Origin of the sequence: Streptococcus cristatus (assembly GCF_963529205.1) — a bacterium.
Classification (GTDB): domain Bacteria; phylum Bacillota; class Bacilli; order Lactobacillales; family Streptococcaceae; genus Streptococcus; species Streptococcus cristatus_O.
Window position 1 is genome coordinate 1 of record NZ_CAURYF010000002.1, and the last position, 87,694, is coordinate 87,694.

Annotated in this window: 106 protein-coding genes, 1 tRNA gene and 2 pseudogenes; 14 read left to right on the plus strand and 95 right to left on the minus strand. The window is 42.4% G+C overall.

The window, feature by feature from the left end; translation table 11 throughout:
• The 8 genes from cas9 to RWS39_RS00645 all read right to left on the minus strand — a co-directional run.
• The coding region (cas9, locus tag RWS39_RS00610) for a type II CRISPR RNA-guided endonuclease Cas9 (protein WP_314479311.1) at window positions 1-2,180 on the minus strand (2,180 nt) is incomplete at its 3' end.
• Between the two features lie 649 nt (window positions 2,181-2,829).
• A tRNA-Arg gene (locus RWS39_RS00615) sits at window positions 2,830-2,901 on the minus strand.
• A gap of 42 nt (window positions 2,902-2,943) precedes the next feature.
• On the minus strand, window positions 2,944-3,291 hold the full coding sequence (gene rplS / locus RWS39_RS00620) for a 50S ribosomal protein L19 (protein ID WP_314479313.1): 348 nt from the start codon (window positions 3,289-3,291) through the stop codon (window positions 2,944-2,946).
• Window positions 3,292-3,409: 118 nt separating this feature from the next.
• Complete coding sequence (gene crcB / locus RWS39_RS00625) at window positions 3,410-3,736, minus strand: fluoride efflux transporter CrcB (RefSeq protein ID WP_314479315.1); 327 nt, start codon at window positions 3,734-3,736, stop codon at window positions 3,410-3,412.
• The gene (crcB, locus tag RWS39_RS00630; protein WP_314479318.1) at window positions 3,733-4,107 is read right to left on the minus strand and encodes a fluoride efflux transporter CrcB; all 375 of its coding nucleotides are present in this window, start codon (window positions 4,105-4,107) and stop codon (window positions 3,733-3,735) included. Before crcB (RWS39_RS00630) ends, crcB (RWS39_RS00625) begins: the two co-directional genes overlap by 4 nt.
• Entirely contained in the window at window positions 4,104-4,370 is a 267-nt protein-coding gene (locus RWS39_RS00635) for a chorismate mutase (RefSeq protein WP_314479321.1), read from the minus strand. Before RWS39_RS00635 ends, crcB (RWS39_RS00630) begins: the two co-directional genes overlap by 4 nt.
• Window positions 4,371-4,711: 341 nt before the next feature.
• Window positions 4,712-6,094, minus strand: a complete 1,383-nt coding sequence (sufB, locus tag RWS39_RS00640; RefSeq protein ID WP_314479324.1) for a Fe-S cluster assembly protein SufB — start codon at window positions 6,092-6,094, stop codon at window positions 4,712-4,714.
• Between the two features lie 123 nt (window positions 6,095-6,217).
• The gene (locus tag RWS39_RS00645) at window positions 6,218-6,658 is read right to left on the minus strand and encodes a flavodoxin (protein WP_314479327.1); all 441 of its coding nucleotides are present in this window, start codon (window positions 6,656-6,658) and stop codon (window positions 6,218-6,220) included.
• 105 nt (window positions 6,659-6,763) lie between these two features.
• On the opposite strand from RWS39_RS00645, the gene RWS39_RS00650 reads away from it, so the two are divergent.
• Together RWS39_RS00650 and RWS39_RS00655 are read left to right on the plus strand one after the other, a co-directional pair.
• Window positions 6,764-7,699, plus strand: coding sequence for a DHH family phosphoesterase (locus RWS39_RS00650; protein WP_314479330.1), 936 nt, complete (start codon window positions 6,764-6,766; stop codon window positions 7,697-7,699).
• 105 nt (window positions 7,700-7,804) lie between these two features.
• On the plus strand, window positions 7,805-8,047 hold the full coding sequence (locus RWS39_RS00655; RefSeq protein ID WP_048763695.1) for a type B 50S ribosomal protein L31: 243 nt from the start codon (window positions 7,805-7,807) through the stop codon (window positions 8,045-8,047).
• A 157-nt stretch (window positions 8,048-8,204) separates the two neighbouring features.
• Here the strand turns inward: RWS39_RS00655 and RWS39_RS00660 are convergent, their stop codons facing one another.
• From RWS39_RS00660 to cdaA, 6 genes are all read right to left on the minus strand, one after another.
• Entirely contained in the window at window positions 8,205-8,360 is a 156-nt protein-coding gene (locus tag RWS39_RS00660; RefSeq protein ID WP_125387654.1) for a hypothetical protein, read from the minus strand.
• A gap of 11 nt (window positions 8,361-8,371) precedes the next feature.
• Window positions 8,372-9,682 (minus strand): GTPase ObgE, encoded by a 1,311-nt coding sequence (obgE, locus tag RWS39_RS00665; protein WP_314479333.1) that lies wholly within the window; start codon window positions 9,680-9,682, stop codon window positions 8,372-8,374.
• 52 nt (window positions 9,683-9,734) lie between these two features.
• Entirely contained in the window at window positions 9,735-9,863 is a 129-nt protein-coding gene (locus tag RWS39_RS00670) for a DUF4044 domain-containing protein (RefSeq protein WP_082757320.1), read from the minus strand.
• A gap of 185 nt (window positions 9,864-10,048) precedes the next feature.
• Complete coding sequence (gene glmM, locus RWS39_RS00675; protein ID WP_015605382.1) at window positions 10,049-11,401, minus strand: phosphoglucosamine mutase; 1,353 nt, start codon at window positions 11,399-11,401, stop codon at window positions 10,049-10,051.
• 41 nt (window positions 11,402-11,442) lie between these two features.
• Complete coding sequence (locus RWS39_RS00680) at window positions 11,443-12,180, minus strand: CdaR family protein (RefSeq protein ID WP_314479338.1); 738 nt, start codon at window positions 12,178-12,180, stop codon at window positions 11,443-11,445.
• Window positions 12,167-13,024 (minus strand): diadenylate cyclase CdaA, encoded by an 858-nt coding sequence (cdaA, locus tag RWS39_RS00685; RefSeq protein WP_314479340.1) that lies wholly within the window; start codon window positions 13,022-13,024, stop codon window positions 12,167-12,169. The genes RWS39_RS00680 and cdaA overlap by 14 nt, the downstream gene beginning before the upstream one ends.
• A 107-nt stretch (window positions 13,025-13,131) precedes the next feature.
• Between cdaA and murT the strand changes: the two genes are divergently transcribed.
• The 3 genes from murT to RWS39_RS00700 are packed head-to-tail and all read left to right on the plus strand — an operon-like array spanning window position 13,132 to window position 15,532.
• On the plus strand, window positions 13,132-14,475 hold the full coding sequence (murT, locus tag RWS39_RS00690) for a lipid II isoglutaminyl synthase subunit MurT (RefSeq protein WP_314479342.1): 1,344 nt from the start codon (window positions 13,132-13,134) through the stop codon (window positions 14,473-14,475).
• Complete coding sequence (gene gatD / locus RWS39_RS00695) at window positions 14,475-15,260, plus strand: lipid II isoglutaminyl synthase subunit GatD (protein WP_314479344.1); 786 nt, start codon at window positions 14,475-14,477, stop codon at window positions 15,258-15,260. The genes murT and gatD overlap by 1 nt, the downstream gene beginning before the upstream one ends.
• A 14-nt stretch (window positions 15,261-15,274) precedes the next feature.
• Window positions 15,275-15,532 (plus strand): LapA family protein, encoded by a 258-nt coding sequence (locus RWS39_RS00700; RefSeq protein ID WP_314479347.1) that lies wholly within the window; start codon window positions 15,275-15,277, stop codon window positions 15,530-15,532.
• Window positions 15,533-15,558: 26 nt separating this feature from the next.
• On the opposite strand, the gene lepB is transcribed toward RWS39_RS00700, so the two are convergent.
• The 16 genes from lepB to RWS39_RS00780 all read right to left on the minus strand — a co-directional run bounded on the left by lepB (window position 15,559) and on the right by RWS39_RS00780 (window position 37,673).
• Window positions 15,559-16,116 carry a signal peptidase I gene (lepB, locus tag RWS39_RS00705; RefSeq protein WP_314479349.1) on the minus strand — a complete coding sequence of 186 codons (558 nt, stop codon included), beginning with the start codon at window positions 16,114-16,116 and terminating at the stop codon, window positions 15,559-15,561.
• 152 nt (window positions 16,117-16,268) lie between these two features.
• Window positions 16,269-18,218, minus strand: coding sequence for a threonine--tRNA ligase (gene thrS / locus RWS39_RS00710; RefSeq protein WP_314479351.1), 1,950 nt, complete (start codon window positions 18,216-18,218; stop codon window positions 16,269-16,271).
• Window positions 18,215-18,856, minus strand: a complete 642-nt coding sequence (locus RWS39_RS00715) for an AAA family ATPase (protein ID WP_314479354.1) — start codon at window positions 18,854-18,856, stop codon at window positions 18,215-18,217. The genes thrS and RWS39_RS00715 overlap by 4 nt, the downstream gene beginning before the upstream one ends.
• 266 nt (window positions 18,857-19,122) lie before the next feature.
• Window positions 19,123-19,488, minus strand: coding sequence for a hypothetical protein (locus RWS39_RS00720; RefSeq protein ID WP_314479357.1), 366 nt, complete (start codon window positions 19,486-19,488; stop codon window positions 19,123-19,125).
• A gap of 36 nt (window positions 19,489-19,524) precedes the next feature.
• Window positions 19,525-20,838, minus strand: coding sequence for a glycosyltransferase family 4 protein (locus tag RWS39_RS00725; RefSeq protein WP_314479359.1), 1,314 nt, complete (start codon window positions 20,836-20,838; stop codon window positions 19,525-19,527).
• Window position 20,839: 1 nt separating this feature from the next.
• A complete protein-coding gene (locus RWS39_RS00730) occupies window positions 20,840-21,838 on the minus strand; it encodes an LTA glycolipid anchor biosynthesis glycosyltransferase, IagA/BgsA family (RefSeq protein WP_314479362.1) in 999 nt (332 codons plus the stop codon).
• A gap of 141 nt (window positions 21,839-21,979) precedes the next feature.
• Window positions 21,980-25,651, minus strand: coding sequence for a helicase-exonuclease AddAB subunit AddA (gene addA / locus RWS39_RS00735; RefSeq protein ID WP_314479364.1), 3,672 nt, complete (start codon window positions 25,649-25,651; stop codon window positions 21,980-21,982).
• Window positions 25,648-28,935: an ATP-dependent nuclease subunit B gene (gene rexB / locus RWS39_RS00740; protein ID WP_314479366.1), complete on the minus strand. Its 3,288-nt coding sequence runs from the start codon at window positions 28,933-28,935 to the stop codon at window positions 25,648-25,650. The genes addA and rexB overlap by 4 nt, the downstream gene beginning before the upstream one ends.
• A gap of 139 nt (window positions 28,936-29,074) precedes the next feature.
• Window positions 29,075-30,271, minus strand: coding sequence for an elongation factor Tu (gene tuf, locus RWS39_RS00745; protein ID WP_314479374.1), 1,197 nt, complete (start codon window positions 30,269-30,271; stop codon window positions 29,075-29,077).
• Window positions 30,272-30,393: 122 nt separating this feature from the next.
• Entirely contained in the window at window positions 30,394-31,392 is a 999-nt protein-coding gene (locus RWS39_RS00750) for an anti sigma factor C-terminal domain-containing protein (RefSeq protein ID WP_314479376.1), read from the minus strand.
• Window positions 31,379-31,849, minus strand: coding sequence for an RNA polymerase sigma factor (locus RWS39_RS00755; RefSeq protein WP_314479567.1), 471 nt, complete (start codon window positions 31,847-31,849; stop codon window positions 31,379-31,381). The genes RWS39_RS00750 and RWS39_RS00755 overlap by 14 nt, the downstream gene beginning before the upstream one ends.
• Before the next feature lie 283 nt (window positions 31,850-32,132).
• Window positions 32,133-33,140, minus strand: coding sequence for a DUF805 domain-containing protein (locus RWS39_RS00760; RefSeq protein ID WP_314479378.1), 1,008 nt, complete (start codon window positions 33,138-33,140; stop codon window positions 32,133-32,135).
• Between the two features lie 107 nt (window positions 33,141-33,247).
• Entirely contained in the window at window positions 33,248-35,488 is a 2,241-nt protein-coding gene (locus RWS39_RS00765) for a DNA internalization-related competence protein ComEC/Rec2 (protein WP_314479381.1), read from the minus strand.
• Complete coding sequence (locus tag RWS39_RS00770; RefSeq protein ID WP_314479383.1) at window positions 35,469-36,164, minus strand: helix-hairpin-helix domain-containing protein; 696 nt, start codon at window positions 36,162-36,164, stop codon at window positions 35,469-35,471. The genes RWS39_RS00765 and RWS39_RS00770 overlap by 20 nt, the downstream gene beginning before the upstream one ends.
• A gap of 147 nt (window positions 36,165-36,311) precedes the next feature.
• Window positions 36,312-36,860 carry an HXXEE domain-containing protein gene (locus RWS39_RS00775; RefSeq protein WP_314479570.1) on the minus strand — a complete coding sequence of 183 codons (549 nt, stop codon included), beginning with the start codon at window positions 36,858-36,860 and terminating at the stop codon, window positions 36,312-36,314.
• 72 nt (window positions 36,861-36,932) lie between these two features.
• Window positions 36,933-37,673 (minus strand): lysophospholipid acyltransferase family protein, encoded by a 741-nt coding sequence (locus RWS39_RS00780; RefSeq protein WP_314479386.1) that lies wholly within the window; start codon window positions 37,671-37,673, stop codon window positions 36,933-36,935.
• Window positions 37,674-37,830: 157 nt separating this feature from the next.
• On the opposite strand from RWS39_RS00780, the gene RWS39_RS00785 reads away from it, so the two are divergent.
• The 3 genes from RWS39_RS00785 (at window position 37,831) to RWS39_RS00795 (ending at window position 41,262) form a co-directional block, all read left to right on the plus strand.
• Window positions 37,831-40,170 carry a cation-translocating P-type ATPase gene (locus tag RWS39_RS00785; RefSeq protein ID WP_314479389.1) on the plus strand — a complete coding sequence of 780 codons (2,340 nt, stop codon included), beginning with the start codon at window positions 37,831-37,833 and terminating at the stop codon, window positions 40,168-40,170.
• Between the two features lie 92 nt (window positions 40,171-40,262).
• Entirely contained in the window at window positions 40,263-41,009 is a 747-nt protein-coding gene (locus RWS39_RS00790; RefSeq protein WP_314479392.1) for a tRNA1(Val) (adenine(37)-N6)-methyltransferase, read from the plus strand.
• Window positions 40,999-41,262, plus strand: coding sequence for a GIY-YIG nuclease family protein (locus tag RWS39_RS00795; protein ID WP_125405784.1), 264 nt, complete (start codon window positions 40,999-41,001; stop codon window positions 41,260-41,262). The genes RWS39_RS00790 and RWS39_RS00795 overlap by 11 nt, the downstream gene beginning before the upstream one ends.
• A gap of 39 nt (window positions 41,263-41,301) precedes the next feature.
• Here the strand turns inward: RWS39_RS00795 and lacD are convergent, their stop codons facing one another.
• The 10 genes from lacD to RWS39_RS00845 form a co-directional block, all read right to left on the minus strand.
• Window positions 41,302-42,282: a tagatose-bisphosphate aldolase gene (gene lacD / locus RWS39_RS00800; protein ID WP_314479396.1), complete on the minus strand. Its 981-nt coding sequence runs from the start codon at window positions 42,280-42,282 to the stop codon at window positions 41,302-41,304.
• 1 nt (window position 42,283) lies between these two features.
• Window positions 42,284-43,213: a tagatose-6-phosphate kinase gene (locus tag RWS39_RS00805; RefSeq protein ID WP_314479398.1), complete on the minus strand. Its 930-nt coding sequence runs from the start codon at window positions 43,211-43,213 to the stop codon at window positions 42,284-42,286.
• Between the two features lie 10 nt (window positions 43,214-43,223).
• Window positions 43,224-43,739, minus strand: a complete 516-nt coding sequence (lacB, locus tag RWS39_RS00810) for a galactose-6-phosphate isomerase subunit LacB (RefSeq protein WP_001216921.1) — start codon at window positions 43,737-43,739, stop codon at window positions 43,224-43,226.
• A 30-nt stretch (window positions 43,740-43,769) separates the two neighbouring features.
• Window positions 43,770-44,195, minus strand: coding sequence for a galactose-6-phosphate isomerase subunit LacA (gene lacA / locus RWS39_RS00815; protein ID WP_125373275.1), 426 nt, complete (start codon window positions 44,193-44,195; stop codon window positions 43,770-43,772).
• Window positions 44,196-44,340: 145 nt separating this feature from the next.
• Entirely contained in the window at window positions 44,341-45,237 is an 897-nt protein-coding gene (locus tag RWS39_RS00820; RefSeq protein ID WP_314479403.1) for an aldose 1-epimerase family protein, read from the minus strand.
• A gap of 164 nt (window positions 45,238-45,401) precedes the next feature.
• Window positions 45,402-46,877, minus strand: coding sequence for a PTS galactitol transporter subunit IIC (locus RWS39_RS00825; protein ID WP_125387629.1), 1,476 nt, complete (start codon window positions 46,875-46,877; stop codon window positions 45,402-45,404).
• A 52-nt stretch (window positions 46,878-46,929) separates the two neighbouring features.
• Complete coding sequence (locus RWS39_RS00830; RefSeq protein WP_314479407.1) at window positions 46,930-47,235, minus strand: PTS sugar transporter subunit IIB; 306 nt, start codon at window positions 47,233-47,235, stop codon at window positions 46,930-46,932.
• A 20-nt stretch (window positions 47,236-47,255) separates the two neighbouring features.
• On the minus strand, window positions 47,256-47,732 hold the full coding sequence (locus RWS39_RS00835) for a PTS sugar transporter subunit IIA (RefSeq protein ID WP_314479410.1): 477 nt from the start codon (window positions 47,730-47,732) through the stop codon (window positions 47,256-47,258).
• Window positions 47,733-48,058: 326 nt separating this feature from the next.
• Window positions 48,059-48,805 carry a DeoR/GlpR family DNA-binding transcription regulator gene (locus tag RWS39_RS00840; protein ID WP_048791648.1) on the minus strand — a complete coding sequence of 249 codons (747 nt, stop codon included), beginning with the start codon at window positions 48,803-48,805 and terminating at the stop codon, window positions 48,059-48,061.
• 287 nt (window positions 48,806-49,092) lie between these two features.
• Window positions 49,093-50,667: a DEAD/DEAH box helicase gene (locus RWS39_RS00845; RefSeq protein ID WP_314479415.1), complete on the minus strand. Its 1,575-nt coding sequence runs from the start codon at window positions 50,665-50,667 to the stop codon at window positions 49,093-49,095.
• A 356-nt stretch (window positions 50,668-51,023) separates the two neighbouring features.
• Here RWS39_RS00845 and RWS39_RS00850 point away from each other — a divergent pair, with 356 nt between their 5' ends.
• On the plus strand, window positions 51,024-51,404 hold the full coding sequence (locus RWS39_RS00850; RefSeq protein WP_314479417.1) for a hypothetical protein: 381 nt from the start codon (window positions 51,024-51,026) through the stop codon (window positions 51,402-51,404).
• A 357-nt stretch (window positions 51,405-51,761) separates the two neighbouring features.
• Here RWS39_RS00850 and RWS39_RS00855 read toward each other — a convergent pair whose 3' ends face one another.
• The 53 genes and pseudogenes from RWS39_RS00855 to RWS39_RS01115 form a co-directional block, all read right to left on the minus strand.
• On the minus strand, window positions 51,762-51,986 hold the full coding sequence (locus RWS39_RS00855; protein ID WP_314479420.1) for a hypothetical protein: 225 nt from the start codon (window positions 51,984-51,986) through the stop codon (window positions 51,762-51,764).
• A 397-nt stretch (window positions 51,987-52,383) separates the two neighbouring features.
• Window positions 52,384-52,773 (minus strand): anti-CRISPR protein AcrIIA3, encoded by a 390-nt coding sequence (gene acrIIA3 / locus RWS39_RS00860; protein WP_314479424.1) that lies wholly within the window; start codon window positions 52,771-52,773, stop codon window positions 52,384-52,386.
• A gap of 149 nt (window positions 52,774-52,922) precedes the next feature.
• A complete protein-coding gene (locus RWS39_RS00865) occupies window positions 52,923-53,114 on the minus strand; it encodes an XRE family transcriptional regulator (RefSeq protein ID WP_314479427.1) in 192 nt (63 codons plus the stop codon).
• Between the two features lie 77 nt (window positions 53,115-53,191).
• Window positions 53,192-53,428, minus strand: coding sequence for a hypothetical protein (locus RWS39_RS00870; protein ID WP_314479430.1), 237 nt, complete (start codon window positions 53,426-53,428; stop codon window positions 53,192-53,194).
• Between the two features lie 320 nt (window positions 53,429-53,748).
• Window positions 53,749-54,474: pseudogene (locus tag RWS39_RS00875) on the minus strand (SH3 domain-containing protein); the annotation flags it as partial.
• Window positions 54,475-54,492: 18 nt separating this feature from the next.
• A complete protein-coding gene (locus RWS39_RS00880; protein ID WP_314479433.1) occupies window positions 54,493-54,825 on the minus strand; it encodes a phage holin in 333 nt (110 codons plus the stop codon).
• 8 nt (window positions 54,826-54,833) lie between these two features.
• A complete protein-coding gene (locus RWS39_RS00885) occupies window positions 54,834-55,229 on the minus strand; it encodes a phage holin family protein (protein ID WP_314479436.1) in 396 nt (131 codons plus the stop codon).
• A 3-nt stretch (window positions 55,230-55,232) separates the two neighbouring features.
• Entirely contained in the window at window positions 55,233-55,490 is a 258-nt protein-coding gene (locus tag RWS39_RS00890) for a hypothetical protein (protein ID WP_314479439.1), read from the minus strand.
• 2 nt (window positions 55,491-55,492) lie between these two features.
• Window positions 55,493-55,663 carry a hypothetical protein gene (locus RWS39_RS00895; RefSeq protein ID WP_314479442.1) on the minus strand — a complete coding sequence of 57 codons (171 nt, stop codon included), beginning with the start codon at window positions 55,661-55,663 and terminating at the stop codon, window positions 55,493-55,495.
• Between the two features lie 11 nt (window positions 55,664-55,674).
• The gene (locus RWS39_RS00900) at window positions 55,675-60,837 is read right to left on the minus strand and encodes a phage tail spike protein (RefSeq protein ID WP_314479444.1); all 5,163 of its coding nucleotides are present in this window, start codon (window positions 60,835-60,837) and stop codon (window positions 55,675-55,677) included.
• Window positions 60,834-61,622: a distal tail protein Dit gene (locus RWS39_RS00905; protein ID WP_314479446.1), complete on the minus strand. Its 789-nt coding sequence runs from the start codon at window positions 61,620-61,622 to the stop codon at window positions 60,834-60,836. The genes RWS39_RS00900 and RWS39_RS00905 overlap by 4 nt, the downstream gene beginning before the upstream one ends.
• 13 nt (window positions 61,623-61,635) lie before the next feature.
• A complete protein-coding gene (locus tag RWS39_RS00910) occupies window positions 61,636-64,680 on the minus strand; it encodes a phage tail protein (RefSeq protein WP_314479448.1) in 3,045 nt (1,014 codons plus the stop codon).
• Window positions 64,680-64,985 (minus strand): hypothetical protein, encoded by a 306-nt coding sequence (locus tag RWS39_RS00915; protein WP_314479450.1) that lies wholly within the window; start codon window positions 64,983-64,985, stop codon window positions 64,680-64,682. The genes RWS39_RS00910 and RWS39_RS00915 overlap by 1 nt, the downstream gene beginning before the upstream one ends.
• A 65-nt stretch (window positions 64,986-65,050) precedes the next feature.
• Window positions 65,051-65,392 (minus strand): tail assembly chaperone, encoded by a 342-nt coding sequence (locus RWS39_RS00920; protein ID WP_314479451.1) that lies wholly within the window; start codon window positions 65,390-65,392, stop codon window positions 65,051-65,053.
• Between the two features lie 55 nt (window positions 65,393-65,447).
• Window positions 65,448-65,993 carry a phage major tail protein, TP901-1 family gene (locus tag RWS39_RS00925; RefSeq protein ID WP_314479453.1) on the minus strand — a complete coding sequence of 182 codons (546 nt, stop codon included), beginning with the start codon at window positions 65,991-65,993 and terminating at the stop codon, window positions 65,448-65,450.
• Entirely contained in the window at window positions 65,994-66,377 is a 384-nt protein-coding gene (locus RWS39_RS00930; protein WP_314479454.1) for a hypothetical protein, read from the minus strand. It lies immediately after the preceding gene.
• The gene (locus RWS39_RS00935; RefSeq protein ID WP_314479456.1) at window positions 66,374-66,718 is read right to left on the minus strand and encodes an HK97-gp10 family putative phage morphogenesis protein; all 345 of its coding nucleotides are present in this window, start codon (window positions 66,716-66,718) and stop codon (window positions 66,374-66,376) included. Before RWS39_RS00935 ends, RWS39_RS00930 begins: the two co-directional genes overlap by 4 nt.
• 1 nt (window position 66,719) lies before the next feature.
• Complete coding sequence (locus RWS39_RS00940; RefSeq protein ID WP_314479458.1) at window positions 66,720-67,025, minus strand: hypothetical protein; 306 nt, start codon at window positions 67,023-67,025, stop codon at window positions 66,720-66,722.
• Window positions 67,022-67,369 carry a phage head-tail connector protein gene (locus RWS39_RS00945; RefSeq protein ID WP_314479460.1) on the minus strand — a complete coding sequence of 116 codons (348 nt, stop codon included), beginning with the start codon at window positions 67,367-67,369 and terminating at the stop codon, window positions 67,022-67,024. Before RWS39_RS00945 ends, RWS39_RS00940 begins: the two co-directional genes overlap by 4 nt.
• 2 nt (window positions 67,370-67,371) lie before the next feature.
• On the minus strand, window positions 67,372-67,686 hold the full coding sequence (locus RWS39_RS00950) for a hypothetical protein (RefSeq protein ID WP_314479462.1): 315 nt from the start codon (window positions 67,684-67,686) through the stop codon (window positions 67,372-67,374).
• Between the two features lie 15 nt (window positions 67,687-67,701).
• The gene (locus RWS39_RS00955; protein ID WP_314479463.1) at window positions 67,702-68,595 is read right to left on the minus strand and encodes a phage major capsid protein; all 894 of its coding nucleotides are present in this window, start codon (window positions 68,593-68,595) and stop codon (window positions 67,702-67,704) included.
• A 15-nt stretch (window positions 68,596-68,610) separates the two neighbouring features.
• Window positions 68,611-69,213: a capsid assembly scaffolding protein Gp46 family protein gene (locus tag RWS39_RS00960; protein ID WP_314479465.1), complete on the minus strand. Its 603-nt coding sequence runs from the start codon at window positions 69,211-69,213 to the stop codon at window positions 68,611-68,613.
• Between the two features lie 110 nt (window positions 69,214-69,323).
• Window positions 69,324-69,491 (minus strand): hypothetical protein, encoded by a 168-nt coding sequence (locus RWS39_RS00965; protein ID WP_314479467.1) that lies wholly within the window; start codon window positions 69,489-69,491, stop codon window positions 69,324-69,326.
• 80 nt (window positions 69,492-69,571) lie between these two features.
• On the minus strand, window positions 69,572-69,853 hold the full coding sequence (locus tag RWS39_RS00970) for a DUF6275 family protein (RefSeq protein ID WP_314479469.1): 282 nt from the start codon (window positions 69,851-69,853) through the stop codon (window positions 69,572-69,574).
• Window positions 69,854-69,855: 2 nt separating this feature from the next.
• Window positions 69,856-70,101, minus strand: a pseudogene (locus tag RWS39_RS00975) (hypothetical protein).
• 26 nt (window positions 70,102-70,127) lie between these two features.
• Window positions 70,128-70,421 carry a hypothetical protein gene (locus tag RWS39_RS00980; protein WP_314479471.1) on the minus strand — a complete coding sequence of 98 codons (294 nt, stop codon included), beginning with the start codon at window positions 70,419-70,421 and terminating at the stop codon, window positions 70,128-70,130.
• Window positions 70,422-70,427: 6 nt separating this feature from the next.
• Window positions 70,428-70,691: a hypothetical protein gene (locus RWS39_RS00985; protein WP_314479474.1), complete on the minus strand. Its 264-nt coding sequence runs from the start codon at window positions 70,689-70,691 to the stop codon at window positions 70,428-70,430.
• A gap of 39 nt (window positions 70,692-70,730) precedes the next feature.
• Window positions 70,731-71,687: a minor capsid protein gene (locus tag RWS39_RS00990; RefSeq protein ID WP_314479477.1), complete on the minus strand. Its 957-nt coding sequence runs from the start codon at window positions 71,685-71,687 to the stop codon at window positions 70,731-70,733.
• Window positions 71,665-73,140, minus strand: a complete 1,476-nt coding sequence (locus RWS39_RS00995; protein WP_314479480.1) for a phage portal protein — start codon at window positions 73,138-73,140, stop codon at window positions 71,665-71,667. Before RWS39_RS00995 ends, RWS39_RS00990 begins: the two co-directional genes overlap by 23 nt.
• A gap of 3 nt (window positions 73,141-73,143) precedes the next feature.
• Entirely contained in the window at window positions 73,144-74,433 is a 1,290-nt protein-coding gene (locus RWS39_RS01000; RefSeq protein WP_314479483.1) for a PBSX family phage terminase large subunit, read from the minus strand.
• On the minus strand, window positions 74,417-74,947 hold the full coding sequence (locus RWS39_RS01005; protein WP_314479485.1) for a terminase small subunit: 531 nt from the start codon (window positions 74,945-74,947) through the stop codon (window positions 74,417-74,419). The genes RWS39_RS01000 and RWS39_RS01005 overlap by 17 nt, the downstream gene beginning before the upstream one ends.
• 75 nt (window positions 74,948-75,022) lie before the next feature.
• Window positions 75,023-75,484 carry a DUF1492 domain-containing protein gene (locus RWS39_RS01010; protein WP_314479488.1) on the minus strand — a complete coding sequence of 154 codons (462 nt, stop codon included), beginning with the start codon at window positions 75,482-75,484 and terminating at the stop codon, window positions 75,023-75,025.
• 76 nt (window positions 75,485-75,560) lie between these two features.
• Entirely contained in the window at window positions 75,561-75,875 is a 315-nt protein-coding gene (locus RWS39_RS01015) for a hypothetical protein (RefSeq protein WP_314479490.1), read from the minus strand.
• A complete protein-coding gene (locus RWS39_RS01020; RefSeq protein ID WP_314479493.1) occupies window positions 75,862-76,263 on the minus strand; it encodes a YopX family protein in 402 nt (133 codons plus the stop codon). Before RWS39_RS01020 ends, RWS39_RS01015 begins: the two co-directional genes overlap by 14 nt.
• A complete protein-coding gene (locus RWS39_RS01025; protein WP_314479496.1) occupies window positions 76,260-76,487 on the minus strand; it encodes a hypothetical protein in 228 nt (75 codons plus the stop codon). The genes RWS39_RS01020 and RWS39_RS01025 overlap by 4 nt, the downstream gene beginning before the upstream one ends.
• Window positions 76,487-77,032 (minus strand): DUF1642 domain-containing protein, encoded by a 546-nt coding sequence (locus RWS39_RS01030; RefSeq protein ID WP_314479498.1) that lies wholly within the window; start codon window positions 77,030-77,032, stop codon window positions 76,487-76,489. Before RWS39_RS01030 ends, RWS39_RS01025 begins: the two co-directional genes overlap by 1 nt.
• Window positions 77,029-77,337 carry a DUF1372 family protein gene (locus RWS39_RS01035; protein WP_314479501.1) on the minus strand — a complete coding sequence of 103 codons (309 nt, stop codon included), beginning with the start codon at window positions 77,335-77,337 and terminating at the stop codon, window positions 77,029-77,031. Before RWS39_RS01035 ends, RWS39_RS01030 begins: the two co-directional genes overlap by 4 nt.
• Before the next feature lie 12 nt (window positions 77,338-77,349).
• Window positions 77,350-77,865 (minus strand): hypothetical protein, encoded by a 516-nt coding sequence (locus tag RWS39_RS01040; RefSeq protein ID WP_314479504.1) that lies wholly within the window; start codon window positions 77,863-77,865, stop codon window positions 77,350-77,352.
• Window positions 77,862-78,194, minus strand: a complete 333-nt coding sequence (locus RWS39_RS01045) for a hypothetical protein (protein WP_314479507.1) — start codon at window positions 78,192-78,194, stop codon at window positions 77,862-77,864. Before RWS39_RS01045 ends, RWS39_RS01040 begins: the two co-directional genes overlap by 4 nt.
• A 231-nt stretch (window positions 78,195-78,425) precedes the next feature.
• Window positions 78,426-78,746, minus strand: coding sequence for a hypothetical protein (locus RWS39_RS01050; RefSeq protein WP_314479510.1), 321 nt, complete (start codon window positions 78,744-78,746; stop codon window positions 78,426-78,428).
• A gap of 9 nt (window positions 78,747-78,755) precedes the next feature.
• Entirely contained in the window at window positions 78,756-79,025 is a 270-nt protein-coding gene (locus tag RWS39_RS01055) for a hypothetical protein (protein WP_314479517.1), read from the minus strand.
• A gap of 16 nt (window positions 79,026-79,041) precedes the next feature.
• Window positions 79,042-79,872 (minus strand): PD-(D/E)XK nuclease-like domain-containing protein, encoded by an 831-nt coding sequence (locus RWS39_RS01060; RefSeq protein ID WP_314479521.1) that lies wholly within the window; start codon window positions 79,870-79,872, stop codon window positions 79,042-79,044.
• A 122-nt stretch (window positions 79,873-79,994) separates the two neighbouring features.
• Window positions 79,995-80,879 (minus strand): recombinase RecT, encoded by an 885-nt coding sequence (locus RWS39_RS01065; RefSeq protein ID WP_314479524.1) that lies wholly within the window; start codon window positions 80,877-80,879, stop codon window positions 79,995-79,997.
• Window positions 80,876-81,055, minus strand: a complete 180-nt coding sequence (locus tag RWS39_RS01070) for a hypothetical protein (protein ID WP_314479527.1) — start codon at window positions 81,053-81,055, stop codon at window positions 80,876-80,878. The genes RWS39_RS01065 and RWS39_RS01070 overlap by 4 nt, the downstream gene beginning before the upstream one ends.
• 108 nt (window positions 81,056-81,163) lie before the next feature.
• Window positions 81,164-81,316, minus strand: a complete 153-nt coding sequence (locus RWS39_RS01075) for a hypothetical protein (RefSeq protein WP_314479529.1) — start codon at window positions 81,314-81,316, stop codon at window positions 81,164-81,166.
• Window positions 81,297-81,551: a hypothetical protein gene (locus RWS39_RS01080; RefSeq protein ID WP_314479531.1), complete on the minus strand. Its 255-nt coding sequence runs from the start codon at window positions 81,549-81,551 to the stop codon at window positions 81,297-81,299. Before RWS39_RS01080 ends, RWS39_RS01075 begins: the two co-directional genes overlap by 20 nt.
• Window positions 81,538-81,927 (minus strand): DnaD domain-containing protein, encoded by a 390-nt coding sequence (locus tag RWS39_RS01085; RefSeq protein ID WP_314479534.1) that lies wholly within the window; start codon window positions 81,925-81,927, stop codon window positions 81,538-81,540. Before RWS39_RS01085 ends, RWS39_RS01080 begins: the two co-directional genes overlap by 14 nt.
• A 183-nt stretch (window positions 81,928-82,110) precedes the next feature.
• The gene (locus RWS39_RS01090) at window positions 82,111-82,380 is read right to left on the minus strand and encodes a transcriptional regulator (protein WP_314479537.1); all 270 of its coding nucleotides are present in this window, start codon (window positions 82,378-82,380) and stop codon (window positions 82,111-82,113) included.
• Window positions 82,381-82,473: 93 nt separating this feature from the next.
• Window positions 82,474-82,710 (minus strand): hypothetical protein, encoded by a 237-nt coding sequence (locus tag RWS39_RS01095; protein ID WP_314479539.1) that lies wholly within the window; start codon window positions 82,708-82,710, stop codon window positions 82,474-82,476.
• Window positions 82,711-82,714: 4 nt separating this feature from the next.
• Complete coding sequence (locus tag RWS39_RS01100; protein ID WP_314479542.1) at window positions 82,715-82,978, minus strand: hypothetical protein; 264 nt, start codon at window positions 82,976-82,978, stop codon at window positions 82,715-82,717.
• Window positions 82,975-83,202 (minus strand): hypothetical protein, encoded by a 228-nt coding sequence (locus tag RWS39_RS01105; protein WP_314479545.1) that lies wholly within the window; start codon window positions 83,200-83,202, stop codon window positions 82,975-82,977. Before RWS39_RS01105 ends, RWS39_RS01100 begins: the two co-directional genes overlap by 4 nt.
• 10 nt (window positions 83,203-83,212) lie before the next feature.
• Window positions 83,213-83,527, minus strand: coding sequence for an excisionase (locus RWS39_RS01110; protein ID WP_314479547.1), 315 nt, complete (start codon window positions 83,525-83,527; stop codon window positions 83,213-83,215).
• A gap of 78 nt (window positions 83,528-83,605) precedes the next feature.
• Window positions 83,606-83,797, minus strand: coding sequence for a DNA-binding protein (locus RWS39_RS01115; protein ID WP_314479550.1), 192 nt, complete (start codon window positions 83,795-83,797; stop codon window positions 83,606-83,608).
• Window positions 83,798-83,861: 64 nt separating this feature from the next.
• Here RWS39_RS01115 and RWS39_RS01120 point away from each other — a divergent pair, with 64 nt between their 5' ends.
• Window positions 83,862-84,158, plus strand: a complete 297-nt coding sequence (locus RWS39_RS01120; protein WP_314479553.1) for a hypothetical protein — start codon at window positions 83,862-83,864, stop codon at window positions 84,156-84,158.
• Window positions 84,159-84,177: 19 nt separating this feature from the next.
• On the opposite strand, the gene RWS39_RS01125 is transcribed toward RWS39_RS01120, so the two are convergent.
• Window positions 84,178-84,300: a hypothetical protein gene (locus RWS39_RS01125; protein ID WP_260469919.1), complete on the minus strand. Its 123-nt coding sequence runs from the start codon at window positions 84,298-84,300 to the stop codon at window positions 84,178-84,180.
• Between the two features lie 298 nt (window positions 84,301-84,598).
• On the opposite strand from RWS39_RS01125, the gene RWS39_RS01130 reads away from it, so the two are divergent.
• The 4 genes from RWS39_RS01130 (at window position 84,599) to RWS39_RS01145 (ending at window position 87,505) form a co-directional block, all read left to right on the plus strand.
• Window positions 84,599-84,952, plus strand: a complete 354-nt coding sequence (locus tag RWS39_RS01130; protein WP_314479556.1) for a helix-turn-helix domain-containing protein — start codon at window positions 84,599-84,601, stop codon at window positions 84,950-84,952.
• Between the two features lie 3 nt (window positions 84,953-84,955).
• Window positions 84,956-85,336 (plus strand): ImmA/IrrE family metallo-endopeptidase, encoded by a 381-nt coding sequence (locus RWS39_RS01135; protein WP_223368041.1) that lies wholly within the window; start codon window positions 84,956-84,958, stop codon window positions 85,334-85,336.
• A gap of 13 nt (window positions 85,337-85,349) precedes the next feature.
• On the plus strand, window positions 85,350-86,231 hold the full coding sequence (locus RWS39_RS01140) for a TM2 domain-containing protein (RefSeq protein ID WP_314479561.1): 882 nt from the start codon (window positions 85,350-85,352) through the stop codon (window positions 86,229-86,231).
• 122 nt (window positions 86,232-86,353) lie between these two features.
• Window positions 86,354-87,505: a tyrosine-type recombinase/integrase gene (locus RWS39_RS01145; RefSeq protein ID WP_314479564.1), complete on the plus strand. Its 1,152-nt coding sequence runs from the start codon at window positions 86,354-86,356 to the stop codon at window positions 87,503-87,505.
• An 88-nt stretch (window positions 87,506-87,593) separates the two neighbouring features.
• Here RWS39_RS01145 and RWS39_RS09530 read toward each other — a convergent pair.
• On the minus strand, window positions 87,594-87,694 hold a 101-nt coding region (locus RWS39_RS09530; protein ID WP_390896024.1), incomplete at its 5' end, for a pyruvate kinase alpha/beta domain-containing protein.

Here is an 87,694-nt window from a genome sequence, read left to right on the forward strand (position 1 = left end):
AGTTCTTGAACAACTTGCTTCAAATCATCTGTTTTGCCAACGACTTGTGCTTTTTTAATTGCTTCACTGAAAGAAAGCCCATCATCATTGATTAATTGCATAAAGTTACGATTGCTGTAGCCGTCATCAATCAGATAATCAAAAATCGTCTTGCCGGTTTTTTTATCGCGGATGCCGTTAATCAGCTTAGCAGAGAGTTTTCCCCAACCAGTATAATGTCGACGAGTTAGTGCTTTGATTACTTTTTCATCAAAGAGAGAATCATACTGAGCAAGACGTTGCTTAATCATCTCACGGTCTTCAAAGATAGTTAGAGTATGGACAATATTTTCAAGAATTGCTTCATTTTTAGCATCGTCCATAAACTTCTTATCCTTGATAATTTTGAGTAAATCATGGTAAGTAGAAAGACTAGCGTTAAATTGTTTTTCAATTCCTTTTAGTTCAATTCCATCGTAGCCATCAACATTGTATAGATACTGAATGAGATCTTTTTCGGTTACTTTTCTTTTTTCTTTGAAACATCTATCAACAATTTGCTTCTTCTGCCCACTATCAAGGAATTGATAGTCTCTCAATCCTTCTGCAATAAATTTTACTTTTGTTAATTCATTATAGACAGCAAATGTTTCATACAACAGACTGTGTTTAGGCAAAACTTTTTCCTCTGGGAGATACAAGTCATAGTTAGTCATCTTATTGATGAAGGATTCCGCAGAGCTTGCTTTATCAACAATTTCTTCGAAATTCCAGGGGCGAATTGCTTGGTCAGAATTTCGAGTTAGCCAAGCAAAATCACGATTGCCACGAGCCAATGGACCAACGTAGTAAGGAATACGGAAGGTTAATATTTTTTCAATCTTTTCTTTATTTTCCTTCAGAAATGGATAATGTTCTCCTTGTCGACGGATAATAGCATTCATTTCTTGAAGATGAATTTGATGAGGAATAGAACCATTATCGAAGGTGCGTTGTTTTCTCAAAAAATCTTCACGTTCAATTTTCTCAAGGAAATAGTCTGCTCCTTCGAATTTAGAGAGAAGATTTTTGATATACTTGTAAAATGCTTCTTGCGTGGCCTTGCCATCGATATACCCAGCATACCCATCTTTAGATTGGTCAGAAAACACTTCAGCATATTTTTCTGGAAGATTGTTTTTGATGAATTGTTTTAAAGTGGCTAAGTCTTTTTGGTGATTTTCATAGCGCTCAATCATAGACGCCGATAGTGGAGCCTTGGTTGATGGATCTATGACGGTTAAGATTCCTGATAGAAGAATGGCGTCATAGAGTTTTTTAGCAACTAAGAAAAGGTCTGCAAAATCATCTCCAATTTGTCCGAGCAAGTTTTCCAAATCTTCATCATAGGTATCTTTGGAGAATTGTAGTGGGGCTTTTTCTTCTAAGTTAAAATGTTTTTTAAAATCAGCTTGATTCCCTACAATCAACTTGAGAAATTCTGAAAAGAGACCAGTGGATTTTTCATCAGGAAATAGTTTTAGAACGCGTTCTCTCTTTGCAGATTTACTAATTTTATCAGTAAAAATTGCTTCGACTTGTGCACCTTGCTCACTAAGTGAACTTCCTTCAAATGTGTTGTCGTAAATGCTTATCAATTCATTAAAGATTTTTTGGATATCATTGTTTTTAATATCGAAAGATTCTTCATATAAAAAATGTCCGCGGTATTTAATCATATGAGCTAATGCCAGATAGATTAAGCGCAAGTCCGCTTTTTCTTTTGAGTCCGCCAGATGTTTTCTCAAATGATAGATAGTTGGAAATTGCTTATGGTATTCTTTCTCTTCTTGTAGGGTAGCAAAAATAGGATATTTACTTCCTCTTTTATCCTCAGGAATTAAAAAGGAGTCGTCCAATCGATGAAAGAAACTACTATCCACCTTGCTCATTTCCTCAGCAAAGATTTCTTGAAGATAGCGAAGACGATTCTTCCTGCGAGTATAGCGACGGCGTGCTGTTCGTTTGAGACGTCTATCCTCGGCAGTAGTCCCTTCATCAAATAACAAAGCTCCAATTAGATTTTTCTTGATAAAGTGTTTATCAGTATTACCCCGAACTTTCATCTTTTTCGATGGAACTTTATAGTCATCTGTAATGACGGCCCATCCGACGCTGTTTGTTCCGATATCAAGTCCGATAGAGTAATTTTTGTTGTCCATATATACAAACCTCCTTTGTATTGAGTTATAATTTTAAAAAATTAAGAAATGAGAGCTTTGATTAAGTCAATACAACCTTTCATAAACTTTATTAACTCAGTTAGAATTGCTAAATGATCTCTAGTAAATTTGAATTTTTCTAAAATTTTCTCCTTAAAATACAATCTTTTTTCAATTATAACATTCCTAATAAAAATTTCAATAAATTAAATGCTATATTTGTAGAAATCTGTTATAATTAGTAATGAGTTGTATTTTAGTTTTAGAGCTGTGTTGTTTCGAATGGTTCCAAAACTGTATGTCGTTGAGGACCTTGAAGGCGCAATTTTTAGAGCTGTGTTGTTTACAGCTTTAAAATATCCTTTTGTCGGATCTGTAAAATAATTTACATTTTACTTGATAATCTTTGATAAGTATAGTACAATGAAACTGTTGGAACTATTCGAAACAACACAGCAAGTTAAAATAAGGCAGTGGTTTTTAAGCCCAGTCCGTATTCAACTTGAAAAAGTACGCACCGATTCGGTGCTTTTTATTTACTATAATAACTATATTTTACTCTTATTTCTATAAAAAGGCAACGAAATTCAAAGCGTTTTCAACAATTCACTAAAAAACTACGTTCAAATGAACGTAGTTTTAATATTTATGTCCCCTGCCGGAATCGAACCAGCAACTACTCCTTAGGAGGGAGTTGTTATATCCATTGAACTAAGGGAGCTAGAGAAAAACCCTGCTGAATGAGCAGAGTTTTTTAGTCGAATTAACGACGGATTTCTTTGATACGAGCTGCTTTACCTTGAAGAGCACGCAAGTAGTACAATTTCGCACGACGTACTTTACCGTAACGAACAACTTCGATCTTTTCAACACGTGGAGTGTGGATTGGGAAGATACGCTCAACACCTACACCGTTAGAGATTTTACGAACTGTGTAGTTTTCTGAGATGCCAGCACCCTTACGAGCGATAACGACACCTTCAAAGATCTGGATACGTTCGCGAGTTCCTTCGACAACTTTCGCATGCACGCGGACAGTGTCACCAGGACGGAATGCAGGGATGTCTGAGCGAAGTTGACCTTCAGTCAAGCTTTGAATTAATGGATTCATTTTTTCTCCTATCTTGCTAATCTTGTAGCTCTAGACGACAGCGGATTAGCCGTTTTTTTAGTGCATCCATTTATGCACAAAGTATATTATATCAAAATTCTAGTAAAAGTAAAGATTTTTAGATAAAAATTCCTAAAAGAATCGCTAAAAATCCTAAAAAGTAAGTCAGCATCAGATAGAAGCTAAACTTCTTCTTATCTGAGAACAGCTCTGCTAATTCCGCATTAAAGGTGGAAAGAGTTGTTAAACCGCCACAAAAACCTGTTGCCAAAATGCTATACAGCTGTTTATCTTGGATATGATTATAAAAATATCCAATCAAAAGAGCTCCCAGTACATTAGCCATCAAGGTCCCTACTGGCAGAGAAGCTCTGCTATTGACCTTAGAAAAAAGGTAACGAACAAGAGCTCCTAGACCGCAAGCAATGAGTAAAAACCAAATCATGCGGTCACCTTCCTTCCAACCCATAAAGCAATGCAAAGGCTGCCGCCGATACTCAAGGCAAGGTATACGATCAATTCTGGATAACGGCCTAAATCCAACAATTTGAGCGAATCTAATAGAAGACCTGAAAAAGTCGTCAATCCGCCACAAAATCCCGTCGACAAAGCCAATAACAAACGCTTGGAAACTTGCTTGCGACTGAGATAGTCTTTAACCAAATAGACTAACAAGAGAGTTCCCAAATAGTTGACCAAAAGTGTAGCTAGCGGAAAATGTCCCGTAAATGTGAAAAAGAATGAACATTGATAACGAAGTAAACCGCCTAGCATAGCTCCCAAGAAGATTGCTAAAGAATTTTTTACTTCACTCATCTTAATTGCTTCTCCTGAAAAGCGCGTGAATGCTTTAGGATATCCGCAAAGGTCGCAAGAATCGGCTCTTGATATTCCTTATTTTCGATCTTACTCGCAACTTTAGCAAAAATCCTTTCTTCTCGTTTAGGATCTGCGACGGCCTTCCCAGTTGATTTTTTAACAGCCACAACTTGGCCGACCAGATTCATGCGTTTCTCTAGTAAGGCAACGAGCACATCATCCACTTGGTCAATTTCCTGTCTAATTTCTTCTAGCTTCATCTACTTCCTCCTTGTATGCTATCTATCATAACAAAAATTAGGAAAATGTTCTAGCATTACTCCAAATTAACAGCAAGGTCAAATAATTGAAAATTCCTATTATCTCACTTGATTTTGCCTCCTATCTGAAATCTAAAACAGTCTCTCAGATTTGCTAAGAAGTAAAGCGACTAGCCTCGCTACTTATCCGCAGATTTCAAGATACTCTGGACCTTAATTAAAGAAAACTCACAAAAACGAGTTTTTATCTACAGCCTAAAATAGTCTCCCGGACCTTAGATTAAGGGGAACTCGCAAAGGCGAGTCCCTATCTACAGATTAAAAAGGTTCCCCGAACTTTTTTAACCAACCGATCCTTCCATGCTCATGTTGATGAGTTGGTTGAGTTCAACGGCGTATTCCATTGGAAGTTCTTTGGTAATGGGTTCCATAAATCCGTTGATAATCATAGCTGTAGCTTCTTCTTCACTGATGCCTCGGCTCATCAGGTAGTAGAGCTGATCCTCGGACACTTTGGAAACCTTGGCTTCATGCTCTAGCGCGACATTTGAATTATGGATTTCATTAAAAGGAATAGTATCAGAACTGGACTCGCCATCCATCAGAATGGTATCGCATTCGATATGGGATTTGGAGCCAGCGCTATTCTTGCCAAAGCGAACCTGACCACGATAATCTGTCTTACCGCCATCCTTGGCCACTGATTTAGAAATTAAAGTACTGGAAGTCTTGGGTGCATTATGAAATACCTTACACCCCGCATCTAAGTGCTGACCATAGTTGGCAAAGGACATAGAGAGGACAGAAGTCCGTGCATTTCGACCATTGAGAAGACTGCAAGGATATTTCATATTGACCTTACTGCCTAAGTTCCCATCAATCCACTCTAAGGTACCGCCCTCCTCAACAATCCCCCGCTCCGTTACAAGATTATAGACATTGTCCGACCAATTTTGAATGGTCGTATAGCGGAAAAAGGCATCCTTTTTGACAATGATTTCGACATTTGCTGCATGAAGGCTATTAGTCGTATAAGTTGGTGCTGTGCAGCCCTCGATGTACTGGATAGAGCCACCCTCCTCGATAATCATCAAGGAGCGCTCAAACTGGCCAGCATTTTCACCATTGATTCGAAAATAGGTCTGAACAGGAACTTGGCACTGGACATTCTTGGGCACATAGATAAAGGTTCCGCCAGACCAAACCGCACTATTAAGCGCAGAAAATTTATGCTCAGCATTTGAAATCACAGTACCAAAATACCGCTTAACCAAGTCTGGATATTCCTGAACAGCCGTATCCGTATCAGTAAAGATAATCCCCAACTTGGCAAACTCTTCCTTCATATTGTGATAAACCACTTCCGATTCATACTGGGCCACAGCTCCAGACAGAAACTGCTTCTCGGCTTCTGGAATTCCCAAGCGGTCAAAGGTCTTCTTAATCTCTTCTGGGACTTCATCCCAACTACGAGCCCGATCTCCGCTTAGTTTCTGATAGTAGATAATATCATCAAATCGAATACCTGATAAATCAGGGCCAAAGTCGGGCATAGGTAACTTATGAAATAGTTCCAAAGAGCGGAGGCGATAATCCAACATCCACTGGGGCTCATTTTTTATTTCGGAGATTTCTCGAACAACTTCTTCAGTCAGACCCTTACCAGTTGAAAAGAGTGGCTTGACATCATCATGAAAGCCAAAGGCATAATCGCGTTCTTTCATAGGAACTCCTCCTTTATCTGATGGATAGCGCTTACCTATATTATACTCCTAATCATGAGAATTGTCAGAAAATAATACTTTAAGAAAAGAAAAACGGCCACAGCCGCTTTCCATATTGTCATTTTAAACTTTACTTACCAACTCTTCCGCAAATGCTTCCAAGCGCTCGATATCATCTTCTTCTGCAGAAAGATCTACTTTGACACATTCTGAACCTTTCACTGCTCCTGTAGCCGCAAAAACAGCATCAAAATCATCAACAGCCTTGCAGAATTCATCATAAAAAGTATCGCCTGAACCGACCACTCCATAGACCTTGCCAGACAAATCCAAACCAGATAAGTCTTCGTAGAAGTCCATCATTTCATCAGGTAGCTCACCGTCACCGTAAGTATAGGTCGCTACAATCGCAATATCGGCCTCCAAGAAGTCCTCTGCGTCAACTGTCGTACATTCATCCACATCGACATCAACACCCAAATCTCTCAATTTATCAGCAACAATATCGGCAATTTCCTCGGTGTTTCCAGTCATGCTGGCAAATACAATTTTCGCTAAGGTCATAGTTCCCTCCAAATTATAATCTTCATTCATTATAACACATCTTTTTTATTTTAAAAATAAAAATTCTTGTGCTACAATAACTAGAGAAAGTTTAAGAGGTTCACAATGAGTATCTATAGTAAAATTCTGAAAAAAATGAAAGAATACGACAAAATTATCATCCACCGCCACATGCGCCCTGACCCAGATGCGATTGGCAGTCAAGTCGGTTTACAAAAGCTTCTCCAACTCAACTTTCCTGAAAAATCCATCAAAGTAACAGGTTACGACGAACCAACCCTTACTTGGCTAGCCAAGATGGATGAGGTGGCCGATTCTGACTATGAGCAAGCTCTGATAATCGTGTGCGATACAGCCAACACTCCTCGTATTGATGATAAGCGCTACAGCATGGGCGACTTTTTGATTAAAATCGACCATCATCCCAACGACGATATCTACGGAGACCTGCTGCTGGTTGATACAGATGCTAGCAGTACCAGCGAGCTTATCGCTCTTTTGGCCTTCGAAAATCGCTTAGAAGTAAATGACTCTATCGCCAAACTCCTCTATGCTGGTATTGTCGGAGATACAGGTCGTTTCCTCTATCCAGCGACTACTGCACGGACATTTGAGGTTGCTGGAAAACTTCGCCAATATGCTTTTAATTTTTCAGAGCTTTCTCGAAAAATGGACTCCATCACCTATCAAGTTGCCAAACTACAAGGTTATGTTTATGATAATTTAGAAATTGATGAGAATGGTGCTGCGCGCGTTATCTTATCTCAGCAGTTATTGAAAGACAATCGATTGACTGATGCTGATACTTCAGCAATTGTAGGTGCACCCGGACGGATCGAAGATGTCCAGATGTGGGCCATCTTTGTCGAGCAGCCTGACGGCCATTATCGTGTGCGGATGCGCAGTAAATTTACTCCAATCAATGAAATTGCCAAGCAACATGATGGAGGTGGCCATCCGCTTGCCAGCGGTGCCAATGCTTATTCCAAAGATGAGGTCGACTTGATTTATCAAAAATTAAAAGAAAGAGCAAAAAAGTAAGAAAATCATCCAAAAGACTTGTCAAATCATTTAGAATTTGATAAACTATCAAAGTAACTAATCTATGGCTCGCAAAGAGTCCATGGCAGAAAGGATTTTTTTAAAATGAGAAAAGACATTCACCCAGAATACCGTCAAGTTGTATTTATGGACACTACTACTGGCTACAAGTTCCTTAGCGGTTCAACTAAACGTTCAAACGAAACTGTTGAATTCGAAGGCGAAACTTACCCATTGATCCGTGTCGAAATTTCATCAGACTCACACCCATTCTACACTGGACGTCAAAAGTTCACTCAAGCAGATGGACGTGTGGATCGTTTCAACAAAAAATACGGTCTCAAATAAGAACCGTATTGACATTAAAACAAATGTTAATACGAAGCCATTTCCGAGAAATCGGATTTGGCTTTTTTTGTTTTTCCAATAGAAAATCCTTTGAAATGTAGAATGAGGCAGCATGACTACTGTCACTCATTCCTTCATCTCAAAGGATTGGTTTCAACTATTGATCTTCTTTCAATTTTTCTCGCTCAAGGCGAAGTTTGCGATTTGGATTCAGACGATTAAAGAGTTCTTCCAGCTTTTTTGCATTCCAAACATCTGCTGCTGAGACAAAGTTGCCATTTTCATCTCGGAAAGATATTGGTTTATCACCCATTACATATCTCCTTAGTCAACAAATTCAAACTCAAACTTACCGATGCGCACCAAATCTCCGTCCTTGGCACCACGCGCACGAAGTGCTTCGTCAACACCCATACCGCGCAGCTGACGAGAGAATTTCATGATGGACTCATCGCGGTCAAAGTTGGTCATTGTAAAGAGTTTCTCTAGCTTATCACCTGAAAGTACCCATGTAGCATCATCATCACGGGAGATTTCGAAGGCTGGCGCTTCTTCGTCAAAGCCATAATATGCCTCATCTTCCATATCCGCTTCTTCATAAAGCAGAAACTCAGGTGTCTTATCCAGCAGCTCAGCTGTCGCATCCAAGAGAGTGGCAAGCCCCTGCTTGGTCAGACTAGAAATAGGGAAAATCTGCGGCAACTCTTCAAATTCATCATAGTTGGCAGCCAGTTTTTTCTTGAATTCTTTCAAGTTTTCTGCACTGTCAGGCATATCCATCTTGTTGGCTACGATGATCTGCGGCCGTTCCATCAAGCGTAAATTATAGGACTCCAGCTCCTTATTGATCGCAAGATAATCCTCATAAGGGTCGCGTCCCTCACTAGCAGACATATCAATAACGTGCAAAATGACCCGTGTCCGCTCGATATGTCGAAGAAACTGGGTGCCTAGACCCACGCCCTGACTGGCTCCTTCAATCAACCCTGGCAGATCGGCTACAGCAAAAGATTCCCCAGACTGAGTCCGAACCATGCCCAGATTAGGAACAATCGTGGTAAAGTGATAAGCTCCAATTTTCGGCTTAGCTGATGTAATCACACTCAGAAGGGTTGATTTCCCAACCGAAGGAAAACCAACCAAACCAACATCGGCCAGCACTTTTAGCTCCAGCAGTAATTCTCTTTCCTGACCAGGCTCTCCATTTTCAGAAATTTCCGGAGCAGGATTTTTAGGTGTAGCAAAGCGAATATTGCCACGACCGCCACGACCGCCATGCGCTACGACGAAACGTTGACCGTGTTCAATCAAATCCGTAATGACCTTGCCAGTTTCAGCATCACGAACGGTCGTTCCCTGCGGTACACGGACAATCAAATCCTCCGCACCTCGGCCATGCATTCCCTTGGTCATTCCTTTTTCGCCCGATTGAGCCTTGAAATGACGGTTGTAACGGAAGTCCATCAAGGTACGGAGACCTTCATCCACGACAAAAATCACATCGCCACCACGGCCGCCATCGCCGCCCCAAGGTCCGCCATTGGGTACATATTTTTCTCGGCGAAAAGCCACCATGCCGTCGCCGCCCTTGCCAGCCTTGACCTGAATCTTGGCTGTATCTAAAAACATACTCATATAAATTCTCGCTTCTTTTTTACTCTAAAAAAACGCCTTGCAGCGTTTAGGATTAGAAGATTGCGCCGATAGCTGATGCAAAAATTGCACCGACTGTTACAAGTAACATGATTACCACGACCAGCATTGTCAATTTTTCAAATCCAGTTTTTTTACGTTGTCCGTTATCTCCAAAAGCCACTTTATTACCTCAATTCCAAGATTACTCCCTATATTTTAACACGATTAGTATACTTTTTCAAATATTTACGAAAGGAAAAGGAAAAAGAGAGTTTTTCACCCTGTCAACAAAAAACTTCCAAAAAAGATTGAAGAACTCACTCCAAATAGGAGGCTTCTCCAATCTTTTGAATTTTATCTTGCTTTTTAATCGATGCCAATTTCAGCACGGACAACATCCGCAATTGTATCCACATAATAGTCCACTTCTTCATGAGTTGGCGCTTCAGCCATAACACGCAGAAGCGGTTCTGTTCCACTTGGGCGGACAAGGATACGGCCGTTTCCTGCCATTTCAGTTTCCATTTTTTCAATAATGTCTCTGATAGCAGGAACTTCCATTGACTTATCTTTCATGGCATTTTCGACACGAATATTAACCAATTTTTGTGGGTAAATAGTCACTTCTGCCGCAAGTTCAGACAAGCTCTTGCCAGTTTCTTTCATCACTTTGGTTAATTGCACAGCTGACAATTGACCATCACCAGTGGTATTATAATCCATGATAATAACATGTCCAGACTGCTCACCACCTAGATTATAACCGTTCTTGCGCATTTCTTCCACCACATAGCGGTCGCCAACGGCAGTCACTACTTTATTAATGCCTTCGCGCTCCAAGGCTTTGTGGAAACCAAGGTTGGACATAACGGTCGTTACAATTGTATTTTGAGCCAATTGGCCTTTTTCAGAAAGATACTTGCCGATAATGTACATAATCTTGTCACCATCTACAATATCGCCATTTTCATCAACAGCAATCAAACGGTCACTATCGCCATCAAAAGCGAGGCCAATCGCTGCACCTGATTCACGGACCGTTTCTTGTAAGCCTTCTGGATGAGTAGAGCCGACATTTAAGTTAATGTTGAGGCCATCTGGATTTTCTCCGATAACAGTCAGCTGGGCACCCAAATCAGCAAAAATTTGACGGGCACTAGTTGAAGCAGCACCATTTGCCGTATCAAGGGCAACGTGCATTCCTTCAAGATCTAAACCAGTTGAAACGATATATTGTTGGTACTTACGCAAGCCTTCTGGATAATCCATGACTTTTCCTAGACCTTCTGCACTTGGACGTGGAAGGGTATCTTCTGCTGCGTCCAGCAATGCTTCGATTTCGAGTTCGCGCTCATCATCCAGTTTATAACCATCGCCACCAAAGAATTTGATGCCATTATCAAGAGCAGGATTGTGGCTAGCTGAAATCATGACACCCGCGCTAGCTTTTTCGGATTTGACCAAGTAAGCAACACCTGGAGTAGCGATCACACCAAGTTTGTAGACGTGAATCCCCACAGAAAGCAGACCTGCAATCAAGGCACTCTCCAGCATTTCTCCCGAAATACGTGTATCACGGCCAACAAATACCCGAGGAACTTCACTTTCGTGTTGGCTCAGAACATATCCACCAAAACGACCCAGTTTAAAGGCCAATTCCGGCGTTAATTCCACATTAGCTTCTCCACGAACACCATCGGTTCCAAAATATTTACCCATTTTTAAAATTTTCCTTTCAAATCTTGCATTTATTTACTAGATTAATTCGAACTTGAGCTCGATTTTGAGCTTGACGAATTCGAATGTGTCGTTTTGGTCGTAACTTTCATCGTTGTTTCAAACGGTGTCACAACACTTGGCAAAACATTCCCATTGGCATCCATGGCCTGCAAGGAAGCTGCCCCACTATAATTTCCTGAAATAGTGACGTTGCTTGGTAAGACTGCTGCGACATGATTAACTTTTCCCAAAGTTTCTTCATCGCTTGTCACTGTAGCTTCTTCGTGCTCCAAGCTCACATTTGTGATAGAGATATCTTCTGCAACCTGACTGCCTGTGATGAGATACTTCACTGGCACTTTCTTGCTTGCTTTTTTACCTATCTTGACTGAAATTTTTTGCGGATTGACCGTAGCAGACAGGCCGCTAGGTAGATTTTCGACTTTCAGCTGCACTTCGACTGTTCCTTCTGATGCATTGGATAAATCCGCTACCACATGGAACTTCCGTGTACTCTCCTGCATTTCGCTACTTAAAGCCACTCTATTAGAACCCGTCAAAACAACACTAGCTTCGGAGGTAAAGCCGCTAATAAAGTACCGCTCACTATCATACTTGATATCAATCGGGACATTAGGAATCGTATTACTATAAGTTTCCGAGGTCACTTGGCGAATACTGATACTATTTTGAAAACTACTAGACGTCGCATAAATAAACAAAACCAAAGCAAAAAATAAGGAGGAAATAATATAGAGAATTTTTTTACTTTGTTTCATTCTTCCATCCTCCTAGGATACGATTCTTTAGGCTCATTTTCTCATGCCTGTCTGATAAGAGAACTTCCCGCAGTTGTGATTCGAACTCGCTCAAACTCAAGTCATGCTTGAAGACTCCATTATGTGTCGTAGAAATACCGCCTGTCTCCTCAGACACGACAAAAGTAAAGGCATCTGAAACTTCTGAAAGGCCAATCGCAGCCCGGTGACGAGTCCCAAATTCCTTGGAAATACCTGTGCTTTCTGTAAGCGGCAAATAGGCACAAGAGGCAGCGATCTTATTATCTTTGATAATAACTGCCCCATCATGCAGAGGCGTATTAGGAATGAAAATATTGATCAACAGTTCCCCAGAGATATCCGCATCCAGTGGGATTCCCGTTGCAATGTATTCCTGCAATGTTCGAGCGCCCTGAATAGCTACCAAAGCACCGATCTTACGCGGACTCATGTAAGCTACTGCCTTAACAAAGGCTTGAATCAATTTCTCCTCACTGCTGACTGGCGTGGCTGAAAAAATCTCAGTTGCTCTACCCAGCTTTTCAAGACCAGTCCGAATCTCAGGCGAGAAAATCACCACTGCCGCAATGACCCCGTAGGTAATAACCTGATTGATCAACCATGAAATGGTCGTTAAACCAATGATATTCGCTAAAAACTGTGCCAAGATGAAGAAGAGCACTCCCCGAACCAGAATCATAATTTTGGTCCCGGCAATTGCTTTAGTAAAATGATATAAAATCCAGGTAACTAAAGCAATATCAATAATGTTGATTAAAATATTCCAAGGATTACTGAATACATTAGACCAGTATTGGAGATTGGTTAATTGTTGAAAGTTCATTGCATAGTGGCCCTCCCAGTCAAAAACAAACAGTTCTCAACCATTATATCACTTTTAAGGATATTTTTCTGTAACCTTCTTTACTTTTTTATGATAAAATATTTCTTATGAAGATAAATACAGCATTGGGCCTCCTAGCAGGCAAGTCCTCCCACTTTGTTCTCAGCAAAATGGGACGCGGCTCGACTCTGCCAGGGAAAGTTGCCCTCACATTTGACAAAAACATTCTGCAAAACTTGGCCAAGAACTACGAAGTTGTGGTTATTACCGGAACCAATGGAAAAACTCTAACTACAGCTCTAACAGTAGGCATCCTCAAGGAAGCTTTCGGAGAAGTAGTGACCAATCCTAGCGGTGCCAATATGATTACCGGGATTACCACAACCTTCCTAACCGCTAAGAAAGGCAAATCTGGCAAAAATATCGCTGTGCTGGAAATAGATGAAGCCAGCCTGTCTCGGATTTGTGATTACATCAAGCCTAGCCTCTTCGTCTTTACCAATATTTTCCGTGACCAGATGGACCGCTATGGTGAGATCTACACAACTTACCAGATGATTTTAGATGCTGCAGCTAAAGTACCTGAAACAACTGTGCTGATGAATGGTGACAGCCCGCTCTTTAACTCGGTCAGCCTAAAGAATCCTGTCCGCTACTATGGATTTGACACGGAGAAAAGCCAACCTAAGCTAGCCCACTACAATACTGAGGGTATCCTCTGTCCTAAGTGCGAGCATATCCTCAAGTACGAGCTCAATACTTATGCAAATCTGGGAGCTTACATCTGTGAGGACTGTGGTTTCAAGCGCCCTAAGCTAGACTACAGTCTGACCGCTCTCAAAGCACTTGAGCACAATCGCTCTGCCTTTACCATTGATGGACAAGACTATCAGATCAATATCGGTGGTCTCTACAATATCTATAATGCCTTGGCCGCTGTGTCAGTTGCTCAGTTCTTCGGAGTCGAGCCAGCTACCATCAAGGCTGGCTTTGACAAGAGTCGGGCTGTCTTTGGCCGTCAGGAAACTTTCAAAATCGGCGATAAGGAATGTACCTTGGTCTTGATCAAAAATCCGGTCGGAGCCACCCAGGCCTTGGAAATGATTGAGCTGGCACCTTTTGACTTTAGCCTCTCTGTCCTGCTCAATGCCAACTATGCAGACGGCATTGATACCAGCTGGATCTGGGATGCTGATTTTGAGAAAATTTTAGAGATGGATATTCCTCAGGTCCTTGCAGGTGGAGTTCGCCATTCTGAGATTGCGCGTCGACTGCGAGTAACAGGCTATCCAGCAGATCAGATTACCGAAGTCAAAGATTTGGAAGCAGTCTTTAAGTTGATTGAAGAGCAAGAAACCAAGCACGCCTATATCCTAGCTACTTATACCGCTATGCTGGAATTCCGCGAGTTGCTGGCAGAACGACAAGTAATCAGAAAGGAGATGAACTAATGGTTTATAGATCCCTCGTTTCTCCTGCAAACCAGGATTATCACTATGACTTAAAAATCGCTCATCTCTACGGCGACCTTATGAATACCTATGGCGACAACGGTAATGTCCTTATGATCAAGTATGTAGCTGAAAAGCTAGGCGCTAGGGTTGAGGTTGATATTGTCTCCCTAGAGGATGACTTTGACAAGGATAGCTACGACATCGTCTTCTTTGGCGGAGGTCAAGACTATGAGCAAACGATCGTGGCTCGTGACCTGCCAGCTAAAAAAGAATCTTTAGAAAACTTTATCAATGACAACGGCGTTGTGCTAGCTATCTGTGGCGGTTTCCAACTCTTGGGTCAATACTATATCGAGGCTTCTGGACGTCGAATCGAAGGACTCGGTATCATGGGACACTATACCCTAAACCAAGTCAAGAATCGCTATATCGGTGACATTAAGATTCATAACGAAGAATTTAACGAAACCTACTATGGCTTTGAAAACCACCAAGGGCGCACCTTCCTCTCCGACGATGAAAAACCGCTAGGTAAGGTCGTCTATGGAAATGGTAATAATCAAGAAGACGGCAACGAAGGTGTCCACTACAAGAATGTATTCGGATCCTATTTCCATGGTCCCATCTTGTCTCGCAATGCGAACTTGGCCTACCGTCTAGTGACCACTGCTCTTAAAAACAAGTATGGCTCTAACATTGAATTAGCAGCTTATGAAGATATCCTAGCCCAAGAAACTCAAGAAGAGTACGGCGATATCAAGAGCAAGGCTGAATTTGAATAATTAGGAGAATCATTATGAAAGAAAAATTACATTATATCCTGCTTTTAATTACCATTCTATTGGTGGCCAGTATTTCCTTGGCCAATATGCAGAGCGTCAATGTTAGCTTTATCGTCTTCAACTTCAAACTTCCCTTGATTATATTGATTTTGGTCTCTGTTCTCCTGGGCTCTGTCACGACCTTTCTCATCAGCATGCCAAAAAATTTCTCACTAAAAAATGAGCTTAAGAAAACCAAAGAAGCTCTGAAAACATCTCAAAAAGAAAACTAGGTTGGAAATTCCAACCTAGTTTTTTACTACTTTGTTTCAACAAAACCAAATTTATCTAAAGGAGAGATACGGAATTCTACCATTCCCTTAATCTGCTCCTTTTTGATCAGACCAAATTCTCGACTGTCTTTCGTATTTTCCCGTCGATCATTCAAGATGAGAAAAGAATTTTTAGGGATGGTATCAGAAGTCGCTCCTTTTAAGTCAACAACAGAAAAATCGTGGGTATAATAGCCCGTGCTGGCAGCCGAAGCCAGATATTTCTCCCGCATCTTTTCGATATATTGCTCTGATTGCACCTGATTGTTCAGATACAGCAAGTTATCCATATAGGTTACCTTGTCATTTTCCTTAGCAATGACACGGCCGACATATTCTTTTCCATCGACCTCATAGAGGGCAAATTCCCCACGAGTAAGCTTGGCTGTCTTATCCGCCAAGACCAAATCATTTTCCGCTAAGAAAGAATTGGCATCTTGCTTGGTGATACGATAAGGTGTATAGACAAACAAGCGTAGCCCCACCAGAATGGCAACAAATACCGTCACAATGATAATATTTCTCAGTAAATCTCTCTTTAACATCTCTCTCCCCTGTCCTTTTATTCTATTATATCATTTTTCATGGGATTAGACAAAACACAGAGATAAGAGAGGATCACGTTTAACAAAATTGTAAAAAATGAAAAGGCAAATTCAATTGAGGAGCTTCCTCAATTGAATTTGCCTTTTTTATTTTAATCTTCTTTAGCCACGCGTGATTTGTTAGCAATATCAGCCAGGATAGATTCAACAAATTCATCAACTGAGACAGTTTGTGTTTCTTTTTGACCGTAGCGACGGACATTGACTGTTCCGTCTTCCATTTCCTTATCTCCAACGATCAATTGGTAAGGAATCTTGCTGGTTTGAGAAGCACGGATCTTGAACTGCATTTTTTCGTTGCGTTCATCGACATCAGCACGGACACCACGGTCACGGAGTTTCTTAGCCACTTCCCATGCATAGTCCACGTGTTTTTCGTTAGATACTGGGATGAGGGTCACTTGATGTGGTGCAAGCCATGTTGGGAAGGCACCCTTGTAGTTCTCAATCAAGATAGCTGTGAAGCGTTCCATAGTTGAGATAACCCCACGGTGGATCATAACTGGACGGTGCTCTTCACCATCAGCTCCGATGTATTTGAGATCGAAACGTTCTGGAAGCAAGAAGTCAAGCTGGATCGTAGAAAGTGTTTCTTCTTTTCCTAGGGCAGTCTTCACTTGGATATCGAGTTTCGGACCATAGAAGGCAGCTTCACCTTCGGCTTCAAAATAGTCCACGCCCATTTCATCAAGGGCTGCACGAAGCATAGTTTGAGCATTTTCCCACATTTCATCGTTGTCAAAGTACTTGTGAGTATCTTGAGGGTCGCGAAGAGAGAGGCGGAAGCGATATTCAGTCAAGTTAAAGTCTTCGTAAACGTCGATAATCAACTGAAGGGCACGTTGGAATTCTTCTTGGATTTGTTCAGGAGTTACAAAGAGGTGACCGTCGTTGAGAGACATTTCACGCACACGTTGAAGACCAGTGAGGGCACCAGATTTTTCGTAACGGTGCATCATACCGATTTCAGCGATACGGATTGGCAATTCGCGGTATGAGTGAACATGGTGTTTGTAGACTTGGATGTGGTGTGGGCAGTTCATTGGACGAAGAACGAATTCTTCCCCGTCACCCATGTCCATAGTTGGGAACATGTCTTCTTGGTAATGGTCCCAGTGACCAGAAGTCTTGTAAAGCTCCACAGAAGCAAGTGGTGGAGTGTAAACGTGTTGGTAGCCAGAAGCCAATTCCTTGTCGACAATGTAGCGCTCCAACTCACGACGGATAGTCGCACCGTTTGGCAACCAGAATGGAAGTCCCTGTCCGACTTCTTGTGAAATCATGAAGAGGTCAAGCTCTTTACCAAGTTTACGGTGGTCACGTTCTTTAGCTTCTTCACGCATTTGAAGGTAGTTCTTCAAGTCTTTCTTGTCAAACCAAGCTGTACCGTAGATCCGTTGCATCATAGCGTTATCGCTATTTCCACGCCAGTAAGCACCAGCTACATGGAGCAGGTGGAAGATTTGGATGCGACCAGTTGAAGGAACGTGAGGTCCACGGCAGAGGTCCACGTATTCACCTTGACGGTAGATAGTCAAACCGCCTTCGTCTTCTGAGTGCTCTTCGATCAATTCCAACTTGTAAGGGTCGTTCTTGAAGATTTTACGTGCTTCGTCTTTGGTAACTTCCTCGCGAATAGATGGGAAGTTTTCTTTAACGATTTTTTTCATTTCTTCTTCGATACGAGGAAGGTCTTCGTTGGAGATTTGATCAGCTTGATTGTCCGTATCGTAGTAGAAGCCATCTTCGATAGCTGGACCAACTCCCAAGTGAATGTCTGGGAAGAGGCGACGAGCTGCTTGAGCGAACAAGTGGGCAGCAGAGTGACGCAAGATGTCTAAGGCGTCTTCGTGGTCAGGTGTCACGATTTCAATGGCACCATCTTCAGTGATAGCACGTGTCATATCAATCAATTTGCCGTTGAATTTACCAGCCAAAGCTTTTTTAGCCAGGGAATTGCTGATAGATTGAGCAATTTCAAAAGTTGACACGCCAGATTCGAATTCACGAACAGCGCCATCTGGGAAAGTAATCTTAATCATGTGTTTTCTCCTTTAATATCTATTCTATTTTTATTGGACAATTTAAAGATTCGAGCAATCTCTTCCGCAGTCTGCTTTTCGGATTGACGACCATCTGTCATGAGACTAGAATAACCTAATTTCATCGCTTCCTTACGAACCATTTGAGCAAAAAGAATGTCTCGCTGCATCCAGTTTTCAAAAGCTTGCTCAGGATTGGTTGTTCCCTCTAAGACATAAGGAACCCATTCTCTCTGTCTATAATGCTTTTTCTGAAAATCAGCTGTCGGAGTCAAGCATAGATAAGAGGGCACTGGGCATTCAAGCTCCTTTACCAAGTGAGGCAAAAGTCCTGCCCCCTCCACCAAGAGAGGTCTATCTTGATTTTTTATCAAGTAAGATTTTACATAAGGAAAAATCTCTTCATAAAAGCGCCATTCTTCATCTGCCATCTCTTCTGGATTTCTCATCCAGATTTGTTCCGGATTTCTGTCCTGTCTCAGAAGGCAAATCGGCTGTGAGTCTGCACTTGCTTGACTCATCATCTCGTCTACCAAATCATCCAGTTTGATATGAAGCAGCTGATACTGTCTAGCAAGAAGTGAAGCAATTGTTGACTTCCCACTACAAGGCGATCCGCCAATCATATAAAGCACCATTCTCCCTCCTTCTGACAAAAGAAAAACGACATCCTCGAAAGGACGTCGCAACGTGGTTCCACCTTCATTTATGCAAGTCAAAAAGACCTACACCTCTGATTGGCTCTAACGTAGCCACCGTTTTATGTTTTCATAAAAGCCAGTAGAGTAGTCCCAACTGCATCCTCTGCGCGATTTCCAGCTCCACGCGCTCTCTAAAAGATTTCCTGCAGGTGATATGTCTCTAAAAATTATTATAGCACGATTGAAAAAATTTGCAAGAACTTTTATTGGTTTTCAGCTCTGCTATTTTTCCTAGTAAATCGATAAATCACATGCCCCAAGCCATTTCCAGCTAGTGAGCATAGGAAATAGGCGGCATGATAAAGAGGAATCCACTCCCCAAAGGTGAAAATAGTCAGGAAAAATAAGAGAGCAACCAAGAAAGAAAAGCGCAAAGAAAAGCCATGAAAAATTGCATAGAGCAGGGACACCAACAGGGTCGCCAGAGGAGAGTAGATGAGAACATTTCCAACTACTAGCCCCTTACTTAATATGGAATCCATTGGAACATACCGTAACAGTATGTAAAAGACAAAATAGAAAAAGAAAAGGGGGAGCAAAAAGAAAATTTCTTTTTTATAGACTTTCATAAGAGCACCTCCGTTCATTAGGCCTTATGAGAAAGTTTATTCCCAATATTTCCGAATATTCTTAATCTGCTTCTTAGATGCTTTTATCATCCTAGTTGAGCTGTTGACCGGCAGTGACATGATTTTTCCTGGTAAATAGACAATGGTCTTGGCTAAGCGTTTGGCCATCGTTTCTTCAGGATTGAGATCATTATGAAAATCCTTACTAATGGTCAAATCCAAATAGAATTCATAGATTCGACGACCAAAATTCTCGGCGGAAATCTCGTATAATTTATCGGCTAGCTTTTTCTCATCCATATCTGGTGTTGCCAAAATGGCCTCCAAAATAGCCCCTGCTAAATCCCGATTTTCATAATAGAGTGTACCAAAAGTTTTATCGCTGATGACATTGTCCAGATAAGGATTGCCATGGGCGATGATGGGTGTACCGCTGGCTAGGCTTTCCAGATAAGTCAGCCCCTGCGTCTCACTAGTTGAAGCTGAGATAAAGAAATCTGCCGCCTTATAGTAGAGAGCCGTATCGCTCGGCGCAATCATTCCTGTAAAAATGACTGAATCCTCAATATGAAGCTGGGCTACCAAGGCTTTTAAGTCCTCAGCATACGGTCCATCTCCGACAATGACCAATTTCACCTTGGCATTTTCTTCCAAAACCATTGGCAGTGCTTCAACAATCGCTTGGATATTTTTCTCGTAGGAAATTCTTGATAAACTGAGCAACATGATTTCGTCTTCTGCTATGCCCAGCTTAAAGCGCAGTTTCTTGATGTCTTCCCGTGAAAGTTCTGGGCGCTCAAATTTGGCCAAGTCGATTCCTGTTGGGATAACCCGTTTTTCTGCCTTGATTTTGTAGCCGACCAAAAGATCGTAAACAATCTCAGAAGGACAAATGACCCCATCCAAATCGCTCATAAAACCACGCACGATGTACTTGACCATACTTGGACGAATGACCATGCCCTTGGCAAGATAGTGCACATAATCCTCATATTGGGTATGGTAAGTGTGAACCACTGGAATCCGCAATTCCTTGGCAATCCAGATTCCCAAAAGGCCCAGCGAAAACTCTGTCTGGGTATGGATGATATCCAACTGATACTGACGAGCAATTTCTAAAGCATTGGAAAAGCCACGATAAGCCACGCGCCGATCCTTAAAAGCGAAGAAAGGCACGCTGGGAATACGGATAATCTGCCAATCTTCATAACGATTGACATCCTTGTCCGTCGTAGTAAAAATAAAGACTTTGTGACCTAGTTTCTCTAGCTCAGTCTTGAGGGTGCGAATGCTCGTCGCCACCCCGGAAACCTGAGGAAAATAGGTATCTGTAAAAAGACCAATCCGCATATCACATCTCCAAAACTGTTTGGTAAGCCTTGACTAATTGAAGCGCGACGTCATCAATGGAGCGACTCTCCGCAACACGATAGCCTGCTTCACGTTTATCTACTTTTCCGTCAAGAACCTTACGCAGCGATTCGACAAACTCATCTACATTATGACAAAGCTCCGCCGACTCCTCATCAATCCAGCCATTATAAACAGGAATATCACGCAGAACTACGTGTTGGCCGCTGGCTAACGCTTCTAGGACCACTATCCCTTCTGTCTCCTCATAAGACGGGAAAAAGAAGGCGTCACTGCCTGACATGGCTCCTTGGAAGACTGCACCCTTGAAATAACCCGGAAATTCCACGTTTTCTGGATGATTATGGAGGACAAGATCTCGAATTTTGCGCGGAATAAGCCAAAGATTGATAGATCCCAGCCAGATAAAGCGGACATCTGGCATTCTGCGAGCTACTTCAACAAAGTCTTCGATTCCTTTTCGTCTAAAATAAAGGCCGGCACAGATTACGACTTTCTGTCCCTCTGCAATCTGAAAATGTTTTTTAAAGACTTCTTCCTTGCGTTCATCTTTCTTGTATTTCGACAAGTCAATGCCGTTTGAGACAGCCATAATAGGTGTCGTCACACCGTAGGATTCAATCAATTTTTTGGAATACTCAGACGGAGTGATAATAAAGTCCGCCATTTTATACATGTGCGCTAGATATTTGCCAAACAAGGGCGCAAAAAGATTAGAACCAATAAAAGAATTTTCAAAGTCTTCTTTGGTCGAATGTCCATGCATGATCACTTTTTTGCCTCCCCGCTTAGCCGCGTGAAGAAGAAGTAAACTACGAGGTCCGTAAGTGTTGATGTGCACGACATCATAATCTCCTAAAACATCTGTTGTATAAGGAATTCCTGCTAGGTCCAGTGCATGCATTTGATGCTGCAAAGCACGGCCAATGCCTGATTTTTCTAAAACAGACTTTCCTTCTAGATATAGTAATACTTTCATATCTTCTATTATACCCAAAAGAAGTAAAAAAAGGAAACGCCAAGGGAAGATTGGCAGTTAAATAATGCAGTCAACCTTCCCACAAACATTTCCCGTAGCAATACCCATTCTTGCTAGAACTCTAATTATTCCCCAAGCAGGCTAGTCCACCTTGACCACCTGCAACTCAGCTCCTCCTAGTAGAATCAAATACTTGTCTACTTGGCTAAGACCATAGGAACGGCTGAGGGCTTCAGCATAGAGTTCTAGTTGAGCTCGGTAGCGCTCCACCAACTCTGTCGGCTCATGATAGCGGTCAGTCTTATAATCAAAGAGAACGATGCGATCATCAAAGAGCAGGTAGCCGTCTAAGATTCCCCGAACAACAAAGTCTTGACCACTGGCTGGATCCTGCTTGAGCATGGCAAAAGGTGCTTCCCGATGGAGATGATCAGCCTCCTGCTGGATTAGCTGACCTAGTTCTGTAGCGAAAAAGGCTTCAATCTTAGCCAAGTCAATCTCTTTCTTAACTGCCGCATCTGCCTGAACCTGAGTCAAGGCTTGGCGAATGCTAGTCTTGGTAACAGGCTGGTCCAGCTGAATCCGCTGCATAAGCTCATGAACAGCAGAGCCGATTTGAGCTCCTGTGATTTGCTTCTTCTTGCCAAAATCAGGCAGATCAAAAGTCAGCTGGGGCTGATAACTTCGAGGCGCATCCATAATGTCTAGCCCTTCTGAGTCCATAACTGGTTCATAAAACTTCTTGATTTGGCTGGGCGTGCGGACACTAGGTAATTCAATAGCCGCTTGATAGAGGCTGTTAAGCCGGTCTACATTCTCCAAGATATCCAGAGCTCGGCGAATATCTTCTGACTGACGGTTTCCTGTCAAATCATCTACTGGAATAGGATCAGCCTGCTCCACTACTCCAATCTGCTCGTCTGTCAGCTCCTGATCGGTCACAAAGCGAGTTTGATAAGCCAGATTTTCCTTTTCAAACACTGACTGAATAGCATAGAGCCAATCCTGAAAATTGGTCAACTGACTTCGAAGACTGCTAGATAAGCGACCATTTTGGCTAGTCCCCCACTTGCGCTCTTGGAGCTTAGCCTGATTGCCCTTGCCGACCAGATAGAGCTTGGTTTCAGCCCGCGTCATGGCCACATAGAGCAGACGCATCTGCTCAGACAGGCTCGCCAGCTTGAGTTCTTCGGCATTCTGCTGATAGGGTAGGGTTTCCATGGAAATGCGGATCCGCTTGGGCGCATGAGGATCCTGAGCATCAAGGTCCACATCGGCTACATATTTGATTCCGATGCCTTTTTGTCGACTAAGGATAATAGCAGAGCTGCTATCCTGACGATTGAAGACCTTGTCCATATTGAGCAGAAAGACATACTTGAACTCTAATCCCTTACTCTTATGGATAGTCATTAGCTGGACCGCATTTTTCGGAGCAGCCAAGGGGACACTAGCTAAATCGTGCTCATTTTTCAAAATTCTGTCAATCATGCTGATAAAGCGGGTCAAGCCTTTGAAACTCGACTTTTCGTAGTCATTAGCCCGCAAGGATAGGGCATAGAGATTGGCCTGACGCTGCTCACCGTTGGGCAGAGCCCCGACCATATCGTAGTAAAAACGATCCTGATAAATCTTCCAGATTAAATCATAGAGAGAATGGGTCTTGGAATAGTTGCGCCAGTCATCCAGCGTTTCCTGGAAGTGCTGCAGTTTCTTGCGTAATTCACCATGGATGAGCTGAGGTTCCAGACCTTGATCAGCCAGAGCATTCCTCAGCTTTTCATAGAGATTTTCCATAGACTTGGTACTGGAGGCTTGCAAGGCTAGCCGAGCCAATTCGTCCTCATCAAAGTCAAACATTGGCGACTTTAGGAGAGCGGTCAGGGCATAGTCATTGAGAGGATTATTAATGGTCCGCAAGGTATCCAGCATCACCATAACCTCTACCGACTGGAGGTAGTTGGTCTCGCCATCATCAGGAACAATCGGGATATGATGCCGGTCAAACTCTGCCAAAATCAGATCATTGCGAGTTCGCGAAGCTGTCAGCAAGGTAATATCCTTGAAATCCACCCCTTCCTGATTATGAAGGCGGATAATTTCCTTGATTACCAAGGCTACTTCACCAGCTGAGATACTAGGTAAGCCTTGGTCAGAATCCTCTTCTTCGCTATCAGCGCTACCATCATAAATCAAAAACTCCGCCTGATTGGCTGGATTCGGCTCCCGTTTGGCTGGATTTCCCGCAACCAAATAGTGGGTCTCATTGTAGTCAATCTCGCCGACTTCCTCGTCCATGAGTCGTTTAAAGACATCATTGGTCGCTTCCAGCACTTCGATGTGACTGCGGAAATTTTCCTTGAGGATAATCAGCTTGCCCTGACTAGGATCGGCCTGATAGAGTTTAAATTTATCATTAAAAATCTGCGGATCGGCCTGACGGAATCGATAGATGGACTGCTTAATGTCGCCAACCATAAAGCGATTATTTCCTCGAGCCAGCAATTCCAACATCCGCTCCTGAGTATGGTTGGTGTCTTGGTACTCATCGACCATCACCTCATGGTACTTATCCTGATAAAAACGCCGCACTTCTGGATAATTTTCTAAAATCTCAATAGCAAAATGGCTGATATCACCAAATTCAAAGGTATTTTCTGCTACCTTGCGCTCCAAATAAGCTTGTGAGAAATCTCGGACAAAATCGCGCAACAAATCCAGTAGGGGAAGAGCTTCCGCCTGATGCTGCTCCATAAAGTTCAGATGATAGAGACGGACATCCAGCTCTTTAATTCGCTCTATCAAGGGCTTACGGGCTTCATTATAGGCTTGGGCCAGATCTTTTTTGAGCTCGTCTGCATTCTTACCAACTCGGGCAGTAAAAGCCTGATGGTTAGAGGTCTTGGCCAATTCTAAAAAGCGCTGAATCAGGTCTAGCAACTGCTCAGATCCAGTCTGCTCTGTCAGCTCAGCCAAGATATCTAAGGCTGCCTGAATATTTTCCTGATACTTAGCCCCAGCAAAGGCTTGACCTTCATGTGCCAGATGACTCTGGAAAAAATCTTCCAAATCCAGCAAAGACTGCCTAGCCTCAGAGAGAATTCGCTCCCGCTCTGCTCCAAAATCACTGGTTTCATAGCCTAGAAGAAAGGTCTCTTCCAACCATTTCCGCGGATTACTAGTAGACTGGAGAAAACTATAAATACTATAAATCTGCTGGCGGAAACCAGAAATGTCCTTGCGCTTACCAGTGAAATTTTTGACCAAGCGACTGAATAATTCCTGCTGATCACTCTCATAGTAGGTATCGAAAAGCTGGTCAAAGACTTCATTTTGCAGAATGAGCTGCTCACTGGCCGACTGTAAAATCCGAAAATGCGGTGCCAACGCCAACAAATAGCCGTACTTATTGACTACTTTCTGTGTAAAAGCATCCATAGTACCAATATCCGCATTGGCAATCTCAGCCAACTGCTGGGCAAGATGCTGGCGGAGTTCCTGATCTGAAGTCTCCTTGAGTACCAGACTCAACTCCTTCTCCAGCCGTTCCTTGAGCTCACCTGCTGCCTTGACAGTAAAGGTGGAGATGAAGAGCTGGCTAACCTCCACACCTCTGAGAATCTGGTCAATAATCCGCTGAACCATGACATAGGTCTTACCAGAGCCAGCCGAAGCTGAGACGAGAATATTCTGACCAGAGGAGTAGATGGCTTGGATCTGCTCTGGTGTACGCTTTTGTGGCTTGTCAGAGGCAGCTTCCTCAGCCTGCTTGACTAGGATATCCTGCTCGTTTAAAAAGGGAATCCGTCTCATTTATCCAACTCCTCCTTGATTTTTTCTAGCCAGGCTTGCCGTAGCTTCTCACCTGTCGGTCGTTTTTCGTACTGCTCAAGATTTAGCTTTGTCAGCTGTCTAGCCTGCCCCAGATGGAGATTGGCTTCAAATCCTGTAATGGCCTTAAACTGGTCCACGTAAGGGGCAATGCTGCGCCCATTTTCTGTATAAGGATTGATGGCAAATCGACCAGCTAAAATGCCTTCTGCTACTTGCTGATAGAGGTAGGCATTGTAGGCCAAAATCACTTCCAATTCTTCCTTAGTCAGCAGATTAACCTTGCTTTTCTCATAGTTAGTGCCCAAGTCCTTGGCTTGGTCAGCCAGAAAGAGGCCTTTATAAACCTGACTTTTCATAACCTGTTTCACTGCCTCGTCCAGTGCCTTGGTCTCCTTGAGGCTGGCTAGGGGCTCCGTCATCTGTAGGTACATGGCTCCGAAAATTCCCTTGTCCTCGTGGTATTCTGGCATTTCTCGGATAGCTGCTAGGTAGGTCGGCAGCTGGGAATTGAGCCCATTAAAGAACTTCTCAAAGCTGAATTTAGTATCACCCGACTTGTAATCCACAACTCCCAGACTCCCCGTCTCCGTCAAACGATCAATCCGGTCCACCTTGCCGCTCACCTGAAGAGCTCTGCCATTGTCCAATAGCAAGAAAGTCCGATCATCCTGACCAAAGTCAGTCTCCTCACCAATGACCTCCAGCCCATCCGACTGAGCCAAGATACGGCCAGTAGCCCGAGCCGTGTCCAATAACAATCGACGGGCAAACTGGGTCTCCCCATTTTCACCATAGATAGACTCAAACTCATCCTCCCAGCTAGTCTCCTCCATAGCTCGCTGCAAGCGAGTGTCGAAGTCCTGCTCCAGCTGCTCCTGCATAACCTTTTCAAAGATTCGGTGGAGGAAAATCCCGTGACTGCGCGCATCTGGCTGAATGGTCCACTCCTCCTGTAGCCGCAGGACATACTTAAGGAAATAGGCATACTGGTTTTTAAAGTATTCATTGAGAGCAGAGGCTGATAATCTCAATGGCTGTTCTGACGGATACAGAGCCTGAAGGGTTTCCGACTTGAGAGTCTCCGTCTTCAACTCCTTGCTGATCTGGGGAATAGAAATCCCTTCAGCTGCCAATTTCTTACGCAAGACTCGGATGGCCACCGCCCAAAAAGTCTGCTCCTCCGGCGTCCATTCGCGGTCAATATCCTCCTGATAGAGGTCAATCACGCGCGCCAGCAGAGCCCGATAAGTCCCAATATCGTCGCTACTAGCCTGTGGTCGCTTGCTGATGATAGGTAGGGAAATAGGCGCTATTTCCAGCTCTGTCAGATAGGAAGACATGGCATCTTCTACTTCATTGATTAAGACAGGAGCAGACAGAACCAAATCTTCTGTCGCTGAATTGAGTAAAGATAGGGCGGCAAAGCGGTTTTTCTTGAGATTTTCACTGCTAGCTACCTGCAACTCTGACTCGTCCCCAGTTGCTTGGTTTAAAGCCTGACGTTCTTCGTCACTGAGCAGACTTTTATTTTGCGCTAACTTGGGCAAGCGCTCCTGCGTCAATCCGATAGCATAGACATAAGGCGCAGCCATGGGTTCAATCAAATCGTAAGACTGAACTGTCACCACATCCACTGTCGCTGGTACAACTCGGTACTTGGCCAGAAGCATACCAGACAGAATCAAAGCCAGAAAATCATCGATCTTCAGCTTGCTACCATCAAACACCTGAGCAAGCTGCTCTAAGACCTGGCAAAAGGTCTTCCAGACTTCCTCCTGCCGCTCTACTTCTTGCTGGCTTGCACCTTCCAGCAGACCAGTCAGATTGGCATCCAAGCGAACTTCTTTGATAAAGTTGGTAAATTTAGCCAAGAGACCAGTCGCTGTCTGACTGCGAGATTTGAAAAAGTCTAATAGAGGCGTGATAAGACTCCGACGCATGACATTGATCCGCTTCAGGTCAAATTTCTCCTGACGGTTAATGGTGAAATCTCTCCCCAGCTTGGCTGCCCCTTTAATTTCCGCAAAGCGAAGGTACTGTTCAAAACTATCCAGCTCCTCCTGACTCAAGCCTCCATACAGGCCTGTTTTTAAAAGATTGAGCAAATCTTCCGTCTGAAAATTATAGCGTTTCAGCCGTTCCAATGACTCTAAAAACTGGACTAAAGGATGCTGGGACATGGATTCAGACCGCCCCAGATAAAAGGGAATCTGATACTGGTCAAAAATGGTCTTCAGCTGGAGTTGATAGGCCTCCACATCACCCAAAAGCAGCCGGATATCCTTGTAGCGAGCGCCATCATGGAGCCGCTGACGAATGGACTTGGCCACATATTCCAGTTCTTCTTTTTGATTGCGAACCGACCAAATCTCTAAGTGAGAGCGGTCATCTTCGGTCAATTCCACATAGGTTTCAGAAAAATCATAGCGACTCTCTAAAATCTTGGAAATCTTACCAAAGGCATCATCAGATTGATTCGAATCGCCTGCCAGATACTCTGGCTTGACCGCATAAGTTTGAGCCAGCTTGAGTAAAAAATCCACACTAGCTTGGTAAAGATTACCCTCGCGAAAGGCTGCCCGGTAGGCTTTTGGGCTAGCATAAACGCCAATAATAATCTCCACTCCCTTGCGATGCAGCAAATCTACTAGATACTCTTCTTCTGCTGAAAAGCGAGTAAAGCCGTCAATAACCAGTGCAAGATTAGCCAATTCACCATCCAGATCGCCGGCTAGAATATGCTGAGCGAAGATTGCGAGTTTAGAGGTCGCATCATAATTTCCTGCCTGAAGAGCAGCAGAAAAGGCCGTGAAAATCTTGAGTAAATCCTCGCGCTTCTCTGGCTCTTCTAGATGATTCAAATCCGCAAAAGTTATCTGGGCTGTCTGAAGCTCATGATAAAGGTCTAGCAGTTGCTGGATAAATTGTGCATCTTTCTTGATCCGCCCATAAACCTTTAGTTCTCGGTCATCCATTTCCGATAAAATCCGATAAAATAGCATACCTAGACCAATGTCGTCCAAGGGCTGTCCATCTTGAACATCATTAAGGACAAAATAGCGAGCCATCTGAGCAAAACGTGTCACCGTAATAGCAAAGGAAGCCTGATTTTCCAATGCCTCCAAAACTGCCCGCTCCTTTTCAAAAGAAAGCGAGTTGGGTGCTATATAAAAGACCCGCTTGCCGGCCGCTGCTAAGTCCTGAGCTTGCTTAGCCAAATGCGCCGTCAAAGGACTGCGGATGTCCGTATAAAGTAATTTCATACCGTCTCTTTTCAACAACAAAATATAGAATTATTATATCATGTTTGCGAGAAAAAGGCTTTGTCTAAAAGAAAAAGCCCCGCCGAAGCGAGACTTTTCGTGTCTGATTTTATAATTGTTATCTGGGAACGAAATCGAATTAAGCTTCGATTTCAGTAACCATACCTGAACCAACAGTACGTCCACCTTCACGGATAGAGAAAGTAGTACCTTGTTCAACGGCGATTGGGTGGATCAACTCAACGTCGATAGTTACGTTATCACCAGGCATTACCATTTCAGTACCTGCTGGAAGTTCGATTGAACCTGTAACGTCAGTTGTACGGAAGTAGAACTGTGGACGGTAGTTGTTGAAGAATGGAGTGTGACGTCCACCTTCTTCTTTAGTAAGGATGTAAACTTCACCCTTGAATTTAGTGTGTGGGTTGATTGAACCTGGTTTAGCGATAACTTGACCACGTTCGATTTCATCACGTTGGATACCACGAAGAAGTACACCTACGTTGTCCCCTGCAAGACCTTCGTCAAGCTGTTTACGGAACATTTCAACACCAGTAACAACTGCTTTTTGGATTTCTTCTTTGATACCAACGATTTCGATTTCATCGTTGACACGAACAGTACCACGGTCGATACGTCCTGAAGCAACTGTACCACGTCCAGTGATTGAGAATACGTCTTCGACTGGAAGAAGCAATGGTTTGTCAGTGTCACGTTCTGGTTCTGGGATGTACTCATCAACAGTGTTCATCAATTCCATGATGATGTCTTCGTATTTAGAGTCACCTTCAAGAGCTTTAAGAGCTGAACCTTGGATAACTGGAAGATCGTCACCTGGGAAGTCGTATTCTGACAAGAGGTCACGGATTTCCATTTCAACCAATTCAAGCAATTCTTCATCATCAACCAAGTCGATCTTGTTCATGAAGACGATAAGGTGTTTAACACCAACCTGACGTGAAAGAAGGATGTGCTCACGAGTTTGTGGCATTGGTCCGTCAGTTGAAGCTACTACAAGGATAGCTCCGTCCATTTGAGCGGCACCAGTGATCATGTTTTTAACGTAGTCCGCGTGTCCTGGAGCGTCGATGTGAGCGTAGTGACGTTTTTCAGTTTCGTACTCAACGTGCGCAGTGTTGATAGTGATACCGCGTTCGCGTTCTTCTGGAGCAGCATCGATAGACGCATAGTCTTTAGGTTGGTTAACTGCTGAAGGCAAGCGACGTGCCAATACAGTTGTGATAGCTGCTGTCAAAGTAGTTTTACCGTGGTCAACGTGTCCGATAGTACCAATGTTAACGTGTGGTTTACTACGATCGTATTTTTCTTTTGCCATTTGAGTAAAAGCCTCCAATAAAATATATTTTATAGATAGACAGTAGGCAATACAGTCTAACTTTCCTTACTATTTTATCAAATTTTACTGAAAATGCAAGCCTTTTACACATTTTTTGTCAATTATTCCTTATCAAGCTTATAGTAAGGCTGATTGGGAACGGAAGCACCGATACTCGAAGCATAAATCCACTCTTTTCCTTCTAATTGAGTGAAATTTTCAGCTTTTCCTGTCAAGATGACACCAGAGAAAGTTAATTGATCCCGATTTTCTGGTTCACGAATATCTAGCTGTCCAAATTTCTTGAGATAGGCATCAACATCATTATACATGTTGTACCCACTAACACTTGGGAAAAGATTTTTATCTGCCTTTTTCAGATAATCCAAGAAAGTCTGCTGCTCTTTCTTAGCCTCTTTTGCCTTCTTTCTAACATCTGAATCATAAGTAAAGAGAAGACCGGCGTTAGCTCCGTAAGTCGTCTTAGGATCAGTGCGCAATGCCCCAGTATTGTCAACATCTTCTGACTGACTGCCAATCCAGTACCAGTTGATTTTGAGATTGTTCGGTATCATCTGATGGATTTCCTTATAGGTATAAGCTTTATCAAAAGTCAAAGCTACTTCCACCAATTGATTCGGCATTTCTTTGACAGAAGCAAGTTCTTGAGGGATTCGCTTTGTATCTATTGTCCCTTTAGCATTGATATTATAGAAGACCGGATATTTTTGACGCAGGGTTCGCGTATAGGTCCCTGAGAGAGACAAATAAGTCCCTTCCGCAGTCGGATCTCTAAAAGCACCTATGAGTGAATAGTTTCCCTCATAGGAAGGATAAGCTACCTTCACTCCATCTAAATCCTTGAAACGATCAGAATGTAAGGTTCCTGAAAACAAAGAATTTTGAGTGTAGTAAAGACTGTCATAGTCAACATTAGGGTAGGCGATTTCCGACATAACTTCATACTCTTTTTGCAAATTTCGACCATTACTCGAGGCTAATTCTATCAATCCCTTCCCTAGTAAAAGCAATAAAGCTAAGGATACAAGGCTACTGATGACAACCGTCTTCCAAAGTCGTTTTCTTTTACTTTTCTTCGCTAAAATTTCAAATGTTTCCATTTTTATATCCTTTCTTTTCCAATTTATGGCGGAGCTTAATTCGGCTACGCATGAGTTGTACTTTCACTTTACTTACAGAATACGACATAATTTGAGCGATTTCCTTTACTGTAAAATTTTGGAAATAATAAAGATCTAGAAGCATTGCTTCCTTAGTCGGGAGCTCTTCTATCGTCGACCTTAATAGCTCATAATAGTCGTTTTCAAATGGTTGAATCACATCTTGTTTGAAAAATTCCTTTTGCAAAATTTCTAAATAATGCCGATCGCGCCTATAGCGATCAATGTAGCGACGGATGGAAACCCGATACATCCAAGCTCGCATCTTCTCTGCCGGGATGACCAGATCAGTCTCTAACATTTTGACAAAAACATCCTGCACCACATCTTCTGCCTCGGCCTTAGAAGCTCCTGACTTTTGCAGGTAGAAAACAATCTCTCGGGCAAAGCCAATCAAGATGTTTTCGTATTCATCCAGTTTGATAATCTCACCTCCCCACAACTTCTCCTCAAATCTCTCCTTACTTGCATTCCTTTAAAAAGCAGAATACTAGTAAAAAGTCTTTCTAATCCAAAGCTCGCAGCTGCTACTTCTCATTTGAAACTGCTTTTCTCTATTTAATACTTTTTTATTCGTCCCCCTTTCTACTAGTATAACGAATCGAAAGTCATTTTGGTTACAAAAGTTTAAAAGACGACAAAAAACCCCAGATAGATTGAAACTATCTAGGGTTGATATCTTATAGATTTTCTTGAGAGTTTGACTCTGAGTTAGTGATTTGTTCAGAAGCCTTCACTTCATCAGAAGCAGTTGCAAGAGTTTGTTCTACTGTTTCAGTCTGAGACTGCTGAGTTTCTACTGAAGAAACTGGTTCTGCAGATTGTGAAACTGAAGTTGAAAATGCTGATTGACTTTGCTCTTGGCTTTGGGCTTGGCTAGCAGCAAACGGTTGAGTTGGCTGGTTTACTAAATTTTGCCCAAAAGGTTGTTGGGGCTGACCAAACTCTGGGGTCTGAGCTGGTACTTCTTGCTGAGCAAATGGTTGACTTTGGCTAGCAGGCTGACCGAATGGTTGGTTTTGAACCGATTGTTGTGCTTGGCCAAATGGTTGTCCTTGGTTAACAGGCTGAGCAAATGGTTGGTTTTGAACCGGTTGTTGTGCTTGGCCAAATTGCTGACCTTGGAAACCTGGCTGACCAATTTGTTGGTTTTGAACTGCTTGTTGAGCTTGACCAAATTGCTGACCTTGGAAGCCTTGTTGACCATATGGAGCCCCATTAACTTGCTGATCTGGTTTGCTAGCTTGGCAAAGCAAGACAATCAGAGCAATGCCACATGGAAGAGAAACCAAAGCAGCTAAAATATTCAAAACTGGAATGACAGAAGCTATTGATGGCCCTACTCCCAGAAAAATAAATGCCCAGTGGAAGCCAGCGTCGCGAAGACGACGAACTGTGATAGCAAGATGAGGAACGATCGTTGCAAGTCCATAGATGGCAAGCAAGAACATTATGAACGCAGCCAAACCAGCGCCAGCCATAGCTCCAGATAAATCAGGTTCATAATCGTACAATCCCGCATAATAAATTTCACTAAAAAGTGGAATAAGGAAACCAAAAAAGGCAATCAACGAAAATGGTAAGGTAATCAAAAAATGACATAGGACAACCCACCAGTAATCCGAACGACTGGAACGACCACTAAAGTCTGCATAACGAGTCCAAAATTTTTTATAAGCAGAAAACATAGAAATCTCCTCTAAATTTTTATTAACAGGGTTCATTGTATCATAATTTTAGCTCGAAATCAAGGTAAGCTAACCCTAGCTCGCTATCAGAGCAAGGAACTAAAGCTTTACTTTACTGTCTCAATCTGCCAAGAATCCCAGCCACTGAAGCGAATGGCTCCTTGTTCATCTGTCCGGAAAATCTGTGTCTGAATGTTCTCAAATCTATCCAAAGTTTCCTGATGAGGATGCTTGTAGCGGTTATTCTTACCGGCAGAAATGAGGGCAATTTTGGGCTGAAGCTGATGTAAAAATTCTGGGCTGGAGGAGCCCTTAGAACCGTGGTGTCCTGCTTTTAAAACATCCACCTTGAGTTGCGGAAAACGCCGCATCAAGGTAGCTTCGCCTTTCTCCTCTAAGTCTCCCGTAAACAAAAAACTGGTTCCAAAAAATTGCCCATACAAGACGACAGAGTCGTCATTACTACCGTCGCCCGTCTCCTCAGGATAAAGAACCTGCAAAGCTCCATCAAAAATCGGAAGCTTATCCCCTACCTCTACCGCATGGACTCTCGTCTGCATCCGCTCCAGTTTCTCCACAAAATCCGACTGGGTCAAACTTCCCTTAGATACGTAAATTTCCTTTATAGAAAAATGCTTGGCCACCTCCAACATATCACCCATGTGATCGGCATCTGTGTGGGTCAAAACCAGTACATCCAAGCGACTCACTCCCCGGCTTTTCAGATAGGGAATCAAGGTCTTTTCTGCATTTGTTGAAGAAATCCGCTTCTGCCATGCTTCTTTTTTGCCAATCTCCACTCGACCACCTACATCAATCAGAACAGATTTTCCCCGCCAATCGCGCAAGAAAATGCTATCTCCCTGCCCAATATCAATAACTGTAATTTCATTTTGTAGAGGATGTTTAGTAAGGAAAAATAGCAGAGCAAGAGCCAAGCTGAGAAGGACTAAAACTCTCTTCTGTCTACGAAAATCATAGAGCAAGCCAAGAGTGACAAGCAGACCCAGCATCATCCAGATAGATGGCTGACCAAAAACCACTGGCCGTGAGGAAATAGACGCCGTCCAACGAATCAGCCCTTCCAGCAGTTCAAAAAAGACATTGACCTGGGTAATTTTCAAAAGAGGGGATAGAGCAAAAATAAAGGTCAGGACTGGAAGCATAAAAAGATCAAAAACGACTGAGAATAGAAAGGTCAGCAGAATAGACCAGGGCTGAAATTCAGAAAAATAGAAAATCAGGATCGGCAAAATCCCCAGTGAAATGGTCAGACTTTCTGCCAGCACCTTTTGCACGGGAGGTAAATGCTCAAAATCCATGACCGAAATGACAAAAGCATAGGCACAGGAAAGAACGCCACCCGTCGTCAATAGAAAATTGGGCATGAAAATGGCTAGGAGCATGATCGTTAAAGCAAAGTTGTCCAGCTTAGTCACACCAAACTGCGAGAGCAGCTTTTGCACTAAACTTCTCACAACCGATACTGAAAAGCCCGTCAACCCCGCATAGATAAAGGAAAAGGGCAACTGAATCCAATCGACGGTTTCCCTTTTTAAACCAGATTTCAGGAGAAGCCTGCGAAAACCATCCATGAAATAGCCGACCTGCATGCCAGATAGGGCAAAGAGATGGATAATCCCCAGACTGGAATAAAGTTCATTCATCTCAGCAAAATCTGTGTCCAAGTCACCAAACAAAAGCCCAGTCATATAATGGCTCATAGGACTAGGAAAGTTTCCTTTGATATAAACCAAGGCTTTTCTCCGCCAGACCGACAGCCAATCCCAAGGATTAAGACTGCTAAAATGCTGACTGGACTTGATTTGATTGATTTTCAAAATCCTGTAAATCCCCTGTGTTTTCAGGTAAGCCCGATAGTCAAAACCTGAAAAATTACGCTGGTTTTCTGCTAAACTAAGCTCTCCATCAATCTCCAAAAGCAATTGATCGCTCAGCTTTTGAAAAGCGATTTTTTCCTTTTCTGACTGGATTTTATAAAAGGCCTGATAAGTTCGACCATTGGAATGACCGCGAAAAGAAAGCGAGTCGCCATTGACTTTAATTGTATCTGGCTTCATCACAATGGTAGAAATGGTTTCCGGCTCATCTTGAAAGGCTTGATTAGCCATTTCTCTCCGAAATAGGAAAAATCCTGCAAAGAGACTCAAGAACACCAAAACAAGCAGACTATTTCTAGTCGAATAAAGCCAAAAGAGCCGAACAAGGAGAACTGCTAAACCTAGATAGGCTGGCAGACTACTAGTGTAAATCGCAAAGTAGGTCAGCACCAGCAAAAGACAAAAATAGATAGGTTTGATGGGAAATTTATTTATCCACTGTGACATAGTCTTTTAACTTTTCTAAGGTTTTTGCACCGATTCCTGAAACATTTTTCAGCTCGTCTACTGACTTAAACTTGCCATTGGCTTCCCGATAAGCGATGATGTCTTGCGCTTTCTTTTGACCGATGCCTGAAACCGTCTGAAGTTCAGCTTCGGTCGCCGTATTGAGATTGACCAAGCCAGACTTCCCTTTCTCTGTTCCCCCATTTCCAGCTGGCGTCTGACTAGTTTGCGTCACATCTGCCCCTTCCTCACCGACTTTAGCTACATAAACAACCGCTTCATCTGTTAATTTTTGAGCTTGGTTGATGGATTTGGACTCAGCATCCGGCAGTAAACCACCTGCTTTTTGTAGAGCATCGTACACACGCGCTCCTGCCTGCAACTGATAAACTCCTGGATTTTTGACAGCTCCTTTGACATCAACTGTTACTTCTTTCTCAGATTCCTCTGAATCCATATCTTTTTCTGAATCGATTTTTTCTTGATTCGCACTTCTTTTTTCTGCATTGGTTTCAGATGAAGCTGATGTGACCACTTCCTGAGCCAGTGCACTGACCTGATTCTGTGGCTGAGCGTTGCCCTTCAGCAAGAAAAAGCCAGCCAAGACGACCCCAAATAAGGAAAGTCCAACAAAAATTTTGTATTCCTTTAACTTTTCAACTATTTCTTCAAACATAATTTTTCTCCTTTATCTTTATATTCGTAAAAAATTCAAAAAAAATATGACAAACCGAGAGAATTTTCAGCTTGTCATATTTTAAAATCTTTATTTTTCAAGAAGTAGTAGATAGAAAGACCATTGACAAAAATAGAAGCTGCAATATCAGTCTGCTTTGCTTATCCTGTATATCCAAGCTTCTATCTTTTGAGCTCTGCTATGTAAAAAAGCCAGATTTGCCAAAAGAAAAGCCATGACTAGAGCGCTTAGAATCAGAAGCAGCGGCCAAGAAACTGACTGCTGACTCAGATAAAGGACCAAGACTAAGATGAGTATAGGAAAAGTCGTCAAAGCTGTGAAGCCGCCCGGTACCCAGCGATGAAAGCGAAACACTTGTATGATATGGCCCAGCAGATGAAGAGTATGACAGAAACCAATAGCCAAAGCTAGCTCAGGAATGCGAAATAGAATCGCAAGCAACAAAAGGATAAAAGCCAGTAGAAATTCCTCTGCAATCATCAGAACAATGCTTTCAGCAGAAAGATAACTTCCTCTTCTGGCAATGAACATCTCCTTTTGATAGACTTGATGGTCTTGATTCTGAGAAATCCAAGGCCGAATCAGGATAATCTCATCAAACTCGTGCAGCATAAACAGTGATAAGGTTACAAAAGATAAAAAAGCAAGAGACATAGCATCCTCCTTATAAAACATACCAACATTATAACTCACTCGCATAAAAAAATCAGCTCCCAAGCAAGATTGCTCAGCAAGCTGATTCGTATCTTATTTTCTATGCTTATCTGGATCCCAGACAAAGCTTGCAAGGAAACTAAAAATGAAGGTCAAAATACCAATCAAAGCTGCTGGAATAAAGGCAATTGCTCGTAAAATCCGCCAGAAGATATTTGGTTTTTTACCTGTCTGGTAGGGCGCTACTTCTGCATCCAAGCGGTCAAACTCTGCCTGAATCCGACGAGCCACTTCCTCAACTCCCTCATCATTCATCTTTTTGATATCAGAAATATCAATTGGATTGCCGAAGTTCATGTCCACGCGCTCCCCAGCTGCCAAGCCTTTGAGGCTCATGGGACCAGCATAGACAACCGGCATGATCCGAACCTTAGCCATCTTAGCAATCACTGCCACTCCTCCCTTGACATCCGTAGAATGGCGGCTGCCGCTTGGGAACATAATCAGAGAACGATTGTTCTTTTTCAGCATATTCACAGGGTATTTGATAGCTGACGGACCAGGATTTTCCCGGTCGATAGGAAAGGCACCACACATGCGAATCCACCAGCCGAACACGCGATTTTCAAAGAGCTGTTTCTTGGCCATGAAAATGAACTGCTTGGGCTTGGTCGCAAAAGCCATGTAAACTGGATCCCACCATGTCCGGTGAGGGGCAACCAAGATATAGTTTTCATCTTGTGAAGGAATCTTCTCCTTATTATGGTAATGGGCATTTCCGTTCAAAGCCCAGAGGATAAAAATTACCAATCCTCGCAAATAAGTATAAAACATAAACTCTCCTTATTTCAAATTGTGATTGTACTTGAAATTGATTACATCCTTTCTCATTATACCCTATACCCTTATAGTCTGCAATATTTTTCCAAACTTTGGCTGTAACAGCTGATTCCGATAGCTATTTCTATAAAAAAATGGTATCATTATTTTCATGAATAAGAAAGAATTAATCGGTTTAAACCAAACCCAAGTAAATGAAAAGATTTCGCAGGGCTTGACCAACGATTTTACTAGTGACACCAGTACTAGTAACTGGCAAATCGTTAAGCGGAATGTTTTCACCCTTTTTAATGCCCTTAACTTTGTGATCGCTCTGGCCTTGGTCTCTGTCCAAGCTTGGAGTAATCTGGTCTTCTTCGCAGTAATCAGCTTTAATGCCGTCACTGGTATTATCACAGAGCTGCGGGCCAAGCACATGATTGACAAGCTTAATCTGGTCAGCCGAGAGCTGGTCACAGTCATCCGCGATGGCCAGGAAGTCAAGATTCAGCCAGAAGAAATTGTACTGGGTGACCTGATCAAGCTGTCAGCCGGCGAGCAAATTCCCAGTGATGCCCGTGTAGTAGAGGGTGTTGCCGAGGCCAATGAAGCCATGCTGACAGGTGAGAGTGACTTGGTTCTCAAGGAAGGAGGCGCTGAGCTGCTGTCTGGTAGCTTTCTGGCTAGTGGGCAGATCTATGCTGAGGTACACCATGTCGGCGCAGACAACTATGCCAACAAGCTCATGACTGAGGCTAAAACCCTCAAGCCTATCAACTCGCGCATTCTATACAATCTTGCGAAAATTTCTCGCTTTACTGGAAAAATCATCATTCCTTTCGGAATGGCTCTCTTCTTTGAAGCCCTGATGATAAAGGGCCTGCCTGTCAAGAACTCTGTCATTACCAGCTCGACAGCTCTTTTGGGTATGCTGCCTAAGGGAATCGCCCTGCTAACAGTCACGTCACTCCTGACAGCTGTCATCAAGCTAGGCATGCGCAAGGTCCTTGTTCAGGAAATGTATTCTGTTGAGACGCTGGCTCGGGTAGATACTCTCTGCCTGGACAAGACCGGTACAATTACCCAAGGTAAGATGACTGTTGAAGCCTTGCATAGCCTGTCAGATAAGTTTTCTGATGAGACCGTCGGTCAAATCTTAGCAGCCTACATCCAAACCAGCGAGGATAATAACCCAACAGCCCAGGCTATCCGCAAGGGCTACGGCCATTTAGAGCACACCTATACTAGCGACAATGTTATTCCATTTTCTAGCGACCGAAAATGGGGCGCTATGCATTTATCAAGTGTCGGAACTATCTTTCTGGGAGCGCCTGAAATGCTACTGGACAGCAATCCTGCAGCGGTTGGAGAGGCTCAAAAACGCGGATCACGGGTTTTGGTACTGGCTCACAGCGACCAAGTGCTAGACAAACACAGTATCCAACTGCCTGAAGATATGACCGCTTTAGCTGTTCTGGAAATCACTGATCCTATTCGTGAGGGAGCGGCTGAGACACTGGACTACCTGCGCTCTCAGGATGTTGATCTGAAAATCATCTCTGGTGACAATCCTGTGACCGTTTCACATATTGCGAGCCAGGCTGGATTTGCCAACTACGACAGCTACATCGACTGCTCTAAAATCAGCGATCAAGAACTGGTTGAGCAAGCAGAAGAAACAGCCATCTTCGGCCGAGTTTCTCCTCATCAGAAGAAGCTGCTCATCCAGACTCTCAAGGCCGCTGGTCGGACAACAGCTATGACCGGAGATGGGGTTAATGATATCTTGGCCTTGCGCGAAGCAGACTGCTCCATCGTCATGGCGGAGGGTGACCCCGCAACTCGGCAGATTGCCAACTTGGTCCTTCTTAATTCCGACTTTAATGATGTCCCTGAGATTCTTTTTGAAGGTCGCCGAGTCGTCAATAATATCGGACGGATTGCTCCGATTTTCTTCATCAAGACCATTTATTCCTTCCTCCTAGCTATCATCTGTATCGCCAGTATCCTGCTCGGAAAATCTGAATACCTCTTGATTTTCCCATTCATCCCGATTCAGATCACCTTGATTGACCAGTTTGTTGAAGGTCTCCCACCCTTTGTCCTCACCTTTGAGCGCAATATTAAGCCGGTCGAAAAGCACTTCCTCAAACGCTCCCTGCAGCTGGCTCTGCCAAGCTCCCTCATGATTATCTTCAGTGTGCTATTTGTCCGTATCTGGGGCAGCAACCATGGCTGGAGCGACATTGAAATGGCAACACTGACCTACTACTTACTAGGCAGCATCAGCTTCCTGTCCGTCATCCGAGCCTGCCTGCCACTCAACCTCTGGCGCGCTCTTCTGATCATTTTTTCAGTCGCAGGCTTCTATCTATCCGCCTTTGTCCTGCAACACCTTTTGGAAATTGCGACGCTGACAGCCGCAACCTTGCCAGTCTATCTGATTCTCATGGTTTTCTTTATCGGAATTTTCATCGCTTGTACCATCAAGCAAAAATATGAATTCGACTAAAATTCGCACCTGACTGTTTCTGTCAGGTGTTTTTTCCTATAAAATTTCTCTTTCTTCTTTAGAATAGCACTTAATCATGCTATAATGTTGGTATGACAGAAGCAAAATTAAAAGACGGAGAAAGAATCAACCAACTCTTTTCCACTGATATAAAAATCATTCAAAATAGCGAGGTTTTTAGCTATTCAGTCGATAGTGTCCTGCTTTCTCGCTTTCCAAAGCTACCCAAACGAGGACTCATCGTCGATCTCTGCGCTGGAAACGGGGCTGTTGGTCTCTTTGCTAGCACACGGACTCAGGCCCAGATTCTAGCGGTGGAAATTCAGGAGCGTCTGGCCGATATGGCTCAGCGTTCCATTGAACTAAATGACCTTGCTCAACAGATGTGGGTTATCCATGACGACTTGAAAAATCTAGGCAACCACATCTCTGGCAGCAAGGTTGACATCATTCTCTGCAATCCTCCCTATTTCAAGGTCGATGAACATTCCAATCTCAACGGCAGTGAGCATTATCTGCTAGCGCGTCACGAAGTTGCTACAAATTTAGAAGAAATTTGCACGATTGCCCAGCGAGTTCTCAAATCCAATGGCCGCTTAGCAATGGTTCACCGTCCTGACCGATTTTTGGATATTTTAGAAACCATGAAAAACCATAATCTAGCGCCCAAGCGCATCCAGTTTGTCTATCCCAAGCAGGGGAGAGAAGCCAATATGCTCTTAATCGAGGCTATTAAAGATGGTTCACCAGACGGCCTGAAAATCCTCCCACCTCTCTTTATCCACGAGCAAGATGGCAGCTATACACCAGAAATTCAAGAGATTTACTATGGAAAATAAAGCCTATATGTACGTCCTTGAATGCGGAGACGGCACCCTCTACACAGGCTATACCACCGATGTAGAAGCTCGTCTCAAAACACATCAGTCTGGAAAAGGAGCCAAGTACACTCGCGCCCGATTGCCCGTCACACTCATCTATCAAGAGGAACATCCCGACAAATCTGCAGCCATGTCGGCTGAAGCTCTTTTCAAAAAGAAGAAACGAGCTGAAAAATTAGCTTACATAGAAGAAAAACGTAGTAAGTCCTGAAACTTACTACGTTTTTTGATTTCTACATTCAAGATTAAATTAGATGCGTTCTTTCCATGAAGTCGCTGTGGTTTGAAGAACCTTGTTGAGTTCGTCAATGTTCTCAAAACCTGTTGTGCGAAGCCATTCACGAGCTGCTGCCTCACCGTCTTTGATGTAGGCTTCAACTGATCCAGCCCAAGTTGCACGGCCGCAAAGAACACCATTGAAGTTTGCGCCTGACTCGTGGGCAAAGACAAGGGTTTCTTGGAAGAGTTTAGCTGATACACCTGCACTCAAGTAGATGTATGGCAAGTTCGTTGCTTCATCTTGTGCTTTGAAGAAGGCTGCTGCTTCTTCGCGTGTATGAACGATTTCACCATCGGCAAAGCCTTCAACGTATTTGACATTGACTGGAACTTCCACTTTCAAGACGTCGATATTAAAGCGTGGGTCTGAAAAGACCTTCATGGCACCGATAACCTTTTGTGGTTTTACTTTGGCGTATTCTGCAGAGCCAGCATCAGCGATTTTTTCATCGTAAGCCAAGATTTCAAGGAAGAATGGAATATCTTCCGCCACACATTCAGAACCGATGCGTTCGATGTAGGCTTGTTTTTCTTGGTTGAGTTCGTCAGAACTGTCTACATCGTAGTAAAGCAAGAATTTGACTGCATCCGCACCTTGTTCTTTGATGCGTTTAGCAGACCAAACATCCAAGCAGTCAGGTAAGCGTTTGGTGCTTGTTGTGTCGTAACCAGTTTTCTCATAAGCGAGAAGAAGGCCAGCATTTGGATCAAGCGCTTTTGTAGCTGGAAGACCATACTCAGGGTCTAGAAGCATAGAAGAAGCGTATTTAGTCAATTCATCTGCTACCAAGACTTTGAGTTCTTCCATTTGAGCCACTGTTGGCTCCTCTGTTTGGTATTGAGCCATGAGGCGTTTCAAAGCACCACGTTGGTCAAAGGCAAGAGCTGAGATAATGCCATTCTCATCTGAAAGTTTTTCTAAGCATGCACGTTTGTTTTCTGTTAAAGCCATTTTATACCTCTTTCACTAATAATTGATCATATAGGGCTTGATAGTTGGCCATGTTAACATGACCTGTCATTTTTTCTTGAGCGTTGAGCATACCAAGGACATTTGCCTTGATGAGGAGTTCTGCATCCGATTCCTTATGAAGAAGTCCTGATGAAATACCTGCAACAGTAGAATCTCCAGATCCAACTGGATTAACTACTTGTATTCTAGGAATATTTACCTTGTAGAAAGTGTCCCCATGTTTGGCAAAAGCACCATCTGCACCAAGTGATACGATAATCCACTCAATACCATCAAATAGCGGTTCTGAAAGAACTTCTTTTAGCTCATCCAAATCTTTTGAAACTTCTCTTCCAAGAAGTTGTGACAATTCTTCGTTATTTGGTTTGATAACTGTCGGTTTGTGTGGTGATTCAAGGACAGCCTGAAGAGCCGCACCTGAGCAGTCTAGAACAACTGGTTTCCCTGCTTTATTAGCAAGTTCTACCAAGTTTGCATAGTAGTCAACTGGAAGACCTGCTGGCAGACTACCAGAGATAGCCACTACTTCCACAGTGTCAAGGAGATCCTCGAAATGAGCCAAGAAATCTTGACCTTCTTGTTCCAGAACCTTAGGCCCTTTCTCAAGAATTTCAGTTTGGTTGTCTCCGTGTAGAATAGCGATACAGTTACGAGTCTCTCCTTGAATTGAGAAGAAACGTTTCGTTACTTTATCGTCAATGTTTTCTACTAGATAGTCACCGAGTCTACCCCCAACTAAACCTGTAGCAGCAACAGAATCACCAAATTCTGAAAGAACTCGTGTAACATTGAGTCCTTTACCACCAGCTGTTTTTGTCACGTCCACCACACGGTTGACAGTGTCAATTTTCAATTCATCCAAAGGATAGGAAATATCAATGGATGGATTCATTGTGACTGTTAAAATCATGCGTCACCTCTTAGTCGTGGTATTCACCGCGATCCCATTTTTCAAGGAATTCTGTAAAGAAGTTTGCATCTGCTTGATGAGCATTGTGAGTTTCAACGTGCTCAATTTTCGCAATCAATTTTTTGTTTTCTTCTGATGGTTTGTATTCAGCATTGATGAAAGCTTCAATGATATCACACATAAGCAATTCACCAGTGATTTTACCACCAAAACCGATAACGTTAGCGTTCAATTGTTCTTTTGCATAAAGAGCTGTTGTCATATCACGAACCAAGGCAGAACGAACACCTGGAACTTTATTGACAGCGTTGTTGATACCAACACCAGTACCACAGATACATACTCCAAGATCAGCTTGACCGCTTGTAACAGCTTCACCAACTTTTTTACCAAAGATTGGGTAGTGAGTACGTGTGTGGTCATATGTACCAAAGTCAATGACTTCATATCCTTTTGATTTCAAAAATTCTGAAACCGCCATTTTTTCATCTGTTACGATGTGGTCACATCCAATTGCAATTCTCATTTTTATCTTACCTTTCTTACTATAATCTAATTAGCACATTTTGTTCAACATATCGACACGAATTTGGTGACGGCCACCGTCGTATTTACCATTAACAAAACCTTTAGCAATGTTTTTAGCCAATTCATCACCAACAAGTTGTGCACCCATAGTGATCATACGTGAGTTGTTGTGTCCACGAGTCATATAAGCTGAACGTTCGTCTGAAACCTCTGCAGCAACCATTCCTTTAATCTTAGTTGCAACCATGAACGGACCAGCACCATAGGCATCAATCACGATACCAAGGTTTTGTTCTTCTTTGTTTACTTCTGCAGCAACAGCAAGAGTCACATCGACAAAGTCTTGACCTTCAGCCGTAACATCCACTACGTGGAAGTTTTCTTTTTCCAAGAAGTCTTTCACAACTTCTTTCAATCTCAAACCTGCAGCATCTGCACCAATGATAATAGACATATTAAGTCCTCCTTTAATTTTCTATATAATGAACTAAAATGTTTTAAAACATTAAACGTTATTTGATTCACAAGTTTATAATACAACATTTTATGTTTACTGTCAACATTATATGTTTGTTTTTAAACATTTTTAAAATTTTTCTTTAAAAAATAGTAATATCAAATCCAATTTCTTCTTTTTCTCCTGCTGGGAGTAGACGGACATTTTTCTTGCTTTCTAAATAATCTCCCTCTTCTAACGAGGTCGACAAACCTGACCAAGGTTCCAAGGCTATAAATGGCCCTTTGTTAATAGTTGACCAGATAATTAGATTTGGAAATTCTTGAAAATCCAAACGTAACCCTTTATCATGTTTCCGAGAACGAAGAGCAACAGTCCGCGATTTTAGCTCATCAAGGGTCACTGTATCTTTAGCAAAGATATCATAGTCCAAATCTAGTTCTTTTTGATGATTTAAGAAGCTTGTACGTTCGAGAAAGTTTAACATACCAGTTTCAGGATAGGAGAGAGGAACGCTGCAAGTTTCTTCCTTTTCGAACTCCAAATAGTAATCCTCATACTTTTCATCATCAAGTAAAGGGCAGTTAAATCCCGGATGACCTCCGATGAAGTACGGCATAGCGCCACTATCTCCAAGATTTTCTACGATATACTGGGTACGAAGCTTCTTACCAGTCAAGCTATAGCGAATTGATAAGCGGAAATGATAAGGATAGTTCTGAAACATCTCCTCTGTAGCCTCTATAACAAAGGTCACACTCGTATCCGTTTGTTCTACTAATTCAAATTCTTTCTTGCGAACGAGACCATGCCGTGGAATGACTCCACTCGCTTCTTGACCATCTTCTAATGCATAGTAAGCAGTGTCATTACGCAAACTCCCACAAATAGGGAAAAGAACTGGGGCTTGACTGCTCCAATAGTTTGCATCCCCCTGCCAGAGGTATTCTACACCATCCTTATCCTTGATTGAAGAAAGCGCTCCTCCCAATTGCTTAAACTGCACTGTCAATTCATCGTTTTCTAGCGCGATCACCATCCAAATCTCCTCTCTACTTCAGAGAAAAAGGCAGGCTTCTGACTTCTCTCTGCTTAGTTTTTTCTATTCATTACATAGGAAAAGCTAGATTATCAACATTCCCATTTGGAAATGGACAATCTAGCTCCCCTAGTCTTACAATATTTAACAATAGCTAACGGATATTATTTTGCTTTTGCTGCATATTCTGCATTCCGTTTGATCATTTGCTTTCTGTACCAAGCAAAGATTCCAATATAAGCACCAAGGAAGACAATAGCACCAATGATAGCTTTAATATCACCTGTAGTAGTATTACCAATAGTCCAGCCCAAGAGTTTTTCGATTGGTCCTTCAAGTGTTGAGTGAGTGATCAATTGAGTTTGGCTAACTCCTTCAGGGAAAGCACCTACACCTTTAGCAAGTTCTGTTGCAAACGGTGCAATCAGGGTACCTGAAAGAAGGAAGAGTGGTAACAAGAGTGTTCCAAAGACAATCATACGAAGCAATTTACCACGAGTAACAACCAGAAGGGCAGGTGTCACACCCATCGCAATGATACCAGCCAATGGCAAGATACCGTTCCCTACATTAGAAAGCAGAACTGCTTCAATCAACATGATTGGTGCAAGCACGTTAGCGCAGGCCCAGATTTCTGCACGACCAGCGATAAATGGCCAGTCAAGACCGATGTTGAATTTACGTCCTTGAAGACGTTTTGTTGCTACGTTAGTAATACCTTGTGAAAGTGGTTCAACGGCTGCGATAAACCATGATCCGATAAGTGAGAAGAGCTCCAAGCAGACACCGGCAGTCAAACCAAGAGACAACCATCCTTTGATAACAAGTGACCATTTTGCTGCTTCGGCAACGTCAGACACTGGGTGCGGAGTTCCCATGATACCGATAACTACACCAAGAAGGAAACCGATGAAGAATTTAGATCCCCAGAAACCAATTTTCTTGTTCAAAGCGGCAGCATCAAAGTCATATTTGTCCAACCCAGGGAAGAATTTGTCAAAAATCTTATCCAAAACCATGATAACAGGGTTCATCATGTAGTTCATATGAGTTGAAGTCATTGGAGATGAACTTGGTGCATTCAACAAATCATCAAAAGTTGGTTTCATCAAGTCAGAGTTGATAATCTTCAAGACACCAACCAAGACAACTGCTAAAGTTGCAATCAAGAGTGACACAGCAGGACTTACATGGCTCTTATCTGCATACCATTTGATGAGCAAGCCAGTAATTGACAAGTGCCAGATATCAAAGATATCCACGTCCAATGTATCTGTTTTCTTTATAGCTAACATCACAACATTGACAATGAGCATGATGAGCAAGAAGTATAGGGTCCATGGAGAACCCCAAGTGATGGTTGCAAGTGGTGCCCAACCAACGTCAGTGATGTTCAACTGGATACCAGTATTTTCAACGAATTTCGCAAGTGATGCTGAGAAAGCTCCGTTGAGCATACCGATGATGGCACCGATACCAGTAAGAGCGATGGCAAGTTTAATACCACCTTCAAGCGCTTTGGAGAATTTCACTCCAAAAAGTAAAGCCAATACTGTCAAGATGATCAGCATGATGATAGGACCACCCATTTCCAAGACTGGCTTGAAAATCTTATTGGCTAGGTCAATAATGACATCCATAATAATTCCTCCCTTTTTTTGTTATATGAATGTTAGCAAGATAAAGAAAAGATTAGCTTAGTCCGTGCTCTTTAATAGCTGCTTCAATATTGTCAAAGACTGGAGCGCTCATTGCAGGAATACGGAACAAGATTGGTCCAGCTTCGACAACTGGGATTCCTGGTTCAAAACCAAGGTCTGTTGCAGCGATTGGCGTGAAGATATCATAGCCTTTCATAAGGTCTTCATTGACATCCTTAACCATCACCGCGTCACATTGCACATCATAACCGCGGTTTGACAATTCTTCCTCAAGAGCACTCTTGATTTGGTGACTTGAGTTTACTCCTGCTCCGCAGGCTGCTAAAATTTTAATCATAATAAAATCCTCCGATTTATTTATTTAATGACATCTGAAATATATTGGAACAGCTCTTTCTCAGAGTTTAAATGAGCTAGACCAGCTAGATTTCCTTCGCTAGTAAAGAAATCCATCAACTGAGCCAAGATATTGGTCTGGCTTGAGCTCGAATTGTTGATAATAAAGAACAAGAGAGACACTTCAACGGTTTGCGTAGGAGAAATCATATTGTGGAAGGTTACAGGCTGATCTAGCTTAACAACTACCACATTTTCAGTCAAATTATGCGCAATATCCGTATGAGGTATGGCAACATTCGGCAAGTCCTTGCCTAAAAATTCCATATCCAATCCAGTTGGAAACGCCTTTTCTCTTTCAAGTAAAGCGTTTCGATAAGAAGAAGTTACAACTTCTCTTTTTTCTAACAAATCAGCTACTTGATGAAAAAGATCTTCTTGATTTTCTGCATGTAAACAAAACACTAGATTCTCATCAAATAATTGGGCAAGCGCCATTTTTTCACCTCTCCTTTTGTTTCTTTTTGTTCGTTTAACTAATTATATCATTATGTGATAGCGCTGTCAATAGTTTGTTTTGTTATTTTTTGTTTATTTATCTAATAACTTAAAAATTTAATGTTCATATGAAGATAGAACATTTCGTCATTCTGCATGGCTGAAGAATAACACGAGTCATAAAAATATCCTAGCAAGTCTAAACTGATATACAAGAACTTTTCGTCCACTGTAAAATACAATTATTCATCTGCAATAAAAAATAAAAGCTACGAAATTCGCAGCTTTCAGAATCTTAAATCAACATTCATGACAACACGATCAAATCAGAGAACCTTGGTGTAAGAACTATATTTCGCTCTCACTTTCGGAGAGATATGGTCATCCGTTACAATCGCGTCAATATTGTCCAAACGGTAAAAACTATAGAAAGAATAGCTATCAAATTTGCTATTATCTGCCACGATATATTTTTCAATTGCATTGTTAAGAATGATGGCATTCCCATTTCCTTCTTCTTCATTGGCAGTCGTCACATTGTGACCGTCAATTCCGTTCACTCCAATAAAGGCCTTGGACACCTTAATTTCTTGCAGAAGTTTATTGGCAAACTGCCCGACAAAAGTCTGGGTCTTGACCCGATAGCGCCCTCCAATCAATATCAAATCAAAATTAGGATAATCCTTCAACTTTTCGAAAATAGGGAGAGAATTGGTTACAATGCTGATATTTTTCCCTTCTAAATAATCGCCTATAAAATCCGTCGTAGTACCTGATCCGATAAAAACAGTGTCCCCTTCAGCAATCAGATCCGCACATTTTTTAGCAATAAGCTTCTTTTCTTCGATATTTAACATCGTTTTTTCAGAATGCGAAGCTTCATTCAAGCTATCTTTCACCTTTTTATGAGCTCCACCATGCACCCGAATCAAAAGTCCTTGCTTCTCAAGATCAATCAAATCTCGCCGAATGGTCATATCTGTTACATTCAGCAATTCCTTCAGGTTCTTTACAGACACAACTCCCGTCTGGTCCAGCTCTTGTAAGATCACTTTATGACGACTTTCCTTCATGTACAATCCTCCTTGTTGTTGATGTCTAGAGATGTCTCATCAAAGTTTCCCCTTTGATTTCTTAGGTTCCTTGGACACCTCAAATCACTTTAATGTCCATGCACCATTGCTTATATCATTATACTACAATTTTTTCATATAAACAAAAAAATGTATACTTTTTTTCAAAAAAATAGATTATTGTTTGTTTATGCGTTTTCATTGTGCTATTTTCAAACAAATCTTGAAAGATATTCAAATTATTTTCAATAGAAAAATCCAATGTCAGCTGACATCGGATTTTCTGTTTATTTATCGCCTTTATTACGGATAACAAAGCCGGTTTTCTTTTCGCTGGAAGTGCGGTGTGGGCGTTTATTCCCTCTGCTTTCGAAGTCGCGACTGTTCTTGTTTGACTTACGTTTAAAGTCACGGCGGCCGCCCTCTCGATCTTCGCGTCCACCACGGCGATCACGACCTTGGTCACCTCGACGACCGTTGCCACGACCACTCTTACCTTTTCCGCCAAAGCCACCGCCAGATGCTTTAAATGGCAATGGTTTTTCACGGGCAATTTCTACTTCAGGAAGGGCATCTGGATCCTGCACCGTCAAGCTGAGGATATACATAGCCAGCTCTTCTGGGCTGAATTCTGCTGCTAGCTTGCGGGCATCCTTGCCAAATTTCTCAAAGTTAGAACGGATGCTTTCGTCCGCAAAATCGCGTTCAATCTTCTTAAGAGCAACTTTTTTCTTAGCTTGGAAAGCTTCTTCTGCAGTCGCAGGCTTAAGGCCTTTCATACGCTTCTTGGTCAGATTTTCGATAATCTGCAAATAGCCCATTTCATTTGGCGCCACGAAAGTGATAGACTGACCTGACTTACCAGCACGACCAGTCCGACCAATCCGGTGAACATAACTTTCGGGATCCTGCGGAATATCGTAGTTGTAGACATGGGTCACACCAGAAATGTCCAATCCACGCGCGGCCACATCTGTCGCCACCAAGACATCCAGATTACCGTTTTTAAAGTCGCGCAGGACGCGGAGACGCTTGCCTTGGTCCAAATCACCATGGATACCCTCTGCTCGGAAACCACGGATTTTCAGGCCACGAGTCAGCTCATCCACCCGGCGCTTAGTCCGACCAAAGACGATTGACAGCTCTGGCTGCTCCACGTCCATCAGGCGGGTCATGGTATCAAATTTTTCATTTTCTTTGACACGGATATAATACTGGTCTACCAGCTCTGTCGTCAGCTCTTTAGCAGCAATCTTGACATGCTCAGGCTCCTTCATGAACTTGACACCGATACGCTTGATAGCATCTGGCATGGTCGCTGAAAAGAGCAAGGTCTGACGATCTTCTGGTACGCGTGAAATGATAGACTCAATATCTTCCAAAAAGCCCATATTAAGCATTTCATCCGCTTCGTCCAAGATCAAAGTTTCAATCTGATTCAGCTTAAGCGCCTTGCGCTTAATCAAATCCAAGAGACGACCAGGTGTTCCTACGACGATATGAGCACCTGATTTGAGGGCTTTAATTTGCTTTTCAATGCTGGAGCCACCGTAGACAGAACGCACTTTGACTCCCTTGCTGCGGCCAAAACGGAACAGCTCTTCCTGACTCTGAACAGCCAATTCACGGGTCGGAGCGATAACCAACGCCTGCACAGCAGGATTATCAGTATCAATCTTTTCCAGCGTTGGAAAACCAAAAGCTGCTGTCTTTCCTGTCCCTGTCTGGGCCTGACCAATGACATCCTTACCTGCCATAGCAAGTGGAATCGTCTGCTCTTGAATAGGGCTTGCTTCTACAAAGCCAGCTTTTTCAATCTCTGCTAGTAATTCAGCAGATAAATGTAATTCATTAAATTTCAATGTTCTTCTTCTTTCTAAAGGCGGTGCGAAGCCACCTTATAAGGCTTTTGATACTCAACTATCGAAACATCCCAAGTGATTTCGCTTGCTAAATCTCGATTTCCTGAGAGTATTCGCTCTTCTCTTCATAAATATGGTCTCTCAAGTCCAGGCACTAAAAAAGCGCCGACTCGGTCGCTAGTTCCCACTGAATAGAAAAACTGTATTTCTGCAACTAACCTAGTATACCACAAAAGTACCTAAAAAGATAGGACTTGCTTGTAAAATATTTTATTAAAGATCTCTTTTGTAAAAAATGAAAACTTGAAAATCATTTTCAAAAATAATATAATCTACAAAGAAGAAAGGAGACAGGTATGAATAAATTTTTACGAGTGATTTTCATTTTACTGATCTTAGCTATGCTGGGCGCAGCTATAATCCAGATTTTCCAGCCTCAGCTCTTGGGCAATGAATCCATCTACGGCTTAGCTCCCTACTGGCAACGGGAAATTGATTTCTGGAATCTGGCTATTCTGCCTTTAGTAATTGCCGCCAACATAAAGTATGATTGGTTCTATCTGCGTATGACCCTGCTAGCACTGATTCTGGGTGGACTGTGCTTTGGTACCAACCATCTGCTAGGCTATCTTGAAGAAGCAAATCAAGCAAACCTACTGGGCTGGATTGAAAATTATCTGCTAGTCTGCTTCTGGATCATCGGTTGGGTATTAGAAACTAGAAAAGAGAAAAAGTGATATAGAGAATATCCATTACGAAATCAATTAAAAACTCTAGAACAAAAAATAAACCGATAGAATGGATCTATCGGTTTTTGCATACTATGAAATAAATTAACGTACTGTACGGATATAGTTATCAATAAAATGAAGACGATACAATGAGAGAAAACCCTATAAAATAAGCCTTTATGCGCAACAAAACATATCTACTACTTGTCATAAAAATACAAAAGTTTACTACTTATGCCCCCTTTTTGCCCCTCTTTCGCTTGATTTTTCACGCGAAAACCACGCAAAAACAGACCAGCATCGCTGCCAGTCTGCCAAGTCCGTCAGAGCGGACATTTTTTAGATTTTCCGTTGTAGAGACAATTATTCCTTATCGCGATAGCCGTACTCTTCTTCAGCCTCTTTTCTCAAAGCAACGGCTTTTTCAAAACTTTTGCTAGAGCCTAAATATTTCGGTTTCTTGTCAACATTGATAAAAGCTTGATAGCTGCCCTTTCGCTTGTTGAAATAGACTCCCCGCACGCCAGTCGTACTTTTAGCGGTCGGCTTGTTGGTTCTTAACGAATCAGGATCGCTGATTTCAGCCATTCGCTCTTTTGAGCTGCGATTTCGTTTGCAACCGCAGCTAGAATATCGGTCAATCTGATTGCTTTGCAATTCAACATGATTGCCACAATGCTTGCAAATGCAATTCCAGTACACACGTTGAACTTTCGAGTACGCTCTGTCAATGACTTTGAAATCGTCCGTTTCCGTGCTAGTCAAATCCTTGAACCGATCGCGCTTTTTTTCTTCGTTTAAACAACCACAAGAACTGATTTCTCCGTTTTTTAGGTGATCACCTCGAACAAAAGTAACCGTTCCGCATTCACAAAGACAATGCCAGAGTACTCTGCCTCGTCCAGTCCTTTTTCCTACGTCGCCAAGGACTGTCAGACGACCGAAATGCTGGTTTGTTAAATCATCTTTTACCATATCTTCCTCGTTATGCTGCGACTTCCATGTGCAATTTTACCGCACGCATAGCTAGTGACCACACGCTAGTTCCTGGCCAAGCTTCTTTTTCCATGTCTTCAACGTTTACCATTTTTGTGTAAGCATCCATTTCAAACACAACACCCAATTTTTTGCAAGCCCAATCCCAAGCTTTTGCTTCTTCAGATGTTTCAGCATTTTCAAATTTTTGGTTGACACGTTCAACAACTTCTTTTTCATGCGCCCAAGCTTCTTTCAAGCAGTCAGCAAATGAAGCATATTCGAAGTATTCACGACCAGAAAAGTCTGCATATTCAAAGTCACAAATTTGATAGTTACGTGTGAACATATCCCAAGCTTCTTTCATGATTCCTGATTTGTCATAAGCTACTTTTTTCATCTTTGTTTCCTCTTTTTGTTTTATTTATCTTACAAGTATAGTATATAACATTTGTTATATATTGTCAATAGAAAACACAAAGAAATTTAAAGTTTTTTTGTTTTAGAAAGTACTTTCAGAGAAAATAAAAAAGCCTTGAAATTGGCTTTTTAAGACGTTTTCTGCATTTGGTTCGCAAGTTCAGTTAATTTGTGACCAGTCTCGATTGTGAGATTCTCAATGCTTCTTTTTTTATTGATTAAAGCTGAAATTGTTGGTTGGGCAACACCGCTCATTTTCGAGATCTGGTAACCACTAGCATTCTTCAAAAGCCATTCAATTTGCTTTGTATCTACTTTCATGTTATACTCCTTTTTAGGCTGGTTACTCTGCCAGCCTTTTTATCTTACAAACCCCCTCGTTTTTTGAGGGGGCATTTTTATGCTTCTTTTACAGATAAATAACGACGTTTCCAGCCTTTGCGATTATCTGAGATTGCAGTCAAGTCACGCATATTGAATTTCCATTTATAACTAAAATCGTGCAATTCACGAGCTTTCTTCAAAGCTTCGCGACGGTTTTTAGCTTCAACAGTCATCAAGATGTTTTCTACAAACTCGCTAGAGTGTTCTTTAAGATTAGATGATTGAGAGATGATAATGTTGAAAGTTTTCATTGTAAGGTTCCTCCGTTTTTTGTTTTATTTATCTTACAAGTATAGTATATAACATTTGTTATATATTGTCAACACTTTTTATAAAATTTTTAAAAAATTTTTTGTAAATAAAAAAATGCGCCCGAATCGGGCGCCACCTTCTAAAAAGGTTGTGTTCGGTTGAACCTTATTCTCACTAAGACGAGAACTAAAATACAACTGAATATATTATACTACATTTTTATTTTTTTGCAAATAAAAAAGCCCCAGCCAAAAGGCTGGGGTAGATTAAAATTTAAGAAAAAATATTTATTTTTCGCAGTTTCCGCTGCGGTTTTGTTTTAGCTCAAATCTCCCCAAAGGGTAATCCGATTTCCTGCATCGTCTGTTTGGCCAATGGCCATATAATTACGATTGCCAGATTCCCCAATGTACGAGATCCAGCGATAGCCATTAGCTGAGCCTTTACTGTCATAATTAACAGAATCCCCGGCTTCGTAAACATGCACGATTTCACTGTTAAGATTTGGTTCACGGCGCACATTGATAGCTGCTTCTCCTACCTTAAATGTTCCAGTTTCAGGCGTAAGTTCAATTTCGTCTGATGTTGGGGTTACATCTGCAGGAGTGACTGGCGCTGCGCCATCGCTATAAGGTGGATAAAACCAGCCAATCACATCCTCAAAACCTCGATTATTGTATCGAGCTGGGCCTCCTACAATTAGAGCATCAGCATTGCCATCAACATTCTGCTCAACGGTTCGCATAGTAATACCATCAGAATCCTCAATGACGATACCACAATGGCCATAATTAACACCACCAAACCAAGCATTCATATTAAAAAATGCTCCAGCTCGTGGGTTTTCGTCAGTTGGCATGCGGTGTACTTCCCAGCCGGCGGCTTCTGCCGAGTCTAGTAAATCAGCTGCATTGCCCCATAAATCTACACCGAAAAAGTGTTTTGATGGATAGGTTAGCAAATCTGCGCATTGAGTGCCTGCGAACCCATCTTTATCAACCCCCATGCCTGAGTTTGCTAGTCCAATCGTAAATTGTACAAGTTCATTTGCTGTTGTCATTTTTTATTTTCCTTTCAGATTTTCATTCATTTCTTTTACTGCAGCCTCGATAAAGACATCGAGGTCTTTATCTGCCATGTAGATGTTATATTTTTCCAGCTCGGTGAGAATCGCCCCTTTTGCCTGAGCAAGCTTCTGCTCACCTTTAAATCCGGTCTCTTTCGCAATCTGCTCCACAGCATTTACTGCGTTTTTGGTCAAGATTTCGACAATTTTGATTGATTTCTCTCCACCTTTTGCGATCAAAAATTCCTTGACCGCCTTAACCGCGACTCCTGCTAAAATAGTCAGAATGCCAATTGCTGAGCTTAAAACAAGCTCTGTAATTTGATTCATATTATTTATCACTCCTTCGTCTTATGATTGTCCACACGCTCGTTGATAAACGTTGTAATATAAGGGATTTTAAGACCTAAAATGTCTAAATTGGTTACCAAGCTAGCACCATAGCTAGCACACAAAGCCGTTATAATCATATCCGCTAACGCCCCAGCATTAGCAAACAGGAAAAACGGATAGCCAATCGCTGCGATGATGAAGATAGCCGAATGGGTCACAATGCCTGTCCGTGCCTTGCGACTCGAAAAGTTCTTTAGCGCCCAGGCCTTGCAAAAACCAGTAATCACATCAGCTATCACCAAAACAAACAAGACAAACACAAAGAAATGGTCATCAATCCCTGTCTCATAAAAGTCTTTCACGACTTCTATGATTGCCCAAATTCCATCTGGTTCCTGCATTCATCACCCTTTCTTTTCTTTAGCCCCAGCTTCCAGCTCCGCGATGATGGCATCCTCAGCGGCATAGACCGCATCCTGAAATGCCTTTTCCTGCGTGCGAACCTCACGACGATTGGCAGCATACGCCTCACTATCATTGATCCATTCGCTAAACGTAGTCACCCCTTTACCATCGATGTCTGCGGTGATGGTCTTAACGACCGTGTCACCGACCTTCACGCTTCCGACAAGTTTTGTAGTTTTTACGATTTCCAGTGTCATAGTTATTCTCCTTTTTCTGTTTCTGGTGCTGTACTTGTTTCAAGCTCCACATTACGATCAAGAGCTTGTTGCAGTTGCGCTTGCAGCTCTTCATTTTGAGCTTCAAGCGTTGCGATTCTTAATGATTTGCTAGCGATTTCGATTGCTAGCTTAGATTGTACTACTTCATTCATATTTTACCTTTCTATCCTACGTTTCGGACAATGTTCCAAGCTGCTTTCCTTGAGTTGATTAAGCTTTTCATAGCCTCAGTCATCGTGACTTGACCGCTTGCTGCGTGGTTTAAGATATCCCAAATCGCTGCTACGCTTGCTTCTAAGCGGATAAACTGCGTCGGGCTATCTGTGTCTCCTTTTGTATTGCGAGGTACGACGAAATGTCGCGCCCAAATTTCCGAGTTTTTATTCCAAACACCGGGCGTCATTGTCTGCGTTACGACGCTAAAGTTCCATCCATCGTCGCCCTGCGCGTGTCTCATGTGATTGTAGTCTCCAAATTGGTAGATTTTATCTACGCTGTTATTTGAGTTATTATCAATAACAAGACCTGCGAAAGAAACCGATTTCCAAGTGTTGGTTCCGTTTCGATTGCTTCCGATGATGGTACGTCCGTGGTTCTGACCGTTTTCCTGCTTGTTTTCGTAGCGGATAAACTGTGTTGGGTAACCCGCTAAGACCCGCTTGATGGACGCGTCGTCGTTATAAAAGAGTACATGACCATCGTTTAGATTGATCTGCATCGCATCGTTTTGGGCAGAGATGACTTTGCCTTTCATCCACTCAATAAACGCTAACTCAATCTTAGACTTGATAAAATTCGCATCTAATCCGACAATCTTATTAGCGTTTAAGTTGATGATATTAACGTTCGCAGCGTTAAGCGTGCCCGCTGTGATTTTATCCGCTAGCATGCTTTCGATCATGGCATTCTTGATGATCCCGTTATCAATCAAAGATTTCCCATCCAGATGGATAGACTCACCTTGGATACGGACATTCGGGCCAGTCGCGTTGATTTGGCTGACGATATCGCCATTTGAGTTGAGGTTCTGCACTGCCCAAGCATTTGCTATCTGATACTGCACCGTGCGAAGGTCGAGGTTCTTCGAGACCTCAACCTGAAACAGCTCATTAGTCAGAGCCATGCGGGAAATTTTATCTGTGACCTCTTTTTCGGTCGAGCCAATCAAGCGCTCATAGAGCTTGCTAGTCTCTTGTACCCGCTGAAAATCAGTTTGGTTGGCTTTGCCTGTGACTTGCTGAGTAATCGTAGTCAGCTGCCCCTCAGCTGTCCGTTTAAACTCAGCCAGACTCGTCTTAGTCTCGTTAAGACCAGACTCGACTCTGCCGACTTTATTCAGCGTTTCTTGCGCCGACTGCCTCCATGTATTAAAGTTTGTTAGCGAGCCATTGGCTGTATTAAGGGCAGCTTGCACACTGGCCAGTTGGCCATCGATGCCTTGCCTAAACTCAGCCAGTTTTGTATCTGCGTAGCTTGTAGCGTCCTCTGGAGCTGGTGACCAGCTCGTATACACCGACCCACTCTCAACCTTGGCAAGTCGCCACTGGAGCGACCCACTCGCGATAAAATCAGTCCTAAACATCCAATTCCAGTAGGCATTTTTTAGATGATTTTCAGTGATTTTAAAGGAATGCTCAAATGTGATTTCTCCGCTTCCGTTAAGGGTTTTGGCAGGACTACCATTGTAAGATCCAGCTGTCCAGCCAGTCACATTCCCGTTGCCTTGTAACCAAACAGTTGCCGTTTTGCCAGTAGCTGGTTGGATATTAGTGTACTTGAGTATGATCTTAGACCTCAATGTGTCGCCGACTTGCAAGCCGTCAGTCAAAACTTTGTAGAGCGGAGGACAGACATTGGCATTTCCAGAAAAGTTTGTAAAAGGCGTAGACCATTCTTTGCTTGTTCCTAAGGCAAGATTTCGTCCGCCTACAGCAAGCTCCTCAAACCGTCTACTTATGCTCCGCACGTCCTCTGTGTGCTGCGCTATGCCCACATAGCCAGCCTCGATGAGCTTGCGCTCGGCAGTCAACTGACGAGCGGTCTCTTCACGAGAGTAAGTGCGCAGAGCTTCGGCTCGTGTGCCGTCAGCGCTGACATAAGCCTGCACAGCTGCCAAGTCTACCCGTAAGCCCTGAGCCGTGCGCTCAAAGGTCGCCTTGGCCTCGGTGATGAGGTCTTCAGCATCTTCAGGTGCTGGCGACCAGTCTGTCTTAAATGAGCCTTGCTCTACCTTGACTTCCCAAACGCTTTTTAGCTTTTGAGGGTCTTTGCGATAGGTGTTGACTCGCAAGTGATAGGTGCCAGTCGGACGATTCCAGATAAACTCTGTGCCAGTTGTGCCAGTTTTGGCATCTGACACGATTTGGTAATTACTTACAGCTTTGTTCATCAGCCATAAAACGACGTTGTCAGATTCTTTATTGCCATTATGGTTTGAGCTAAAATTCCCGTCAGACTTCGCGGAAATTCTATACTTCTCGTTTTGAACGAGATGTATAGATGTCTCGTTGTGATAAAGTACATTATTATCAAAATTCGCAGGGTTTCTGTTCGGCTTAAACGGGCCTTTCGAGCCTTTTAACAAGTTCCGACCACCGACCGAAAGACTTGCTAGCTCCTCTCTCAGCCGTCCAGCCTCAGCCGTGACCAAGGTCTTGTCAGCCTTATCTTTTGTGGCATTGACAATCTCTTGTCTAATGCCAGACGCCCGCACCTCAAACTCAGCTGTACTCAATTTTGAGTCCAGCTTGTTCTGCGTATCAGTCTCTAGGCTCTTGACTGACGCTGATATCCTATCTGAGAGCAAGGTCAAAGCGCTTGAGTCCGCTTTGGTACTGAGTCCCTCAGTCAAACGATTCACACCAGCTTCGAGCGAGTCAGCTCGTTGCTTAAAAGTCGATTCAACGGCTGTGATAAGGCCTTCAACATCCTCGGGAGCCTCTGAGTAAGGTGTATCTGTGTCGCTTACTTCAAATTTCGGCATCCAGATCCAGACCGTGTCTGCTCTGTTGAGGTTAAACAACCATTCGTTGGTTGTTAAGTTGGACAACCCAGTCCAAGCCCTCGAAAATTTAACCACATAGCGCTTGACTTCCGTGGTCAAGGTCACATTCCCGTCTTTAAACCAGATATTCCCAAGCCTTGACCGTAAAATCGTTCCATCATTTTCTGCTTTAGCATAAAAGCTGATGGTAACTTCTTGATTGGTCATGCTTCCGGGCGCTACTTTGCCATATTGGCCAGTAGCTGGATAAGTGATTTTAGGGTTGCCACCATCCTTACCAGCTGGGTCTTGTCCAACGATTTTTAAAGCGTTGTGACCAAGATACTTGCTTTCGCTATCGATAGTAGCTGTGTAGGTGCTTGTCGTCCAAATACCAGTTTTTCTGATGTCCTGCTTAAAAAGCGAATTTAAAAAGAGATTTCGGCCAGAAGCTTGCATACTCGCAATCTTGCTTTTCAGCTCCTCAGCTGTCTGCGTGAGCTCAGACTTGCTAGCCTTGCCATCAGTTACGTTGGCCAGCTCAGCCAGCCTGCGAGTGGTCGTTTGCTCATAGGTTGCTTGAGCGGATTTCACGCCCGCAAGTTCGGTTTTAGTTGCATTTAGCGCCTGCACTTGCTTGCCAATTTCTGCTTCGGCTTGAGACTGCTTGGTGCGGATGTTGGCCAAGTCGCTTTTTAGGAGCGTTGCTTGGTCGCTCGCTGTCTTCTGCGCACTAGCAAAGTCAGATTTTAAGCGGTCGATTGCAGCCTGATTGGTCTGCTTGGCACCCGTTAAGTCCTGATTCAGCTTGGTGATAGCGCTCTTGGCCGCCTCAATAGCCGATGCGTTGGCGCCAGCCGTGCGAAGGGCTTGGGTGGTTTGTTCTTTTAAGGCTAGGTCACTAGCTTTCATAGCCTTGTCTAGTTTTTCGATTTCGCCCGAAATCTTCGCTCTTAAAGCCTCACTGCTAAAAGTTCTTAAAATTTCTTCCCAAACCTCGCCCGTCCAGCGCAACATGATTTTGTGACCTTCGTGTTCTGGGTCTGGTTTGTACCAAATGTCATTGATCAGGACTTTTCCGGGGTGTTTCCCAGTCGGATCTTCAGACCCGTACCAGTTATTATTAAAACCGTCTGCGGTCGGCATATAATCAGGGAGATTTTGGACAAAATTGGAAAACTCATTGGCCACAAACTCATCAATCGCCTTATCAGCAATCGTCTGAGCCTTGGCCTCGTTGCTCTCCCCTATCCGATCCCCTAGCTTAATATCGCTTGACTGGTCATTGAGACGGTTGAAAGTAATGTCGAAAATGCGGGTATCATAATCTAATCTTTTATCATGCCGAACGACACGAATAGTGTCTCCGATTTTTACGCCTCGCAAATACACACTTGAGGTTTTTAGAGTCAATTGAGGGCGCGCAGCATTGACTAACGCCTTGTAGGTGCGCTCTAACAATTGCTCCGGGTTTTCTTCTTCCGAAAAATCCACAAAGCCAATTTTAGGACGTATAGAGCCGTCAGCGTTCTTGATGCCGTAGAGCTTGGTCATAGCTGGCAATTCAACATACTTTTGCCCTTTCGGCTTATTGACTGGTTTTCCACCAGCTGTTGACCAAACCACATCTTCGAAGGTGATTTTCCGACCAAAGCCATTTGTTTGTTTCCCAGATTCTTCAGCAGAGCTGACTTGCTCACCCTTACCGCGGCCTACCAAAGCTGTGAAAATGTTGGTTCGCTCAACTTCTTGGAGGATTTGCAGGGCATTATGCCCATAAACCACACGCTTACCAACCGCTTGACCAATCTTCCGCTTAAAATCGATGTAACGAGCGCCTATTCGGTTTCCGTTCATTTCAACGAAAAATTGCATTTCTAAGTCCCAGACTTCGCAAACCTTCTTGAGTGCATCGAAGATTGAAACATAATAGAAATTGGTGCTGTGCGGGGTCGTCTCTCCCACAAAGCGAGCCTGCCAGTTGGTGCCAGACAGCAGATCGTTGATAACTTCTCTGGCCAAAGCGTTTTGAGGACGCTTGTCAAAAACTGGAGACTTTCTCAACTCCTCGATTCCTGATTGGACACCGATCAATGTAGTCAACTGATCAGACGACTTTTGAGCAACGTAGAAATAGTGGAATGTGTGAGCGTCTTCCATGGTCTGAATGGCCATGTATTCAACTTTTTCAAGCTCGTCATCATTCAGAGCCTTCATCTCAACAGTCAATCGATCAGACACATAGCGTTCTTTGGTCAGAGAGTATTTTTGGAGAGCGGTTTTAATAGCTGGTTTTCTGATGATTTTGATCAATCTCTCGTCTTTATCAAACAAATAAATCATGCTCGCTCATCCCTCCAGACCACTCTTTTTACAACGGCATTCTTAGCTGTGATGGTGTCGCCGTTTTTTAAGGTAAACTGCTCTAGCGGACTAAATCTCTCTAGCTCGCTAAGAATGTTTCTACCGTTGTAAACGGCAGTCACCTCTTCATTTCCGAAAGTTATAACAAGGTCCTTTCCTGCCGCATACGAGCCAGAAAAAGATAATACTTTCGTTCCGTTGATGATTTGTACTTGGTTCACTGTTCCGGTCGGTGTGACCGTTATAGACTCAGGTAGTACTTCCAAGGCATCCGATAAAGCAATAGGCCCAGTTGAATTCTGAGCCTGCTTTTTCTTATAACCATCTGGGACAAGGAGGGTGAACTTGCTGATGATAGACAAGCTTTTTTCTTCGATGTCGTCAGCTCCGCTGAAATAGCCATAATAAACATACTCGGGTTCGTCTTTAAAAGTGATTTCGAGGAAGCCACTGCTTGCTTGAGTTCGCAAAATCTTATTCAATTTCGCAAATTTATCACGCATTTTGGAACTAGTATCTGCTTCAAGTTTGTATTTGATTTCAAGCTGACGCTCATCATCTGAAACATCCTCCACCCAAACACCACGCCGCCCTGGAACTGAGCTTTTTTTGATCGTTTGACCAAGCAAGCCTCTTCCTGTCACCGTTAAATGCGTGTAGCCGTCAACCAATAGATTGAGAGGTGTTCCGTTGATGGACATATTGTCACTAGGCTCGAAAGCCGTGATATTATTATTTTTTTCTAATTTTGAATAACCATACATTGCTTTCTCCTTTCTAGTAACTGTCCAAAATCAATTCCATTTCTTGCGCATTTGTGATGTCTTCAGTAAATGCACGATAGACCGCATTTCCCATTTTCAGCACGATATCCGCCGCCTGTTGCCCAACGGTTAACGTGCCGCCATCAAAGGACACAGACGGGTCATAGGCTGTCAAACGCCCTAATTCGCCATCGACTGCGCCAAGCTCACTCTGCAAGCTGCCAGCAATATCTTTGCCGGCAAAAGCGTCAATAGCTCCTTGAGCCATGTTCCCGACTGTTTTTGCGACTTGACCAGCTTTATTGTTAACACCGATGATAAAACCTTCGTCTGTGTAAATACCAAATTGCTTAAATACCCGGGAAGGCGAATGAATGCCTAAAAGGCCTTTTGCCCAGTCTATAGCACCTCTTACTGCGCCGCCGACTGCATCTATCAACGCTCCTGCAGCGTTCCTAACCCCGTTGACAAATCCCATGATAAGGTCTCTACCAACGCTTATCGCACTACTGATAAAGTTTCTTGCAGCGTTTACCGCATTGTCAAAACCGTTTCTGACAGCTGATACAATCCTTGGCCCGGCATTCGTAACCGTGCTTACCAGATTGTTCCAGCCGTTTGTTACAGTGGATTTAATGTTTTCAGTGGCATTTGAAACGGTTGATTTCGCATTATTCCAAGCGTTCAGGATAGTATTTTTGATATTATCTAAAACGCCTGTGAGGAACGAAACAATCCCATTCCAAATTGACTCAACAATCGCCTTGATGCCATCTAATGCAGCGTTGATAGTGGTTTTGATAAATTCCCAAGCTGCGCTAGCTGCCGACTTGATTCCGTCCCAAATTCCTGACAAGAAGGCCACAATAGCATTCCAGATTTCGCCTGTTTTGGTCTGGATAATCTCCCAAGCATTTGAAATAGCTTGTTTGATGAGATCAAAATTGCCAGTCACCAAGCCTACGATAGTCAAAAGGATTGCTGCGAAGACCGCTTTTATAATTTCCCAAGTGGATGACCAGATTGTGCTTATGAGGTCGAGGACGCTTTGGATATATCCCCAAATAGTAGTTAACACAGACATAATCGTTGTAGAAATAGCATTCCAGACGGTACTCACTACCGTTGAAATGGCCGTCCAAATGCTGTCCCACGTCGTTTGAATGCTGGTCATAATGCTCTGGATTGTCTCCCAGACTGCCATAACAGCATTCCCGACCGTTGTCTTAATAGCTTCCCAGATCGGGGTCACAACCGACATGATAGCGTTCCAGATTGCATCCCAAATTGATTGCAAGAAAGCCATGCCAGCTTGCAGGATTTGAACTAGACCATCCAAAGCGATCTGTACCAGAGATTTGATACCTTCCCAAATCGTTCCGGCGACTCCTTTAAGGGTCTCCCAAGCTCCAGACCAGTCTCCATTCATGACCTGCATTACAGCTTTGATGATGCCTAATACAACACTTAAAGCCGTCTGAATAACGGTTTTAATCACATCCCAAGCGGTTTTTACGATAGTAACAATGAGATTCCACGCCGCTTCAATGATTGGTGCCAAAACATTCATAACCGTCTCGACTACTTCTTTTATGGCGTTCCAGACTGTGCTTGTCGTGGATAAAATCAAGTCTTGATTTTCATTCCACCACGAAACCAGCTGACCAAATAAATCCATGACAAAAGACACCACAGCCTCAACTGCTGAGCTGATTGCTGTCTTGATAGCTTCCCAAGCTGCATTCACCTTGTTCCGAAATTCCTCGCTGGTGTTGTAGACACCGACTAGGACTGCAATTAAACCAGCTATAATACCAATAACAACCAAAAACGGCGCTCCCAAAGTCGACACGACTCCGACTAACTTAGCGAAAACAAGACTTAAAGAGCTCCCTCCGCTGTTTAGCGAGGCAAACCAGCTGCTTACTTTAGCAAATACACCTCCTATTGCCGTGATAACCGAAATAAATTTCCCGACGCCAGCAACAAGCCCGCCAAGGACTGTCAAAACAGGTCCTGCTGCTACTATGATGGCTCCGAGCCACTTCTGCCAAGGTGCTAGCGGTAAATTATCCCAAATCGTCCCAAGGACCCGCACCACATTGTCTTTAAACGTGAGAACAGTCTCTTTTAGACTTTCCATCAACGCTTTGATGTCTGCTTCGTTGTTTCCAAGACCAGCTACGAGGTTCTGAGCTGCTGCTTTCATGGCTGAAAATGAGCCTGACACGGTCTCACTAGCCTCCTTAGCGGTCGTTCCGGTAATTCCGAGGCGGTCTTGAGTAATTCCGATGGCCTCAATCAAAGTGTGGAAAGGAATGTCTTTGACATTTTCGGCTGTTGCTTCAAATTCGCCGTTTAAAACACCTGATTCGTTGACCAAACGGGCCATTTCGCTAGCGGTTCCCCCGTAACCTAGCTTCAAATTGTCCAGCATTGTGTAATTATCCTTAGCAAATCCTTGATAAGCGTTTTGGATATCGGTCATGCTGGTACCCATTTTATTTGCGTTATCTGACATCTGTATGATGGCTTTATCTGCATATTGCGCAGCTTTTGCTGTGTCTCCTCCTAGACCTTGTAACAAAGTCGCTGAGAAAGATGTAACCTGCTCCATATAGGAATTAGCCGAAACCCCAGCTGTTTTAAAAGCCTTATTGGCGTTTTCAATAACGTTGGTGCCGTCGTTTGCCATTGTTTGATACAATTTTCTGGCTTCTTCTCGGGTCATTCCGTACTCTTTAGCAAGATTGTTTACGCTTGTTCCGTTTTGCTTAAAGAGTGTTTGGACACCTCCCAAACTTTGTTCAAGATCTGCAAAAGATTTCACGACACCCCCAACCGCTCCAACGACAGGAGCGGTGAAGCCAGCAGTCATCCCAGCGCCGACCTTCATCATGGAGCCGCCGATAGCGCTCAAGCTACCGCTGATCTTGTCAAAGCTCGAGCCAGACTGATTTTGGAGGCTTTGAAGAGACATTTTAGCCTCTTTAAGACCATTCGCGAAGTCTGATACATTCGCTTTTAAAATCGCCGTGACATCAAATGTTGCTCCCATCAAAATCCTCCTTTCTCATCATGATTAAGCCTTCTATTTCGGTCTGCCATTGTCAGACCTTTTTTGTTTTCTTTGCTCTCAGCCTGAAAAATTCTTTCAAATTCTTCTTTCCGGTTGTAAAAATCGTCAAAGGTTTTAAATGCAGACCTGACACTTTTACCGCTGCCTTTCGTAGCTTGGACTCGTTGATTCATCCAAGCTTGGATTGCTGCATTATATCGCTTATCTTCCTGTTGTATTGCATAAGCTAAATTGTAAATTTCAAATTCGACAAGTGTTGTTCTGGCTGCCTCTAAGAAGCTCATTCCATGTCTTGCAATCAGCAAAGCGATAGCCTCGTCATATCCAAAATTTGAACCCGAAGCCCCTTCTACTCTGCTAGGTTCATCGCTTTTTTGAGCAGGGGTGACGCTTTTAACTCCGCAACAATCTCTTTGATTGTTTCGTCGTATTTATCGTTGATGATCAAATCTTCCAGAAACGCTTCAATGCCTGCATTGCTTGGCTTTTTGCCTTCTGTAACCGTTCCGGCCTTGATGATATCCACAAAGGCCATCGGGTCGTTAAGTGCCTGCCCGGCATTAAAGAGAGTCATTGCTCCGTAGCCTGTTTTCATCCCTTCCAATTCTGCGGAATGGAGTCGGTTCATTTCACGCAAAAATCCAAGACCAAATCGCAAAGTGTAATCACGTCCGTCAATGTGTAAAATCATATTTTCTCCTTTTCAAAAAAATAAAAAGGGGCGTTTAACCCCTCTTTAAGAATTATTAAACAGAACGACCTGACGCAGCCGTTTCTTTGGCGAGCGTATGGTAGTCGTACTGCGCTGTTGCGACAGCTTTCTTTTGAGAGTCTGTCAGCGAGTCGGTGTGAATGACGCCGTTTCCGTCAATTGCCATTTCGTAAGATAATTCAATCTTGTCATCAGCCGGAGCGGAAAGTTCAAAGCTCTTGAAGTATCCTTGGTAGTATTCCACGTCGTAGATTTCTTTTCCACCAGATTGGCGCACACTGCCAAGGTCGACGATCCAACATTCAATTTTTTCGTTGTTCGCAAACCATTTTCGCATTTCCTTCCACATGTTGACTGTGTCACCGTCTTCGCGGTAAGCAAGTGATTTAAACTCACCGCTTGTTTCGCCGTCGGAAATCGAATTGACTACGCCGTCCTTGGTTTTGGTGCTTTCAATCTCTTTTTCAGGATTGATTGTTAGCTCGACCTGAAAGCGGACTTTTCCAGCGTCCTGCTTAGCTTGGTCTTTTAATCGTCGGAAAAACACTACATAGTCTTTTCCTAGCACTAATTCTGCCATTTATGTCTCCTTCTTTGTGTAATTAAAAGTAACGTCCAGCGCAATGTGAAGCAAAGGCTGGACGTCTGTGTTATCTGGTATGACTTGTTTTGAGGTCGAAAGATGAGCTAACTTGTGCTCATATCCATCTTTCAACAGCTTCACTGCTCCTTCTAAATAAGCTGAAATCTTATCTAAACGAGCCCTGTGTTCTCTTAAACCATAGAGATGGATTGTCTGCCTGACCGTCCCTAAAACGTCGTTATTTGGGATGTCAGAGCCGTTACTCTCTCCCAAATAAACAAAGGGATATTTAGTCTCAGCGTCTGGTAGGTAGTCGTATGTATCGACTCTTACGCTGCAGATTGAGAATAAGTTCCTGAATACATCATGATTTGGGGTCACCTAAACGCTCCTTTCATCACTTTTGTCATGTCCTTTTGAAATTCAGGCTGAATTTGCTCCAGCATAGGACGAAAATGGGGTTTACCGGGCTGAAATCGGGTGCCATATTCCTGATAGCCATCATAACCAGCTTCGCCGTGGATATGAGCTTCCATTCCTGGATAGGAAGTGGTGATATGGTCTTTCAAAAATCCGGTATCCTTGGGCGCTAGATCTCTAGCGATTCTCTTTCCTTTTTCGCCGTTATTTTTCAAAACTTGCAAAGACTGCTCAACTGCTTTTGGATGAGCGTTGCTGATGGTAGCTGTAAGCTTCTCAATACCTTGCCATTTGATCCCCATACTAACCACCTGCCTTCTTGAGCCTGACAGCCCCTTTAATTGGGGCATCAATCTGATCCATAGGGACATATTTGCTGCCGTCATAAATAGCGGTAGCAAAAGGCTTCTGTGCCTGCTGAAAACGGCAAATCATGACCGTGTCAGTCTGATTCCCGTAATCTTTAAAAACCCTTGCTTGACGGATGAAATTAACCAAACAAGGAACGACTTCTGATTGTCCCCCTTGATTTTCGTATTCGTCTGTTTCTGGATTGTATTTTGGCGCCTCAGCCCCTCTAATAAGGGTGATTCGGTGCGGCGTTTTCATAAAAATACCACCTTGCCTTTCTCTCTCAGAGAGCCATCTAGGCCAAAATCTTTGTTTAAAATGGCCACATAAGGCTTAAACAGGTTATCCCAGTCCTGATAGGTCACAGAATAGCCGTCTACGGTCTCAGAAGCTACACCCTCGGACCCTTTACGTCCATAAAGCTTATAAACAACATTCTCAATCATGAAATTGTACTTCTGATCAATCTCTGTTGTTCCTGTCAAGCTCTTGAAATAGCTTTCGGCATCTTCAACTAGATCCTGTAACAAGTCATTTTCTTTCGTGTCGTCGGGAGCAATACCCAGCCGACGCTTAATTTTGGCTAGCTGAGTATTTTCCATATCTATTCTCCCTCAGCGCCTTCGAGTAGGGCTTTCAATTCGTCCTTAGTAGCACGAGAACCATACTTAATACCAAGCTCGTCAAGTTTAGCCTTGAGTTCTTTCACGCTTGGATCAGGTTCAGCTTCAGGAGCTGTTTCTTCTGCAGGAGTTGTTTCTCCCTCAGCGCCTTCGAGAGCAATAACTCCCTTTTCAAGCAGCTCCTTGATTCGGTTATCAGAGACCGTCAAATCTGCGCGCGGATAAACTTCGCCCGTTTCGTACAAGCGGTCATTATCCTTTGTATCGATAATGTTCGTGGTCACAATATAAGTCATTTACAAACTCCTTTCTTAAACGTTAGCAGCGTCTGTCAATTTAGCAAATGCATCTGTCTTCGTGATCATGACTGCGATGTCCATTGTGGCACGAATGGCAATCATTTCTTGTTCAAACAGGTTGACAGGGGTTCCGTCTGCATTCTGGATTGTTGAGATTTGGCCTTCTTCCGAAATCTTATAGTTGATGTTGTAAGGTACACCGTAGATCAGATTGTCGAAGTTACCAGCGAGCAAGTCGCCTTTTTTGAAATTCTTAGATTTCATGTCCACGGTCACGATTCCGTCAAGCTTGTTGTTTTCTTTGTCGTAAATCGTCTTCTTGTCACCGTCACGAGCTTCACGAAGGGCAGAACGGTTTGATACACGAGATACAAATGCATTGATTTCAACATCGCTATCTAGCAACTTGTCTTCAAGTTTCAGGATATTTTCAAAGTTGATAGGACCACCAATCACCTTGCTTGCGTCTTTAGCAGCTTTTGCAACCGAATTAGCAAACGGCGTTTCATGACCGAGAAGACCAGCTTCATCAATTTTGGTGTAGAATGCTTCGACGATCTGAGGTTTCATGTCGTTGAAGAATTTTTCCCAAGTGTAATTCAGCGCTTCACGAGAAGCGAGAAGGATGATACCGAGCTTATGAGCTTTCAGCTTAACAGGAATGACTTCTGGCTTATCTGTCTTGATTTTTTCAGTTTCATTCACCCAGTAAGCAGAAACTCCGTCCGTTTGAACGTAGACGGTTTTTTCTTGCTCTCCGTCCATTTCGTGGTACTTGCCTAGTTGCATCACGAGCGAGTTCTTAGAGACCTCTTTCATGATGATGTCTGTAAATCTCTTATGAAAAGTTCCGTCTTTTTTCTCAGAAACCAGAACCTTTTCAGGATTAAAAGTTTGTACTGTCATTTATTTCTCCTTTTTTCAGATAATGCGCGAGTCGCGGAAGATTTCTCCGGGACTTTTCGAGTCCGAACTACCAAAAGATGATGAAACGCCCGGCGGTTCGGATTGAGTGTATTCAGCTTTAATTTCGCTGATGATACTTTCAAAGTCAGCAATTGCCTGCAAGGTGCCATCTGCGGTATCTTTAACCACGAAAGAGAGCACTTTTTCATTTACCGGTAATTTTCGACTTGAAAGCGTCTTGATGGCTTCGTCTGTCAATTCTCGCTTGGTTTGTTCTTTTTCCAAACTAGCGATTTTATCTAGCAATTCCTGCTTCTCAGTTTCTGCCACCTGTCGGCGGTATTCCTCAAGCTCTTTTCCAGACAGTTCATTCTCTGCTTTGTATTGTTCAAGAGCTTTTGAAATCGCCTCTTGCGTTGATTGAGCGTGCTTCTTCTCCGCCTGCTCCAAGCGTCGTTGCATTTCAGCGACAGATACCATTTTTTCTGGCTCAGGAGTTGGTCCTGCAGCACCTTCTCCGTTGCCTGAAGCTTCAGGATCTCCTTGAGGCTCTCCGCCTTCAGCAAAAAATTGAAGATTGCGCAAGTTCATGCGCAACATAGATTTGTATTCCGCCATTTTTGGCTCCTTTCTTTACGCTTTTACGGGCAACCTCCCCGAACTCATGCAGCCTTTAATGTCTTCAGCACGGTTTGGACAAGCAAAAAACCGTACGGGATTCCATACGGCTAGGTTTCTATAAGGATAACTTCACAAGCCACCACAGAAATTCTTTTTACTTCCAATTCACAATCAAGGAAATCGCACGGATAACCTCCGTCTAAATATTCATTGTTGTGACACACAGAAACGTAAGCCTCTTCATCAATTGCTTCACAAAGTTCTTTAACTTTCATTTTCTATACCTTTTCTGAATATCAAAAAACCGCCTCGAATTCGACACGGTTTATAGTGATTTACAGTAATTTATAGCAGTCTATTCCTGCAAGTCAAGATGTCGGATCACCTCATCTTTAATGGCACGATTTGAAACCTTGGCGTAAACATCCACATAAGTCTCTTTCTTGTCTCCGTTATGCGTGATTTCTGCATAATCTCCGGAAGGTTCGCTTGATGTAATTGCGTTCGTACTAACAAGAGCTTTCCAGTTTTGCAGGGTCTTGCTAAACCAAACTACAAAGCAGTCTTCTGCTTTGATTTCACGATTTGATAAGCGCGAAAATTCTTGTGATGCCAATTCTTTTGCCATTTTTAACATTTCTATTCCTCCGTTTTTTCGTAAGTTTCTGCGAAAATATCTGGCTTGCGTGGATAAAATTCACCCTGCACGCCTTTGATGATATAATCTCCCTTTTTGGCTACCATATCACCTTCAAGCGTAACAATCCTTATATTCCCAAGTTCATCAAACCAAATCTTATTCTCTGCAAAGTCAATCACTTATTTATGGTTATTGCCGTTCCAACGCACCGCCTCAACCACAACAGGTTTCTTTCTGTATTTCATTTCTTCAATCCTTTCTGCCCTCCGACTTATGCATTCTTTTGAGGTTTAGAATTCTTTTCAACCCAGCTTTTAAAATCATCGAAAGTGTCCATTTTTTTCAAAGATAGGTAGTTCTCGATTTTTTCAATAGCTTTCTGAACCGATTCATCATCAAAACAGTAACCATTTATTGATAAATCAAAGATTTTATTGCCGTTTTCTTTATCGACAATCCATAACTCATTGCCAGTCCAACCACTTAGTGAATCGTGGCATTTTTTAGATTGTATCTCAAAATGATTATCTTCGATCAATCCAATCAGCTTTTTGTATTTATTCATCCAAACCTACTTTCTACCAAACCAGCTTGGCTTTTTCTGTTTGCTAAACGAAACGATAGCATTATCCAAGTTAACACGCATTTGCTTGTTGGCAGCTTCTAACTTGTCAAAACGCTCATTTGTCGCTTGAGTATTTTGTGAGCTGATTTTCTCCATATTTTCAACAATCTTCAAAAGTTGCTTGTTTTGGTCGAGTAAGAGCACAATAGCTCCTTTTGCTATTCGCAAAGAGTTTTCTAGCTCACGTTTCTTTTTGATACGTTTGTTCATGATTTACCTCATTATTTCTTTTGTTCAGGGTTGTTGTTTTCATTTCCAGACTTCAAAATCAGTCAGTGTACTACCACCCTCTTTGTACTTCATTTCGATATGGCCATAGGCCGAGCACCTGCAGTTGGGGTGCATCGGAAACATATTCACGCCCTTTTCAACTTTGTCAATAGGAATAGCCTTTTGGTCAAGTGGGCCGCAAATATCACAAGCACCCGGCTCTGCTACGTAGATCATGTGAGTAAAGCCGTTATCCTTTAGCATAGCAAGCTGAGTATCTGCATTTATCCGAGAAATTTCGGTTTTTAGCAAGCGCTGGGCGTTCGCTTTGCTCGTCTCGTACTTTTTGGCCAAACGGGCCATTTCTTGCTTATAACCCATCATGTCTGTATAGATTCGGTCAAGCGAAGAGAAGACGTCTCTTTGTAGATTAGCTTGCAATCCCGTCCTGCCCCAGACGCGACTAGAGAAATTTTGTCCGTAAAAATCGGCGTCTAAAACGCTCTGCATTCGTTTCTTTGCTCCGCTGGACGAAATCCCCAAAATCCCTGCTTGGCGCTTGTATTCGGCTAAATACTCCTCTCTGCGTGCCTTATCAAAGACCTCATTCACTTCAGAGGTAAGATTTTGAATTTCAAGTGCTAATTCAGCCTTCAGGAGCTCCAGTCTACTGACTTTCATTTTCAGGTTGTATGTCCTGAGCCACGAATTTGTCTTAGGGCTGAAATCTTTCTCTTTTACCGCTTTTTCAGCCTTCTTGGCAAACTTCGTAACGTCAAATTCAGAAGCTTTTTTCATAGCCTCTTGCTTGGTTAGACCTTCTTTTTTAGCATAAGCTAGATAAAATCTGTCTATTTCTGATTGCATGCGGTCATGGGACTCCTGATAAAGACGGGCCAGAATCTTATCTCTGTCTATATCCCGCTTTATCAACTCAGCCTGCGCCTTACGTTCGGCATTGTAACGCTGATTCTTAGTCGTTTGCTTGCTTGTCATCTGAACCACCTAAAATCTGGCCAATTTCACTGTCACTAGCTCCATTTTCTTTCAAAATGCGGGCTTGCTCAGTCTTGTAATCGGTGAAGCTAGCGCTGTTCATCAAGGTTTCTTGAGACAGATTTCCGCCTGCCTCAATATACGCCTTAATTTCCGTCCAGACATCCTGTGGGATGTTAGGGTGAAACGTAAAAGTTAGCTTGTTTGCTTCGATTGCAGGCTTGTTGATTACCTTGTGAATATTGCTGATGAGCTCGTACCTGCGACGCAAAGCTTTAGTAAAATAAGCTTCCTTGTCTTTTCGGACCTGCTCAAGTCCAATCATCTTATAAAGCAGAGCAATTCCTGATTGCGTGGAATTAAAACGGTCATCCTCAAGATTCGGAATGCGACTAAACCTGTGAATATCGTTGGCCAAACGATTTTTGTAGGCTTCCGTGCCCTGCACATCGTATTGCTTGTAGATATATCCAGCATCTACGCTTGTTTGCTGCCCGTTTGTGCTTACTCCTGTTTGGAGCAGTAGCATGTTAGCCTCTTTCATCTTAGCAGCGTTCTCGGCACTCATTCCGATGGCTTCTAAGTCGCCTTTAATCAAAAGCAAAGCATCATTCAGGTCGCTCATATAATTCGCAGTATCAGATTGACCTGCGTCGTATGCGTCGATCAAAGAAATCTCGCTCTCATAATCACCCATTCTAAAGCGGTTGTTCCACCATTCGACGACCGGCACATCCTTGTACTCGTGTTTTTTATCGGATTCAACAACCAAATTGATGGAATTGACCGAAAACGGCTTATAAGAGATAATTCTATCTTTTGTGTAGACAGTAGCAGAAACCTTATCTGCAAAAATAGGCAAATGCACAGCTGCAATGATATTCTGCTCGACCGTCAAATCACGAATAACAAACATTTCAAGTGGGCTGATCAAAACAACCCTGTCCACATTGTCTTTATCCCTGAAATGATACTCAAAGGCTCGACCATAAACTGAAGCATCAAAAGCAAGATCACTATTCAGTGAATTGATGTCGTTTTGCCACTCGATTTCTTCGATGACTTTCAATTGCTCTTCTTCTGCGCCTTCTAAAATCCCGACCGTGACCGGATTTCCAATGACATAGCTTGTTGCAAAGCTCGAGATATAGCCACCCCATTTATGCCGGACTCGGTAGTCCGCTTTTTCTTTGTCTAACCGTCTGCTACCGGCTAAGATACTATAATTATCACCCTGCGCATATGAAGCCAGCACTCGCAGCCTTTTTCTTTGAAGATTAAAAAACGTTTCGATCATTTCACGAAACGCCTTCTTGCCATCTTCTGTATTCAAGAGCTCGTCGCTTGAGCCATGCCTAAACTGCTCGTTTGACAAGCTGTCAAAACGCAAGCTGTCCGATCTTGCTTTAGTGGCAGTATCTATTCCATGCTCAAATTCGTTTACCTTATCCACTTTCTACCTCCTGAACATTTTATTAATTTTACTGATTGTTTTGTCTACATTGACTTCTTTTTTGGCTTGGAAGATTCTATCTTGCAAAGCGTATCTAATAGCATCAATGCAGTGATTGTAGCTGTCTACTGGCTCGTTGATGTACTCGTTTGTCTTCTTGTCTTTTTTCCAAGTGTAGTTTTCGAGTTCTTCAATCAGCTTTACGCATCGTTCATCAACTATCCAGTCGTACTGTAAGAGATACTGTATCCCTTGCATGACTGATCCAGGACCTTTCTGCACATCGATAACTCGAGGGATTCCAAGATTTCGCAATTCCTGATTCGATTTCTTTTCTGCTGAATCCGCACGAATGATTTCTTTTGCATATCCTAACGTCTTGATAGCTTCAGCTATCTTGTCATTAGTCAAATTCTTTCTAACAAATTCTTCGACCACATAAAGCTTTCTGTTTGCATCATCAATCCTGATGTGCATCAAAGCCGACGGGTCATTGATAAAACCGTAGTCAAGACCAAAATAAGCCGGCAGATGCGCCAGCTCGTCTTTATTAAGCAATCGTTTCTCATATTTTGGAAAGACTAGCTTGTCCAATGTTGCGAATTCACCCAGAGCGTAGATCTTGTAGTACGCTTCGTTACGATTGGCCAACTCTTCGATATTTTCGATCGTGACCTGGTCTAAAAAACGATTATCTTTGTACGAAGTATGATAAACGACTGTATTTTTTGGCTTCTTAACAAAAAAAGCGTTGTAGGTCCAGTTTACTTTTGAAACCGGGTTAAACATCAAGAAGATCTGTTTCTGCTTGTGCTTTTTATCCCGCAAACGCAAAGTCAACTGCGTGTAGTCGTCCAACGTAAACTCAGACGCTTCTTCCATGACCACATCAGAAACGCCCTTGATGGATTTAATTTTCTCAGGATTGTCCAGCCCCTTGAAAATAAATTGGGCACCGTTTGGCAGCTCAATCCGATAAGCTGAATTATTGACCTTGCACTTGTCGAGCAACTGCCAATTATCCAAACACTGCTTTACATCCTCAAAGATTGAGTCATAGACTGTTGAGCCTACTTTTCGCAAAAAGAGGATTTTGCGCGGGTATTTCCAATCTTGACAGGCTTTAAATACCACCTTTTGAATAACACCGTGGCTCTTGCCAGAAGAAGCACCTCCATAATGGACCTCGGTAAAGGTTGAATAGTCATTGAGCTTGTTGTAGATATGCTTGTTGAATACCCGGCTAGGTCGTTCGATGACAATATTGATTTTAGGTCTAGTCTTCGTCAGCATCCCAATCACCTACCTTGATTTCGATAGTGCGTTGTGTGATATCGATGTTGTTTTGATACATGCCTAAAGTCTTAGCGTACTTGTCTGATGCAGATAGCATCACAGACAAGTCAGGCGGCACTTCCTTGACTGATTGATAACCCTCGCCATCACCAACAAGTTTGACATCTTTAATCTCACGTCTGATAATTTTTGCCCAAAATTGCTGAATATCAACCGAATTAAGCAAAGAAAGCTCCGTTCTGCGCTCATCAAAGGAATTTTTGAGTTTTTCAACGACTGGCGATATGTGTCCATAAATGTCCATATTCGAAAGCATGTTGTTTGCTTGCTTGCGAGCCGTTTTCTCGCTAAAACCAGCTTCTTTTGCTGCTTGCGTAGCGTTTTGAAATCCGTTAGCCATGTAATTGAGCACAAAAGACTTCTGTCTGCTCCGAGAGGCTGGCCAGTCGGACATCAAATCATTAGCCACTGTTTTTAAATCTTCAATTGCTAGTTTTTCGCGTTCATTCATGGCTGCCCCTCCTTTCAACAAAACAAAAAAAGCTAGGCATCAAATGCCTAACTCTTAATTCTTGATACTACCATTCTAGCAGATTTTAGACTTCATGCCTGTACCGTTACTATCAATTACTATCAATTCAGAAAGGATGACATCAAGCTCATTTACCGCTTGTTTCTTCAAGCGGTAGAAAGTAGGCGAACTTATGCCACCCATGCTGTCACAAATGTCGTCAACGTACATTTTATTGATGTAAGTCATCCTTAAGATGGTTCTATGTTTCGGATTTTTCAGCTGATTGATCAGTCGACCAAGTTCAAGTTTCCTGTTGATAACCTCTTTAGTATCCTGCTCAATTGCCTCTTTCATTACAATAAGCTGAGCATACACATCATCAACCTTTTTAGCCTGGCCGCCTTGAACTTTAACATCTGACCACTTGGGGCTTGAGAGCAAGCCTGCCTCAAGCTCGTTGATTTCGTCAATCCTGCTCTGAATATCCATATCAAGATTTTGCAATTCGTTTAAAAGCTCTCTAGCCTTGTTCACTCTCTGTCTCCTTTTTATGATATAATAATCTTATTGTGATTTTAGCTGAGGCAGAGAGTGCCTTGGCTTTTTTGTTTTACCAAGTAATGTGCATCTTCTTATCAGAGACATATTCCTGCCCTGTGAATAGGTTTTTAGAATAAGTTAATTGATACCCGACTGAAAAACCCTTTCCAAGCCGTTCTCTTAATGCTTCCAATGTTCTTTCGTCTTCTAATCGATTCCTGAGATATTCGTCTCTAACTGACCAAACATTGATTAAATAGCCTGTATAACCTTTTTGAGCAGAAGTTTTTAATTTTTCTTCTAGGTTATATTTCTTAAAATAACGCTCGAACCATTTTGCATGACTTTCTGAGCTAAGTTGCTGTACTTCGTCAAATAGTGTCATGATTAACCTCCAATAATGCCTCGTTTTCATAGATGTTGCCGATAATTGTTACATCTAATATCTCTCCATCAAGCAAATCTTCCATTTCTACAGAATCCCTATTGGTAACAGTAAAACTTCCTTGACTCCACTCGACAATACCCTTGTTGATATACAAAAAATCTGATTCGGTATAACAATCTTCAAATTGTACAATATCCCCCTCAAAAATCTCCCGGCCGTTTTTGTCAAACAATCCTGTTGATTGCATGAGTTTGACATCATCAAATTTAAACCAGTAATAATTTAATTCGTAGAACACACGAATCCAGTTTGTACGAAATGCAATCTCATCAACATCAACCATTTCCTTGTCGCCCTTGAGCCACGCTCTAAATTTCGGAATCATCTTGCACCTCCTATGAAATTATTAACAATATTTTGCTGTTCAGTATCAATTAATTTTTGTCTGTAATTTAACAATGGATTCATGAGGTCATTTCTCACAGCAGGCTTCAAAATGATTTCATTTGTTCCCAAAAATCTTTTACCGTCGATTTTGATTTTGATGTCATAACCGTTAGCAATATATTCAAGGTCATCTTTAGACAGGGAGATTTCAAATCTACTCATCACTCTACCTCCTCAATTTCAATCCCTGGGCAATCAAACAACCAACCAAAACCAGCATCTTCAAGCTCTTTGTGGGTGTGAGTTCGCCCTTCAACGATGGTCCCGAGTGTATCAATCCAAATCCAGCTATCGTCATGTTTGATACGAGTCAAAACACCTCCGCTCGAAGAAACATTAGGCATTACAACCTTATACCGCTTCTCCTTCTCGACCTCGTAGCCAAATTGATGCATATTGACGAGGATTTGAAATGGTTTTGTGCTAGCATTTAGAAACCACTTTTCAAACTCATTAAGTTTAGCACCGTCAAAAATCGATGGAATATTATGAGCACATCGAAACAAATTCCCTTCAAAATCATCCTTATTCTCTTCATACCAATCCGCCACAAACTGCGGTATTTCGACCTTTTCTGGTTCGTCTAAACGCTTCAAATCGCTTATTATATCGTCTATTGCTACAACGTTAAAATTATAGCTGTTTTTAAGCAGCTCATATTTCGAAATTAATTCTTGTTTATTCGTTCTCAATTCCTGCTTATTCATCTTCCTGTTCCTCTCAAATAATCAGGGATTTCATCCCCTACATTTAAACTGTCGTACTGCTCCTTGGTCACAAGAAATTTACCGTAAGGTCCAGCTGTGACCGTGTAGCGACCGTCTATGACTTCTTTTCCTGTGATTCTGCCGGGCATCTCTGCACCAGCGTTATCAGCCCTATGAATAGTAATCAATTTTCTTGCTTCAAGCTGCTCCACTCGCTCGTTGAGCCTGTTAATCTTGATGATTGCTGCCATCAAGATTGCTAGCAAAATAACAATGCTGAAAATGTAAATACTGTGCTCTCTCATTTCAAATCCTCCTCAACTTATCTTATGACTTTCCAGATCCCCGAAATCCTGACCATAATTGACAAAATAAGAACCGATCAGGATTGCGTCAGCTTCATCGTCTTTGACGTGCATGTCGAATTCATCAGAAACCTTAGCTACTGCCTGCAGCTTCATTGATTTCTTGCTGCGGTCTTTGTAGCTGAATTGCCAGTATTTGCGCCAGGTCGACACATTCACAAAATACACGTTGTCAGCAATCAGCCGCCCAAGGATAATTCCAGTCACAATTCCGATACTGATCATAGACTGCTGATTTGGACCCATGACCGAATTTTTTTCGACCACGATTGCCTCAAAAGGGTAATCGTATTTTTGTAAGGCTCGTGATTGGACCGCTCGCAGTTCGCTGGCCATGAAACGGCCACGCTCGAAGAATGACTTGCTTTTGTGCTTTAAGACACCGCTCTGGACAAGGTCAGAGCCGTGAAACACGGCCCATCCTGTCGCAGAAGTTGAAATATCTAGTGATAATGTCAGATTGCTCATTCAAGTTCTCCTCTAAACCCGCATAAGTCAAAGAGATTTTGCTTGTTGTTTTCAATAAATTCGAAGAACTTCTGTAGTTCGGTCAAGTTTCGTTTTTCAGCTTTGACGCCTAAACTTGAATGGTATTCTGTTGGCTCTTTTGGCACAGCTTTTACATCCAGCCAATAGAGCGGCTCAAAGATGTCCCCGCTCTCATCGAGGGATGGTTCAGCATCTTGATTCTTGAATTGCATCTGGATATCATACTTAATCTTATTTGTTACTGTAATAATCTTGTCTACAATTTCAAGGCTGATGGTTGTGCCTGGTATGTCGATTTTGTTTTGCATTTGTTGCTCCTTTTTTCAAAAAAACGCGACTGCCTTTGTGTGAGTTTAGCTAAATACGGGCAGTCGCTCGTCCAAGGTCACATGACCTTTACTGACGTTTTCTAGTTCGCTTTTATCGTGGTTCACGGCACGTTGGTTTTTGGTTATTTTTTATCTTTTCTGGCGTTGCTTTCTCCGATAAAATAGCCCAGCAAGAGCCAAACCAGCGCCATGCCAGCGTCTTTAATAAAATCAATCATTTTGTTCTCCTTTGCATTCATAGCAGACGTTTTCTTTTGCGTCTTTTGTCTCAATTGTTTTTAATTCACCGCATTTGTCACACTTAATCAAGACCCCCATCCTATTTGCATTAGTTTCCTTCCGTTTTTCTACCTTGGTCACTTCTACCAAAATAATATTCTGAGGAACAATCATTATTGTTTTATTATTTTCTACGATTGCTAACGGCACGTTGTTATCCAAACTGTTCCTAATTTTATTTTCTTCTGCCTCGTCTGTACTAGTATAGTCAAGTGACGATCCATTATTAAATCTAATCTTAATCTTGAACATTTCTCCCTCCTAGAACGGCAATAATTCAATGACGATAAAGTCTTCCGATACTTTTTTCACCTTATCAACATAAGCGTCCCGTAAATCTTCCTCAGTTTTGTACATTGTTTGATTTTCCACGCTTTCATTCCAAGAAATAAATTGAGGTTTTAGGCCTGGCCATCCAGACCTGCCAAATAAAGCTATACATTCTTCTCTGTTTTGATGTATAGCGAATGTAATACCGTGCGGGCAACCTGTATCATGGGTTGCCAGTATGTCCTTTACTTGCTTACTCATCAAATCACCTCTTTATTTACATTTCAATCAGGTCGTTCAGGGTAACGACTGCATCTAATTTTTTCAAGCTTCTGCAATAGTCACAATGCCCGCACTTCTTAGGCTTCCGCTTGCCTTGGATCACGTTCCAAACTTCGACAATTTCAGACTTGATTCTTTCTAGTCCTTCTTCAAGCCATTCTTCATCAATTTTCAGGATTTCCTTGTCAGGAACCGCTTCTTTGCTGACTGCGACAATTAAAGGTCTAAAATCCTTATCTAACATCTGCTTCAGCAACTCGCGATAAAGAGCTAACTGTCCGTGATAGCCAAAATTTAAAATGTTATTGACAGCTGCCGGGACTCGCATCTTAAGCTCTGAGTTCCATTCTTCAGCGTAAATAGATTTCATGGTTTTCAAATCCACGAAATACCCACGGCTAAGATTGATGCTATCGACCTTACCTTTCACCGGCACGCCTTCGACAAAACCAGTCACGATCATTTCCTTTCGCACGTCGTCGTCAGGAAACCCATCATAAAGCCGCTTAAAGCCTTCATCGCTATCCAAAACATTGATAACCTCTTCTGCTAACTCAAAGTCTTTTAGCAGACCATAAGGCTTTCTGCTAGAAAATAAAGCTGACTTATTTTCCTCTTTAAATTTTTCGTGTGCTTCAAGGCTTTCAAAGCGACTATGCACATAATTCCCGAAAATCAGAGGCTTTTTGTCTCGTTTATCTTCCCAGCGACCTTCATCTATCGCTAACGCTCTAGCTTCGCAGGCTAAATACTGCTTCATGCGAGAGTTCGATAGCCAAGTTCTATCTTCGTAATAATTTTCTTCAGTTAATTTCACAAGTTCCATCTACTTATCCTTTCTGAAATCAATTCTAGCCCCTCTGATTTCGTCTCTGCGCTATTTTATTGATTAGCTCGATAAAATATATACCGAATTTTCAAAATGGCGCAAAGAGCGTTTTAGAGGTGTTAAGAAAGGTCTTCTAAATTATCAAATAGATTTTCTTCGCTTGCTTTGATTTCTCCTGTTTCTGGATCGACGAAATCCGGAACGTTATCTGCAGCTGAATTTTGAGCATCATCTTCAAGAGGTGTAACATCTTTAGCTTGTTCTTCCTTTGGAGCGCTCATTAAATCAGAAAGGTTTTCCGGTTCTTGAGGTGTGATGTCCTTTGTTTCCTTGACCTCGCTGATCTTCGAGTCTTCGTTATCTGCCACAATAGCTTCTTGCAATTCTGTTGAGAGTGGTGCATAGGTTGAAAGCATGTGTTTTAAGACTGTTTTTCTGGCCATTGCGTCAAAATCTGATTGCCATGGGCTGTACTTGCTAGAAAACGATTGACTGTACTTCTTACCATGAGCCTGTACTCGCTCCTTTGTCCAGAAGACTGTCTTTTCAAACCCATTTGCCAATCGCATGAATGCAAAGTATCCTACTACTTTTTCGTTTTCTTTTGGAATAGCAGCCATGTCCACTTCAAGATCTTCAGTCAGAGGATTAAACCCTTTATACTGACTTTCATAGACCTCTCCAGCGTTTAAGCGTGTTACTTGCCCGCTTCGTTGTGCTAGCTGAATTAAACCTTTATACCCTATCTGGAACTGCGCCTGGCTCTTGTAAGGCACGATGTACGCATAGCCAAGGCTTGGCTCGATTGGTAGATTGAGAACTGCCGCTTTCATAGCTGCTGTCATGATGCTTTCATTTGTAGCCTTAGCAAGTAGGTTATTGTTCGTAACAATACTAAGTAAGCTGGCCACGAATTGCTGACCATTGCCGTTTACCACCTCAGAAAATTTCTGTTTTACTGCTGGTGAATTAAAAAATTGTTTGTGTGTTAGTTCATTCGTCATCTTCTTCTCCTTTTTGTCTGTTTCAAGTTCCAATTTTCACGCTTTAAGCGTTTGTTTTCGGCGGTTAGTGAGATAATCTTGTCCTGCTGCTTGTTGATAATCTGACCGAGCTCCTCGCCTAAATGAGCGTAAGCTCTGCGCCATTCGGCGATTTCTGCTTGTAATTCCTCGTTCATACATCATCACCTACATAGACCTCTTCGCTCCCGTTCCAGACCCAATTATCAGGATCAGGGCGCTCAGGTTTTTCAATCGGTGGCTGCAGCGCGTCTATCCTGTCATAATTAAACATTCACTATCTCCTCGTACTTCTCCCAGAGCTTTTTCAGCTCTTTTACAAATTTCACGGCATCATGCTCTTTGTACCACCTCAGCCGATTTCGCTCATTGACTGACACATGATAGAGCAGAGCAATTTCAAGTTCTGGTATGGTCATTTTTCACCCTTTTTTCAAAAAATCTATCTACGATAGTTTCTATTGGTTTTTTTAGCAAATAAGCGCACATGCTAAAAGGATTAAGATGCGATGTTCCGCTGCTTCGGCACTCGTCCACAAACCCAATGTATTGACTGCGCGTCAGCTGCATATTAAACCAATTTTGAAACGTAGCGCGGTACTGCTCATACAATCCTTCGTCAGTAGCGACTTTTTCAAAGTCAATCTTTGCCATCTAAAGCCAAAAACTCCTCTCTTGTTAGTGACGGGCGCTCGGCTCGCTTGTAATCTGGATGCTCTTTTGACCAAGACGGAACATTGCTTTCAGGTTGTCCTGTTGTCTTGCCAACCTTTCGACTTTCAAATCGTTCTCTGTCTTGCTCGACGACCTCTAGCGTTCTGATGTTGTCTCGCTCATATCTAGATAAAACCTGATTGAGATAACGAATATTGCAAGCGTTACTTTCTACCGTTTGTCTCAAAGCTTCGTTTACGACTTCAGGAGTAAATCCATCCTCGTCTACCCACTTTGAAATATTTTCGATTTCAAACGGGCTCAGCAAACGACCCCAGTTTTTTTCAAAGTTTTCAAAAAGTTCTTTTTTTGTCATTTTCTCCCTCGTTAGTAGTAGTAGTTTTGTTTTTTCAGTATTTTTTCTATCCGTATTTTGTCCGTCCGTGCTTTGTTATTCTTTACTTTGTATATCGGTAGGTTTTCATGGGTATGAAATTCATGGGTATGAAATTCATGGGTATGAAATTCATGGGTATGAAATTCATGGGTATGAAATTCGCTAGATGATTTTTTCCAAAGAAGCCATTTCTTCATCTGTTCTTTTTTCGAAAGCATCTTTAATCTGCGGGTTCATCTTCTTGTCGCTCGCAAATTTAAACCATTTGAATTTCTTATAGCCTAGCGACCTACGAGTCTGATAGATGTGGCCAGCTTTAACAAGCTCTTTAAACGCCCTCTCTGTCGCTGCTTTTGTATTAGGCGAACTCGCTATCAACTCATCCAAATAAATTTCCCAGTCATCCGGCTTGCTCAGGATATAAAGGAGCAAACCCCGCGCCTCCCAAGACAAGGTTTTATCTTGGATAAAATCATTGTTGACTGCGGTGTACTTGTCATAGGGATTTCTGAAATATCTTCTGCATCAGCCCACCCCCTTCACAGTGAAAGATTGAGTATCGTGCTTACGAACTTCAGCCATTCTCTGGTTCTGCTCAATCATGTATTCATTCTGTGCCCAAAGCACATATCTAGCGTACAAATCTATCTCTGCTTCTTTTTCAGCTTCTAGGCGCTTTTTTTTCAAGTCGACGTGGCTTGCCCATAAGGCACTTAGTAGCAAACTGGAAACAAAGCAAACCGCTCCTATAACTTCACCCATTTTTTCACCCTCCCGGAAAGTTTAAATCACCTGTCATCTTATAGTGCTGATACTCATAGTACATGTTGTTAAACTTATTGATCATCACATCCTGCCGCTGATTCGTGTCGGCCTGCACTCGGATACTGTCACGATTGTCCTTAATCTGTTCCTGCAGCTCGTGGATTTGCTGATTCTGCTTGTCGATCGTCTGTACGCCAGCGATGACCAGTAGTACGATTGCGACTACTTGCAACAAGACTAATCTTTTAAGGTCTTTCAAGCTCATCTGCTACCTCCTTTAAAAGTCACAATCCTGTCTCCGCCAATCAACTTCCCGCCTTTCGGAACAACCGAGAAAGACACATCCTCTGCTGACTTCCTGAGGTTTTCCAACTCGTTTCTGACGACTTCGATTGGCTTTTTAGCCAGTTTGTTTTTGTAGACATTACCGAGGCGCCAATTATCGCGCTCCCAATTTGAGATTATGCGCATTTGTTCAAAATTTTCCATCTGTTCCTCCTTATCCAACTAACGCCCGTTCTTCAAATTTGATGTTTTTCAACATCTCGTCGAGCGTCTCTTTCTTACTTCTGTACCTATTACGGGATTTCCATTTCACGAAAAGGCGAAATCCTTCATAATTGATAAAGACGATTTTGTGTGTCGGATTATCTATGTACCTGCTAAAGTCTGGGTGTTCTCTCATTTCTTTCGCCCAGACTTTTGCTGTGCTAGGTTTTAAACCCTCCCAAATTTGGCAAAGATGCTCATAGTCACCAGCTTCCGCTTTTTCGGATTGATTAGCAGGCCTGTAAACCAATTCAGCTTTAGGCATAGCTTTTCCTCTCTTTCTGTGCTATAATTTGATTAGTATTTTTGATTAGCGCCTGACTTTGTTAGGTGCTTTTTTATTTCATTCAATCCCATAATCTTCAATAACCTGAAGAATAAAGCTATTCGCTCGCGGCCCTTTTGTCGAACCGCTGAGAATATTTGTCACTTCCTGTCGCTTAAATCCGTAAGCGACAGCCAGCGTGGTCTTTTTGATACCTTTCTCTTTTAAGAAAGCATTAACCTTTTCACGACCGTTTGCGATATCTGGCATATATTTCTCCTTTCTATTTCTTCTCTCCTTTTTGCTATAATATAAGCAGAAAGGAGGTGAGTACATGGACACTAATCAAATTTTGATAACTTTTTTAACTTCATGCGTTCCTGCGTTTCTTGTTTATCTCGCAAATAAACATCAAACCGATTCTAAAATAAAAGAATTAAAGGCACAATCTGAAAGCGAATTACAGAGACTTGAAAAAGAGCATGAATTAAAACTGGATGCCTTAAAACAAAGCCAGCAAGTAGATATCACTTCAAAATTTTTCACAGGTGAACTTGATATCAATAAACTTACTCAAGCAGTTAACGGAATCGCAGAACTTCAAAAGGCTGTAGATAAGCTATCAAAATAATTTTATGAAAGCAGGGTGCTTACTCTGCTTTTTTTAAAATTTTCAAAATCATTGAAAGTCCACAGACTAATCCTTTCAGATACCCTCGCCCATAATCAGTAGTTAAGAATTTCAATAATTCGATTATTTCTTCTTCCTTCATTTCTTATCCTCCCTATTCACTAATTTGTAAATAAGAAACAACTAAAATTTCAACTATTTTTTACTTTTTTATTGACAAAATCTATAATAAAGTCTAAAATAAAAGCATAACAAAAAGCACTAATAAAACTATAAAAACCGTTCGCCAAAACATTTTTATGATTCGTTTGTTTAGTTGTTTTTTTAGTTGTTTATCACTTACAAAAACTATTCTATACTTTTTTCTAGATATAGTCAAGACTTTTCTCTAGTTTTTTTAGGATATTTTTTGTGATATACTCAGAAAGGTTGATAAATCAATGTTTTCAACACTAGAGAAAATTAAAGAATTAGCCAAAAAAAGAGGGATTTCTCTGGCGAAACTAGAAGAAAGTCTAGGATACAGCACAAATTACTTCTACACGCTGAAGACAAAAACTCCGAACTCCGAGCGACTACAAGAAATCGCTGATTACTTTCACGTTTCGACCGACTACTTGCTCGGTCGAACGGATAACCCAGCAATAGCAAGCGACAACACAATCGCAGGATACACGTCTGACGACTTGCGAAAGATGGCAGAGAATGCCAAGACATTCGATGGCAAACCACTCACAGAAGCGGACATCGACGCTATCCAAAATATCATTGAGATTTATTTGAGAGGTAGATAGCCTATGAATATTGAAGAGCTTGTAGATTCGCACGGCGTTACTCTCGCTTACTTTGATAATGAGCTATGGCATAGACCAGGTATCTATATCAAAGATATCAATATTATTTTTATAAATCGTGAGTTGTCTGAGAACGCCAAAAAACGCGTCATATACCACGAATTAGGCCATCTGGATCATTCTGCTGAACTTTATCAAAACAATCACACTAGATGCGAAAATGAAGCGAATAGGCACATGATCCATAAGTTGCTCGAAGAGGAGCTTGCGGCATCAGATGACCACAAGTCTTTTAATTACTTACACTTTATGCAAAAACACAAATTAAAGACAGTAACAGATGAATTGATGGTCATCGACGAATATTACGAATTGATAGGATGATCAAGGTGACAGAATGAAAATAGGTGTGAGAACTCCAAGCCTCAAAAAAAGCCTGAAAGCAAGAACAACAGGCCGACTCAAAAGGCAAATGAAAAAAGCCGTAAATCCTCTTTATGGCAAAAAAGGTATGGGGCTAATCAATAACCCTAAAAAAGCTGTATATAACAAAGTTTACAACAAAGTAACCATTGACCCACTAAAAGGAGCTAAGAAACAGTTAAAATCAAGTCCAAGCAAACTTGCTTATTCTGTGTCGAAACAAACAGTAGCTCCTGCTCCTCAAGCACGAATAGTAAAGACCGATACTTACAAATGTAACAAATGGATCTATATACTGCTAGCTGTCTTCCTTGGTTTCTTCGGAGCGCAATATTTCTACTCTGGCCAAAAAAGAAAAGGGGTGCTTGCCCTTCTACTCTGCTTGACGTTCATTCCTATTTTGATCGGATTCTATCAAGCAATCGTTGCTTTATTCAAGAAAACGGACGCGCAAGGAAATATCACTCTGAAGGTCAGAAAGCGAGCGAATAAATATCAATTTATCTCTGAAAGTAATCGAGTTCAAAAGCTACTTTCAGAGGTTGAGCAGCTTGAGCCTGTTTTAAAAAACACTCTTGAACCTAAAGAATATGTTGAAACAGTTGGGAAAATCGCTAGCAATCTGAACGAGGTTACAGATTTTTCAAAAACCTATGCAGACAATTCTGGATTCGACTCTCTATCAATGCTTAGAGGCTTGGAAAGAATGATTCAAGGGTTAGATGATGAAGAGAAAAAATTTATCAATCGTTACTATGATGTACATCCTGATCAAGCAGGCAAGGCTGAACTCATGAAATATCTTGATAGTTTTAGTTCAAACGCAAAAGATCTAGTCGAAAAACTTTATAAATAAAATAAAAAATCCCCACGCTCAAATTTTGGTCGAGGAGAGCGTAGGGAAATCATGTATAAGAAATAACCGTTCAAAAGGTCGTTTTCTTATACCCATTTTATCAAAAAGTGAGGTAAAAATCAATGTGGATGGAAGAACTTGCAAACGGAAAATATAAGTTTTTTGAACGCTATAAAGATCCCTACACTGAAAAGTGGAAAAGGGTATCTGTGACGCTCGACTCAGGATCGGCAAGAGCAAAAAAAGAAGCTCAGAAATTACTTGACGAGAAGATAGACAAGGTTATTCAAAAGCTTTCAACATCAGATAGATTGTTTGCGGATTTGTTGAAAGAATGGTGGACATTTTACCAAAAGAGCGTTAGGCGGTCTAGCGTCCGAGCTCGTAAACCGGCGTACAAAAGATTATTAAAAGACTTTGCCTCGAACGTTCCGATGCGCAATATTGATGTTGCTTATGTTAAAAAGTATATCGCAAATTCCGACTATACAGCTTCCCAACTAAATCATATCAAAGCTGTTTTAAACGGAGTTTTCGATTATGCCCAGGAACTAAAAATTATAAATGATAACTCGGCTCGAGCCACTACGCTCCCTAAGCGCGTTTTGACGTTAGATGACGTGCAGTCAATCAAAGAGAAATACTTAGAGCCCGAAGAACTCAACGCGCTTTTGAAAGAATTATACAGAACCCCTCGAACCTATAGAGCGGGCCTACTTGCTGAATTTATTTCCTTGAACGGCTGCCGCATCGGCGAAGCTGTAGCCATTGAAAAACACAATTTCCACCGAGAAAGCAGAGAATTGGATATACATGGTACATTAGATAGTATTGATAAAAACGCTAAGAAAGAACTGACGAAAACTCTATCAAGCTACCGCACGACTAATCTGACCAACCGAGAAATAGAGATTATAGATGAATTTATCAAGCTGAACGACCTGGCCAAAAACACAGATCCAAATTGGCCCGATACAGACTACATCTTCCTCAACAACCAAGGGAGGCCAATACAGCGAAACGCTTTTAATATAACGCTGCAAAAAGCAAACCAGAGGCTGGACAAACCCATCAATAAAGTCCTGAGCTCCCACATTTTTAGGCACACCTTAATCAGCATGCTTGCTGAAAGAAACATACCTGTAAAAGCCATTATGGCCAGAGTTGGACACAAAGACTCTAAAACCACCATGCAAATCTACACTCATGTCACAAAAAATATGAAAACGAATATAGAGAATATCTTAGACACAATTGCCAATGACAGAAAGTAAAAATTTGCCCCTTTTTTGCCCCCTACAACAAATAAAAACCTTGCCAACAACGCTAGAACGTTGATATAGCAAGGTTTTTTAATTATTATTAACGTACTGTACGGATACGCATTGTATTTGTACGAACAGCTTCGCCAAGTGGTACACCTGCAACGATAACGATATCGTCACCAGACTCAACAAGACCTG

Excerpts from the sequence above, each read along its gene's own strand:
- RWS39_RS01110 (WP_314479547.1), bottom strand. The coding sequence starts at position 83,527 with ATGCCTAAAGCTGAATTGGTTTACAGGCCTGCTAATCAATCCGAAAAA.
- RWS39_RS01070 (WP_314479527.1), bottom strand. The coding sequence starts at position 81,055 with ATGAACGAGGAATTACAAGCAGAAATCGCCGAATGGCGCAGAGCTTAC.
- RWS39_RS00920 (WP_314479451.1), bottom strand. The coding sequence starts at position 65,392 with ATGATTTTACACATTGACGGACGTGATTACACTTTGCGATTTGGTCTT.
- RWS39_RS01100 (WP_314479542.1), bottom strand. The coding sequence starts at position 82,978 with ATGAGCTTGAAAGACCTTAAAAGATTAGTCTTGTTGCAAGTAGTCGCA.
- RWS39_RS00835 (WP_314479410.1), bottom strand. The coding sequence starts at position 47,732 with ATGGCGCTTGCCCAATTATTTGATGAGAATCTAGTGTTTTGTTTACAT.
- RWS39_RS00850 (WP_314479417.1), top strand. The coding sequence starts at position 51,024 with ATGAATAAATTTTTACGAGTGATTTTCATTTTACTGATCTTAGCTATG.
- RWS39_RS00880 (WP_314479433.1), bottom strand. The coding sequence starts at position 54,825 with ATGAATCAAATTACAGAGCTTGTTTTAAGCTCAGCAATTGGCATTCTG.
- lacD (WP_314479396.1), bottom strand. The coding sequence starts at position 42,282 with ATGGCTTTAACAGAAAACAAACGTGCATGCTTAGAAAAACTTTCAGAT.
- RWS39_RS01035 (WP_314479501.1), bottom strand. The coding sequence starts at position 77,337 with ATGAGAGAGCACAGTATTTACATTTTCAGCATTGTTATTTTGCTAGCA.
- RWS39_RS00905 (WP_314479446.1), bottom strand. The coding sequence starts at position 61,622 with ATGTATGGTTATTCAAAATTAGAAAAAAATAATAATATCACGGCTTTC.
- RWS39_RS01075 (WP_314479529.1), bottom strand. The coding sequence starts at position 81,316 with ATGACCATACCAGAACTTGAAATTGCTCTGCTCTATCATGTGTCAGTC.
- RWS39_RS01085 (WP_314479534.1), bottom strand. The coding sequence starts at position 81,927 with ATGACAAAAAAAGAACTTTTTGAAAACTTTGAAAAAAACTGGGGTCGT.
- RWS39_RS01095 (WP_314479539.1), bottom strand. The coding sequence starts at position 82,710 with ATGGGTGAAGTTATAGGAGCGGTTTGCTTTGTTTCCAGTTTGCTACTA.
- RWS39_RS00885 (WP_314479436.1), bottom strand. The coding sequence starts at position 55,229 with ATGCAGGAACCAGATGGAATTTGGGCAATCATAGAAGTCGTGAAAGAC.
- RWS39_RS00790 (WP_314479392.1), top strand. The coding sequence starts at position 40,263 with ATGACAGAAGCAAAATTAAAAGACGGAGAAAGAATCAACCAACTCTTT.
- RWS39_RS00645 (WP_314479327.1), bottom strand. The coding sequence starts at position 6,658 with ATGACCTTAGCGAAAATTGTATTTGCCAGCATGACTGGAAACACCGAG.
- RWS39_RS01030 (WP_314479498.1), bottom strand. The coding sequence starts at position 77,032 with ATGAATAAGCAGGAATTGAGAACGAATAAACAAGAATTAATTTCGAAA.
- RWS39_RS00805 (WP_314479398.1), bottom strand. The coding sequence starts at position 43,213 with ATGATTTTAACAGTCACAATGAATCCATCCATTGATATTTCCTATCCT.
- addA (WP_314479364.1), bottom strand. The coding sequence starts at position 25,651 with ATGAGACGGATTCCCTTTTTAAACGAGCAGGATATCCTAGTCAAGCAG.
- RWS39_RS01135 (WP_223368041.1), top strand. The coding sequence starts at position 84,956 with ATGAATATTGAAGAGCTTGTAGATTCGCACGGCGTTACTCTCGCTTAC.
- RWS39_RS00980 (WP_314479471.1), bottom strand. The coding sequence starts at position 70,421 with ATGAATAAATACAAAAAGCTGATTGGATTGATCGAAGATAATCATTTT.
- glmM (WP_015605382.1), bottom strand. The coding sequence starts at position 11,401 with ATGGGTAAATATTTTGGAACCGATGGTGTTCGTGGAGAAGCTAATGTG.
- RWS39_RS00940 (WP_314479458.1), bottom strand. The coding sequence starts at position 67,025 with ATGAAAACGCCGCACCGAATCACCCTTATTAGAGGGGCTGAGGCGCCA.
- RWS39_RS01130 (WP_314479556.1), top strand. The coding sequence starts at position 84,599 with ATGTTTTCAACACTAGAGAAAATTAAAGAATTAGCCAAAAAAAGAGGG.
- RWS39_RS00650 (WP_314479330.1), top strand. The coding sequence starts at position 6,764 with ATGAGTATCTATAGTAAAATTCTGAAAAAAATGAAAGAATACGACAAA.
- RWS39_RS00780 (WP_314479386.1), bottom strand. The coding sequence starts at position 37,673 with ATGTTTTATACTTATTTGCGAGGATTGGTAATTTTTATCCTCTGGGCT.
- RWS39_RS00730 (WP_314479362.1), bottom strand. The coding sequence starts at position 21,838 with ATGAAAGTATTACTATATCTAGAAGGAAAGTCTGTTTTAGAAAAATCA.
- RWS39_RS01080 (WP_314479531.1), bottom strand. The coding sequence starts at position 81,551 with ATGGCAAAGATTGACTTTGAAAAAGTCGCTACTGACGAAGGATTGTAT.
- RWS39_RS01115 (WP_314479550.1), bottom strand. The coding sequence starts at position 83,797 with ATGCCAGATATCGCAAACGGTCGTGAAAAGGTTAATGCTTTCTTAAAA.
- RWS39_RS00720 (WP_314479357.1), bottom strand. The coding sequence starts at position 19,488 with ATGAAAGTCTATAAAAAAGAAATTTTCTTTTTGCTCCCCCTTTTCTTT.
- rplS (WP_314479313.1), bottom strand. The coding sequence starts at position 3,291 with ATGAATCCATTAATTCAAAGCTTGACTGAAGGTCAACTTCGCTCAGAC.
- thrS (WP_314479351.1), bottom strand. The coding sequence starts at position 18,218 with ATGATTAAGATTACTTTCCCAGATGGCGCTGTTCGTGAATTCGAATCT.
- RWS39_RS00680 (WP_314479338.1), bottom strand. The coding sequence starts at position 12,180 with ATGAAACAAAGTAAAAAAATTCTCTATATTATTTCCTCCTTATTTTTT.
- RWS39_RS01045 (WP_314479507.1), bottom strand. The coding sequence starts at position 78,194 with ATGCAAAACAAAATCGACATACCAGGCACAACCATCAGCCTTGAAATT.
- murT (WP_314479342.1), top strand. The coding sequence starts at position 13,132 with ATGAAGATAAATACAGCATTGGGCCTCCTAGCAGGCAAGTCCTCCCAC.
- RWS39_RS00700 (WP_314479347.1), top strand. The coding sequence starts at position 15,275 with ATGAAAGAAAAATTACATTATATCCTGCTTTTAATTACCATTCTATTG.
- RWS39_RS00910 (WP_314479448.1), bottom strand. The coding sequence starts at position 64,680 with ATGGGAGCAACATTTGATGTCACGGCGATTTTAAAAGCGAATGTATCA.
- RWS39_RS00960 (WP_314479465.1), bottom strand. The coding sequence starts at position 69,213 with ATGGCGGAATACAAATCTATGTTGCGCATGAACTTGCGCAATCTTCAA.
- RWS39_RS01120 (WP_314479553.1), top strand. The coding sequence starts at position 83,862 with ATGGACACTAATCAAATTTTGATAACTTTTTTAACTTCATGCGTTCCT.
- RWS39_RS00770 (WP_314479383.1), bottom strand. The coding sequence starts at position 36,164 with ATGTTTGAAGAAATAGTTGAAAAGTTAAAGGAATACAAAATTTTTGTT.
- RWS39_RS01055 (WP_314479517.1), bottom strand. The coding sequence starts at position 79,025 with ATGAGTAAGCAAGTAAAGGACATACTGGCAACCCATGATACAGGTTGC.
- RWS39_RS01025 (WP_314479496.1), bottom strand. The coding sequence starts at position 76,487 with ATGAGTAGATTTGAAATCTCCCTGTCTAAAGATGACCTTGAATATATT.
- RWS39_RS01050 (WP_314479510.1), bottom strand. The coding sequence starts at position 78,746 with ATGTTCAAGATTAAGATTAGATTTAATAATGGATCGTCACTTGACTAT.
- RWS39_RS01140 (WP_314479561.1), top strand. The coding sequence starts at position 85,350 with ATGAAAATAGGTGTGAGAACTCCAAGCCTCAAAAAAAGCCTGAAAGCA.
- RWS39_RS00655 (WP_048763695.1), top strand. The coding sequence starts at position 7,805 with ATGAGAAAAGACATTCACCCAGAATACCGTCAAGTTGTATTTATGGAC.
- RWS39_RS00865 (WP_314479427.1), bottom strand. The coding sequence starts at position 53,114 with ATGAAAGTAGATACAAAGCAAATTGAATGGCTTTTGAAGAATGCTAGT.
- acrIIA3 (WP_314479424.1), bottom strand. The coding sequence starts at position 52,773 with ATGAAAAAAGTAGCTTATGACAAATCAGGAATCATGAAAGAAGCTTGG.
- RWS39_RS01040 (WP_314479504.1), bottom strand. The coding sequence starts at position 77,865 with ATGAGCAATCTGACATTATCACTAGATATTTCAACTTCTGCGACAGGA.
- RWS39_RS01125 (WP_260469919.1), bottom strand. The coding sequence starts at position 84,300 with ATGAAGGAAGAAGAAATAATCGAATTATTGAAATTCTTAACTACTGAT.
- gatD (WP_314479344.1), top strand. The coding sequence starts at position 14,475 with ATGGTTTATAGATCCCTCGTTTCTCCTGCAAACCAGGATTATCACTAT.
- RWS39_RS00870 (WP_314479430.1), bottom strand. The coding sequence starts at position 53,428 with ATGAAAACTTTCAACATTATCATCTCTCAATCATCTAATCTTAAAGAA.
- RWS39_RS01015 (WP_314479490.1), bottom strand. The coding sequence starts at position 75,875 with ATGACACTATTTGACGAAGTACAGCAACTTAGCTCAGAAAGTCATGCA.
- RWS39_RS00950 (WP_314479462.1), bottom strand. The coding sequence starts at position 67,686 with ATGACTTATATTGTGACCACGAACATTATCGATACAAAGGATAATGAC.
- RWS39_RS00985 (WP_314479474.1), bottom strand. The coding sequence starts at position 70,691 with ATGAACAAACGTATCAAAAAGAAACGTGAGCTAGAAAACTCTTTGCGA.
- RWS39_RS00855 (WP_314479420.1), bottom strand. The coding sequence starts at position 51,986 with ATGGCTGAAATCAGCGATCCTGATTCGTTAAGAACCAACAAGCCGACC.
- RWS39_RS00935 (WP_314479456.1), bottom strand. The coding sequence starts at position 66,718 with ATGGGGATCAAATGGCAAGGTATTGAGAAGCTTACAGCTACCATCAGC.
- RWS39_RS00900 (WP_314479444.1), bottom strand. The coding sequence starts at position 60,837 with ATGATTTATTTGTTTGATAAAGACGAGAGATTGATCAAAATCATCAGA.
- RWS39_RS00795 (WP_125405784.1), top strand. The coding sequence starts at position 40,999 with ATGGAAAATAAAGCCTATATGTACGTCCTTGAATGCGGAGACGGCACC.
- RWS39_RS00635 (WP_314479321.1), bottom strand. The coding sequence starts at position 4,370 with ATGAAGCTAGAAGAAATTAGACAGGAAATTGACCAAGTGGATGATGTG.
- RWS39_RS00760 (WP_314479378.1), bottom strand. The coding sequence starts at position 33,140 with ATGTTTTCTGCTTATAAAAAATTTTGGACTCGTTATGCAGACTTTAGT.
- obgE (WP_314479333.1), bottom strand. The coding sequence starts at position 9,682 with ATGAGTATGTTTTTAGATACAGCCAAGATTCAGGTCAAGGCTGGCAAG.
- crcB (WP_314479315.1), bottom strand. The coding sequence starts at position 3,736 with ATGATTTGGTTTTTACTCATTGCTTGCGGTCTAGGAGCTCTTGTTCGT.
- RWS39_RS01065 (WP_314479524.1), bottom strand. The coding sequence starts at position 80,879 with ATGACGAATGAACTAACACACAAACAATTTTTTAATTCACCAGCAGTA.
- RWS39_RS00890 (WP_314479439.1), bottom strand. The coding sequence starts at position 55,490 with ATGACACTGGAAATCGTAAAAACTACAAAACTTGTCGGAAGCGTGAAG.
- sufB (WP_314479324.1), bottom strand. The coding sequence starts at position 6,094 with ATGAAAGAACGCGATTATGCCTTTGGCTTTCATGATGATGTCAAGCCA.
- RWS39_RS00945 (WP_314479460.1), bottom strand. The coding sequence starts at position 67,369 with ATGGAAAATACTCAGCTAGCCAAAATTAAGCGTCGGCTGGGTATTGCT.
- RWS39_RS00715 (WP_314479354.1), bottom strand. The coding sequence starts at position 18,856 with ATGGTGCTTTATATGATTGGCGGATCGCCTTGTAGTGGGAAGTCAACA.
- RWS39_RS00895 (WP_314479442.1), bottom strand. The coding sequence starts at position 55,663 with ATGAATGAAGTAGTACAATCTAAGCTAGCAATCGAAATCGCTAGCAAA.
- RWS39_RS00660 (WP_125387654.1), bottom strand. The coding sequence starts at position 8,360 with ATGGGTGATAAACCAATATCTTTCCGAGATGAAAATGGCAACTTTGTC.
- RWS39_RS00725 (WP_314479359.1), bottom strand. The coding sequence starts at position 20,838 with ATGCGGATTGGTCTTTTTACAGATACCTATTTTCCTCAGGTTTCCGGG.
- cdaA (WP_314479340.1), bottom strand. The coding sequence starts at position 13,024 with ATGAACTTTCAACAATTAACCAATCTCCAATACTGGTCTAATGTATTC.
- RWS39_RS00955 (WP_314479463.1), bottom strand. The coding sequence starts at position 68,595 with ATGACAGTACAAACTTTTAATCCTGAAAAGGTTCTGGTTTCTGAGAAA.
- RWS39_RS00915 (WP_314479450.1), bottom strand. The coding sequence starts at position 64,985 with ATGAGCTTCTTAGAGGCAGCCAGAACAACACTTGTCGAATTTGAAATT.
- RWS39_RS00825 (WP_125387629.1), bottom strand. The coding sequence starts at position 46,877 with ATGGATGTCATTATTGACCTAGCCAATAAGATTTTCAAGCCAGTCTTG.
- lacA (WP_125373275.1), bottom strand. The coding sequence starts at position 44,195 with ATGTCTATTATCATTGGTGCAGATGCTGCAGGTTTGAGATTGAAAGAA.
- RWS39_RS00750 (WP_314479376.1), bottom strand. The coding sequence starts at position 31,392 with ATGGAAACATTTGAAATTTTAGCGAAGAAAAGTAAAAGAAAACGACTT.
- RWS39_RS00990 (WP_314479477.1), bottom strand. The coding sequence starts at position 71,687 with ATGACAAGCAAGCAAACGACTAAGAATCAGCGTTACAATGCCGAACGT.
- lacB (WP_001216921.1), bottom strand. The coding sequence starts at position 43,739 with ATGAGAATTGCAATTGGATGTGACCACATCGTAACAGATGAAAAAATG.
- RWS39_RS01145 (WP_314479564.1), top strand. The coding sequence starts at position 86,354 with ATGTGGATGGAAGAACTTGCAAACGGAAAATATAAGTTTTTTGAACGC.
- RWS39_RS00765 (WP_314479381.1), bottom strand. The coding sequence starts at position 35,488 with ATGTCACAGTGGATAAATAAATTTCCCATCAAACCTATCTATTTTTGT.
- RWS39_RS01060 (WP_314479521.1), bottom strand. The coding sequence starts at position 79,872 with ATGGAACTTGTGAAATTAACTGAAGAAAATTATTACGAAGATAGAACT.
- RWS39_RS01000 (WP_314479483.1), bottom strand. The coding sequence starts at position 74,433 with ATGCTGACGAAGACTAGACCTAAAATCAATATTGTCATCGAACGACCT.
- RWS39_RS00965 (WP_314479467.1), bottom strand. The coding sequence starts at position 69,491 with ATGAAAGTTAAAGAACTTTGTGAAGCAATTGATGAAGAGGCTTACGTT.
- RWS39_RS00925 (WP_314479453.1), bottom strand. The coding sequence starts at position 65,993 with ATGGCAGAATTAGTGCTAGGAAAAGACTATGTAGTGTTTTTCCGACGA.
- lepB (WP_314479349.1), bottom strand. The coding sequence starts at position 16,116 with ATGTTAAAGAGAGATTTACTGAGAAATATTATCATTGTGACGGTATTT.
- tuf (WP_314479374.1), bottom strand. The coding sequence starts at position 30,271 with ATGGCAAAAGAAAAATACGATCGTAGTAAACCACACGTTAACATTGGT.
- RWS39_RS00830 (WP_314479407.1), bottom strand. The coding sequence starts at position 47,235 with ATGATTAAAATTTTAGCAGCCTGCGGAGCAGGAGTAAACTCAAGTCAC.
- rexB (WP_314479366.1), bottom strand. The coding sequence starts at position 28,935 with ATGAAATTACTTTATACGGACATCCGCAGTCCTTTGACGGCGCATTTG.
- crcB (WP_314479318.1), bottom strand. The coding sequence starts at position 4,107 with ATGAGTGAAGTAAAAAATTCTTTAGCAATCTTCTTGGGAGCTATGCTA.
- RWS39_RS01105 (WP_314479545.1), bottom strand. The coding sequence starts at position 83,202 with ATGGAAAATTTTGAACAAATGCGCATAATCTCAAATTGGGAGCGCGAT.
- RWS39_RS00840 (WP_048791648.1), bottom strand. The coding sequence starts at position 48,805 with ATGAAGGAAAGTCGTCATAAAGTGATCTTACAAGAGCTGGACCAGACG.
- RWS39_RS00820 (WP_314479403.1), bottom strand. The coding sequence starts at position 45,237 with ATGGTGATCGCGCTAGAAAACGATGAATTGACAGTGCAGTTTAAGCAA.
- RWS39_RS01020 (WP_314479493.1), bottom strand. The coding sequence starts at position 76,263 with ATGATTCCGAAATTTAGAGCGTGGCTCAAGGGCGACAAGGAAATGGTT.
- RWS39_RS01005 (WP_314479485.1), bottom strand. The coding sequence starts at position 74,947 with ATGAATGAACGCGAAAAACTAGCAATTGAAGATTTAAAAACAGTGGCT.
- RWS39_RS00970 (WP_314479469.1), bottom strand. The coding sequence starts at position 69,853 with ATGTTAAAAATGGCAAAAGAATTGGCATCACAAGAATTTTCGCGCTTA.
- RWS39_RS00775 (WP_314479570.1), bottom strand. The coding sequence starts at position 36,860 with ATGTTTTATAAGGAGGATGCTATGTCTCTTGCTTTTTTATCTTTTGTA.
- RWS39_RS00785 (WP_314479389.1), top strand. The coding sequence starts at position 37,831 with ATGAATAAGAAAGAATTAATCGGTTTAAACCAAACCCAAGTAAATGAA.